This is a genomic window from Leptolyngbya sp. KIOST-1, assembly GCF_000763385.1.
Classification (GTDB): Bacteria; Cyanobacteriota; Cyanobacteriia; order Phormidesmidales; family Phormidesmidaceae; genus Nodosilinea.
On sequence record NZ_JQFA01000004.1, the window covers coordinates 1882416 to 1997758 of the forward strand.

Annotated in this window: 101 protein-coding genes (1 of these 101 only partly in view); 65 read left to right on the forward strand and 36 right to left on the reverse strand. The window is 58.5% G+C overall.

Translation table 11 applies throughout. The features are described 5' to 3' along the window. The first annotated feature begins 204 nt into the window (after positions 1-204). The 3 genes from thrC (at position 205) to cofH (ending at position 3280) form a co-directional block, all read left to right on the forward strand. A complete protein-coding gene (gene thrC / locus NF78_RS25240) occupies positions 205-1509 on the forward strand; it encodes a threonine synthase (RefSeq protein WP_035992754.1) in 1305 nt (434 codons plus the stop codon). Between the two features lie 120 nt (positions 1510-1629). After that, positions 1630-1905, forward strand: a complete 276-nt coding sequence (locus NF78_RS25245) for a MoaD/ThiS family protein (RefSeq protein ID WP_035992757.1) — start codon at positions 1630-1632, stop codon at positions 1903-1905. A gap of 160 nt (positions 1906-2065) precedes the next feature. Next, a complete protein-coding gene (gene cofH, locus NF78_RS25250) occupies positions 2066-3280 on the forward strand; it encodes a 7,8-didemethyl-8-hydroxy-5-deazariboflavin synthase subunit CofH (protein ID WP_052050940.1) in 1215 nt (404 codons plus the stop codon). Here the strand turns inward: cofH and NF78_RS25255 are convergent. The 4 genes from NF78_RS25255 to efp all read right to left on the reverse strand — a co-directional run bounded on the left by NF78_RS25255 (position 3223) and on the right by efp (position 5744). Beyond that, on the reverse strand, positions 3223-3870 hold the full coding sequence (locus NF78_RS25255) for a hypothetical protein (RefSeq protein WP_197064960.1): 648 nt from the start codon (positions 3868-3870) through the stop codon (positions 3223-3225). The two genes, cofH and NF78_RS25255, sit on opposite strands and share 58 nt — an antisense overlap. Further along, complete coding sequence (gene pyrF / locus NF78_RS25260) at positions 3846-4571, reverse strand: orotidine-5'-phosphate decarboxylase (RefSeq protein ID WP_035992759.1); 726 nt, start codon at positions 4569-4571, stop codon at positions 3846-3848. Before pyrF ends, NF78_RS25255 begins: the two co-directional genes overlap by 25 nt. 20 nt (positions 4572-4591) lie before the next feature. Next, positions 4592-5080 (reverse strand): acetyl-CoA carboxylase biotin carboxyl carrier protein, encoded by a 489-nt coding sequence (gene accB, locus NF78_RS25265; protein ID WP_035992762.1) that lies wholly within the window; start codon positions 5078-5080, stop codon positions 4592-4594. A 106-nt stretch (positions 5081-5186) separates the two neighbouring features. After that, complete coding sequence (gene efp / locus NF78_RS25270) at positions 5187-5744, reverse strand: elongation factor P (RefSeq protein ID WP_035992765.1); 558 nt, start codon at positions 5742-5744, stop codon at positions 5187-5189. Between the two features lie 256 nt (positions 5745-6000). Here efp and NF78_RS25275 point away from each other — a divergent pair, with 256 nt between their 5' ends. The 7 genes from NF78_RS25275 (at position 6001) to NF78_RS25305 (ending at position 12945) form a co-directional block, all read left to right on the forward strand. Further along, positions 6001-7137 (forward strand): peptidylprolyl isomerase, encoded by a 1137-nt coding sequence (locus NF78_RS25275; protein ID WP_225885415.1) that lies wholly within the window; start codon positions 6001-6003, stop codon positions 7135-7137. A 47-nt stretch (positions 7138-7184) separates the two neighbouring features. Beyond that, positions 7185-8234: a thiamine-phosphate kinase gene (thiL, locus tag NF78_RS25280; RefSeq protein ID WP_035992770.1), complete on the forward strand. Its 1050-nt coding sequence runs from the start codon at positions 7185-7187 to the stop codon at positions 8232-8234. Positions 8235-8346: 112 nt separating this feature from the next. After that, positions 8347-9603: a sensor histidine kinase gene (locus NF78_RS28630; protein ID WP_052050941.1), complete on the forward strand. Its 1257-nt coding sequence runs from the start codon at positions 8347-8349 to the stop codon at positions 9601-9603. A gap of 167 nt (positions 9604-9770) precedes the next feature. After that, positions 9771-10088, forward strand: coding sequence for an ATP-dependent Clp protease adapter ClpS (gene clpS / locus NF78_RS25290; protein ID WP_035994087.1), 318 nt, complete (start codon positions 9771-9773; stop codon positions 10086-10088). Positions 10089-10126: 38 nt separating this feature from the next. Then, entirely contained in the window at positions 10127-10426 is a 300-nt protein-coding gene (locus NF78_RS25295; RefSeq protein ID WP_035992773.1) for a DUF2103 domain-containing protein, read from the forward strand. A gap of 8 nt (positions 10427-10434) precedes the next feature. Further along, on the forward strand, positions 10435-11577 hold the full coding sequence (locus tag NF78_RS25300) for a tRNA (guanine-N1)-methyltransferase (protein ID WP_225885416.1): 1143 nt from the start codon (positions 10435-10437) through the stop codon (positions 11575-11577). Positions 11578-11676: 99 nt separating this feature from the next. Further along, positions 11677-12945, forward strand: coding sequence for a serpin family protein (locus NF78_RS25305; RefSeq protein WP_035992779.1), 1269 nt, complete (start codon positions 11677-11679; stop codon positions 12943-12945). A gap of 106 nt (positions 12946-13051) precedes the next feature. Here the strand turns inward: NF78_RS25305 and NF78_RS25310 are convergent, their stop codons facing one another. From NF78_RS25310 to NF78_RS31590, 3 genes are all read right to left on the reverse strand, one after another. Beyond that, positions 13052-14374 carry a hypothetical protein gene (locus NF78_RS25310; RefSeq protein WP_035992782.1) on the reverse strand — a complete coding sequence of 441 codons (1323 nt, stop codon included), beginning with the start codon at positions 14372-14374 and terminating at the stop codon, positions 13052-13054. 143 nt (positions 14375-14517) lie between these two features. Continuing rightward, complete coding sequence (locus NF78_RS25315; protein ID WP_225885417.1) at positions 14518-14904, reverse strand: CAAD domain-containing protein; 387 nt, start codon at positions 14902-14904, stop codon at positions 14518-14520. A gap of 284 nt (positions 14905-15188) precedes the next feature. Next, positions 15189-15365: a hypothetical protein gene (locus NF78_RS31590; protein ID WP_156119966.1), complete on the reverse strand. Its 177-nt coding sequence runs from the start codon at positions 15363-15365 to the stop codon at positions 15189-15191. A gap of 247 nt (positions 15366-15612) precedes the next feature. Between NF78_RS31590 and hflX the strand changes: the two genes are divergently transcribed. Together hflX and NF78_RS25330 are read left to right on the forward strand one after the other, a co-directional pair. After that, positions 15613-17115 (forward strand): GTPase HflX, encoded by a 1503-nt coding sequence (gene hflX, locus NF78_RS25325; RefSeq protein WP_263970695.1) that lies wholly within the window; start codon positions 15613-15615, stop codon positions 17113-17115. 81 nt (positions 17116-17196) lie between these two features. Beyond that, positions 17197-18147 carry a bestrophin family protein gene (locus tag NF78_RS25330; RefSeq protein WP_081972988.1) on the forward strand — a complete coding sequence of 317 codons (951 nt, stop codon included), beginning with the start codon at positions 17197-17199 and terminating at the stop codon, positions 18145-18147. Between the two features lie 380 nt (positions 18148-18527). Here the strand turns inward: NF78_RS25330 and NF78_RS25335 are convergent, their stop codons facing one another. From NF78_RS25335 to NF78_RS25365, 7 genes are all read right to left on the reverse strand, one after another. Next, positions 18528-19190: a class I SAM-dependent methyltransferase gene (locus tag NF78_RS25335; RefSeq protein WP_197064961.1), complete on the reverse strand. Its 663-nt coding sequence runs from the start codon at positions 19188-19190 to the stop codon at positions 18528-18530. Between the two features lie 206 nt (positions 19191-19396). Next, on the reverse strand, positions 19397-20746 hold the full coding sequence (locus NF78_RS25340; RefSeq protein WP_072016250.1) for a glycosyltransferase family 2 protein: 1350 nt from the start codon (positions 20744-20746) through the stop codon (positions 19397-19399). A gap of 121 nt (positions 20747-20867) precedes the next feature. Beyond that, positions 20868-22085 (reverse strand): glycosyltransferase family 2 protein, encoded by a 1218-nt coding sequence (locus NF78_RS25345; protein WP_035992792.1) that lies wholly within the window; start codon positions 22083-22085, stop codon positions 20868-20870. Between the two features lie 30 nt (positions 22086-22115). After that, positions 22116-23912 (reverse strand): ABC transporter ATP-binding protein, encoded by a 1797-nt coding sequence (locus tag NF78_RS25350; RefSeq protein WP_035992795.1) that lies wholly within the window; start codon positions 23910-23912, stop codon positions 22116-22118. Further along, entirely contained in the window at positions 23909-25021 is a 1113-nt protein-coding gene (locus tag NF78_RS25355) for a glycosyltransferase family 2 protein (RefSeq protein ID WP_072016251.1), read from the reverse strand. Before NF78_RS25355 ends, NF78_RS25350 begins: the two co-directional genes overlap by 4 nt. Before the next feature lie 17 nt (positions 25022-25038). Then, positions 25039-26238, reverse strand: coding sequence for a glycosyltransferase family 2 protein (locus NF78_RS25360; RefSeq protein ID WP_052050943.1), 1200 nt, complete (start codon positions 26236-26238; stop codon positions 25039-25041). Between the two features lie 382 nt (positions 26239-26620). Continuing rightward, positions 26621-27790 (reverse strand): SLBB domain-containing protein, encoded by a 1170-nt coding sequence (locus NF78_RS25365; RefSeq protein ID WP_081972935.1) that lies wholly within the window; start codon positions 27788-27790, stop codon positions 26621-26623. 595 nt (positions 27791-28385) lie between these two features. Here NF78_RS25365 and NF78_RS25370 point away from each other — a divergent pair. From NF78_RS25370 to NF78_RS25495, 27 genes are all read left to right on the forward strand, one after another. After that, on the forward strand, positions 28386-29519 hold the full coding sequence (locus NF78_RS25370; protein ID WP_052050945.1) for a glycosyltransferase: 1134 nt from the start codon (positions 28386-28388) through the stop codon (positions 29517-29519). A 2-nt stretch (positions 29520-29521) separates the two neighbouring features. Beyond that, on the forward strand, positions 29522-31732 hold the full coding sequence (locus tag NF78_RS25375) for a GumC family protein (RefSeq protein WP_052050946.1): 2211 nt from the start codon (positions 29522-29524) through the stop codon (positions 31730-31732). A 137-nt stretch (positions 31733-31869) separates the two neighbouring features. Continuing rightward, entirely contained in the window at positions 31870-32721 is an 852-nt protein-coding gene (hepC, locus tag NF78_RS32010; RefSeq protein WP_412768543.1) for a heterocyst development glycosyltransferase HepC, read from the forward strand. 46 nt (positions 32722-32767) lie between these two features. Continuing rightward, positions 32768-33841 (forward strand): GDP-mannose 4,6-dehydratase, encoded by a 1074-nt coding sequence (gmd, locus tag NF78_RS25385; RefSeq protein WP_035992798.1) that lies wholly within the window; start codon positions 32768-32770, stop codon positions 33839-33841. A gap of 157 nt (positions 33842-33998) precedes the next feature. Further along, complete coding sequence (locus NF78_RS25390; protein ID WP_035992799.1) at positions 33999-34952, forward strand: GDP-mannose 4,6-dehydratase; 954 nt, start codon at positions 33999-34001, stop codon at positions 34950-34952. Between the two features lie 108 nt (positions 34953-35060). Beyond that, positions 35061-35987 carry an ABC transporter permease gene (locus tag NF78_RS25395; protein ID WP_081972939.1) on the forward strand — a complete coding sequence of 309 codons (927 nt, stop codon included), beginning with the start codon at positions 35061-35063 and terminating at the stop codon, positions 35985-35987. Next, positions 35987-37270, forward strand: a complete 1284-nt coding sequence (locus NF78_RS25400; protein ID WP_035992802.1) for an ABC transporter ATP-binding protein — start codon at positions 35987-35989, stop codon at positions 37268-37270. The genes NF78_RS25395 and NF78_RS25400 overlap by 1 nt, the downstream gene beginning before the upstream one ends. Before the next feature lie 58 nt (positions 37271-37328). Further along, on the forward strand, positions 37329-38186 hold the full coding sequence (locus NF78_RS25405; protein WP_035994116.1) for an FAD-binding protein: 858 nt from the start codon (positions 37329-37331) through the stop codon (positions 38184-38186). A gap of 27 nt (positions 38187-38213) precedes the next feature. Next, the gene (locus NF78_RS25410; RefSeq protein WP_072016253.1) at positions 38214-39332 is read left to right on the forward strand and encodes a polysaccharide pyruvyl transferase family protein; all 1119 of its coding nucleotides are present in this window, start codon (positions 38214-38216) and stop codon (positions 39330-39332) included. Positions 39333-39411: 79 nt separating this feature from the next. Further along, positions 39412-40374, forward strand: a complete 963-nt coding sequence (locus tag NF78_RS25415) for a glycosyltransferase family 2 protein (protein ID WP_052050949.1) — start codon at positions 39412-39414, stop codon at positions 40372-40374. 4 nt (positions 40375-40378) lie between these two features. Next, the gene (locus tag NF78_RS25420; protein WP_035992805.1) at positions 40379-41623 is read left to right on the forward strand and encodes a glycosyltransferase family 4 protein; all 1245 of its coding nucleotides are present in this window, start codon (positions 40379-40381) and stop codon (positions 41621-41623) included. Positions 41624-41631: 8 nt separating this feature from the next. Then, a complete protein-coding gene (locus tag NF78_RS25425) occupies positions 41632-42729 on the forward strand; it encodes a glycosyltransferase family A protein (protein WP_035992808.1) in 1098 nt (365 codons plus the stop codon). Positions 42730-42744: 15 nt separating this feature from the next. Then, positions 42745-43872, forward strand: coding sequence for a glycosyltransferase (locus tag NF78_RS25430; RefSeq protein ID WP_052050950.1), 1128 nt, complete (start codon positions 42745-42747; stop codon positions 43870-43872). A gap of 18 nt (positions 43873-43890) precedes the next feature. Then, positions 43891-45147, forward strand: a complete 1257-nt coding sequence (locus NF78_RS25435) for a glycosyltransferase (RefSeq protein WP_035992812.1) — start codon at positions 43891-43893, stop codon at positions 45145-45147. Positions 45148-45239: 92 nt separating this feature from the next. Continuing rightward, the gene (locus NF78_RS25440) at positions 45240-46193 is read left to right on the forward strand and encodes a hypothetical protein (protein ID WP_035992814.1); all 954 of its coding nucleotides are present in this window, start codon (positions 45240-45242) and stop codon (positions 46191-46193) included. A gap of 52 nt (positions 46194-46245) precedes the next feature. After that, positions 46246-47460 carry a glycosyltransferase family 4 protein gene (locus tag NF78_RS25445; protein WP_035992816.1) on the forward strand — a complete coding sequence of 405 codons (1215 nt, stop codon included), beginning with the start codon at positions 46246-46248 and terminating at the stop codon, positions 47458-47460. 62 nt (positions 47461-47522) lie between these two features. After that, complete coding sequence (locus NF78_RS25450) at positions 47523-48491, forward strand: glycosyltransferase family 2 protein (protein WP_197064964.1); 969 nt, start codon at positions 47523-47525, stop codon at positions 48489-48491. 21 nt (positions 48492-48512) lie between these two features. Further along, positions 48513-49448, forward strand: a complete 936-nt coding sequence (locus NF78_RS25455; RefSeq protein ID WP_035992822.1) for a beta-1,6-N-acetylglucosaminyltransferase — start codon at positions 48513-48515, stop codon at positions 49446-49448. Between the two features lie 149 nt (positions 49449-49597). Further along, positions 49598-50551: a glycosyltransferase family 2 protein gene (locus NF78_RS25460; RefSeq protein WP_035992824.1), complete on the forward strand. Its 954-nt coding sequence runs from the start codon at positions 49598-49600 to the stop codon at positions 50549-50551. Between the two features lie 15 nt (positions 50552-50566). Continuing rightward, positions 50567-51760, forward strand: coding sequence for a glycosyltransferase family 4 protein (locus NF78_RS30085; protein ID WP_072016254.1), 1194 nt, complete (start codon positions 50567-50569; stop codon positions 51758-51760). A gap of 66 nt (positions 51761-51826) precedes the next feature. Then, positions 51827-53221, forward strand: a complete 1395-nt coding sequence (locus tag NF78_RS25465) for a glucose-6-phosphate isomerase (protein ID WP_035992826.1) — start codon at positions 51827-51829, stop codon at positions 53219-53221. Between the two features lie 255 nt (positions 53222-53476). Next, positions 53477-54541: a glycosyltransferase family 4 protein gene (locus NF78_RS25470; protein ID WP_035994128.1), complete on the forward strand. Its 1065-nt coding sequence runs from the start codon at positions 53477-53479 to the stop codon at positions 54539-54541. 59 nt (positions 54542-54600) lie between these two features. Continuing rightward, positions 54601-55740: a glycosyltransferase family 4 protein gene (locus tag NF78_RS25475; protein ID WP_035992829.1), complete on the forward strand. Its 1140-nt coding sequence runs from the start codon at positions 54601-54603 to the stop codon at positions 55738-55740. Between the two features lie 3 nt (positions 55741-55743). Further along, positions 55744-56880, forward strand: a complete 1137-nt coding sequence (locus tag NF78_RS25480; protein ID WP_035992831.1) for a glycosyltransferase — start codon at positions 55744-55746, stop codon at positions 56878-56880. 218 nt (positions 56881-57098) lie between these two features. After that, positions 57099-57710, forward strand: coding sequence for an HpsJ family protein (locus tag NF78_RS25485; RefSeq protein WP_052050953.1), 612 nt, complete (start codon positions 57099-57101; stop codon positions 57708-57710). Positions 57711-57791: 81 nt separating this feature from the next. Beyond that, positions 57792-58709, forward strand: coding sequence for a cyanoexosortase C (gene crtC / locus NF78_RS25490; protein ID WP_035992834.1), 918 nt, complete (start codon positions 57792-57794; stop codon positions 58707-58709). Between the two features lie 301 nt (positions 58710-59010). Further along, entirely contained in the window at positions 59011-59709 is a 699-nt protein-coding gene (locus tag NF78_RS25495) for a cistern family PEP-CTERM protein (protein ID WP_052050954.1), read from the forward strand. A 467-nt stretch (positions 59710-60176) separates the two neighbouring features. Here the strand turns inward: NF78_RS25495 and NF78_RS32015 are convergent, their stop codons facing one another. The 8 genes from NF78_RS32015 to NF78_RS25535 form a co-directional block, all read right to left on the reverse strand. Next, a complete protein-coding gene (locus tag NF78_RS32015; RefSeq protein ID WP_197064965.1) occupies positions 60177-60587 on the reverse strand; it encodes a PTPA-CTERM sorting domain-containing protein in 411 nt (136 codons plus the stop codon). Between the two features lie 696 nt (positions 60588-61283). Further along, positions 61284-61607, reverse strand: coding sequence for a Uma2 family endonuclease (locus NF78_RS25505; protein ID WP_072016255.1), 324 nt, complete (start codon positions 61605-61607; stop codon positions 61284-61286). A gap of 231 nt (positions 61608-61838) precedes the next feature. Then, positions 61839-64436, reverse strand: coding sequence for a chloride channel protein (locus NF78_RS25510; RefSeq protein WP_035992837.1), 2598 nt, complete (start codon positions 64434-64436; stop codon positions 61839-61841). A 149-nt stretch (positions 64437-64585) separates the two neighbouring features. Beyond that, positions 64586-64807 (reverse strand): hypothetical protein, encoded by a 222-nt coding sequence (locus NF78_RS25515; protein WP_035992840.1) that lies wholly within the window; start codon positions 64805-64807, stop codon positions 64586-64588. 104 nt (positions 64808-64911) lie between these two features. Beyond that, positions 64912-65925, reverse strand: coding sequence for a glycosyltransferase family 2 protein (locus NF78_RS25520; protein ID WP_035992842.1), 1014 nt, complete (start codon positions 65923-65925; stop codon positions 64912-64914). Between the two features lie 164 nt (positions 65926-66089). Beyond that, positions 66090-66776, reverse strand: a complete 687-nt coding sequence (locus NF78_RS25525; RefSeq protein ID WP_035992845.1) for a C40 family peptidase — start codon at positions 66774-66776, stop codon at positions 66090-66092. Between the two features lie 9 nt (positions 66777-66785). Next, positions 66786-68267: a hypothetical protein gene (locus NF78_RS25530; RefSeq protein WP_035992847.1), complete on the reverse strand. Its 1482-nt coding sequence runs from the start codon at positions 68265-68267 to the stop codon at positions 66786-66788. A gap of 267 nt (positions 68268-68534) precedes the next feature. Next, a complete protein-coding gene (locus NF78_RS25535; RefSeq protein ID WP_035992849.1) occupies positions 68535-68939 on the reverse strand; it encodes an AbrB family transcriptional regulator in 405 nt (134 codons plus the stop codon). A 611-nt stretch (positions 68940-69550) separates the two neighbouring features. On the opposite strand from NF78_RS25535, the gene NF78_RS25540 reads away from it, so the two are divergent. Both NF78_RS25540 and cbiB read left to right on the forward strand, forming a co-directional pair. Next, positions 69551-69994 carry an RrF2 family transcriptional regulator gene (locus NF78_RS25540; RefSeq protein WP_035992852.1) on the forward strand — a complete coding sequence of 148 codons (444 nt, stop codon included), beginning with the start codon at positions 69551-69553 and terminating at the stop codon, positions 69992-69994. Continuing rightward, positions 69972-70994, forward strand: coding sequence for an adenosylcobinamide-phosphate synthase CbiB (gene cbiB, locus NF78_RS25545; RefSeq protein WP_225885419.1), 1023 nt, complete (start codon positions 69972-69974; stop codon positions 70992-70994). The genes NF78_RS25540 and cbiB overlap by 23 nt, the downstream gene beginning before the upstream one ends. A 201-nt stretch (positions 70995-71195) precedes the next feature. Here the strand turns inward: cbiB and NF78_RS25550 are convergent, their stop codons facing one another. Continuing rightward, positions 71196-72272 (reverse strand): D-alanine--D-alanine ligase family protein, encoded by a 1077-nt coding sequence (locus NF78_RS25550; protein ID WP_035992856.1) that lies wholly within the window; start codon positions 72270-72272, stop codon positions 71196-71198. A 399-nt stretch (positions 72273-72671) separates the two neighbouring features. Between NF78_RS25550 and NF78_RS25555 the strand changes: the two genes are divergently transcribed. Both NF78_RS25555 and plsY read left to right on the forward strand, forming a co-directional pair. Continuing rightward, complete coding sequence (locus tag NF78_RS25555) at positions 72672-72980, forward strand: hypothetical protein (protein ID WP_035992858.1); 309 nt, start codon at positions 72672-72674, stop codon at positions 72978-72980. A 153-nt stretch (positions 72981-73133) separates the two neighbouring features. Further along, entirely contained in the window at positions 73134-73790 is a 657-nt protein-coding gene (gene plsY / locus NF78_RS25560) for a glycerol-3-phosphate 1-O-acyltransferase PlsY (RefSeq protein WP_035992860.1), read from the forward strand. A 299-nt stretch (positions 73791-74089) separates the two neighbouring features. On the opposite strand, the gene NF78_RS25565 is transcribed toward plsY, so the two are convergent. Together NF78_RS25565 and NF78_RS25570 are read right to left on the reverse strand one after the other, a co-directional pair. After that, complete coding sequence (locus NF78_RS25565; protein ID WP_035992863.1) at positions 74090-74698, reverse strand: fasciclin domain-containing protein; 609 nt, start codon at positions 74696-74698, stop codon at positions 74090-74092. Between the two features lie 169 nt (positions 74699-74867). Then, a complete protein-coding gene (locus NF78_RS25570; RefSeq protein WP_035992866.1) occupies positions 74868-76301 on the reverse strand; it encodes an MFS transporter in 1434 nt (477 codons plus the stop codon). A gap of 131 nt (positions 76302-76432) precedes the next feature. Between NF78_RS25570 and NF78_RS25575 the strand changes: the two genes are divergently transcribed. Next, complete coding sequence (locus NF78_RS25575) at positions 76433-77113, forward strand: hypothetical protein (protein WP_035992868.1); 681 nt, start codon at positions 76433-76435, stop codon at positions 77111-77113. Positions 77114-77126: 13 nt separating this feature from the next. On the opposite strand, the gene NF78_RS25580 is transcribed toward NF78_RS25575, so the two are convergent. Then, positions 77127-77789 (reverse strand): DUF2834 domain-containing protein, encoded by a 663-nt coding sequence (locus NF78_RS25580; protein ID WP_035992872.1) that lies wholly within the window; start codon positions 77787-77789, stop codon positions 77127-77129. A gap of 264 nt (positions 77790-78053) precedes the next feature. On the opposite strand from NF78_RS25580, the gene NF78_RS25585 reads away from it, so the two are divergent. Continuing rightward, complete coding sequence (locus NF78_RS25585; RefSeq protein WP_263970697.1) at positions 78054-79046, forward strand: pentapeptide repeat-containing protein; 993 nt, start codon at positions 78054-78056, stop codon at positions 79044-79046. Next, a complete protein-coding gene (cutA, locus tag NF78_RS25590; protein ID WP_035992878.1) occupies positions 79046-79378 on the forward strand; it encodes a divalent-cation tolerance protein CutA in 333 nt (110 codons plus the stop codon). Before NF78_RS25585 ends, cutA begins: the two co-directional genes overlap by 1 nt. Before the next feature lie 100 nt (positions 79379-79478). Here the strand turns inward: cutA and NF78_RS25595 are convergent, their stop codons facing one another. Then, on the reverse strand, positions 79479-79865 hold the full coding sequence (locus NF78_RS25595) for a hypothetical protein (RefSeq protein WP_156119968.1): 387 nt from the start codon (positions 79863-79865) through the stop codon (positions 79479-79481). A 589-nt stretch (positions 79866-80454) separates the two neighbouring features. Here NF78_RS25595 and gndA point away from each other — a divergent pair. The 6 genes from gndA to NF78_RS25625 all read left to right on the forward strand — a co-directional run bounded on the left by gndA (position 80455) and on the right by NF78_RS25625 (position 85202). Next, a complete protein-coding gene (gndA, locus tag NF78_RS25600; RefSeq protein WP_035992882.1) occupies positions 80455-81879 on the forward strand; it encodes an NADP-dependent phosphogluconate dehydrogenase in 1425 nt (474 codons plus the stop codon). A gap of 574 nt (positions 81880-82453) precedes the next feature. After that, positions 82454-82873 carry a hypothetical protein gene (locus tag NF78_RS28640; protein WP_052050956.1) on the forward strand — a complete coding sequence of 140 codons (420 nt, stop codon included), beginning with the start codon at positions 82454-82456 and terminating at the stop codon, positions 82871-82873. A 436-nt stretch (positions 82874-83309) separates the two neighbouring features. Continuing rightward, positions 83310-83669: a hypothetical protein gene (locus tag NF78_RS25610; protein ID WP_035992885.1), complete on the forward strand. Its 360-nt coding sequence runs from the start codon at positions 83310-83312 to the stop codon at positions 83667-83669. An 88-nt stretch (positions 83670-83757) separates the two neighbouring features. Then, positions 83758-84093, forward strand: a complete 336-nt coding sequence (locus NF78_RS25615) for a hypothetical protein (RefSeq protein ID WP_156119969.1) — start codon at positions 83758-83760, stop codon at positions 84091-84093. Between the two features lie 40 nt (positions 84094-84133). Next, complete coding sequence (locus NF78_RS25620; RefSeq protein ID WP_035992891.1) at positions 84134-84511, forward strand: hypothetical protein; 378 nt, start codon at positions 84134-84136, stop codon at positions 84509-84511. 202 nt (positions 84512-84713) lie between these two features. Continuing rightward, positions 84714-85202 carry a hypothetical protein gene (locus tag NF78_RS25625; protein WP_035992894.1) on the forward strand — a complete coding sequence of 163 codons (489 nt, stop codon included), beginning with the start codon at positions 84714-84716 and terminating at the stop codon, positions 85200-85202. Positions 85203-85304: 102 nt separating this feature from the next. Here NF78_RS25625 and NF78_RS25630 read toward each other — a convergent pair whose 3' ends face one another. Next, positions 85305-87635, reverse strand: coding sequence for a ComEC/Rec2 family competence protein (locus NF78_RS25630; RefSeq protein WP_035992897.1), 2331 nt, complete (start codon positions 87633-87635; stop codon positions 85305-85307). Between the two features lie 130 nt (positions 87636-87765). Here NF78_RS25630 and NF78_RS25635 point away from each other — a divergent pair, with 130 nt between their 5' ends. The 4 genes from NF78_RS25635 (at position 87766) to NF78_RS25650 (ending at position 92951) form a co-directional block, all read left to right on the forward strand. After that, on the forward strand, positions 87766-89193 hold the full coding sequence (locus NF78_RS25635) for an SPOR domain-containing protein (protein ID WP_156119970.1): 1428 nt from the start codon (positions 87766-87768) through the stop codon (positions 89191-89193). A gap of 143 nt (positions 89194-89336) precedes the next feature. Further along, a complete protein-coding gene (locus NF78_RS25640) occupies positions 89337-90035 on the forward strand; it encodes a PspA/IM30 family protein (RefSeq protein ID WP_035992902.1) in 699 nt (232 codons plus the stop codon). Between the two features lie 188 nt (positions 90036-90223). Further along, positions 90224-91519 carry a cytosine permease gene (codB, locus tag NF78_RS25645; protein WP_035992904.1) on the forward strand — a complete coding sequence of 432 codons (1296 nt, stop codon included), beginning with the start codon at positions 90224-90226 and terminating at the stop codon, positions 91517-91519. Between the two features lie 154 nt (positions 91520-91673). Further along, complete coding sequence (locus NF78_RS25650) at positions 91674-92951, forward strand: phospholipase D-like domain-containing protein (protein ID WP_035994139.1); 1278 nt, start codon at positions 91674-91676, stop codon at positions 92949-92951. Between the two features lie 62 nt (positions 92952-93013). Here the strand turns inward: NF78_RS25650 and NF78_RS25655 are convergent, their stop codons facing one another. Then, the gene (locus tag NF78_RS25655; RefSeq protein WP_035992906.1) at positions 93014-93925 is read right to left on the reverse strand and encodes a branched-chain amino acid transaminase; all 912 of its coding nucleotides are present in this window, start codon (positions 93923-93925) and stop codon (positions 93014-93016) included. A gap of 455 nt (positions 93926-94380) precedes the next feature. On the opposite strand from NF78_RS25655, the gene NF78_RS25660 reads away from it, so the two are divergent. Continuing rightward, positions 94381-97230, forward strand: coding sequence for a cyclic nucleotide-binding domain-containing protein (locus NF78_RS25660; RefSeq protein ID WP_035992909.1), 2850 nt, complete (start codon positions 94381-94383; stop codon positions 97228-97230). 99 nt (positions 97231-97329) lie between these two features. On the opposite strand, the gene NF78_RS25665 is transcribed toward NF78_RS25660, so the two are convergent. Beyond that, positions 97330-98046 carry a DUF1028 domain-containing protein gene (locus NF78_RS25665; RefSeq protein WP_035992910.1) on the reverse strand — a complete coding sequence of 239 codons (717 nt, stop codon included), beginning with the start codon at positions 98044-98046 and terminating at the stop codon, positions 97330-97332. A gap of 288 nt (positions 98047-98334) precedes the next feature. Between NF78_RS25665 and asnB the strand changes: the two genes are divergently transcribed. The 3 genes from asnB to NF78_RS25680 all read left to right on the forward strand — a co-directional run bounded on the left by asnB (position 98335) and on the right by NF78_RS25680 (position 101331). After that, on the forward strand, positions 98335-100371 hold the full coding sequence (gene asnB, locus NF78_RS25670; RefSeq protein WP_035992914.1) for an asparagine synthase (glutamine-hydrolyzing): 2037 nt from the start codon (positions 98335-98337) through the stop codon (positions 100369-100371). Between the two features lie 126 nt (positions 100372-100497). After that, on the forward strand, positions 100498-100965 hold the full coding sequence (locus NF78_RS25675; RefSeq protein ID WP_035992917.1) for a hypothetical protein: 468 nt from the start codon (positions 100498-100500) through the stop codon (positions 100963-100965). Between the two features lie 180 nt (positions 100966-101145). Next, positions 101146-101331 (forward strand): hypothetical protein, encoded by a 186-nt coding sequence (locus NF78_RS25680; RefSeq protein WP_035992919.1) that lies wholly within the window; start codon positions 101146-101148, stop codon positions 101329-101331. A gap of 176 nt (positions 101332-101507) precedes the next feature. On the opposite strand, the gene NF78_RS25685 is transcribed toward NF78_RS25680, so the two are convergent. Next, the gene (locus tag NF78_RS25685) at positions 101508-102569 is read right to left on the reverse strand and encodes a Fe(3+) ABC transporter substrate-binding protein (protein WP_035992922.1); all 1062 of its coding nucleotides are present in this window, start codon (positions 102567-102569) and stop codon (positions 101508-101510) included. A gap of 311 nt (positions 102570-102880) precedes the next feature. Between NF78_RS25685 and NF78_RS25690 the strand changes: the two genes are divergently transcribed. Both NF78_RS25690 and NF78_RS25695 read left to right on the forward strand, forming a co-directional pair. Beyond that, positions 102881-103669: a hypothetical protein gene (locus NF78_RS25690; RefSeq protein WP_156119971.1), complete on the forward strand. Its 789-nt coding sequence runs from the start codon at positions 102881-102883 to the stop codon at positions 103667-103669. 87 nt (positions 103670-103756) lie between these two features. After that, positions 103757-105103 carry a D-alanyl-D-alanine carboxypeptidase gene (locus NF78_RS25695; RefSeq protein WP_156119972.1) on the forward strand — a complete coding sequence of 449 codons (1347 nt, stop codon included), beginning with the start codon at positions 103757-103759 and terminating at the stop codon, positions 105101-105103. On the opposite strand, the gene NF78_RS25700 is transcribed toward NF78_RS25695, so the two are convergent. Next, a complete protein-coding gene (locus NF78_RS25700; protein WP_052050959.1) occupies positions 105073-106350 on the reverse strand; it encodes a lipid-A-disaccharide synthase-related protein in 1278 nt (425 codons plus the stop codon). The two genes, NF78_RS25695 and NF78_RS25700, sit on opposite strands and share 31 nt — an antisense overlap. Positions 106351-106363: 13 nt before the next feature. Further along, positions 106364-107059: a DUF2726 domain-containing protein gene (locus NF78_RS28645; protein WP_225885420.1), complete on the reverse strand. Its 696-nt coding sequence runs from the start codon at positions 107057-107059 to the stop codon at positions 106364-106366. A 307-nt stretch (positions 107060-107366) separates the two neighbouring features. Here NF78_RS28645 and guaD point away from each other — a divergent pair, with 307 nt between their 5' ends. After that, positions 107367-108722, forward strand: coding sequence for a guanine deaminase (guaD, locus tag NF78_RS25710; protein WP_052050961.1), 1356 nt, complete (start codon positions 107367-107369; stop codon positions 108720-108722). Between the two features lie 40 nt (positions 108723-108762). On the opposite strand, the gene kaiC is transcribed toward guaD, so the two are convergent. The 3 genes from kaiC to NF78_RS25725 form a co-directional block, all read right to left on the reverse strand. Next, positions 108763-110319 carry a circadian clock protein KaiC gene (gene kaiC, locus NF78_RS25715; RefSeq protein WP_035992929.1) on the reverse strand — a complete coding sequence of 519 codons (1557 nt, stop codon included), beginning with the start codon at positions 110317-110319 and terminating at the stop codon, positions 108763-108765. Between the two features lie 188 nt (positions 110320-110507). Further along, the gene (gene kaiB / locus NF78_RS25720; protein WP_017301921.1) at positions 110508-110822 is read right to left on the reverse strand and encodes a circadian clock protein KaiB; all 315 of its coding nucleotides are present in this window, start codon (positions 110820-110822) and stop codon (positions 110508-110510) included. 68 nt (positions 110823-110890) lie between these two features. After that, a complete protein-coding gene (locus NF78_RS25725) occupies positions 110891-111745 on the reverse strand; it encodes a circadian clock protein KaiA (protein ID WP_197064967.1) in 855 nt (284 codons plus the stop codon). Between the two features lie 237 nt (positions 111746-111982). On the opposite strand from NF78_RS25725, the gene NF78_RS25730 reads away from it, so the two are divergent. Next, positions 111983-114004, forward strand: coding sequence for a sensor histidine kinase (locus tag NF78_RS25730; protein ID WP_035992935.1), 2022 nt, complete (start codon positions 111983-111985; stop codon positions 114002-114004). Between the two features lie 266 nt (positions 114005-114270). Then, positions 114271-115343, forward strand: the beginning of a protein-coding gene (locus NF78_RS25735; RefSeq protein ID WP_225885421.1) for an EAL domain-containing protein. Its footprint extends 2608 nt past the window's final position; only the first 1073 of its 3681 coding nucleotides appear in the window; it begins with the start codon at positions 114271-114273; the stop codon falls past the right edge of the window.

A 115343-nucleotide genomic window follows, 5' to 3' on the forward strand; every position in this document is an offset into this window, starting at 1 on the left:
GCTTGGGCACCTACCGCGACGGACTGGAGTTTGGCCAAAACAGACTTGATCAAAGATGTCAAACCATTCTGCATCAGGATCTTACACATACCCGACTAAAAAAATCGGGTATGTTTGACCAGGGTTTGACTTCGGTGCTAGGTTCTGAATAACAAATTCGAAATGTCAAAAACACCTGCTCCAGACCACCTAAGAGAATCCGCTATGACGCAGTCCATCGAACGCTCCACCGCTACCCAGCCCACCTTTTCGAACCTGAAGTGCCGAGAGTGTGGTGAGACCTACGACCTGGGTGCTAAGCACGTCTGTGAAGATGTCTGCTTTGGCCCCCTTGAGGTAGCCTACGACTACGATGCCATTCGCCAGCGGGTCACGCGCAGCACGATTCAAGCCGGGCCGCTGTCGATCTGGCGCTACAAAGATTTCCTGCCCGTCAGCACCGACACCCCCATCGATGTAGGTACGGGCATGACGCCGCTGGTACGCTCGACTCGGCTGGCCCGGCGTCTGGGCCTGAAAGAGCTTTACATCAAGAACGATGCCGTCAACATGCCCACCCTCAGCTTCAAAGATCGGGTGGTCTCGGTTGCGCTGACCCGAGCCCAGGAACTGGGGTTCACCACGGTCTCCTGCGCCAGCACGGGCAACCTGGCCAACTCCACGGCGGCGATCGCGGCCCATGCCGGGCTGGACTGCTGCGTCTTCATCCCCGCTGACCTGGAAGCCGGCAAGGTGCTGGGCACCCTGATTTACAACCCCACCGTGATGGCGGTGCAGGGCAACTACGACCAGGTCAACCGCCTCTGTTCCGAGGTGGCCAACACCCACGGCTGGGGCTTTGTCAACATCAACCTGCGCCCCTACTACTCCGAGGGTTCCAAGACCCTGGGCTATGAAGTGGCTGAGCAGTTGGGCTGGCGACTGCCCGACCACATCGTGGCCCCCTTGGCCTCTGGCTCTCTGTTTACCAAGATCTACAAGGGCTTCCAGGAGTTTGTTAAGGTGGGGCTGGTCGACGACAAGGCGGTGCGCTTCAGCGGGGCCCAGGCCGAGGGCTGCTCTCCCATTGCCCAAGCCTTTAGGGAAGGTCGGGATTTTGTCACGCCCGTGAAGCCCAACACGATCGCCAAATCGATCGCCATTGGCAACCCCGCCGACGGGATCTACGCCCTCGACATTGCCCGCAAGACCAACGGCAATATCGAGTCGGTCACCGACGCCGAGGTGGTCGAGGGCATGAAGCTGCTGGCCGAAACCGAGGGCATCTTTACCGAAACCGCTGGTGGCACCACCATCGCGGTGCTCAAAAAGCTGGTGGAAGCCGGTAAGATTGACCCCGATGAGTCTACGGTGGTCTACATTACCGGCAACGGCTTGAAGACCCAGGAGGCCGTGCAGGGCTACATTGGCGAACCCTTCACGATTGAGCCCAAGCTCGAGAGCTTTGAGCGGGCGCTGGAGCGCTCTCGCACCCTGGACCGCCTGGAATGGCAGCAGGTGCCGGTGTAGGGGGATAGGTAACTACAAAATGCGACGTTCAAAACTTTGCATTTTGAACGTCGCATTTACCACTTCCTACTTCGCCACTCCCCGACGCACTCAACTTACCCTCTGTTTACCTTCACTTCTATGGCTGTCAAAGTACTGATTCCCACTCCCCTGCAAAAGTTCACCAACAACCAAGCTGCCCTCGAATGCAGCGGCGGCACGATTGTGGAACTGCTCAATGACCTGGAGAGCAGCTGTCCCGGCATCAAGGCCCGGCTTTGTGACGATGCGGGCGAACTGCGCCGCTTTGTCAACTTCTACGTCAACAGCGAGGATATTCGGTTTCTAGACGGCAAGGAAACCGCCCTCAGCGATGGGGACGAAGTCAGCATCGTGCCCGCTGTCGCTGGCGGCTAGGGCTCAGCCTGACCAATCGCGATCGCCCCAGGGAGCTGAGCCTTGCTGGGGCGATCGCGTTTTTCTCGCACCAAACCTAGGGGCACCACCGCCCCACAGCCGTCACTATCCACAGCCGTCACAATAGAGATGGCGTTGCGGGCAGAAACCTTCTCTAACTATGGATATCGAACCGATTCTCGCTCAGGCTCTGGCTGGGGACGACATCTCCGCCGCCGATGGAGTAGCCCTCCTGCAGCAGCAGACCCCCGAGACCATAGCCGCCATTCGCACCACGGCTGACACCCTGCGCCAGCGCCAGGTGGGAGACACGGTAACCTACGTGGTCAACCGCAACATCAACTTCACCAATATCTGCGAGCAGCACTGCAGCTTCTGCGCCTTTCGCCGCGACGCCCAAACTGAGGGGGCCTACTGGCTCGATTTTTCCCCCATCCTCGAAAAAGCTGCTGAGGCCGTAGGCGTGGGGGCGACCGAAATTTGCATGCAGGGCGGACTCAACCCCGCCGCCCAGATCAACGGCAGCTCCCTACGCTATTACCTGAAGCTGGCCGCAACGATCAAAGGCAGGTATCCCCGCCTGCACCTGCACGCCTTTTCCCCCCAGGAAGTGCAGTTCATCGCTCGCCAAGACGGGTTGAGCTACCGCGAGGTGCTGCTGGCCCTGCGGGACGGGGGAGTGGACTCCCTGCCAGGCACCGCCGCGGAGGTGCTCGACGATGAAGTGCGCCGGGTGCTGTGTCCTGAAAAAATTGACGCTGCCACCTGGCTTGAGATCGTCGGGCTGGCCCACGAGGTTGGCCTACCCACCACCAGCACCCTGCTGTCGGGCCACATTGAAACTCCTGCCCAGCAGATCGCCCACCTGGACAAACTGCGCCAGCTACAGCGCCTGTCGATGGAATTGGGTCGGTCGGCCTCAATTACCGAGTTTATTGTGCTGCCCTTTGTGGGGCAGGAGGCCCCCAAGCCGCTGCGTCGCCGAGTGGGGCGTGACCAGCCGGTGCTGGCCGACGCGCTGGTGCTGATGGCGGTGGCCCGCATTTACCTGGGCAACTGGATTGTCAACCACCAGCCCAGCTGGGTGAAGCTGGGGCTGGCCGGAGCCACCACCGCCCTGAACTGGGGCTGCAACGACATCGGCGGCACGCTAATGGAAGAGCATATCACCACGATGGCTGGTGCCCAGGGCGGTACCGCTATGACGGTGGCCGAGCTGCGCGGGGCGATCGCCAGCCTGGGCCGTCCGGCCCGACAACGGGACACTCTCTACGGTACAGTGCCAGCCGAAGGGACGGCCTTAGCCATGGGGGAACGTCACTCTGCCTCGCCCACAGCGGCCCGGCAGTCCCGCAGCCAGAGCCTGATGGCCTGACCCGTTACCCCCTGACTGCTCTCCTGGGGCGGGGTGGGCGGGCGAAGACTGCCGGGCCGTGGCGTGGTCCCGGCGGCTGGATAGCCCCCCAGGCTGGTGTACAGCAGGGTCATGTACCAGCCCTCCGGCCGCTGCACCAGAAACAGCCAATGGTAATTTTGCAGCAGCACCTCCTGGTCCCGCCAATACTGGCGCTCCAGGGTGGTAAAAAACACCTGCTGCGGGGAGGCGGCCCCCCCTGCCTCGTCACCGTCCGCCGCCTCGACTGGCACGGCCGCTGCGGTCAGCTCGATGGGGGTAAAGTCGGGTGGGCTGGCAAGAATCACCGTGCTGGGGGGAGGCAGGCGCGGCGGTGGGGCCGCCAGATTGAGGGTGCGGCTGGCGACCCGATTGGCGTAGCTGGGCAGATCGGTCAAGAGTCGGGCGGTCAGCCCCTCCAGGTCGCTGGGGCAGCGGTTAACAGGCCGCAGAGGAGATGGGCCGGGGGGGACCTGGGCCCCCAGACGACCCCCCAAAACCAGGCTACTCGCCACCCCTATTCCCAGGGCCGTGAGCAGACGACGGACTAGGGAGCGATCGCGGTGGAACATTCTTGGCAGATGCGCTCAAAGGCGGCGGCGGGGTTGGGGTCAGCGGTGATGGGACGCCCAATCACCAGGTAGGTAGCCCCGGCCTGCAGCGCCTGCACCGGGGTCAGCGTGCGGCGCTGATCGTCACTACTGGCCCAGCTGGGCCGCACCCCCGGACACACCAGGGTAAAGTCGGCGGGCAAAAAGCGCCGCAGCTGATTGGCCTCCTGGGGGGAGCAGACTGCCCCTCCCAGGCCACTGTCCTGGGCCAGCCGGGCCATCTGTAGGGCATAGTCAGTCAGGCCGAGGGGAACTTTGAGTTCCTCCGCCAGGGCATTGGGGCTGATGCTGGTCAGCAGGGTTACCCCCAGCAGGACGGGAGGATCCAGGCCGGCGGCGCTCGCTCCGGCGATCGCCGCCGATTGAGCCGCCACCAGGGCCTCTCGGCCAGCGGCGGTGTGCACCGTGATCAGATCGACCCCCCAGTGCCCCGCCGCCGCACAGGCCCCAGCCATGGTGTTGGGAATATCGTGAAACTTGAGGTCGAGAAACACCCGCTTCTGCCGCACCTTGAGGGCCTCAATCAGCGTGGGGCCAGCACTGACGAACAGCTCCAGCCCCACCTTCCAAAAGCTCACCTGGGGCAGAGACTCTACCAGGGCCAGGGCGGCCGTGGCGGAGGAGACATCCAGAGGTACGATTATGCGCTGGTCAACGGTCATGGGCTACACCGGGGCAAAGGTTAGACGGGTCGCACCAGCATCAGGGTTTGGCCAAACTCCACGGGCTGAGAATTGTCGACCAGGATCTCCACGACCTCGCCGCTCACCTCCGCCTCCAGCTCGTTCATCAGCTTCATGGCTTCGATGATGCACACCGTCTGCCCGGTGCTGATGCGATCGCCCACGCTGACAAAGGGCGGCTCTTCGGGGGCTGGTGATCGATAAAACGTCCCCACCATGGGGGAGTTGATGGCAATTAGATCGCTGCCCTTGCCTGGCGGGACGGCAGGCGGGGTAGTGGCCGTTGGTATCGGCTCTACGATGGGCGCAGGGGCGCTGACCACCACCTCCTGCACAGCCCCTGGCGTCACCGAGGGCGCTGTTGCCACCATGGCACCGGGTTTACGCAGCGTAAGCTCAAAATCTGAACTCTTGAGGGTTAGCTCTACAATATCGCTCTGGCTCAGGGCGGCGACTAATTCTCTCAGGTCGGTAACGCTTAATTCCACGGCGTAAGTCTCATACGATCTAGTCAGGGTTGATTCAGGAGTTGGGTGACCCGACCCAGCCAGGCCAGTCCTGGCCCAGGGCCGGTAGCGCGGCTTCGGGCAGCCCCTACTCGCGGCCCAGGTAGGCGTCGGTGCGGGTATCCACCTTAATTTTTTCGCCAATTGAGATAAACAGGGGCACCATCACCTGGGCACCGGTTTCGAGAATGGCGGGCTTGGTACCGCCCGTGGCGGTGTCACCCTTCACGCCGGGATCGGTTTGGGTAACCTCCAGCACGATGGAGTTGGGCAGTTCGACCTCCAAAATCTGACCATTCCAGCTGACGACGCTGACCGCCATTTCTTCTTTGAGATACTTCACCTGAGGGCCAATTTCGGCGGTGGTCAGCCGCACTTCCTCGTAGGTTTCCATATCCATAAACACCAGATCTTCGCCGTCCCGGTAGGTGTGCTGCATGTCTTTCTTTTCGATCACCGCCTGGGGAACCGTTTCCCCCGCCCGAAACGTTTTTTCAACGGTGTTGCCAGTTTTGACGTTCTTGAGCTTAGTGCGCACAAAGGCGGAGCCTTTACCCGGCTTGACATGGAGAAACTCGACCACCCGCCAGACGGAGCCGTCTAGCTCAATGGAGGTACCGGTGCGAAAGTCGTTGCTAGAAATCATGGCGCTGGCTACGGTGGACAGTCTTTATTTTGGCATCTCATTTTACCCCCCCGTGGCCATTTCCCACAGGATTTACCCTTAACCACAGCCGGGTCTAGGGCATATCACCAATTCATCTGCTGAGTTCAGATCGGCCACCGCCGGGGGGGCTCCAGAGTATGACAAGATTGAAGGGGCGCAATGCGCTGCAGAATAGAGACCGCCGGGGGCGGAAAATGGAGTTATGGCCAAGGATATAAGGGCAATGAGAGGGGCAATGAGTAGACGGCTGGGTTTGAACGGGTGCCCTCTGGCACAGCTGGGGTGGGGGTTGATGGTGGTGCTGAGCCTGTGGCTGGGCCAAACCGCCCCGGCCAATGCCCTGCCCACGGGCGCTCTGCCCGCCAGCCCCCTGGTCGCCTACCTGCCGCCCGGCAACGCCATCACCGACGGTCGCGCCCTGCTGCGCTACTCCCTGCCCATCGACAATTCGGATATTCGAACGGTGCAGGCCACCCTGGAAGGGCTATCGGACTGGCTGCGCAGCAAGCGCTGGGGACCAATTGCCAAGGATCTGAACAAGGTGGAGCGGATTTTGATGCGCAGCCGGGAGGAGATCCTGGCGGCGGTGCCCGGCGGCAAGCGGGCCGCGGCCATTTCCTACCTCGACGACATGGAGGCCCAGCTGGTGCCCCTGCGCGAGGCGGTGGATCTGCGCGATCGCGAGACCGTGTGGCTGAAGCGAGCGGCCATTCTCGAAGATGTCAGCCGCATTGAAGAGCTGATGGTGAAGGAGTTCCCCTTTGCGGTACCGCCGGAGTACGACACGCTGCCCCAGCTCAAGGGGCGGGCCACGGTGGAAATCAAAACCAATAAAGGCACCATGCAGGCCATCATCGACGGCTACAGCGCTCCCGTGACCGGCGGCAACTTTGTCGACCTGGTGCAGCGGGGGTTCTACGACGGCATGGAATTTACCCGAGCCGAGGATAACTACGTGCTGCAAACGGGCGACCCGGCGGGTCCCGAAGACGGCTTTATCGACCCCAAAACCAAGGCCTACCGCGCTGTACCCCTGGAAATTTTAGTCAAGGGCGACGAGGCCCCGGTCTACGGCACCACGCTGGAGGACATCGGTCGCTTTTTAGACGCGCCGGTGCTGCCCTTCTCCGCCTTCGGCACCCTGGGAATGGCCCGCCCCAATACCGATCCCAACGGCGGCTCCTCACAGTTTTTCTTCTTTTTGTTTGAGCCGGAGATGACCCCAGCGGGGCTGAACCTGCTGGACGGGCGCTACGCGGTGTTTGGCTACGTGGTGGACAACAAAGAGGTGCTCGACCAGCTCACCCAGGGCGATCGCATCGAGTCGATTCGGGTGGTGGCCGGGGCCGATAACCTGGTGCAGCCCACCTGAGTTCACCCCCCCCTAGCCTGCCCCACTCGTTATCCTCTGCCCCTGCCGTGAGCGATCCACACACCATTGCCGACCTGGGGGAACTGGGGCTGCTGCAGCGGCTGTTCCGGTTCTGCCCCGGCGATGTGGTTGGCGACGACGGTGCGGTGGTGGCCGTCCCCCCGGACCAGCGGCTGGTGGTGACCACCGATGTGCTGGTGGATGGAGTGCACTTTAGCGATCGCACCACTAGCCCCGCCGACGTGGGCTGGCGCGCGGTGTCCGCCAACCTGTCTGACCTGGCCGCCATGGGTGCCACCCCCCTGGGCATCACCGTGGGCCTGAGCCTGCCGGGGCACACTCCCCTGGCCTGGGTGGAGGAGTTGTACCAGGGTATGGCCGCCTGCCTGGCCCGCTGGGGCGGCGCGGTGCTGGGGGGCGATCTCTGTCGCGCCGACACCCGCAGTATTGCCATTACCGCCCTGGGCAGCGTGCCCTCCGATCGCGCCCTCTACCGCCATCGGGCCCAGCCGGGGCAGGCGATCGTGGCCACGGGGGACCACGGGCTGTCGCGAGCGGGGCTGGAGCTACTGCTGCACCCAGAGCGCGGCTCAGGCGTCGCGGCCGCCGACCGCGACCGCTGGATTGCCGCCCACCAGAGGCCCCAGCCCCGGTTCGATGCGATCGCCGCCCTCTGGGATGTCGTGGGCACCGGGGCAGAGGCCGCCGCGATCGCCGCTATGGACTCCAGCGATGGCCTGGCCAACGCGGTGCTGCAGATCGGTCAGGCCAGCGGGGTGGGAGCCAGTCTACAGGCCTCAGAGCTGCCGATCGATCCCGCGGTGGCGGCCTGGGTGGGGCGATCGCAGGCGATCGACTGGTGCCTCTACGGCGGCGAGGACTTTGAGCTGGTGCTGTGCCTGCCCTGGCCCGTGGCAGAATCCCTCCGGGGCAGACTGGGGCAGCCCTGCGCCATTGTCGGTGAAACCACATCCACCCCGGCGGTGGAACTGCACTCAGCGGACTCAACCAGGGTTCTCCGGTTTGACCAGGGGTTTCAGCACTTCACGGCGGCGACTTCAGGGGAAGTCGGCCCAGAACCCGGCTCTAAACAATAGTTTCAGAATGGAGCACCCTATGGAGCACCCTCAGACCGGTAGGATTTAATGGGGGTGGTTCTGGTGACGCCGGATCCGAGCCCTACCCGTTGGCCCAAGGTCCTGTTTTGCAATGACTGCTAATCCTCTGGATGACCTGCGGCCCCTCTGTCGAGACGAGGCCGCCTTTGAGCAACTCCAGCAGGTGCTGGCCCAGCGCGAGGCCAGCCGCGAGCAGAGCCAGCTCGATGAGGTTCGTCAGGCTCAGCGCACTCAGATTCTAGAGGCCCAGCGCCAGGCCGCCGAGGCCGCTAGCCAGGCCAAAAGTCGGTTTTTAGCCATGATCAGCCACGAGCTGCGCACACCCCTCAACGCGGTTTTGGGTCTGTCGGCTCTGTTGTCGCGCCAGGTGGTTGGCCCCCTTAACGCCAAACAGGCAGAGTACCTCGACTACATTCACGGCAGCGGCGAGCATTTGCTTGCCATCATCAGCGATATTCTCGACCTGTCCAAGGTCGAAACCGGGCAGGAGCACCTGCGGCTCGCCGAGGTGTCCCTAGCGGAGCTGTGCCAGACCTGCCTGGCCATGGTTCAGCCCCAGGCCGCCGAAAAGGGGCTGACGCTGAGCTATCAGGGCTCGGCGGAGGTCTCTACCTGCCTGGCCGACGAGCGCCGCCTGCGCCAGATGCTGCTCAACCTCCTGTCCAACGCGGTGAAATTCACCTACCGGGGGCAAATTGCCCTGGCCGTGCGGCGCTGCGGGGCCCAGATCGAATTTCAAGTTTCGGACACCGGCATTGGCATTCCGGCCGACCAGCTAGAGCATATTTTTCAGCCCTTTACCCAGCTCGATCGCGGCCTCAATCGGCAGTACGACGGCACTGGTCTGGGGCTGGCCCTGACCCGCCAGCTGGCCCAGCTCCACGGGGGGCACCTGCGGGTTGAGTCCCAGGTGGGGCGGGGCAGCCAGTTTTTCCTGCGGCTGCCCCTACAGGGGCCAGCGGCCAGCGGCGCGGCGCGGCCAACGGTGCGGCTGGGGCAGAATGACCTGCGCCTGGTGCTCATAGATAATGATCTGGACCACCACCGTGCCCTGGTCGCCTACGTGCGCACCTGCGGGTGGCAGGTGACCGGCTGCCGCAGCTGGGCCGAGGTGCAGCAATACCTGCGGGCCCACAGGCCCGACCTGGTGATCGTGGGCGATCGCGAAGCTCGCAACCTAGCCCTGGGGGACTACCTCAAACAGCTCAAGCCTCCCCAGGTGGCCCAACCCATCAAGGTGGCCATCCTGCGCCCCAACGATCTCGCCCTCGACACCCTAGCGGACGCCGATGCCTACATTGACTTGCCCCTCACCATTGCCAAGCTGGAGCGAGTTCTGTCGCTGTAGGCCCAGCGGCGGGCCGTCGAACGGCAAGGACTGGAGGACAGACAGGTTCCTTGGGCAGGTCTACAGAATTCGATACACTGTTTCGATACACTATGTAGACAATTGGCCCTGTGTTGGCCCGAACTATCAGCGAGCACACGCCCGACATTACCCTCAGGATCAGGCCCATGACTTCGGTTTTGCCCCAAGCGGCTTCCTCAGCGCCCACCATTGCCCCTGAAAAGACCCGCCAAACCACCCGCAAGCCGTACCCCAACTACAAAATCATCGTGCTCAACGACGACTTCAACACCTTTGAGCACGTGGCGGCCTGCCTGATGAAGTACATCCCGGGCATGGGCAGCGATCGCGCCTGGGAGCTGACCAACCAGGTGCACCACGACGGTCAGGCCACCGTCTGGGTGGGTCCGCTGGAGCAGGCGGAGCTTTACCACACGCAACTTACCCGCGCTGGCTTGACGATGGCACCCCTTGAGAAAGCATAATCAAGGTAGGTCAGCTTAAATCTTTCTTAAAAACCTGTATGACACAAGCCTCGGACGGTCGCCTTGTCTGGAACCACTCCACCCATCTACCTGGGCTGATTCCTATCCTCGAACGTCTTCTGGACCAGCCCGGTATTGGCACCGTTACCCCCGGGGTAATCGCAAACGTCAGAGCCCACTCCCCCGAACTGCGAGTCAAGGTATCGGTACCCATTCGCGGCGGCTTCAAGCTGATTGCCCGCAAGGGTAAGACGGTGCAGGAAGTTTTTGTGCTCACCGACCTGGACAAGCCCACGCTGGAGAGCGCGATCGCCCAGGCGGTGGCGGCGGCCGGGTGACCGTGGGGTTGCCCCAGCATGTTGTTCAGGAAGGTCAGGCCAGGTTCAGGGTAGGGGCGGCATTTTACCGCCCCCAGAGCGCGATCGCCCGCGACCTCGCCACCCTGGCCGCCGCCCTCTACCGCCAGCGCCACGGTCGGCTGCGGGTGCTCGACGCCATGACCGGCTGCGGCGTGCGCCCCCTGCGCTACAGCCTGGAGGCCGGAGCCGACTGGGTGTGGGCCAACGAGGGCAATCCCGAACTGGCCGGCCTATTGCAGGAAAACCTTGCCAGTCTGCCGGGCGAACGCTACCGCCTGAGCCACCGGGATGCCCACCAGGTTTTCCTGGACTGCTTCCAGCAGCGCGACTTCTACGACCTGGTAGATATCGACAACTTTGGCGGCCCGGCCCCCTACGTCAGCACTGGGCTGTGGGCGACCCGCCTGGGCGGCCTGCTCTACCTGACCAGCACCGATGGCCGCGCCACGGGCGGTCACGACCCGGAGCGCAGTTTGAGAACCTACGGCGCCTGGGCGCGATCGCACCCCGCCGTCTACGAGCAGGGCTTGCGGCTACTCCTCGGCCACGCCGCCCAAACCGCCGCCGCCCGGGGGTTGGGCATCGAGCCCGTGTTTTCGCTGTTTACGGGGCAGGTGCATCGGGTGATGGTACGGCTGACCCGTAAACCAACGCTAAACGAGAAAACCTACGGATTTCTAGCCTACTGCCACCGCTGCGGCCACTTTCAGACCCTGCCCTGGCGGCACCTGGGCCGGGAAACCTGTGTCTGTGGCCCCGACACGGCCCCGGTGGTGAGCGGCCCCCTGTGGCTGGGACCGCTGCACGACGGAGCCACGGTGACCGCAATGCAGGCCCTGGCCGAGGACTGGACCTGGCGATCCCAGGCCAGGCTGTTAGCGACTATGGCCGAGGAGATTGACCTGCCGCCCTACTACTTTCCCCTGGGGGAAATTGGCCGCCGGGGGCGGATGGACATTCCCAACCGCGATCGGCTGATCGCGGCCCTGCAAGCCCAGGGCCATCGGGCCGCAGTTGCCTCCATGGACCGGCAGGGGGTCAAGACCGATGCGGCATTTGAGACTTGTCTGGCCGTAGCCAGGACCATTCAGCAAACCCGAAACCCAAAACCTGAAACCCGAAACCTGTAACCCGAAACCCACTTCCCCCAGTTTCCATTCCTGCAACCAGGCCGCTCCGCTCCCTGCCCCGTGCCAAGGTAGGGACAGCGTTAATCAATCGTCTTTGTTATGGAATACCAATGGATCAGCTGGGCCGCCATAGCGGGCAGTTTGGCAGTCCTGAGCCTGGGCTGTGCCCAGCTTCAAGCTCAGCCCCTTGTCCCGGCTGATTCCCCCAATCAGCTAACCCAGACCTCCGCTGTGGCCCCCGAAATGAACACCGAACTGACCCAGGCCCAGCTGGCCTTTGGCCTGGCCCTGTTTGAGCAGCTGCGCCAGGAGACCCCCGACCAAAACGTGCTGGTGTCGCCCACCAGCGCGGCCCTGGCCCTGGCGATGGCCTACAACGGGGCGGGTGGCGAAACCCAGGCGGCGATCGCCAATGCCCTGAGCCTGCATGGCCTGACCATTGAGCAGGTCAACCGTGGCAACCAGGCACTGACCCAGCACCTGGCCCAGCTCGACCCCGAGGTGGCGCTGGCGATCGCCAATTCCCTCTGGGTGAATGAGCAGCTGCCGGTGCGGGCCGACTACATCGAGCGCATGCAGGCCGCCTACGGTGCCGAAGTGGCTGCCCTTGACTTTGGCCGCCCCACCGCCGCCGATCGCATCAACAACTGGGTAAAGGAGCAGACCCGCGATCGCATTCCCACCATCGTTGACCAGCTACCCCCCGATCAGCTGCTGGTGCTGGTCAATGCCGTCTACTTCAAAGGGGCCTGGAGCGAAGCCTTTGACTCCGCCCGGACAGCGGAGCGCTCCTTCACCCTGGACAGCGGCGAGAGGATCCAGCACCCCCTGATGGCCCAGAGCGGCGACTATCGGTACCTGGAGACCGATCAGTTTCAGGCGGTCAGCCTGCCCTACGGCAACGGATCACTGAGCTTGGAGGTACTTTTGCCCGCCCCCAACACCAACCTGGCCGAGTTTTCCGCCCAGCTAACCGCCGAAAACTGGCAGAGCTGGATGAACCAGATGCGATCGCGCCCCGGCAACCTGCAGCTGCCCAAGTTCCAGTTTGAGTACGAGGCCGACCTGATCCCGGCCCTGCAAGCCCTGGGCATGGGCATCGCCTTTACCGAAGGCCAGGCCGACTTCTCAGGCCTCACCGACCTGGAGGCCTTCATTAACCAGGTGCGCCACAAAACCTTTATCGAGGTCAACGAAGCGGGCACCGAAGCCGCCGCCAGCACCGCGATCGGTATCATGCCCACCTCGATGCCCATGCCGCCAGCAGATCCCTTCGAAATGGTCGTCGATCGCCCCTTTGTGGCTGCCATCCGCGATCGCGACACCGGGGCGTTGCTGTTTGTCGGCGCGATCGTCGATCCGCGTTAGGGAGTGGGGGGTGGATGGGTAGGCGGGTAGGCGGGTAGGTGGGTGGATGGGTTAGCTGCACTCTCCCACTCTCCCACTCTCCCACCCATCCACCCATCCACTCCCCTCACATCCCCCGTCGCCGCTGCTCCAGCAGTCGCTGCCACTCGTCGTCAATCTTGTCCTTCTGGGCCGCTTCCTGCTCGCTCAGATCGGTTTCAGTGGTGTAGGCCAGATTGTTGGTACCCAGCACCGTCTGCCCAGTTAGCGACTGGGCAAAGACGAGTTTTTCGCGCTGGTCGTCGGTGGGGTCGTACAGCGCTTCGGCCCGCTGCTCGCGGTCGGTGTTGCGGGCGTCGATGCGCTGGTTCTGGCGCTGCACCCAGAAGTAGCGGACCAGGGGAATGCCCAGGAACGCTGAGCCGTAGCCCAGCAGCACCCAGTAGAGCGAGTTGACCAGGGCGACAATGCCGCCCATCTGCGCCACCATGGCCTGGTCTTGCAGCATGCTGCCCAGCACCAGCGCCCCGATCAGGTTGGCGCCGCCCAGGCCCGCCGCCGTCATGATCTGCCCGGAAGTGGCCTGGCTAAAGCGCCAGGGAAGCTCGCGCAAAAACTGGGGCGGAGACAGTCGCCGCCGCTCCTGGGCGGTGATCTGGAGCTCAGGGAACTGGTACACAATGCCGCCCTGGGGGCTGACCTGGGGCACACCGTTAAACCGGCTGAGCACGGGCACCATAAAGTCTTCCAGTTCGCGATTCCAGCCCTGGCCCAGGTCGTTCAAAAACGGAGCGATTTGCTCGGCCACCACGACCCCGCCGTTGGCCTGAATCACCTGGGCAATGCTCTGCCAACGGCGATCGTCGAGGTCGGCGTTGGGATTGCCGTCCCCAAACAAAAAGGAGAAGATCGCCTCCAGGATATTCATCTCCTCTGGAGTGCGGGGCTGCTGGCGGCGACGGCGGGACCTGGGCGGTTCAAAGGTGCGAAACATCCTTGGCCCAATCCATATCCGGGGCAGGAAGATCATCCCGCCGCCACCACCGCGACGGCGACTGTCCCCTTGCTGACCTGCGCTGCTGGCCGCGATCGCCAGGATCGCAATCGCCACCACAATCAGCACCAGCGAGAGAATCAGCAGAATGCCAAAGGAAATGCGGATCAGGTAAAACAGCACCTGCCACACCCGCTCCCAGGTCGCTTGCCAGCGCAGCCGCCAGGATTTGCTAAACAAAATCCCTTGAATGTTTTTGGGGAAGACGTAGGCGATCTCCCCCGACTCGGCCACCTGAAGATGGGCCTGCACCTCGGAAGCCAGGGCCAATACCCCCTGCTGCGCCTCCGCCAGGGGCATACCGGCCTCGGCGGCCACGTCCCCCACGGTGACTCGATAGCCCAGACGCTCCACCGCCCGGGTAATAGTCTTTGTCTGCGCTACATCTTGCGCCATAAGTAAACGAACCCCCTGGGCTCTAACGACCGGGCAACTACCAGCTGCATCTACAACCAGTATAGAAAGCGCGATCGCGAATCACAGGGGGCAGTTAACCGTACCGAAGGGCGGAGGGGTGTAGGACTTCTCTAATCGTCCCTTTACCCCTTACCCAGCACCTGGTCGCGGATGGCGGCAATATCCCCCAGCAGCTCCTGCCGATTGGAGGCCTTGAGCAGGTACCGATAGAGGAACCAGCCGCTGTAGATCAGGCCGATGAGTTCAAAGGTGGGAGCCAGCAGCGGAAAGTCGTTGATGGCGCTGAGCAGAGCCAGCACCAGCTTGACCGCAATAATGGCGGCAATGATCAGACCCACCGTCACAATTGGGCGACGGTATTGCTTGAAGAACGTTGATACGTAGTCCGGCAGATCTCCCAGCAGGGCAGACACCTTGTCCCAAGCCTGCTTCACCTGGCGGGTCGCCTCGTCGCCCAGGGCTCCAGCGGCAGTTTCCGACGTTTCTACGTCAAGCACCGGATCGCTCATTGGCGTTACGGGCTCTGTATATGCAGTATCCGATTCAAATTCTGTACTCATGACGGATTATCCCAGGGGCTTAGTTTAAGGTCTATAGGAATACCAGATCCAGCGCGGGAAATATACCTTCCCCGCGGACAAAACTTCACGGCTGGACCTGGCTCGGAGTTAAACTCGAAATAAGAATACACCCAATTTCCATTGAGCGTTAGGAGTGTTATAGACCTAAACCAGGCGAATTTCAATTTTTTTTGCCCTGATTCGAGCCGTTCAGGCGGTACGGTTGCCGCCGCCTATTCCCCAGAGAACCCCTCCAGGGAATCTAAATACTTGTAAAGCTGTTTGCGATCGACCACAAAGCCGGGGTCGGGCTGGTCGGCCTGGCCCCGTTGCCGCGCTGGCGTCGTCCAGCGAATAAACCCTCCCTGGCGATGCTTGCCAGCGCGATCGTTAGAATAATGTGATGTCATTGACGCTCTCACTTCGGCCCCATTACTATGGCATACCAACTGATCCCAGGAGGGTTTTAGCCCTATCGAAACGGTCTACGGCAATCTAAAGGGCCTCAAGCCCAGCCAGCTCAAGCAGCTGCAGCGCCTTTACCACCAGCGGCTGCCGGGAGACTGCGTAGTCACCCCCGAGTTTGCCCAGCGGCTGGCGGCGGTTAGCACCGACCTTGACAGCCCGGTCTCCGCCTACGTCAACCGGCGGGGGCAGGTGATTCGCGTTGGTGTGGGCACCCTGCGCCAAACCCAGATCCCCCCTCAGGAGCTGCCCCGTTACGGGGCCGAGCGCCTCAGCGGCATTCGCTGCATCACCACCCAGTTTGAGCTGGACCCGCCCAGCGAGGCCATTCTCACCACCATGGCGCTACAGCGGCTGGATGTGCTGGCGGTGCTGGCCCTGACGGGTACCGGCTTTACCCGCCGGGGTGGCGGTGCCACGGGCTATATCCAAAATGCCTACCTGGCTCACCTGGTGCCCCACCCCGAGCAGCGCTGGCTGGTGTCTGACCCGGTGGCCCTAGACGAGCTGGCCCAGCAGGATTTTCTGGCCCTGGCCGAGGGCATAGAGGCCGAGTTTAGTCGCGCCTTTACCGCCCTCCAGGTGGAGGACGATCGCGATCGCGTTCTGGTGGTCGGCCTGTTTACCAACGACCAGAGCGACGACCACTTCCACACCCGGCTGGAGGAACTGGAGCGGCTAGTCGATAGCGCCGGCGGCGAAGTGCTGGAGACCCTGTACCAAAAGCGCCCCCGCCCCCACCCTCAGACCGTACTGGGGGCGGGCAAGGTGCAGGAGGTGGCCCTGGCGGCCCAGACCGTGGGGGCCAACCTGATCGTGTTCGATCGCGATCTGTCCCCCATGCAGGTGCGCAACCTGGAGAATCTGGTGGGCATTCGGGTGGTGGATCGCACCGAGCTGATTCTCGATATCTTTGCCCAGCGGGCCAAAACCGGGGCCGGCAAGCTCCAGGTGGAGCTTGCCCAGCTGGAGTACCAGATGCCCCGCCTGCGGGGCCGGGGCCAGGCCATGTCGCGGCTGGGGGGCGGCATTGGCACCCGGGGCCCCGGTGAAACCAAGCTGGAGACCGAGCGCCGCGCCATTCAGCGCCGGATCAGCAAACTCCAGCAGGAGGTCAACCAACTCCAGGCCCATCGCGCCCGCCTGCGCCACCGCCGCCAGGACGACAACCTGCCGTCGATCGCGGTGGTGGGCTACACCAACGCGGGTAAGTCTACCCTGGTGAATACCCTGACCAATTCGGAGGTCTACGCCGCCGACCAGCTGTTTGCCACCCTCGACCCCACCACCCGCCGCCTGGCCATCACCGACCCCGAAACCCATGCAACCACCCAACTGGTGCTGACCGACACCGTGGGCTTTATCGAAGAGCTACCCGCCTCGCTGATGGACGCCTTTCGCGCCACCCTTGAAGAGGTCACCGAAGCCGATGCGCTGCTGCACGTGGTGGATGTGTCCCACCCCGCCTGGCAGGACCAGATCCACTGGGTGATGCAGATTCTCAAACAGATGCCCATCGTCCCGGGGCCGATGCTGCTGGTGTTCAACAAGAGCGATCGCGTCAGCAGCGCCGACCTGGCGATTGCCCAGGACGAGTACCCCAACGCCCTATTTATCTCCGCCACCGAGCGCATGGGGCTAGAGACCCTGCGATCCCGCTTGCTCCAGCTGATCGACTACGCTGTGACGGTTTAAGGGCTCCGTCTACTAAATCTTTGGCCCTGGGGTTATGGTTGGGTCAGAACAGTGGCCTCACCCCGCCAAAAGGAGTCGTCGGTGCCCGATCAAACCATCAAACGCAGCCTTCGGCGCTACGAACAGGACTGGTTCAGGCTGCTGTTTCGCATCCAGGGGTCGGTGATTCCGGCGGTGATGCCCCGGGTATTGCTGTGCGCCGTGTTTTCGGTGGGCATTTTGCTGCTGTATGCCCGGGGCTGGCCGCTGGCCTCGCCCATTTTGGGGTCGCTGGTGCCCAGCCTGGTGCTGGGTCTGCTGCTGGTGTTTCGCACCAACACCTCCTACGAGCGGTTTTGGGAGGGGCGCAAGCTGTGGGGCAGCGTGGTCAACCTCACCCGCAACCTGGCCCGGCAGATGTGGGTGGCGATCGAGACGCCCCAGCCCGCCGACCACGCCGCCAAAGTGGCCGCCGTGCGTCTGCTGCCGGCCTTCGCGGTTGCCATGAAGCTGCACCTGCGGGGCGAGCCGCCCGACGGCGAGCTGGCCAGCCTGCTCACCGCCGACCAGTTTGCTAAACTGCGGCAGATGAACAGTCCGCCCCTGGAGATTGCCTTCTGGGTGGCGGACTACCTGCAAGCCCAGCAGGGGCGCGGCACCCTCAATCCCTACCAGCTCACCTACTGTCTGGAGACGCTGGATGACCTGGTCGATGCCCTGGGCGGCTGCGAGCGCATTCTCAAAACCCCCATGCCGGTGGCCTACAGCATTCACCTGAAGCAGCTGCTGATGCTGTACTGTCTGGCCCTGCCGTTTCAAATGGTGGATACGGTGGGCTGGGGCACGCCATTCCTGGTGGCGCTGATCAGCTTTGCGGTGTTCGGCATCGAGGAAATCGGCATTGAGATCGAAAACCCCTTCGGCCACGACCCCAACGATCTTCCCCTGGACGCGATCTGCCTCACCATGCAGCAAAATATCGAGGACTTGATCTCGCTGGTGCCGGGAGTGGGGCGATCGCCATTCCCTACCCCACCTAAGCTGACCACCTGAAACGATCGGTCCAGATCGCGGCTTTGCTATCCCACCTGAGTAAGCTGGCCTAAGTAGACGTACCTGGACCGATCAGAAACGACTTCAACTCTGCCCCTACAGCCCTGAGCGAGAACTTTTCCTCAACTCTAGATTTGGCCCGCCCTCCCAGATCCTGGCGTAGAAAGAATCCAGGGACACATGAATGGAATCCAAAAAATCCTCTAGAAAGTCGCCCTAAATGAGTAAGGCCACCACCGACGAAGACGAGGCTTGAGTTGTTTCCATCTAAATTCAAAACGATGTTTGCAGAGGTGCTTAAGTTTCACTCTGTACTCCCTTTTATAAGGGGGCAGGGGGAATTATCACAATGGCCTTTATCCAGGTAAAATTCGCTATATCTACTTGGTCGGCTTTTGCCAAAGCGACGCTATTTCAGTGCCAGGACTTTGAGACTGGTGGAACCAGTAGGCTAGCCAAATAACTGGGTTTAGCAGGCAGAGTAGCAAATAGCGGCTGACCTTTGAGAGCTTAGAAAAAGCAATGTCATGACCAATTACGGTGAATGAGTTTATGAAGGTTGCATGCCGTTGATAAGGTATCGAGATCCGTTGCTTTAGATCGTCAAGGGTATAGCCCCGCCGCACATGCCCCCACTCTGCCATGACGCTTTCTTCGGCTGGGCAGAGGGGTTTGAAGATCGCGTAGTAGGGAAAGCGCCAGATCGACCTATCTGGGGTGCTGACTAAGAGATAGCCACCGGGTTTAAGGACTCGGAGTGCTTCAGAAATCGCGGCTGCGTCGTCTGGGATATGTTCCAGTACGTCAAACATCGTGACGGCGTCAAACGAATGGTCGGGAAAGGGAAGTTGGGCGGCATTTCCACAGACAAAGGTCACGTTTGGTTTTTGATTACAAGCCGCCTTGGCGAACTGGGGGTCCAGGTCCAGGTTAGTGACCTGGGCTTTGGGATAGAGCAGCGCTGTTAGCCCCCCCTGGCCACCACCGACCTCCAGAATGGATTGAAAGGGTTGTTCGGGGGCTATGGTGTGAATAGCCCGCATTTTCTCTCGGTAAAAAAATCCTAGGGTGAGAGGTTGGGAAAAGGGATTTTGGGCCAGAAACTTGCCCAGGGGAGGCTTATAGGTCGCCCTAGTCCTGGGGTTCTGGTGGAGCGCTAGGGCTGAGGTCAGTAGGTTCATGGGGTTCAAGCAGGGGTTCTCAATCGGTGGGGCGCTAAGCGCGAAACGCTACATTTGCGATGCCATAATCAGTGGCTGGATGCCGAAACCTGGGACGTCTGGGCCTGGATCTGAGGCACCTTTGGGGTTGAAATCGGGTCGGATCGGTGGCGAAGGTAGTAGACAATGCCGCTCAAACAACCGCCCATTTCTGTAAAAACAGTGAGGTACTTGCCTCGAAAACCGTGTAGGAAGCCAAAGGTAATTTGTTTGGCGTAGTGCTTAGGCAGGCAGATAAACAGTCGATATAGATTTCCCCAGTGGCGATGGCGGCCCATCTGAACTAGTAGCGCGGCCACATGGCCACGCATGTAAGCAGTCATCTGTTGGCTAAGACTGGTGAAGTCGGCTCGGTGGTAATGTGAGACTACCGCCGTGGGCTGGTACCGACAAGTCCATCCAGCCGCTAAAACCCGGTACCAATATTCCGAATCTTCGCTGCATCCAGAGGCCCCGGCTCCCAAGCGTTCGTCAAAACCCCCTAGCTGATTAAAAACCTCTCGTCGAAAGGCCATATTGGCCCCAGCTCCAATTCGCCACACTGGCACACCATAGGGTTTTAATTTCTCGAAGAAGAAGCTGTCGAAGATCAAGGGCCGATAGCCCCAGCCAAACCCGCTAGAACCGCGCTGAAATACTTCCTCCGCCTCGGTTTCCAGGCGGGCCGGTAAAATCAATCCGGTCATAGCCATCACCCGAGGGTTGTGAAAGGCCGTCCGCAATTGCTCAAGCCAATGGGGATGGACTTCTACATCGTCGTCGGTAAAGGCAATGATCTCTCCGGTGGCGATCGCGATCCCCCGGTTACGAGCCACACTCAATCCAGGCCGAGGTTCTCGACAGTAGAGCACCCCAGGAAATTGCTCGACGAGTTGTTGGCTAGCCTCGGAGGTGGGGGCATTGTCGATAACGATGATTTCGTGGGCAGGAGTGATGAGACCCTGCAGCGATCGCAGACAACGAGCCAGCGACTGGGGGCGATCGCGGGTACAGATCACCACTGAAACCGTTGCCTGGGCAGCGGCAGCCACTGCCTGGGTTTGGCTCAGCAGCCGGTGCAGAGGCAAATTCATAGCCAGAAGATCTGTACAAAAAGGCAATGGCGTAACCCGCTTGACCTCTGGCAGGGGAGCTTCAAACCCCTGCTGCCGCAACCCGCTCCCCACCGTGGCGGTAATCATTGGTAACGCCAGAGGGAGCCATTGGGCAGCGGTTAGGGGCAACTGCCCCGCCAACAGCTCTAGATGGCCAAGGGGAATGTGGTGCCACCAAAGCACCAGGTAAAGACCCTGGGCCTGGGTTGGTTGGGGCAGCTCCGGCAGGCCCTGACTGAGATCAATGTGACAGATGATCCATCGATGCGAGGCAGAAGCAGTCATATCTGGGAGCTGAGCTGGTATGGGGAATTGGGTAGTCATGGACAAGCAAGTCTCTCCTGACGGGCAAGCAAATGAGCAGAGGATAGCCGTTTGAATCCTCCCAAGAGGAAAGGGGCTTAGGTCATGGGGACTGCCTTCGAATGGCCTCAACTCGACGCAGCGATCGCTGGTACTCACCAACGCTACCCACCAGTCCGCCCCACAACTCGGCCAAAATCATGGGGGGTGGCAGCACGTGACGACCAATTACGCTTTGCTGTAGCTGCCAGAGCTGATCCTGTAACCACCAGACCATCAGTCGGTAAAAGCGCGATCCCATGGCAGGGTCACTCTGGATCGACTTGGTCACAAACGCCATAAAGCCCAGCCCCCAGGTCCAGTACTGATGGCGCAGCTGGCTGATGTCCCAACGGTGCTGGTGGTACACCGCATACTGAGGTTCGTAGACCAGGGGATGCCCTGCTCTGACGACCCGGTAGAACATATCTAAATCTCCGCCACCGGGCAGGGGCTTGCCGGTATCCAGCGCTTCGTCGAAGCCGCCCAGCTCCAGCAGTACCTGCCGCCGAAACGCCATATTGCAGCCAGCGCCAAACATACCGGCCCCGCAGGGGTAGAGCGGATTATTGGGAAGCACCTGGCTGTAGCGAATTTTTTCAAAGCCACGCCCGAAGCCACCCCGGCGCTCAAACAGGATTTGGGCCGGAGTCTCCAGCTCGTAGGGCAGCACCAGCCCGGTGATGGCTCCGGCATCGGGGTTTTCAGCCCAGGCTTCTTGCCACCCCTGGAACCACTGGCGATCCACCGTCACATCGTCGTCGAGGAAGGCCAGCCACCCGGTGGTGGCGGTGTGGAGAGCGCAGTTGCGAGCAAAGTCGAGCCCGGCCCTGGGCTCTTGGGCGTAGCCAACAGAGGGAAACGTGGCCACTACCGCCTGGGTGCGATCGTCGCTGGGGGCGTTGTCCACCACCAGAATGTCAAACTGGGGCTCACCCGCTGCCCGCTGGAGGGGAACGAGGGTGTTCAACAGTCGCGCCACGTTGTCGGGTCGATCTTTGGTGCAAATGGCCACTGTTAAAGACGGCGGCTCGAGCGGGACAGACGAGGGCTGTAGCTCATCCTGCAGGCTCTCTTGCAGAATTTTGGGGCCAACGGACTCAGCGATCCAGGTTTCCAACTGGGGTGGGGAAATTGTGCCGGGGGTGGCGACCTCCCGGAGCAGTTGGCCAATCAGGCGATCGCGACGGCGCAGCACCAGCGCCACCCCGCTGTGCTCGGCGGTGAGCGTGACCGGGGGCAGGGGTTGGGTGACCTCTAGCTGGACAATGGCGTAGGACATGGCGGCAGCGGTGACGATGGAGATACTGGGTTAGGGCGTAAACACAGGATTTTGAAGACCGTACATCCGGCGGAACAGACCGTTCTGCCCCAGCAGATCACTGAGGCTGCCCTGTTCTGCTACCCGACCCTGGTCGAGCACAACTATTTGGTCGGCCTGCTCGATGGTGGAGAGCCGGTGGGCAATCACAATCACTGTGCGATCGCGGCTGAACAGCGTCAGCGCCTCCTGAATCAGGTGCTCTGAGATGCTGTCGAGGGCGTTGGTGGCTTCATCGAGAATCAGCAGGTCGGGGTTGCGAACGATGGCGCGGGCCAGGGCCAGGCGCTGCCGCTGCCCGCCTGAGAGCCGCATGCCGCGATCGCCCACCGGAGTGTCGTAGCCCTGGGGCATCTGAGCAATAAACCCGTGGGCGTGGGCCTGCTGGGCCGCCGCCACAATTTCCTCACGGGTGGCGTCGAGCCGTCCGTAGGCGATGTTGTCGGCCACCGTGGCATTAAAAATGTGCACGTCCTGGCTGACGATTGCCAGGTGTTCGCGCCAGTCGGTCAGGCTGAGGGAGGGCAGCGGCTGACCATCAACCCAGATTTTGCCCGCCAGTGGGTCGTAGAATCGGCAGATCAGGTGAATCAGAGTTGTCTTGCCCGCCCCCGAAGGACCCACCAGGGCCGTGGTTTTCCCCATGGGAATCGTCAGCGTCACCTGGTTGACCGCCACCGGAGACTGGCCAGGATAGGCAAAGCTCACCCCCTCCAGGCGCAGAGCCTGCCGCAGCCCGCCAAAGGGCAGGGCTCCGGTTTGAATGTAGGGTTTGTCGGCGGTGGAGAGGAAGTTCAAGACGTCGTCAATTGCCGCCGCCGCCGCCTGGAGTTCCGTGCGGTAGATGTCCATTATCTGCATCTGCGGCTGTAGCCGGTAGAGCATAAACAAAAAGGTGAGCAGGGTCGGTAAAAAGGCGCGATCGTAGCGCACCGCCAGGACCAAAATCAGCAGCACCAGCAGGGCGGAGAGAATCTCGTAGAGGGGCTGCACCGTGCCGGCCAGCATATCCAGGTGCCAGAAGGCCCGCCGCACCCGCCCGGAGGTATGGTCAAACTTGGCCTGCTCGTGGTCTTCTCGCCCAAAGGCTCGAATGGTGCGCATGCCCACCAGCCCCTCGTACATATGAACGCCCAGGTCGGCGTTGGCCCTGACGCTCTGCCGCCCCAGACGGTCGATGTAGCGGGTGACCCGCTGCACGATCAGCGAGATCACCGCCATCACTACCCCAATGCCCAACGTGAGGGCGGGGGAGATTAGCAGCAGCAGCACGGCATAGACCCCGATGGTGCAGAGGACGGTGATCAGGGCAATCAGTTTGGCCACGGCCTCGCCGGTGCGCCAGGTCTCTCCGGCCAGGGTGTTCATCAGCTGGCCCGAATCGCAGGTTTCGATATGGCTGTAGCCCACCCGCAGCAGCTGGTTGAAAACCCGCGATCGCAGTCGATGGCTGACCTGGTGCTGCAACCAGCCAGACAGCACCCGATTGCCAAAGCTGAACAGGTTTTTGACCAGAATACAGGCCATGATCAGCGCCGGCAGCACCCATAGGCGATCGGCAGGGGAAATATTCCCCACCAGACGAAACAGCGTTTGTAGCAGCACACCGCCGTCTGCCGGTTGGTTGTCACCCTGCATCAGGCTTTGCAGCACCGGAATAAACAGGCTGATACTCAACCCCTCGAAGATCGAAGCCAACAGGCCCACCACGATTACGGTGGGGATGGCCCAACGGTAGCCCTGCAGCAGCGGCAGCAGTCGGTTGATAGCGGTGAATTCTCTCGTCATGGGGCGTTTTGTCCTGCCGCTAGGGCCAGGGATTGGGGGGTCTGAGACCGCAGCGATCGCAGGCGAGCCCTTTCGTACAGCCGGGCCGGAAACATTTCCTTCAGCAACGCCAGGCCCAGCAGGGTGCCCCGGTTGAGCCACGGGGGCTGACGCCGGGGGGTAACGGTGGCAGCCCCCGCCGTCGCCGCTGGGCGCAGCCGCTTCAGCCTGTTCATCAGACTGAGCACGTAGAAGTCGTGGCTGAGCAGGGTCATCGCCCCGTCGGTCCGGAGGGCCTGCATCAGCCAGCCCTGGGACTCGTCGTAGCGATCGCTGCGGTGGCTCTGGTGGGCTAGGTAGGCGTAGCAGTTGCGCATAGACCAGCGCTTCACGCGCTGGTACAGCTCAGGGTTTTCGCGGTGAATGGAGGCTAGAACCAGGCGTTGGGACTTTTCCATCACCTGCAGGTGGCGCGACATACTGTCCGCCACCTGACGATAGCCAATCAAAAACTCAGGCACCAGACCCACCTGATACCGAGCCGCGAGGCGCAGGTACAGCTCCAGGTCTTCGCAGCCCTGGGCCTGCTGCCCCCGCAGGGACGGATCGTAAAAACCGACGGTCTCCAGGCAGCGGCGGCGGATGACCACGGCGCTGGCGTTGGCGATAAAGTTCCGCAGAGTCAGGGGCAGGTACACATCCCCCTGCCACCAGGCGACGTGAAATCCTCCGGTTAAATGGTCGTCCTCGTCAATGTTGAAGGACCAGGCGTAGGTCATGGCCACCGTCAGGGCGGCCTGAACCAAGTACCCCACCTGCTTTTCTAGATTCTCAGGCTGCCACAGGTCGTCAGCGTCCAGGGGAGCAATAAACTCGCCCCGGCTGTGGCGAATGCCCAGGTTGCGGGCGTCGGCCACCCCAGAATTGGGCTTTTGCAGTAGCCGTACCCGCCCATCGGTGGTCATAAATTCACGCACGATCGCGGCCGTTGCGTCGGTCGAACCGTCGTCTACTACCAGCACCTCCAGGTTCTGGTAGGTCTGCTCACACACAGACCGCAGCGTTTTAGCAAGAAATGCGGCGGCATTAAAGGCCGGTACGACGACGGACACCAGAGGGGAAGGGGCCATAGTTGCGCAGCAGAGCTTTAGGACAGGTGACGGCGATCACCGGGTTTGGCTTCCCAGGCAACGGGGTTTCTAAACACCGACGAAATCACCCGGTGGATGAGCCGCTCGGCGACGGTTTTGAGGGTGCTGCTCTGGGGCGGTCGCGCCGCAACGACACCACGACCCCCCGCGCCGCGATACCCCAGCGGTGGAGCCCAGGGCTCCGCCTGCAGGCCAACACTCCGACCCGACTGGGATAGAGCGGAGAGGCTGGGCACAGGGCTGAAGCTCTGTCCCCAGTAGCTAAGCAGGGCTCTGTAGGAGATCGTTCTGAGCATCGGCGTTAGCCAGTCTTTCTGGAAGGCCCTTTTAATCCAAAACAACGCCAGTTCCGGGTCCTCCGGCGAATAGGACTGATGGGCCAGGTTCATGTAGAAACTGCTGGTCGACAGCCGGTAGAGGATCTGGGGCATGTTGGGATATTTTTCCCGGATCGCCTGCCAGATGATCTCGTTGGATCGGGCCATGGAGGAATAGTCGCGAGACATGCTGTCGGGTAGCTTGCGATACCCCACCAAAAAATCGGGCACGACCCGAAACTCGTACTGTTCGGCCATGCGCAGGTAGAGATCCCAGTCTTCGCGGCCCTGACCCGCCTGTGCCCTCAGCTGAACGTTGTAGTTCCCTACCCGATGGAGACAACTGCGCCGAATTAGCACCGAACTGGCATTGGCAATGAAGTCATGGAGCAGCAGGGTCGGATAGACCAACCCTTCAATGGGGGCCGCTCGAAACGCACCCGTGGGCTGGTTCTCCGCGTCAATGTCAATCGACCAGGCGTAGGTCAACCCCACCCTGGGGCTGCTATTGACCAGACACTCAACCTGCTTTTCCAGGTTGAGCGGATACCAGATGTCGTCGGCATCCAGGGGGGCAATCAACTCTCCCTTCGACTTTGCGATCGCCAGGTTGCGGGCGGCGGCCACACCGGAGTTTGGCTGCTGCCAGAGCTGGATGCGCCCATCCCGAGCCATGTACTGCCGGACAATGGCGGCGGTGTGGTCGTGGGAGCCGTCGTCGACCACCAGCACCTCAAAGTTTTGATAAGTCTGAGTCAGCACCGACTCCAGGGTCCGACCGATGAATCGCTCGGCATTGTAGGCCGGGACGATGACTGAGACCAGCGGAAACCCCGTAGCTTTGCCTCGATCACGAAAAGGGAGATTGGGGTTAACCATAGCCTCATTGCAAAATAACCTTCTACATTTTTCCCTGCGCTCTAGAGGTCTCCCAGATAATGCGCTAACTTCATACCAATTACACGTTTCTAGTCAAGACGTAAGGATGAGGTGTAGGTAGCTGATTTTTTTATATCGAAGGGTAGTGGTAGTACTGTTGGGTGCCCGCAGCTAACCCCAGCAGCATTGGCGCTTGGTCGAACTTGCTCCTGCTTTCCTGCCACCGGAACCTGGCCCAGTCCCCTACCTAGCGGTAGTCCATGGACGGTCCAGCGATCGCATGCAGACAACCTACGTTTACAACCCAACCCAAAGTATCTGCCGTTGGAATGAATTCATCTGGAATGAATTTATTCCCCGTCGCTGGAATTGATGACACGTCCTACTCAAACAACCGTCGGAAACCAAAAATACTGTTTATGATGCTGGTGAACGGGCTGAGAAGTGTATTGGTCGTATCCCCAAAGACCGCTAACCCAGAGCGATCGACAATAATCACGTCGCGATCGCGCAGGATAGGGTTATTGGCATCGTTTACATTTCTAGTGAAATCTACAGCAATCTGCTGTTTCTGCGCGGTCCCGTCGGGGGCGAGTCGAACCAGATCTACCGTGTTAATGTTGGCTCTCCTGGGATTGAAACCACCGGCATTAAGCAGTACTTCATTGAGGGAGGTGTTCAAGGGCACCTGAAGCCGTCCCGGACTATTCACCTCCCCCGCAACAAAGATACTGATCGTATCGGGGGCAAAGTTGGCATCGGCCAGGTCACTGGCCTGCTGAGGCGTGATGGCCACAGCTGTGGGAATAAAGATCTCATCTCCCCCCTGAAGGAGAACATCTCTGCTGAGATCCCCAGATTGGATCAGATCCCAAAGGTTGTACGTACTTACCTGCTTTTGGTTGGGGCCCACAACTCGGCGCAGCATGACTTCGCCGATATCGGCATCGGCCGTAATCCCCCCCGCCTGGGCAATGGCCTCGGTCAGGGTCGGAAAGCGAGCATCAAAAGAATTGTTGCTGCGTACGTCGTCCTGGGGGCGCTGTACTGTGTAGGCCCCAGGGCGGCGCACTTCTCCAGAAATAGCCACCCGCACGGGTCTTAGCGTGACGGGAGAAAGGGTGACAATGGGCTGCCGAATGAACCGGGAAACGGCGGCCCCCACAGCCGTTTCTGTTTCAGAAAACGTGAGCCCCTGGACAAATACAGGGCCTACCCGAGGCAGGTTGATGGTGCCGTCCTGCAAAATAATGAACTCGCCGCCGTACTCCTCGGTGCCAAATATAGTCAGCCTGATCACATCTCCTACGCCCACTCGATAGGCCGAAGCCCCGCTAAATGTTGTCGGCAAAGTATTGCCTACAGAGCGCAGTGGCAGCGAGCTACCCGGACTGGCCATCGACCCGGCCCCCGGGGAAGCCGGGCGAGGTTGAGAGAGAATTGACTCCTGCATCGACTGGGCGTGGACGGATCCTGGTATTGCGATCGCAAGCCCGGCCAGCACACCCCCAACAAGTTTGGCTGGCCCAATCAGTGACTGACGTAGTGCCATGGTTATGAGTTTATATAGTGGTCAATACTTCCCGGGCCGCTGTTAGCCATTAACAGGTGGCCTGGGCCATCATCCGGAAGCTTTCCAACCGGGTCTGTGGGTTAAGCACCGCTGCTGAGCCTATGACATGGCTACGCATTACGTTGTTCCACCCACAGGGCAACCGGTCTCAAACAACGACCTGGGCCGGGTCAGTCTCCCGCGTACCGGACAGAATATCCGCGTATTGCCGGAGCTTTGGGCAAAATCTTTAACTACCTGTAAATCTAATCCTCATATTCACGGATAAACTTCCCTGATTAGAGTCGGCAACCTAGTATTTCTTCTCAGGTACTGTAAATTAAATACCTTGGGCTACTAGTCCATGCTAATAAACAGGTCGTTTTCTCAGGGAACCTCCAGACTCCCTTTCCGTCTTAGGGCAACAACGCCAACGGCTCCTACCTATCTAATTGAGCTATAGATGGCTGTTGCCTCTTTTGACCAACTGAATCGAGAGCTGCCGTAAGGTGGCCCCCGCATTCTCCCTCCAAACAAGCAGGTGCTTCTACCCGATTGCACAAAGCCCCAAACCTGCTTAGGAGAAAGCGCTCTCATGAAAATTGCGCTGGTTCATGACTACCTCACCCAGCGAGGTGGTGCCGAACGGGTGTTTGAACTGCTGTGTCAGCGGTTTCCAGAGGCCGACATTTTTACGTCCCTCTACGACCCCGAGCGCACCATTGACCTGCGCGATCGCATTGTCAAAACTACAGCCCTCCAAGCCATCCCTGGTGCCAGTCGACACTTTCGCATGTTTGCGCCGCTCTATTTTCCGGCCTTTCGGCTGCTGGAGCTAGACGACTACGACCTGGTGTTTAGCAGCACCACCAGCTTTGCCAAAGCCGTGCGCACCCGCGCAGATGCCCTGCACATCTGTTTTTGCCACAATATCACTCGCTTTTTGTGGGATACCCAGACCTACCTGCGCGGCTACAAAGAGTATCAGATGCTGTCGCCGCTGCTAGAGCCCATCTTCCACCAGATGCGGCGGCTCGATCTGCACTACGCCAGCGAGCCCGATGTCTACGTGGCCAACTCCAGCACTGTGGCAGAGCGCATTCAATGTATCTACAACCGCCCGGCCTCCTTCATCAACTACCCGATCGACGGTGGCCAATTTAAATTTTCCGAAAAGAAAAGTAATTTTTACCTCGTTTCTTGCCGGTTACTCAGCTACAAGCGCGTAGACATAATCGTTGAAGCATTCAACTGGCTGGGCTGGCCCCTGATCATCATGGGCGATGGCCCTGAGCGAGAGCGACTGGAGGCGTTGGCCCTGGACAATATCACCTTTATTGGCCATGTCAGCGACGAGGAGCGCACCCGCCTGTTTGCCCAGGCCCGCATGGTAATCGTGGCAGCTCTGGAGGATTATGGCCTGGTCCCCATCGAGGCCAACTTCAGCGGCACTCCGGTGGTGTCCTACGGAGCGGGGGGGGTGCTCGATACCCAGATACCGGGGGTGACAGGGGTCTTTTTCAACCGCCAAACCCCCGACTCGGTACAGAATGCCCTGCTCGAAGCTCAAACCTATGAGTGGGACTACCGGCGCATTCACCAGCACGCGATCGACAACTTCACCCAGGCCGCTTTCTTTCGCAAACTGGATGAGTTTCTGAACCTTACCGTTGGAGCACCCATGGCCGCTGAGCTCGGCCTCCGTTGTGAACCCTTAGCGCAGACATAACCATGGTATCGACATCTACCCTCCCGACGACAACTGAGCAGGAGTTTGGCTACGGCCAGCTGTTTCAAATTCTGCTGCGCCGCTGGCCCTGGATTATTACAACCCTGGGCCTAGCCACAGCTGGCGCAGTTTTTGTCTCCCTGCGGCAAGATCCCATCTACCGTAGCAACATGCAACTTTTGGTCGAGCCTAACTATCAGCAAGAGCTGAACAGCTCTGACCTATCGAGCTTTGCCGATCAGGACCCCAGAGATGCTGACTATGCTACTCAGCTAGCACTGATGCGTAGCGGCCAGTTTTTGCAGGAGGCGGTCAATGTTTTACGAACTGATTATCCTGAGATTACCGTTGATGAACTCCGGGCAGGGTTTTCGCTGAATCGATTGGCAGAAGGTAGAACTGGCACCCGTATTTTTCAGGCTAGCTACACGGCCAGCGATCCTGCAAAACCGCAAAGAGTGTTGGCCGCTTTGCAAGATATTTATCTGGAATACAACCAGAACCAGCAGGCTCAACGGCTCAGCCGTGGCCTTGACAACGTCAATGCTCGCCTCTCCAACACCCGGCAAAACCTTCAAGACTCACAAGCGGCTCTGGAGCAGTTTCGCATTAGCCAGAACCTGATTGATCCCAGCTCTCAGGCACTCACTGTCGTAGAGTCACTAAATCAGGTACAAAATCAACAACAGCAGCTCCTGGTTGAGCTGAGTGGTCTGGAACAGCAGTACATCACCCTGGAACAGCAGATCAGGCTCTCTCCGCAAACGGGGCTGTTGGCGGCTCGGCTGAGTCAATCGCCGCGCATTCAAACCTTGCTCGATGCGCTGCAAACAACCGACTTGGCCCTGGCCGATCGCCGAATTTTGTTTACGGATCAAGATCCCAATGTGCAAGTGCTCCAACAGCAGCGCGAAAATCAACTGGCCCAGCTGCGAACTGAGATTAGTGCCATCAGCCGCCAAAACGTCACCCAGCTTGACCCCACCCTGCTGTCCTACCTCCAGCTAGGAGGAATTGACTTTGGACTGGTCAGCCGCATCGTAGATGCCGACGTCACGCTCCAAAGCCTGGAGGCTCGTATGGAAACCCTGAACAGCTTAGAAAGCGTTTTGCGAGAGGAGATCAACCGCTACCCAAGCCTGATGGCCGAATATGACCGACTGCAACCTGCCGTAGACACCGAGCGCAGTACGCTGCAAGAACTGCTGATTCAGCGGGAACAGCTCAGCGCCGAACTGGCCCGGGGTGGGTTTTCCTGGGAGGTCGTGGAACCCCCACAGCTGGGTCGAAGAATTGGCCCTGATCCGGTGCGTCCTCTGGCCCTGGGCATTGTGGCAGGCCTGTTTGCAGGCGGTGCCCTGGCCTTTTTGGCCGAGAGTATTGACAAGCGAGTACGCACCTCAGACGAACTCCAAAAACAGGTGCCGCTCCCTCTGCTGGGCATACTGCCCCGCCGTTCCTCAGCCCTGCCAGCCCTGCGGCGGGCTGAAGCTGAAGGCGGCCTGCATCCTGAACTGGCCGATTCAGAGCTGATGAAAACCGTTATTTGGCCTCAGTTTCGAGACTCCCTCGATCTGATTGCCAACAACCTGCAGCTGCTTCAGAAAAGCCACCTCTCTCAAGCGATCGCCATTACCTCTGCCTTACCAGGGGAGGGCAAAACCACTTTAGCGCTAGGGCTAGCCTTTAGTCTGGCCCGCATGGGTCAGCGGGTTTTGATCATTGATGCTGACCTAAGGCGATCGGGCATTCAAACGGGTCTTGGCCTGGCCCAAGACCAGGGCTTATCGAGCTTGTTGCTCGGAGAAGCCGCCCAAAACCGCCCGCATCGACTAGATTTTGGCCATGTGTTTTTCGATGTGTTAGCAGCTGGCCCTGTTCCTGAAGATCCGATCTCTCTACTCAGTTCACCCCGGTTTAAACAGCTACTCAAACGAGCGAAAGAGCGGTATGACCTGGTTCTGGTAGACACCCCCCCCCTGCTGGGTATGGCCGATGCCCTCAAAGTAGGCGGTGTGTGCGACAGTACTGTGCTGGTCACACGGCTCGATCGCATTACCCAGTCCCAACTGACCGAAGCGATGGTTCTCCTGACCCATCTCAACGTGATGGGATTAATTGCCAACGGTGCTCGACAGTCGCCCAACCGATATATCTATGACCCACTGCCTCCGGCTAATGGTCAGCGCCTGCCAGCTGAATCCAGGTCTTAAGTTGAGGTTTTTCAGGGCAATCTACCCCGAGGTCTAGTCTGCTTAGGTTTATCAGGCTATAGGCTTTAATGCCCCCGTTGTATCAAAAGCTGAGTGATCAGCAAAATCCTATGATTGACTCCACCATTCGCCCCCCAATGTCGAATTTAACGCTCCAGCCTCAAACCTTGCCCAGTGCTGTCAGCAATCACACCCTTTGTCGCTTGCTATGGCGCCAGGGGAAGCTTTGGGTGTTGCCCCCAGCCACCTCTACTCGCCAAATAGCCTTGCCCGCCCTGGCCCATCCCAAATGGTTCCAGCTGTGTCTGGAGCGCTCCAAAACAATGGCCGTTGTCATTGATCCAAACCTGGGCAGTGAGGTAATTAATTTTTGGGCAGAGGCCTGTGAAAAAGCTGGCAAACCCCTATACCTGCGGCTGCCAACGACACGCACCCTACCGAACAAAAAAAACGTGTGGGCCTGGCGGACCAAATGCCTCGTGGAACGTTTGGTTGGGCTGGTCCTGTTAGTGCTATTGAGCCCTTTGATGCTGGTGTTTGCGAGCGGCCTGATGCTGCAAGACGGCGGTCCAGCCTGCAATCGCCACTGGTGTATTGGCCAGCGGGGGCGCGTATTTCGAATGGCGCAATTTCGCCGGGAGTCTCTTCTTACCGGTCAAAAAACGCGTCTTGGTCAGTGGCTGGAGCTCTCTCGCCTCGATCGGTTGCCGCGCCTGGTCAATGTGGTGCGCGGCGAGATGGCGCTGATCGGTACCAAACCCTGGATTGTAGAGGAGGCCATCAAAGTCCCTCCCGAGTTTCAGTTTTGCCTGAACGCTCTGCCTGGTACCGTTGGCCCCAGACCCCTGGGACTCAACATACCAACTTTAGACATTCGAGCTATTTGTCAGCAGGAGGTGGCCTACCTAAAAAACTGGACCCTCTGGCGCGACAGCCAGACCGGTCTACTGGCCGTAGTGCAAATGTTGACAGGCCAAGAGGGCAACTAGCCGTCTCTTTTACACGTAATTTCTTAACTCTTACTAAGGAAATTCTATGTCTAAGCGTGCTCTGGTTACCGGAATCACTGGCCAGGATGGCTCCTATCTAAGTGAACTACTGCTAGAAAAAGGCTACGAAGTCCACGGCATCATCCGCCGCACCTCAACGTTTAATACCGATCGCATTGACCATATTTACGAAGACCCCCACCAGGAAGAGGCCAAACTCTTTCTTCACTACGGCGACCTCACCGATGGCACCACCCTGCGGCGCATCCTGGAAGCGGTGCAGCCCCAGGAAATTTACAACCTGGGGGCCCAGTCCCACGTGCGGGTGAGCTTTGACTCGCCGGAGTACACTGTGGATGCGGTGGGCATGGGCACCCTGCGCCTGCTGGAGGCTATCCGCGACTACCAGAGCCGCACCGGCAATCAGGTGCGCTTTTATCAGGCTGGTTCCTCCGAAATGTTTGGCCTGGTGCAGGCAGTACCCCAGAGCGAAACCACCCCGTTTTACCCTCGCAGCCCCTACGCCTGCGCTAAGGTTTACGGCCACTGGCAGACCATTAATTACCGTGAGTCCTACGGCCTGTTTGCCTGCAACGGTATTTTGTTCAACCACGAGTCGCCCCGGCGCGGCGAAACCTTCGTCACCCGCAAAATCACCCGCGCCCTGGCCCGTATTCTGGCTGGCACCCAGAAAAAGCTCTACATGGGCAACCTCGACGCCAAGCGCGACTGGGGCTACGCCAAAGACTACGTGCGGGCTATGTGGCTCATGCTGCAACAAGACCAGCCCGATGACTATGTGATTGCCACGGGGGAAACTCACTCCATCAAGGAATTTCTCGACATTGCCTTTGGCTACGTCAATCTCGACTGGCACGACTATGTCGCCTTTGACGAGCGCTACCTGCGCCCCGCCGAGGTTGACCTGCTAATTGGCGACCCTACCAAGGCAAAAACAAAGCTGGGCTGGGAACCCTCAGTTACCTTTGAGGAGCTGGTGAAGCTGATGGTCGACGCCGATATTCGAGCGGTGGGGCAGTCACACCCCAATGGCCAGCAGCCAGTGCTAGCGCTAGAAAACGCGATCGTTCGTCAGATGGTTGGAGCATCGTTGATATAGAGTACACTCGCGGCCCAAGAGTTTGAGCAAACCCTTAGAGGCTTGCCCTTGGGCCGCAATGCACCGCTTACGGTACACGAATCAACACTTCAACGCCTCTTGTAGGGGCAAAGGGCCGTTTGCCCCTACTCAGATTCATGCTCATAAGGCACTAGCTATGAAAAAAGCTTTGATTTGCGGCGTATCTGGACAGGACGGAGCCTACCTGGCCAACCTGCTGCTCAACAAGGGGTATACCGTTTGTGGCACCTCTCGGGATGCCCAGATGTCGGCGTTTGGCAATCTAAAGCGCCTGGGCATCTACGACCGAGTAAAGCTGGAATCAATGGCGCTAACCGACTTTCGCAGTGTGCTGCAGGTGCTCACCAAAGTAGACCCCGACGAGGTCTACAACCTGGCGGGGCAAAGCTCAGTAGGGCTATCCTTTGAGCTGCCGGTCGAAACCCTGGAGAGCATTGCCACCGGTACCCTAAACCTGCTGGAGGCGATTCGGTTTTTAGCCAAACCGATTAAGCTTTACAACGCTGGCTCCAGCGAGTGCTTTGGCGATACCCAGGGCGCACCCGCCGACGAAACCACTCCCTTTCGGCCTCGCAGTCCCTACGGGGTGGCCAAGGCCACGGCCTTTTGGGAAGTGGCCAACTACCGCGAAGCCTACGGCATTTTTGCGGCATCGGGCATTTTGTTTAACCATGAGTCACCCCTGCGGCCCCAGCGGTTTGTCACCCAAAAGATTATCGCGACGGCCAGGCGCATTGCCGCAGGTAGCCGCGAGATGCTGCACCTGGGTAACACCACCATTTGCCGGGACTGGGGCTGGGCCCCCGAATACGTTGAAGCCATGTACCTCATGCTTCAGCAGGAGCAGCCCGATGACTACGTGATTGCGACCGGCCAGGCTTTTGCCCTGCAAGATTTTGTCGCTCAGGCATTTGCCACCCTGAACCTGGACTGGCAAGCCCACGTCGTTATTGATCAGAGCCTGTATAGACCGGCAGACATTGCCCACAGCCAGGGTAACCCCAACAGGGCTAAGCAGCGGTTGGGGTGGGTGGCGCGGTCTACCATGCCCAATGTGGTGCAGCAAATGGTGTCTGCCCAGGGGCAGTAGGGCTGGCGTTTGCTGTTTCAAATTTCGATGAAGCTTGCTATCAGCTCCGAAAATATACGGATCAGTCCCCCAACATTGAGAAGTATTAACCAACTATTGAAAAGACCTATGGTTAGCCCTGTATCCCCCAGTCCGCCCACCCCAGAGCCGCAAAATCGACTGCGGGTGCCCAAACGCCCGGCCCGGCCTGCGATCGTGCAGGTGTATCGGCCCGCTAGCGAAATGCGGCGACCCCTACAGCTGTTTCGTCGCATGGGGGCCGACTTGTTGGCCTCCCGCGAACTGGCCTGGCAGCTGATGAAGCGCGACATTAGCGCCCAGTATCGGGAGTCGTTTTTGGGGGTGGCCTGGGCAATTATTCCGCCGATTATTGCCTCGGCAGGGTTTGCCTTTGCCGCCAGTGCGGAGGTAATCAATGTGGGGGAAACGGATATTCCGTACCCGGCCTACGTGCTGCTGAGCACGGCCCTGTGGCAGACATTTAGCGAGGCGGTGATGCTGCCGATGCAAAAGGTCACCTTGGCCCGCATGATGCTGTCTAAAATTCAGTTTCCGCGCGAGGCGCTGATTTTGGCGGCGACGGGGCAGGTGTTGTTCAATTTTGCCTTCAAGCTTTTGCTGGTGGCGGGCATGTTTGCCTGGTTTAGGCTGCCGGTGCCGCTGAGCCTGGTTCTGGCCCCGGTGGCGCTGCTGCACCTGGTGCTGTTGGGAACCGTTATGGGGATGTTTTTGGCCCCCATGAGTGCGCTGTATCAAGACTTTCAAAAGGGGATGCAGCTGCTGCTGGGCACCTGGCTGTTTTTGACTCCGGTGGTGTATCCGCCGCCGCAGAGTGATGGGCTGTTTGGCTTTTTGGTGCAGGTTAACCCGGTGACGCCGCTGCTGGTGACGACGCGCGAGCTGATGACGGTGGGCACGATCTCTGACCCCCAGGGGTTTTGGCTGATGAGTGCGATCGTGTTTATGACTTTGCCGGTGGCGTGGCTGGTATATCGGTTGGCGATGCCCTATGCAATTGAGAGGTTTAGCTCGTAATGACTTTAGTAGCTGCAAATACACAAGCGATGACTGCACCTAAAGACTCTGATGTGGTGCTCTCGGTGCAGGGGGTGTCGAAGAAGTTTTGTCGAGATTTTAAGTCAGCGCTGTTTTATGGCATGCAAGACATCTCTAGTGAGGTGTTGGGCCTGCGGGGCGACAAAAATGACAGGCTGCGCAAAAAGGAGTTTTGGGCGCTGCAAGATGTGAGTTTTGAGCTGCGCCGGGGCGAGGCGCTGGGCCTGGTGGGCAAAAATGGCAGCGGCAAGTCGACGCTGCTGCGCGTTATTGCGGGGTTGATTAAGCCCGATGTGGGGTCGGTGACGGTAAGAGGCCGGGTGGCCCCGCTGATTGCCTTGGGGGCTGGGTTTAACCCGGTGTTGACGGGGCGAGAAAATATTTACGCCAATATGTCGATTTTGGGCCTCAGCAAAGCAGAAATTGATGACCGCTTTGATGATGTAGTGGCGTTTGCAGAAATACCAGATGCGATTGATTCACCAGTAAGAAGCTATAGCTCTGGGATGCAGGCTCGATTAGGCTTCGCTTGTGCAGTCTTCACTGAACCAGACATATTGTTGATTGATGAAGTCTTGGCTGTAGGCGATAGCCGGTTCCGAGCAAAATGCTTTCGACAGTTAAATGATTTAAGGAAGAAAGATGTAACTTTTATCTTAGTCAGCCATAACTCTAACTCAATTCTCACAGTCTGTGAATCTTCAGCCTATCTAAGAAGAGGCAACCTAATAGACTTTGGGGATTCCACTTCAGTCATGAAAAAATACGAGGAAGATTTATTCATTAAAGACAAAGAATCCGCAGAAAAAACCCTCTCTACAAGGAGTAACTATTCAGAAGAAAACCCCAACTTGAATATTTCAGATGTGTTTTTTGAAGATGAGCTAGGGGATCGAATCAACTCACCAAAAACAGGTCATTCAACATATTTTTGCATTGAATTTGACGCAAAGAGAACCCTAGATAATGTAACTGTAGCAGCAATCATAAAAGGGATGGCAGAAGGCGGTGAAGCAGTGCTGTATTTAAACAGCACTCAAGATGGAAAAACATTTCATTTCAAACCAGGCCATGGAAAAGTGAAGATTTTCATGCCTAGCCTTGGACTTCGAGTAGGAACTTATCTAGTGGATATTTTCATAAAGGAAGGAAATCTCTGTAGACTTGATACCCTTGAAGGATTCTCTTTTTCAGTTAAAAGTGAATCAATTATGGATCGATGCTTATATTATCAGCCTAGAGAATGGCAGCATTCAAGTTAAAAGCTAACAAGGAATTAGTTTTATCTGTCCTAATAATCTTTAGGAGATGAATTACGAAATGAGAAATATAGAATTTCTAACAAGCAAGAACCTATCTTTCTATAGAACAAATCACAAATTTGAGCACTATTCTGAGTTTAAATCTGTAGAAGAATTTAAGGAAATATTATCTTATGCAGATGAAAACAATCTCAAAGTTTATATTTTAGGAAATGGATCAAATACATTTTTTTGTGGGAGCAAAATTAAGACCCTAGTACTTAAAAATAATTTAGAGAAGGAGATAAAAGTAGTATCAAAGACTGATACCCATTCAATAATTCGAGCATCATCATCAGTTTTAGCGATAGATATACTGAAAATTTGCTTCAGTGAAACACTAGATGCTTTTTACTATCTTTCGTCTGTACCCGCAACGATTGGCGGTGCGCTTGCAATGAACGCAGGACGTGGCAAGCATTTTAATCGAACAATATATGATTTTGTGGAGCATCTTGAAGTCTTTGACCATAAAGAAAATCGGATTAAAATCCTTAAGAAATCTGAGGTGGTAAAAGGCTATAGAGAAACTATTTTTACGGGCATTCAAAGCCAGCTAATATTAGGCGTAGAATTTAAGTTTCCAAAACATCAATTTGAAGGAAATCCTATACTGGAAAGGTGTAAGTGGTCTAAAGAAAATCAGGACAATGCAATTCCCAACTGTGGATCAGTTTTTAGTTCAGCAGATCCGAAAATTTTAGAGTCTATTAAAGGGTTGAGGATTGGTGAAGCTAGGTTTTCGAAAAAAACAAGTAACTGGATTAGCAATAAGTCTAGCAATTACATCTATATTTATTTGCTTATAGTTCTTGCAAAGATACTTCATCTGGTCAAAAAGAAAAAAGCAAAACTTGAAATTATTTTGGTTGACTAAAAGTTCTTTGTCAGGAAATGTCGAAAGATGAAAATAGGAATTTTAACTTTTCACCATACGACTAACTATGGTGCAACAATGCAAACCTATGCTCTCTATAGCTTTCTCAAGAAGCAAGGGCATGATGCTGAGATAATAGATTATCAACCTAAAAGTGCTGCTGATTACTATCGAAGCAAAATTATTTATCCGCTTAACACAAAATCAAAGAAAAAGGCTCTAAAAAATTTCACAGGAAATTTGATTCCAGGCTTTAAAAAATACATAAGCATGAAGGCTTTTTTAAATAAAAACCTAAAAATAAGCTCTCCAAGAAAAATTCATACTGGAAGCGCTCTCAGGGCAGCTCTAGAGGCAAGTAAATATAATGCTGTTATTTGTGGGAGCGATCAAATATGGTGCATCGACTCTATCCGAGGGTTTGACAAAGCTTATTTCCTTGATTTCTTTAAAAAAGGCATTGGCATTAAAAAAATAAGCTACGCCGCAAGTTTTGGCCCCACTGCCGACCTGCGCGAGCATGCCGAAACTATTTATTCCCTGATCAAACAGTTTGACGCTGTTTCAGTTAGAGATAGCAACAGCTTTCAATTAGTTCATTCAGAGTTTAAAGAAGTCGAGAAAGTTCTTGACCCAACATTTTTGATTGGGTTTGACGAATTCCTTGATTCTAGACCAATCAGTAAAAGTCCCTATTTACTCTTATACATTGACCATAGCCTAAAAAAAGAAGAGAGCCAATTTATCAAAGATCTTGCCAAGAAAAAGGGACTTACCATAATTGCTATTGGCGAGCCTCACCATGATCCGTATAAAACAGCTCAAAAGTATTTAATGCATGTTAGTCCTAGGGAGTGGCTTAACTACTTTAATCAGGCATCTTATGTAGTCACCAATCTTTATCATGGAACAATCTTCTCAATTAAATTTCAGAAAGAATTCACCAGCTTAGCGAGAGAGACAAAGCGAAACAAAACACCGGATTTACTCGGCCGTATCGGCTTGAACCATAGACTTTTAGAAAATGTCGAACTAAACACTCTAGGCAAACAAGCTGAGCCGATTGATTATGGAAATGTCAATCGTATTCTTGCTGAAGAAATAAGCGACTCTTCTCTTTTCTTAATAAATGCTTTAAAAAGCTAGGGCTGAATATAGAAATAGCGGATTTAACAACACTTTAGATAGTTATCTCAAGGCATGGAAGCTTTTGCAAGGTAAAATTATGATGAATCAAGAGCCTCTAATTAGTGTTGTCATTCCTACATTTAATCGCGCCTATTTTCTGAATAAAGCTATTCAGAGCGTTTTGGCTCAGTCATATAAAAACTATGAAATTATTGTCGTTGACGATAACTCTTCTGATCAAACAGAGGAAGTAGTTGGACAAGTTAAATATCCAAATTTTTTCTATAAAAAACACAGCAAAAATATGGGAGGTGGTGCGGCTAGAAACTCAGGTATCGATATGGCCAAAGGTGACTTCATCGCTTTTCTAGACTCAGATGACATCTGGCTACCTAAAAAGCTTGAGATTCAGATAGGAAAAATTTTAAAGAGCAAAAAGCCACTTGAGACCTTGTCATATACCCAAAGGTCTATGCAAAACACTTTTTCTGGCCATATTATGCCTGTCTTTTCTAAAGATCCTGAGGTATCTGTAGCAGATTACTTATTTGCGAAAAGGCCAGATGTTTCTTTAAAAGCTTTTCTAGTCTCAGAACGAGGCGATATGCAGTCGAGCACATTAATGCTGTCGTCCCAGCTTGCTAAGAAAGTAAGATTTTGTGATGATCTTAAGAAGCATCAGGACTGGGACTTTTGTTTAAGACTAGATCTAGCCGGAGCAGATTTTTTATTCGTTGACGAGCCTCTAACTCTTTGGGGCAATTCCCTAGAGGCAAATAAGGTGTCTAAAATAAGTGACTATAAAATATCTCTTCAGTGGATTAATACGTACAAGGGAAAAATTTCCCCGCAGGCTTTCTTAGGTTTCATGCTGATAGAGGTTTTGCCAAAAATGTTTATGCAGCGTGAAAACAAGATTTTTGCTCAGACAGTAATTTTCAGGTCTTTGATTAGACGGATAATCAATTACCAAGAGTTTCAGCTATTAACTGACAAAAATATTCACTATAAAAAGCGCATAAGGAATCTATTTTTAGCTAACGATAGCACTCCTAACTAGCATTATGAAAGCATTAATTATTAATCAGTCAGATATTGCGGGAGGAGCTGCCATCGCAGGATTTCGCCTTCACCAGGGTTTGCTCAATAGCGGAGTTCACTCTCGCATGTTAGTGGGCATTAAAAAGACACAGGAGGAAACAGTCGATATCGTTCCGCGAAAATATAGATTAGCTAATCAGGTCCGTCGTGTGTCTAGCATTTGGGGGTTGAATCATGTTCATAACGTTGGCAGTTTTTTCATACCGCAGCATCGGTACTTTAGAGAGGCTGACATCCTCAACTTCCACAACCTTCATTCTGGCTCTCTTAACTATTTAGCAATACCACAGCTAACAGCTAAAAAGCCTGCGGTACTTACTCTTCACGACATGTGGGGTTTTACGGGACATTGCTCCTATAGCTATGACTGTCAAAAATGGCAGTTAGGCTGCGGGAACTGTCCTTACCTTGATACTTATCCTGCTATTGATAAAGACAGTAGCAGATTAGAGTGGAAGCTAAAAAGCTGGATTTATAATCACTCTAATTTGACAATTGTGGCACCAAGTACTTGGTTAGCTCAACAGGCAAAGAAAAGCATCCTGGGCCATTTACCTTTACATCTCATTCCCTACGGTTTAGATACAGATAAATTTACACCTTTAGGTACTCGAGAATGCCGAGAAAAACTGGGAATACCCGCAGAGAAAAAAGTCTTGATGTTCGCAGCGGCCAATTTTTCTGAAACTCGCAAGGGAGGAGATCTTCTGCTTCGAGCTTTGCAGGCTTTGCCTGAAACTCTAAAGCCAAATCTGGTACTGCTAACCATCGGAAATTCAGAGGGCACCGAGCTTGAAAATCTCAGCATTCAGCATATTAATCTTGGTTATTTAACATCTGAAACCGATAAGACTATAGCTTATTCTGCCGCTGACCTATTTGTATTTCCCACTAGGGCTGACAACCTGCCCTTGGTTTTGCAAGAGAGTATGGCTTGCGGCACACCCTTAATTTCTTTTGATGTTGGAGGTGTACCTGATATGGTTCGCCCAGGAGTCACTGGCTATTTGGCTCATCCGGAAGATGTTACTGATCTATGCAATGGCATTATTCAGATTCTCGAAGACGATGAAATGCTAGCTCAAATGAAACTGAACTGCCGCTCGATTGCTGTCAACGAGTATTCGCTTCAGACTCAGGCTGATAAGTACAAGAAGTTATTTGCCGAAATTCTTGAGGAAAAAGTTGCTTTGAGCTGTGTAGGGTAGCTATTTTTATGACTAAAGCCCAATTTACCTTCTGTATACCCAACCTTAATAAGATAGATTTTTTGCCCGCCTGCATTAACAGCATGCTAGTCCAAGATTGTCAGGCTTGGCGCTGTGTCTTTGTTGATGGCTACTCTACCGACGGCAGCTGGGAATACATGCAGCAGTTTGCCAACGACCCCCGCTTTACCCTGCTGCGCGGCAAACGCCAGGGCATGTATGCCGACTGGAACTATTGCCTAGAGCAGGTCAACACCGAATATTTCTATTTTCTCACCAGTGATGACCTTTGCTATCCGCAGCTGGTAAGCAAAACTACCCGCGCGTTAGATCATTGCCCCGACATTGATGCCTGTCATTTTAAGTTTGACTACATCAATGAATATGACCAAATCACCCGCACCTACACCGATATTATTGCGTCTGAGATGCCTATCTACCTCGACGCTAGCAACTATGCTCACCGGCGGGCGGCGCTGTTTGAGTTTTTAATGCACTGTGTCTATCGCACTATCTATCGCACCATGACCTCCCTGGTGCTGCGGCGCAGCCTGATCTCACAAGTTGGGCCATTCTCCACCCAGGTCGGCTCAGCCGGTGACTACGACTGGACCATGCGTCTCACCATGCACACAGATACTCTATTTATTCCGGAAACCCTTACCGCATGGCGTAAATATGAAGGGCAGGCCACGCAGTCGCCTCATTCAGTAGGCAACAATAGACGTATTTTTGAGATTGCAAAGGCCAACCTTTGCCAGATTCAGCAGGGTTCCGAAGCTAGTTCATTCGGTCCTGCCCTCGATCCAACACTGACGCTGTCATTTTTATCCCGCGATTACGAGTTTGCCCTTTACAACCAAATACATCAAGCGACTAATATAGCAAATGCTCTGGATGCCCTTTTGCAGGCGACCCAAGCATTTCCCCTACATTATTTACAAGCCTTACTAAAACGTCTCGGCCTGTCATCACGGCAGTCCTGCCTAACGAAAAATGTATTAGCTAAGCAGCTTATTCAGAATAATCAGCTTCAATGGCCACCATTGCCACTGAAACTCTCCTCAACTGAGGATACAACCCCTAGCACTCAGGCCACCAGGTAAGTGAAAAGCAATCCCATGTTGCACCAAAAGACACTCAAAACTGGGGACCAAAGCTTGAACATCAAGGAGCTCTCCTTCACCGTTGGCAAACCGCCTCAATTTGCCGAAAACCCTTATCAAGAAAATTTGATTAGAGGTTTGGAAGGTAAAGGGATCCATTGCCTGAGGGAAAACTTAAACTATTTACTTCTAGCACAACTTAGAAACAACAACAAAATCGACATCATTCACCTTGACTGGTTGCACCCTTACTACAAAAGTCGTAACCGTTTTACTTCCACAATCCGGTGTTTATCCTTTATCAATAAAATATCTCTGCTAAAGCTACAGGGGAGCAAACTAGTATGGACAGCTCACAACCTGACTAGTCACAGTGGGTCTAATCCTGTCCTGGATCGGTTAGTCAGTAGCTTTGTGGTCAAAACCGCTGATGCAATTATTGCCCACTGCGAAGCTGCTAAAGAACAAATTATTTTGGACTTTAAGCTAAAGAACCCTGAGAAAGTTTATGTGATCCCCCACGGCAATTATATAGATTGCTACCCCAACACCACTAGTGCCCAGGCAGCCCGCTCTCAGTTGGGCATTGCTCCAGATGCCGTAACGCTTTTGTTTATGGGCATTATTCGCCCCAACAAAGGCATCTACGACTTGATCAACGCCGTTGAAGCCTTAGGCGACTCCAGACTACACCTGCTGGTAGTCGGCAAACCCTACCCCGGAGAAGCAGAGCACATTCGCCAGCGGCTCAGCCAATTGCCAAGCACTACTTTTATTCCAGAGTACGTACCCAACGACAAGATTCAGCTCTATATGAATGCTGCCGATGTTGTGGCCTTCCCCTACAAAAATATTCTGACCTCTGGAGCTGTAATCCTAGCCATGTCCTACGGTCGGGCCTGCATTGCCCCTCGCCTCGGTTGTATGGCAGAAACATTAGAAAATTCTAGGGGAGCTTTCCTGTACGACTCTAAAAACCCTGAAGGTTTAAAGGAAGCCATCCAAAAAGCTTTGGATGCCAGTGCTAGCCTCGCCGCCATGGGTGCCTACAACCGCAAACAGGCCGATCGATGGAACTGGAATGCGATCGCTCAGATGACTTTGGAGGTTTACCAACATACCTTCAACCATCCCTGTGATTAATTATATTAATTAAGTACTATGAAAATTTTTAGAATTTCCATTCCATTTTGGCAGCACTGGCTACAAATTCTTGATCAGCATCCAAACCTGATCAGCAAAACGTGGAGTGAACAACAGCAAATTATCAGTGAAAATTGGTTTGGCTACCCTCCCAACTGGAAAGCAGCCTTTGAACCGCTAGGTTATGAGGTAACTGAAGCTTTTGTCAACATTGATCAGCTTCAAAGGAAGTGGGTAAATGATCACCAATATGCCTTCAAGCAAGATCATTGGTTGATAGATATTGTAGAAGCCCAAATTGTGCATGAGAAGCCAGATATTCTGTTTCTCGCTGACACCTCTAGATTTTCTGCCGAATGGATTAATGAAATAAAAGAGAAGTGTCCATCCATTAAGCTAGTGGCCGCCTGGTGTGGAGTTCCATGGAAAGATAGTTCCATCTTTAAAGCCTGTGATCTTGTTCTTTCCTGCATTCCTGAACTGGTTGAAAAATTCAATCAAGCTGGATGCTGCGGACGGCATGTAAATCATGCATTCGACAACCGGCTTCTGAACAAACTAAATTCTTCCGTCACGCCCACCATTGACTTTTCATTTGTGGGCAATATAAATCGCAACAATACTTTTCACCTAGAAAGAGATTATATCCTTGAAAGGATTGTAGAGTTTGTCAATATTGAAATTTATTCACCTATTACCAACCACAAAGAAACCCTCACCGATCTAGCGAAACTCGCCGCCAAATCCAGCCTGTATGATGTCCACACTTGGCTAAAAAAGGCTCCTGGCATAGCCACCGTAGCTGAGAGTTTACCAATTTTCAAGAAAGTATCTCAGTTGCCCTCAAAGCCTCGCCGTCGGGTTAATCCTAAACTGAAACCCTATCTTAAGCAGCCCGTGTATGGCTTGTCCATGTTTGAGGTTCTACAGTCCTCTAAACTTACCTTTAACAAGCATATTGATGCGTCACCCAGATCAGCATCAAATCTGCGGTTGTTCGAAGCTACGGGCGTTGGAACCTGCCTGGTTACTGACCATAAAGACAATATAAAGCTATTATTTGAACCTGATCATGAAGTCGTAACCTATAAGTCGGCTGATGAATGCGTTGAAAAAGTCAATTGGCTGTTGCAACATCCCAAGCACAGGCAAGCCATCGCCGAATCGGGACAAAGACGAACTCTGAACGAACATACTTTAGGTCACCGAGCTAAAAGCATTGATGAAATATTCAAAAAAGCCCTAGCTCAAAACACCAGAACATTACGTTGTTAAGCCCTGGAAACGGAAGCCATACTAGGCAGTAAAAGTGCAGATAAAAATTTTGCTTCTTCCATTACCTATATGTCTATTGTCAGAGGTTAACAATGAAACTGATTGAGCATAAAATATATATCGTTCCCCTTCAGTTTGACTCTTCAAAACTCATTACTCGGGCTACAGGTCTCAAGTACGCCTCTGATATGACCTGGGACTGTGACACCATCGATCATTTAGATCGGCACACAGATAAATTAAATATTATAGATTGTCGCATTACCGAGGCTGAGTGCGAGTTCTTAGAAAACTATATTAGCCAACATAAGACCACACCCTTTATGTTGACCATCGCCGATCCTTACGAGTCGAAATGTAAGGATCACTGGTATTACAAAATGCTGTTTCGGGTTAAGAATATGCCAAATGTCACATTCTTAACCAAATATTTGCCCGCTGAAATCGTCAAAACCCTCCAAGATTCAATCCCAGAAGACAAGATGGTCTTCATTCCCTATCCTTTTGTCGATAGCTATAGCTCCAGCTCAAATTTTAAGCATCGACGTAAAAAGGTTATTTTTTCAGGCTCTATTGGAAGTATCTATCCCTATCGCTGTCGATTTCGCAGGCGGGTTAAGCTCAACCCCCTGCTATGGTCTAAAGTAACCTTTCTAGAACACCCCGGCTATGCTGACATAGGAGAAAATCTAAAGCATCAAGTGATTGGCGAAGCGTATATTGACCTTCTATCCAACTATCGGTTTATGTTTGTTAGCCCCTCACGATGTGGGCTGGAGTTTATGAAATATCGAGAATGTGCCTATGCCCGCTGTGTACCAATAGGTAAAGCCCCCGACAGCTTTAGTGAAGCCATGAGCAGTGCTTTCCTCCACCTAGACTTCGATCGCATTTACCAATCACTCCAAAAGTGCTTCTCAATTCCTGTCGATGAGCTTGAAGCCAGGTCAAAAAGCTATTACGAAGCGTTTGCAGCCGAACGAAACCCAGAGATTTTAAACAAAAAGCTCGATGCTTTTCTTGAGTCACGTGGTTTTATCGAGTGAGTGTGCCAGTTTTGTGCTGTGGGTTAGCATCTAGCACTCCCAAATCCTTCCCATGAAAATCGCTCTAATCAGCTTTGAGTACCCACCCGACACAGCCTACGGGGGCATCGCCACCTACGTCCAGCAGGCTGCAACCATCCTGGCCCAGCGAGGCCATCAGGTTGAAGTGTTTGCCGGCAGCCGCACTCGCACAGGCTCCCTGCCGGACGGCGACATAAGTATTCACCGCATTCAAGTCAACCAAAAAGTTGACTTTATCCGGGCCGTGGTGCCCGTGTTCCTGGAGCGCCACCGCGCCGTCAACTTTGACGTCATGGAGGGTCCAGAGTACGGAGCCGATGCCGCTGCGATCGCCCAGGCTGTGCCCAAACTGCCCCTGGTGGTCAAACTCCACACTCCCAGCGAACTGATTGCCGCCTACGAAGGTCGACCCAACTTGTTAGGCCAGCTTCGTACTCGTCTTGGTGCCCTCAGACGCGGCATTCACCCCTTCCGGGATTTAGAACGCACCCACACCCTCGACGCCGATGAAGTTGCGGCCCCCTCCTGGGCCCTGGGCAAAGACCTGATGCAGCGGTGGGGCCTTGACCCTGAAAAGGTTCATCAATTTCCGCTGCCTTTTACCCCGAACCCACGATTGCTCGACATTCCCATCGAAACGTCAACCCAACGAGTTACCTTCATCGGGCGCTTAGATATCAAGAAAGGAGTAACTGATCTGGCCGAAGCCATTCCAGCGGTTTTAGAACAGGTGCCTGGAACCCGATTTCGCTTCATCGGGCGCAATGGCCTATCGCCAGTGCCCCATCAGGACATGCAGCAGTTTTTAACCCAAAAACTAGCTCCCTATTTAGAGGCCGTAGAGTTTACTGGGCAGGTACCAGCCGCCGAAATTCCAGACTACCTGGCCGATACCGATATTTGCATCTTTCCTAGCCGGTGGGAGAGCTTTGGCCTGGTCTGCCTGGAGGCCATGGCTGCCGGGCGCGGGGTAATCGGCAGTCGCGCCGGGGGAATGGCCGAAATTCTTACCAGCGATCGAGTAGGACGACTGGTGCCACCAGAACGACCGGACGCGATCGCCGCCGCCATTCTCGAACTACTGGAAAATTCAGAGCTGCGGCAGCAGCTGGGTTGCCAGGCTCGACAAAACGTACTGGACGAGTACAGTGGCGATCGCATTGCCCAGCTTCAGGAAGCTAGCTATGAACGTGCGATCGCAGTCCGGCAGAAAAGTCCCCCTCGTCCGCGTCGCCTGCTGCTTTGATGCTACGCCCGCCTGTTTACCCACTACCGTTGATCCATTCGGCCATGCTAGATCCCAACCCTATGTCAACTCCCCTGGTCAGCGTTGTGATTCCAACCTATAACCGCAGCGACTACCTGCGAGATGCGATCGCCAGCGCCCTGGGCCAAACCTACACCAATATCGAAATTGTCGTCACCGACGATTGCAGCCCCAGCAGCCCTAAAGACTTGGTTGAGTCCTTCAATGACCCTCGGATTCGGTTTTTGCAAAATTCAAAAAATCTCGGCATCACCCTGAACATCACCAATGGCTTTAAGGCGGCAAACGGCAAGTACGTGGCCAGCCTCAACGATGACGATCGCTGGACTCCTGATTTCTTAGCCAAACTGGTGCCGCCCCTAGAGGCTAATCCAAACCTATCGGTGGCGTTTTGTGACCACGCCATCATTGACGCCGATGGCCAGGTAGACCTGGTAGCTACTCAACAAAACAGCCAGCGTTGGCAGCGTGCCCAACTTCCCGAAGGCACTTACCAGCCGTTTTGGAAACTGGCCCTGGTCGATCGAGCAGTCTCCTGTGCAGCAGCGGCAGTCATCCGCAAAGATGTCGTTGATTGGCAGGAGTTGAGCACCGCTGGTGTCCAGGGCATGGGCCGCCACTGGGACTACTTTTTGGGTTATCTGGTCTGCCGCCAGGGCCATGGAGCCTACTACTGCCCCGAATACCTAACTCAGTATCGCGTTCATGACCAAAATATTACCGCCCTCACCAACCGGAAAAACAACTCCACCAAAATCAACTCTGGATTCTCGCGGGTGTACTGCTACGAGCGCTACCTGGCCGATCATCAGCTTCAGGAACTGTGGCCCTATTTCAGACAGCAGTTGGCGATCGGCAAGACCACCCTGGGTATTGGTCTGCTGCGCGACGGCAAAGCTCGCCAGGCTCGCCCCTATTTCTGGCAAGCGCTACGGCAAAATTTGAATCCACGCACCGCTGCTGCCTTGGTGCTGAGCTTTATGCCGTCTCCTCTATTGAATCGAGTTTGAAGCTGCCCGGCAAATAGCACGATGCCTAAGATTCTTTATCTAATTGCCTCCCATACCAATCCCACTCAAGTAGCGCGGTTGGCCAAGAGCTTGCTGCACAGTTCCTCCGATGCCAGGGTACTTGTACACCACGATGGCTCCAGGCCCGCCCTTACCACTGGCACGTTTGCCGACGACCCCAGGGTAATGATTTACCCCATACCGCTCAGCGTAAAGTGGGGGGACTGGTCTGTGGTCGAGCTAGAGCTGCGGTGCCTGGCGTGGTTGCAGGAAAAGGCCGTTGAGTTTGACTGGCTGGTGCTGCTCTCGGGACAGGACTACCCACTTCAGCCTTTGGCAAAACTGGAGCAATGTTTAAGCCAGACCACCTATGACGGGTTTATAGAACACTTTCCTGCCGAATCTCCGCCTGAGACGCAATGGAACTGGGATCATCGCCTCAGCCTTGAGCGCTACTGGTTTCGCTACTACACTGCGCCCCCCCGGTGCAAATGGCTATTTCGTAAGCTTTACCGCCCCATTAACTGGAATCCCTGGCTACGACTAAAGGGTGGCCGTTTTGGGGCCAAGATCGCCCTGCGGCGGCGCACTACTCCATTTTCAAGTTCCTTCCGCTGCTACGCGGGTTCGCAGTGGCACACCCTCAATCGTCGCTGTGTCGAATACATTCACCGCACCGTTCAGACCCGACCCGACCTGGTAGAACACTACCGCCATACGATGGTGCCCGATGAATCGTTTTTTCAAACCATTCTGGTCAACAACCCTGACCTCAACCTGTGCAACGACAACCTCCGCTACATTGCCTGGCGCCCACCCTATCCAGCCATTCTGCAACGCGACGATTTTGATGCCCTAATTCACTCTGGCAAGTTTTTTGCCCGCAAGTTCGACACCACCGTCGATGCCGCCATTCTGGACCGGCTCGACGATTACTGCTTGGTCAACCGTCCATGATGGTCAGACCGCCAGGCCGCACAGGCTTTGGGCCAAGACCTGCATGTGAAGAGTTAGTGAATTTGGTCGGTTGGGAGCGTTTCCTCTCGGATTTAGCTGATGCCCCTTGAAATTCTATGCAGAGACCCGTTCTCCAGCCCCCAAGTCCCATGAAAACTACCGTTCTTGTACCCACCTACCGCCGCCCGCAAGATTTGCAGCGGTGTTTGGAGGCACTTCAAAACCAGCAGCGACTTCCTGATGAAGTTCTGATTGTGCTGCGGGCAACCGACCAACCAACCTGGAACTTACTGGAGCAAAATACCTTTTCACCCCTTACCATTCGCACCCAAATAGTAGAACAACCGGGTCAGGTTGCCGCTCTCAATGCGGGGCTCGATGCCGCCAGCGGAGACATCATTGCCATCACCGACGACGACGCGGCCCCTCATCCCGACTGGCTCAAGCGGATTGAGGCCCACTTTTTAGCCGATGCCCAAGTCGGCGGCGTAGGCGGACGCGACTGGGTCTATATGGGTGGTACCCTTCATGGCCCTACCGCTGACCAGGTGGTACCCAGACCAATCGGACAGATTCAATGGTTTGGTCGTGTAGTTGGCAACCACCACCTGGGAACCGATAAGCCCCAGGAGGTCGCTATCCTCAAGGGAGCCAACATGAGCTATCGCTGTACGGCCATCGGCTCCGCTCGATTTGATCCCAGACTGCAGGGAACAGGGGCTCAAGTACATAACGACCTGGGCTTTAGTTTGGCCATTAAACGGCAGGGCTGGAAGCTCATCTATGATCCTGCCATTGCCGTCGATCACTTTCCGGCTCAGCGGTTTGACAAAGATCGGCGAGATGCCTTTTCATACGGGGCCACCCTTGATGCCGCCCACAACGAAACTCTGATCTTGATGAACTATTTCGCCCCATTCCGTCGAGCCATCTACCTGGGATGGTCCATTTTGATTGGGACCCGAGTCAAACCCGGTATTGTGCAACTCTGTCGCCTGTTACCCCGGGAAGGACTGCAAAGCTGGCAAAAGGGAAAAGCCGTTTTACAGGGACGCTGGCAGGGATGTCGCACCTGGCTTGGTAGAACAAAAAAACTTACATAGAAATTACAAGCCACCATGAAAATTTGCATCGTTACTCCAAAGGTTTCGCGCAACGATGGACAGGGGCGAGTGAACTATGAACTGGCACTCTACCTGGCTACTGCCGGACATCAAGTTTCTCTCCTGGCCATGAAAATTGACTCAGCGCTGGGTAAAGCTTCCAATCTTTCTTGCCAGGAACTTTCGCCACCGGCATGGATACCTACGGCCCTTCTGCGCAATCAGTGGTTTGCTCTGCGGTCCCGGCAGTGGATTCGTCGTCGAGCTCAAGACTTTGACATTATTCACCTCAACGGGTCATTGAGCTATTATCCCGCCGACATAAATGCCAGCCATTTTGTTCATGCTAACTGGCTAAAGTCAGTTTACCATCCGTCGAAAAGCTTTGGTGGCATCTACGCGGGCTATCAGTGGTTATACACCAAATTAAATGCCGTTTGGGAGCAGAAAGCCTACCACTCAGCGGCTATAGTAGTCGCCGTTTCGGACTTTGTCCGAGACAGTTTAATTCAGGATGTCAACCTGCCTCCCAGCCAAGTTAAAACCATTCTAAATGGTGTTGACATTCAAGAGTTTGCACCACTCAAGTCAGGGGACGACAATTTTCTATCTAAAGAATTAAGTGTTCCTGAGGATAGTTTTTTCATTTTTTTCTCGGGTGGAATTCGAACAAACCGCAAAAATCTTGATCTAGTTATTAAAGCACTAACCCATTTAGACTCATCTTTTCATCTGGTAGTTGCTGGGTCTAACTCGGGTAGTCCTTATCCGGCTATGGCCAGGGAACTAAATGTCAGCAAACAGGTTCACTTCTTGGGCCATCGGACTGATATATCAACCTTACTGCGGTGTGCCAATGCCTTTGCGTTCCCCTCCCACTATGATCCCTATCCCCTATCAGTCTTAGAAGCCCTAGCCAGCGGAGTTCCGGTCATTACAGCACCTTCCGTAGGTAGTTCTGCACTCATTCAATCGGGAGTCAATGGATTTTTATTAAAACACAGTAACGATTTGGAAGGTATGGTCGCATCCCTGAGCTACCTGGCTAAAGAACCTGAATCTGCGGCTCAAATTGCCAGGGCTGGACGCCAAACAGCTGAAGATCTTAGCTGGGAAAAGATGGGAAAAAGGTATGAGAATCTTTATCATGAAGTGTATCTTAAAAAACAAAATTATTTACTTTCCGGCGCAGTCACCAATTCACCTTAGCCATTTTTGCTAACCTATATGCCTAATATTTCTGCGCTCAAGCATTCCTAAATTAAGCCCACACGTATGCTTTCAGATACTTTAAAGCCTCGCCGAACAAGGGGACTTAATTTACAGCCGCCTCAAGCCTGGACGGCTATTCTAGCGCTGGTACTTTTTACCGCCCTCTGTTTGGCAGCTGGAGCAGGAAGTATTTTGCGCTATACCTTTCCCGCAGGAGCGTTATTAGTAGGATTATTTCTTTTCCAGCGGTATCCTCTGTTGTACATGGGGTTTACCTGGTGGCTTTGGTTCCTTACTGCCTGGGTGGCTCGGATGGTCGACCTCCAGGCCGGATGGGATGAGCAGCGAGTGATGTTAATTGCGCCAGTTTTGGTCACCTCGCTCTGCGGTATTACCGTATTCAAACATTTGCCTACTTCCTGTAGCCGGGGTGGTATGCCTTTTGTATTGGGCATGTTGGGGGTATGTTATGGCTTTTTCTTGGGGTTGGTTCAGTACCCCATGTTTCCAGTGGTGCGTGCACTAATCGACTGGCTGCCACCGGTTTTGTTTGGCTTTCATATCTACATACACTGGCGCGATTACCCCAGTTATCGCCAGAATCTGCTGCAAATTTTTCTGTGGGGAACGTTGATCTTGGGGGCCTACGGTATTTATCAATATATGGTCGCTCCCGAATGGGATCGCTATTGGATTACCAGTTCCGGTATTAGAAGTATGGGGTCGCCTACCCCCAGAGGCATCCGGGTCTTTGGCACGCTGCACTCCACCGGCCCCTATGCCACCGTGATGATGGTGGGGCTGATGCTGCTGTTTGCTAACCCCACCCCCCTGAAGCCGGTTGTATCGGGGGCAGGGTATTTGGGGTTTATGTTATCGTCGGTGCGGTCAGCCTGGGGTGGATGGCTTGTGGCCATTCTTATCCATCTGTCATCGCTCAAGTCAAGCCTGCAAATGCGGCTGATTATGGCCGCTGCCATCATGATGGTCTGTGTGATTCCCCTTTCTCAGGTGCAGCCCTTTGCGGGTGTGATTGGCCCTCGCTTGCAATCGTTGACCAACTTGACCAACGATCGCAGCTTTAACGCCAGGACTGAAATCTACGACGAAAATTTCAATTCAGCGCTGTTGCAGGGTTTAGGCAATGGGCTTGGGGCAATTACTCGCGAGAACGTCGTTGATAGTGGTGTGATTGAGCTGCTGTGGACCCTCGGCTGGATGGGCGCTCTGCCCTACCTAATTGGTCTGCTAATGCTGCTGATGGCCGCGATCATGAATACTGAAAGTCGCTTTGATCCCTTTGTGAGTGTCTCCAGGGCCATCGGTATTTCTATTCTGATGCAAATTGTTATCACCAGCACCATGCTAGGAGTCTCGGGCATTATGCTGTGGGGTTTTTTAGGGTTTACGGCTGCCGCCCATCAATACTACAAGCACAGACCACCGCCGCTGCTTTAAGCAACGAATACCCAGCGGCAAGTTGTCTTAACTCAACTCCTGCAATGCTCTAACTAGGGAACGATAATTTTAATGCTCAAATTGCAGCCATGCTCGATTCAATAGGTACAGGTTACCAGGCCAGCCTATTCCGGGTTTCGACTGTTGAAGATTTATTTTCGCCACTCCTTATTCAGGCATTTAGACGCTCAGAGCCCTTTAAGGGACAGAGAGAAAAGGGGAATTTCCAAAGGTACTTTACCGAATCAAATGGCCATGAAAATTCTCCATATTTTGAACCATATCCAAGAAACGGGCAACGGCATCGTCAATGTGGCCGTTGATCTGGCTTGTTTGCAGGCCCAGGCTGGCCATAGCGTAGGGGTAGCCTCGGCAGGAGGGAAATATCAGAACCTTTTGGAACGCTATGGCGTGCAGCACTTCTCCCTCGATCAAACCCGTCGACCAGCAAACTTGCTTCTAGCGGCCCGACGGTATCGCCGTGTGGTGCAAGACTTCCAGCCTGAGATTGTCCATGCCCACATGATGACCGGGGTAACGTTGGCCAGGGCACTGCGCTATGGCCACTCGTACACTCTGATTTCCACAGTCCACAACGAATTTCAGCGCAGCGCCATCTGGATGGGCCTGGCCGACGGGGTAATTGCCGTAAGCCAGGCTGTGGCTGAGGCTATGGCACAGCGAGGAATTCCGCAGGCAAAGCTGAGGGTAGTGCGCAATGGCACGTTGGGGAGTCCCCGCCGCCGTGGCGAGAGCGCATCTGCGGTGCATAGCCTTAACCATCCGGCGATTGCCACCGTGGCGGGGATGTACCACCGTAAGGGCATCGCCGATCTGATTGCCGCCTTTGAACGAGTTGCGCCTCAGGTGCCCACCGCTCACCTGTATCTAATTGGCGATGGCCCTGATCGCGCTGAGTTCGAGACCCAGGTCCAACGGACTCAGGTGCGCGATCGCATTCACTTTGAAGGGTTTCAACCTGAGCCCCAGCGATATCTGCGGGCGGCTGATGTGTTTGTACTGGCCTCCCACAAAGACCCTTTTCCCCTCGTATTGCCGGAGGCAAGGGAGGCTGGCTGTGCGATCGTGGCCAGCCGGGTTGATGGTATTCCTGAGGCTTTGGAGCAAGGCCAGGCCGGTATACTAGTGCCGCCCAAAGACCCTATGGCCTTGGCAGAAGCCCTCATGAAGCTGCTAAGCAATCTTGAAACCCTTCAATTCTGGCGCAGACAGGCCCAGGAAAACATTAGTTGGCTCAGTGCCCAGCGAGTCTGCACCGAAACCCAAAACATCTACAGAGAGTTTCACCGATCCCCGTAGGGTAGCCAGTTCCCCAGCTCCTATTCCGATTATTCTCACCACGTTTATTTGTGCGTCCTATGAAAACTCTTCAAATTGGTATGGGCTGGTTTCCCGAACAGGCGGGCGGGCTCAACCGGGTCTACTACGATTGTGTTCGCTACCTGCCCAAGGCCGATATACACATTCGCGGCCTGGTAGCGGGCAGTTCTCAGGTTGCTCGGACCACGGGTGGGCAGATTCAAGCCTTTGCCGCCATGGAGGCTCCTCTGCTGGGTCGGTGGCAGCAGATCCGCCAGCGCTTCAAGCAACTCACCGCCGCTGAAGATTTTTCCCTGGTGGTGTCTCATTTTGGCCTCTATACGTTTCCCCTGCTCGACCAACTGGGGGCTTACCCAGTAGCCATGCATTTTCAGGGGCCGTGGGCACTGGAGGGTAAAGTCGAGGGTAACAGCACCTGGGGCATGCGAGCCAAGTGGCTGTTGGAGTGGAGCACCTACCGCCAGGTGCAGCAGTTCATTGTGCTTTCCGATGCCTTTCGCCAGACTCTCCATCGCGAGTATGGCATCCCCTACGACCGTATTCACATTGTCCCCCCAGGGGTAGATACCACCCGCTTTGATACCGGCGTTACCCCAGAGGAAGCCCAGCAGCGGTTGGGCTGGCCCAGCGATCGCCCCATCCTGCTAGCTGTGCGCCGTCTGGCTCGGCGCATGGGCCTGGAGAACTTAATTGCGGCGATCGCCCAGGTGCGTCAGCAGCATCCCGACGTCCTGCTGCTCATTGCCGGCAAAGGTACCCTCAAAGCCGAGCTGGAGCAGCAAATCCAGGACCTGGACCTGGCCGGCCACGTAAAGCTGTTGGGGTTCGTCTCCGATACTGACCTGGCCCTGGCCTACCGCGCCGCCACCCTGTCGGTGGTTCCCACCGTTTCTCTAGAAGGCTTTGGCCTGATTGTAATTGAGTCTTTAGCCAACGGTACCCCGGTCATGGGCACCCCAGTAGACAGCATTCCCGAAATTCTCACCCCCTTTTGCCCCGACCTGCTCTTTGAGGGCACCCGCCCCGAGCACCTGGCCCAGGGCATTAGCGAAGCCCTATCGGGTCAGCGGCAGCTGCCCAGTGCAGCAGCTTGTCAACGATATGTCGAAGACAACTACACCTGGCCGGTAATTGCCGAGCGCATCAAAACCGTCTACCAACTGGCGATGGAGAGCTAGCCTATGAAGATTCTCTTTCTCGACCAGAGCGGCAAATTGGGGGGGGCTGAACTGTCTCTGCTCGATGTCGCCAGCGCCTTTTCCCCAAACTGCCTGGTGGGCATCTTTCAAGATGGGCCCTTTGCTGAGGCTCTAGCCGCGCGGCAAATCCCTTACCAGGTACTCACCCAGGCTCCCATTCAAGTCAACAAAGACAGCGGCTGGGCCGATAGCCTTAGCAGCATTGGCCAGGTAGTGCCTCTGGTGGCAACCATCGCTCGTCTAGGCCGGAAGTATGACCTAATCTATACCAACACCTCAAAGGCGCTGATTTTGGGTGCCTTAGCCAGTCGGCTCTGCGGCAAGCCCCTTGTCCACCACCTGCGCGACATTGTCTCGCCCGAGCACTTTAGCGCCGCCAACCGCACCCTGCTGATTACCGCGGCCAATGGGTGTGCAACCCATGTGATTGCCAACTCCAGGGCAACCGCTGCCGCCTTTGTCGCCGCCGGAGGCAACGCAAAAAAGGTCAGCGTGGTCTATAACGGGTTTCTGCCCCAGGCCTATCAAACGGCGACGGAATCGACCCTACGGGAAGATCTGGGGCTGGGCAATCGGTTTGTGGTCGGCCACTTTAGCCGCCTTGCCCCCTGGAAGGGGCAGCACATTCTCATCGAAGCCCTGGCCCACTGTCCGGAATCCGTCGTGGCGCTGCTGGTAGGCGATGCGCTGTTTGGCGAACAGGACTACGTGGAAACGCTGCACCGCCAGGTCGAACAGCTGGGCCTGAACCACCGGGTCAAGTTTCTGGGCTTTCGCTCCGACATTGCCCAGCTGATGCAGGCCTGCGACCTGGTGGTTCATACCTCAACCGCGCCGGAGCCCTTTGGCCGGGTCATTGTCGAGGCTATGCTGTGCCAGCGCCCGGTCATTGCCGCGGCCAGCGGCGGTACCGTCGAGTTAATCACCCACGGTGAAACCGGTTGGTTGTGTCCGCCTGGCCAGCCCCAAAAACTGAGCGACTTGATCTGCCACAGCCACCGTCAGCCCGCGCAAACCCAGGGCATTGCCCAGGCGGGTTACCACCACGCCCTGGCCCACTTCACCCTGGAGACAACCCAACAGGCGCTGCACCAGCAGCTGGCTCAGGTGGTTGCCTGAACCTGGCCAGGGCATCGGGGTGGGGCTTCCCAGGTTGCCCAGTAAAGTTTTGACGCCCTGTAGAAGCTGTAGGTATAGAAACGGTAAAGCCTTCGCTCCTGTCCGGTTTTACCCTCAAGCCTCCGTAAATACTCCTAGGCGAGTTCTGGGCTCCAGACAAGAACGCTAACCATAACTGCAAAACATCAACCTATAGTCCACCGCAAACCTTTATCCCTATGGCTTCTTCTTCGTTACGCAGATCTCCATCGCCGTCTTTTGAGGCTACCCCTGGACAGTCCCTTTGCCTGATTGTGGGTTTGGCCTGTCTTGGCGGGTTCTTAGTCGATTTTTTGATTTTGTTGCTTCCTCCTCAGCCCTTCGATATTCAGTGGCGAGTGGGACTACTGCAGCAGGTGGGCGATCGCAGCATTGTGCTGCTACTGGGTCTATCGCTGACGCTCTACGGAATTTTAGACAATCGCCGCCTGCGCAAGCAACTTGCCCTCCTCTGCCTGGGGCTAGGGGTAATGTTTGCCCTCTCGGGGCTGCTTACGGTGCGCGATAGCCTCAAGTTACAGGATCTGACAGTAACCCGCATCGCCAGCCAGGAGGCCCAGGTGCGCGACCAAATTGCCACCGCCCAGGCCAACCCTCAGCAGGTGTCGCCCGACCTAACCCCCGAACTCCTCCAGCAGGCGTCCCAAATTCTGACCGACCAGGTAGATGTGGCCAAGCGCACCGCTACCACCAACGTGCTCAAGGTTGGAGCCAACAGCGTTGGCAACTTAATTGTCACCGGGCTGGCCCTGATTGCCGTTGGTCGCTTCGGTAGCCGTACTCGCGGCTAGAGCAACAACATTTAGCCTGCGTTAATCGGTGGGGTAAAGCAAAAGACCGATGTCAGCCGTTATTTACAGCATTCCGGTGCCATGCCCAAGTTGGTTAGCCAAAAACAGTTAAAACAGGCCCTGCGGTGGTGCGTTACCACCCACCACGGCAGGGTCGTTACGGTGGGGCTAATGGTTGGTTTGTTTTATTGGCATACTTACATCAGCTTTTTTGTCGAAGACCTTTGGAAAGGGAAATCCCAGGTCGTTTTGAATGTGGGTTTTTTGTACCTGGGTCTACGACCGTTTTGGGCTCACCGCCATGACCTGGCCAAGGTCACCGTTTTAGCAGACGATCGCATCATTGGTCACGTCATCATTTTGGCGGCTGCCCTGTGGCTACCCTTCAGCGGCAGCTCCATATCACTCCAGGCATTTCTGTGGATGCTGATTTTGATCGGCATTGCCTGGAGCTCGTTTACCCCAGCGATATTTGGCTCCTTTCCCCTGGCCTCACTGCTAACTTTGGCTGGCTTTTACCCCGACTGGATTTGGCTCTCTAGCCAGGTCATTCAGGCTGTAACCGGGCCTTACCAGCTCGAAAACGGTATGGCCTGGGTTAGCAGCCAGCTGCTAAGGGCCATGGGCCAAACAGTCGAGGCCCAGGCTAGATTTATCAACCTACCCGCCGGAGCAGTCGAGGTAGCCCCTGGCTGTAGTGGGTATGATATGGCCTTTGTGCTGGCAGGCATTAGTGTGGTGTGGGGGCTGTTAGTTAAGCAGACCTGGCCGCGCATTTTGCTGGTGGCAACTTTGGGCATTGCGACCGCCCTCATTCTCAATATTCCTCGCATCATGCTCATGACCTTCGCCGCCGTCTACTGGGGCGAAGATTCTTTCAATTTTTGGCACGGAGCTTGGGGCGGGCAGATTTTTTCAGCCATCATGTTCACGGCCTACTACTATGGTGCGATCGCGGTGTTCAACCAATCCTGCCCCCAACAATCTACCAGGGGCTAGACCTATACTTGCTCATCTAGTACATCCAATCAATCCGCCCATCCTCTTAATCAATTTAGGCACCAACAACATTATTGCATTTAGGAAAACAATGAATTTTCTAAGAAAACTCGAAAATTTTATGACATAAGCCCCTCGGTACTGATATACTTCCTAAGTGTAAATACGAACATCTACCCGAAGCTGCCAATCCATGGCTTCACGCATCTCCTGCTCTAACACCTAGGGCCAGACTTTAAAGATTAAAGAATCAGGGACCCTCACACTGCGAATGCTGTTCTAGATTCTTCTTAGAAAACACATGAAAGCACAATTGTCCAAAGGGGCTGCTGTCGTTAGCGCTGCTGCTGCCGTAAGCCTGCTACAGGCTCTGCCAGCGTCAGCTTATACCATCAATGACGCAGCCAAATCGATCACTTTTACCTTGGGTGATCCCCTACCTGAAGTATTTACTGTTGAGTTTGATGGTTTTGTTGAGCGAACCTTAATTACTGGGCTCACCTCTAAAGCCAATGTAGAGCTTAAGAGCTTTGATGGTACTCAAGCAGTTTTTGACTTTCAATTGTTTAACACAACTAGCGCTCCCCTAGGCTCTAGGGTATCGGTTTTGGGCTTTAATGCAGGCCCTAACGTCACCGCCACCGTAACTGGTGATTTCAATACTGTCGGCTCTGGAAACGTTCCCACTCTGGGGGAACGGGAAATTTGTTTGAAAGCCGGCGGCGGTCCTAGTTGCGCAGGAGGTGGGGGTGCTGGTCCCTCGGCTGGCCAAAATATCACCTTCCAAACCATCCTAACCTTTGCTTCTGCTCAAGATTCCTTCACCCTTGACAACTTCTTTGTGCGGTATCAAGACATCACTGGAGTTCCGGCGGGTACCAGCGGTGTGGGTGTGGGCACTCCCATCCCGACGCCAGCACTGCTGCCTGGGTTGGTGGGTCTTGGCATCGCCGCGCTACGCAAACGGGGCGAAGCGGCTGAGGATCAGGAAGCCGCTTAAATTCTCTAGCTTAATGGGCTAGGGATCTCTGGTCAGGCCACCGGGCGCACCACGTTTGCAGTGGTGCGCCCTCATTTTTTATCGTGTTTCTCAAGCCGAGCGATCGCCTTAATACCAAAACCGAATCACATAAACCCCGACTCCCAACGGGCAAAACCGTAGGGGCAAATGGCATTTGTACAGGGAAATCGGGGGTAGCCAAGCAGGATTTGGTATAAGCCCTGGCTGGTCTTTGCCCTTGCCACTTGGAAAGCGACGGAAGTAGGCTCCCCGGTACTGAACCTTGAATCCACTGCCCATATCCATCCTTGGTGAACGTGGGGCCGAATTCCCTGTGAGCCCGGTTCTGGGTGTGGCAGCCTAGTCAACCCATACACAAGGGTAGGCACAACAAAAAGCTCCCGATCCCAAGGGATCGGGAGCAAACACATTAGGCGATAACGCTCACCGCCTTAGCGGTTGGGCGCCTAGGCCTCTTGCTCATCGCTGTCCTGGTCACCTCGCTTGCGCAGAGCAGCTACACCTAGGCCCACCAGCCCAGGCAGCAGCGCTGGGGTAGGAATAGCGGTGATACCGCCCGAAAAGCTCGAACCTTCAGAAGAGATCAAACCAGGCGCCAAAATAGTTTTACCTTGAGCGGTGAGAAACCCATCCCCAGCCAAGCCAGAGGGAGTAAAGAAGCCAGAAATAAAAGCTTCAAAGTTACCTAAGGGAGTTTGGGAAAGTTCAAAGGTTTCAAGGGTAAAACCAATACCATCTGCCAGACCACTGAACCAGGGTAGCGGGCTACCGGTAAAAGCCCAGGTTGTAACCGTAGTTCTGGTCAGTAACAGGTCACTAATAGAGAACGTAGTACCCGGTACGCCAAAGGCAAACACATTGCTAAGGTTAAATGCTGTGCCAGCACTGGGGCCAAAGCCACCAGGAAACGCTCTGAAGTCCAGGGTAGCGGTGCCGCCAACAGCCACATCGCTCAGCCTAGCTGTACCGGCAAACTGCAAAGTCTTACCTTCAATCGTAGCGGCTCGTGCTGGAGCCTCCAGGACAGCGACTGCCGAAAAGGCCGCAGCCGCGCTTAAGCCTAAGCCAAAAGCTCTTAAACTCATAACTCAATCTACCTTGTATATATGAAAGGGTACCAACCCTAAGTAGGACAAGGAGCAGAATTTTGCTCCTACAGAACCGTTGGTAGAGCACCTTGGGCAGATACTGCGCTTATGTTCTTTAATAGTCCCCCAGGTCTGCTGGCCTTCAATAGAAAGCACCCAGTGCGGCTCAGCCATGGTGAGCTAAAAAATGAACGCGCAACAAACTCGGTAGATGGTTTTCTGCAAATCGCCACATAATAGCACAGTCTCATTGTGCTAAAAGTGTTTTGCAGCCTGTACATGAGTATAGAAGCGGTTTCCCAGAAAGTGTGCCCTCATCTCTGCGTAGTTTACCTAAGCTTTAATATTGTCAAACCGTTTCCCAGATTTACTAAGTGACCTCGCTGATAGGTAACTGTGAATTTTCACATCGCCTCCATCACCCGCTTAAGCGGCTCCTCCGTCAGCCCCAGCAACGTCACGATTTCATCGATCGCCATTCCCCTGACCACCCTCGTTCGCGCCGCCTGCACCAGCTGCGCCTGCGCCTTCAAAAAAGCGGCCCAGATCGCTTGCCTCTGTACCGGGCGATAGCAACTCTACCACCACCTCCGGCGATCGCCCCTCCTGCCAGACCACATAGCTACGCCGCAGGTTTTCGCCATCGTAAAGCCGAGGCACCCCCACCGCCAAAAACCAGTCCGGGCGCCGGTGCCACAGCGGATGCTGCGCGTCATAGTAAACATTCAAAGCACTGGCTGCAAACCAGTTTTCTCGGCTGTAGTGAGCCAGAGTCAACGTACGGCTCAACAGTTGCCCGCAGCTAGTGATCTACAGCCAGCCATCGGCCCCGTTGTGCAACGGCTGAACCGTTCTTTGAGGTGCTTAGCCCCTGCAAACCATTGTTTGGATTGCCTAAGCTAACGCTAGGTCAGCCCCTACCAAAGCTCAATCTTTACTGAAAAAAGTTCTCAGGCTGCTAAAGCTGATGAATTAAATTCATCCCAGGCGAAAGGATCAGAAGCTAATTAAAAACGGCCCTTAATCTTCCACCTGGCGCAGCAGAATCACGGTGACCTCGCTCTGCTGGGCGATCTCCAGGGGCACATTGCCCTTGATCACCTGGCTGAGCAGGTTCTCCCGCGAGGCCCCCAGCAAAATGGCGTCGGTGCGGCAGAGGCGGGCCATATCGACGATCGCCTGGGACACTGAGGGATGGGTCAGCACCTGGGTGTAGACCGGGCGGTGCAGGGTTTCCTTCAGCCCGTCGGCCATTTCCGAGAGGTGCTGGAGGGTGAGGCACTCGCCCTTTTCGGGGTGGCAGATGGTGCAGAGCTGAATTTCCGGGGCGTGGCCCAGGGTGAGCAGCCCCGGCAGCAGGGCCTGGGCGCTCTGGGCGTTGGGGCCGCCGGCGGTGGGGATCAGCCAGCGATCGAAGGTGAGGTTGCGGCCCGGGCGCACCACCACCACCTGGCAGGGGGCCTGGCGAATGAGGGTATCGACCACGCCGCTGATGACGCGGCCGGGGGTGAGGGTGGGGTGGTGCCAGCCCATCAGCACCAGGTCGATGTGGCGGGTTTTGATCACCTCCAGCAGGGTGCGGCCAATTTCGTGGGCCGCCCGCACCTGAAAATGCACCGACAGACCGCTATTTTCGGCGTAGGAGAGGGCCAGCTGGCGCAGCGGCTCCACCCCCTGCAGATCGACCCTGGCCTCGGCGGGGGCAACGCTGCGGGGCACCGGCACCACGTGGACGCACTCCAGCTCGTAGTGCAGGCCGTGGGCGATCGCCGCCGCAATTTTGATCAAATCCGGCGCGGTGCGGGGGTCGGCCAGGGGCACCAGCAACCGGCCCTGGCCAGTGGCGGGGGCGCGCTGCTGAAAGACCACGTAGGAGGGCTCCGCCTGGGGGCCCAGCTCAGACAGTTCGCCGCTGACCTGGTCAGACTCGGCCCGAATAATGTCGGCGCGGGTGATGATGCCCACCAGCTTGTTGCCCTCGGTGACGGGCAGGCGGCTGAGCTTGAGCCGGTTGAGCAGGTGCAGCACCCGGGGCAGGGTGGCGTTGGGGGCCACCGTCACCGGGTGGGGGGTCATGATGTCGGCCAGGGTGAGGTACTGGTCCAGCCCCTGGGTCGCGGTTTCGCTGAGGTCGCTTTGGGTGACAATGCCCACCAGCCGCCCGTCTTCCAGCACCGGAAAGCCCCGGTGGTGCGATCGCGAAAACGCCTGCACCACCTCCGGCAAACTCATCTGGCTGGAGAGGGTTTCCACCCGCCGCTGCATCAGGTCGGCGGCCCTGAGGTGGGCCCAGGGGTTGTTGGCCTGGGCCACCGGCTCCAGGTGAATGCCCTGTAGGGCCAGCAGCCGGTTATAGATGGAGCCATCGTTGGCGCGATCGGCAATCAGGTAGGCAATGCCCGAACCGATCATCAGGGGCAGCACCAGGTTGAAGTTGGCCGTCATCTCAAACACGATCACGATCGCCGTGATCGGCACCCCCGTCACCGCGCTAAAAAACGCCCCCATGCCGGTCAGGGCATAGGTGGTGGTGGTGGCCAGGTCGTCCGGCAGGGGCCAGGCCCCAAAGCCGGTGTAAACCCCCTGGGCCAAAAAGCTGACCAGGCAGCCCAGGGCCGCCCCCAGCACCAGCGACGGCGCAAAGATGCCCCCCGCCGCCCCGGAGCCGTAGGCCAGCAGCGTCAGCAAAAACTTGACCACAAAGGCGATCGCGATCAGCTGCCAGCTGGCCGACCCAGTGACCAAAAACTCCTGCAGGCCGGTGTTGTCGACCGCCGCCACCGGCACAAACACCCCGACCACCCCGGTGATCAGCCCCGCCAGGCCGATGCGCCCCGGCAGCCCCAGCCCCTTAAACTGCCGAAAAAAGGCCAGACTGCCAAAAATGCCGCCGCGAAACAGGGACCCCAGCAGTCCCGCCGCCAGCCCCAAAATCATCAAAAAGGGCAGGTCGTGCACCGACAGGCTGATGGGCTTGGCCTCCATCGCCAGGTTCAGCCCCTGGCCGCCCAGCAACCGCGACACCACCGCCCCAATAAACGAGGCCAGAATGGCGCTGCCCAGAGTGAGGTCGGAAAAGTCCTGCAGCAGCTCCTCGACCACGAACAGCACCCCGGCGATAGGGGCATTGAACCCCGCCGCCAGCCCCGCCGCCGCCCCCGCCGAGATCAGCTGCCGCCGGTAGTCGGGGGAGGTGGGCACCCAGCGGCTGAGCTGTGCGGCCAGGGCCGCGCCGATCTGCACCGTCGGCCCCTGCCGCCCCAGGGAAAGCCCCGACCCCAGCGCCAGCAGAGTACTGCCCAGTTTGACCAGCGCCACCCGCAGGTTGAGCGGCACCTTGGCAAAGCCCAGGGCGGCCTTCACCTGGGGAATGCCGCTGCCGGAGGCCTCCGGCGCCAGCCGCTCCACCAGAAATCCCGACAGCCAGCCGCCGATCAGACCAATGCCCGGCAGCATCAGCTCCAGCGGCAGCCCGCTGGAGGTGCGCCACAGGGCCAGCCACTCCACCCCCTGCTTCAGCAGCACCGCCGCCAGCCCCGACACCAGCCCGATCACGCACGCCTCGACGATGGCAACCCGCTTGCGGCTCAGCAACGGCTCCAGGCGCTTTTGCAACATCAGATCAGGAACGGTAGGGGGTTAGAACAGGGGCGCGATCGCATCCACCCAAAGTGTAGCCCTAACCGGCATTATTCACGGGACGACTGCTCAACAGTCTGCCAAGCCAAAAATGACGGGTTATAGCACCAAACCCAAACCCGTGAGTCCTAAGGGTGCAGCTCGCAGTCGGGAAAGCGTCCCAGGCCGTTGGCCTCCACGATGGCATTGCGACAGCGCAACGGCGACTTGCCGGTGATGGCAGATAGGCGCTGCAAGCTGATGGCAGGGGACGAAGAGTGGGGGGCCGTCATGTAGAGCTTGTAGGCGGCCTCCAGTACCTGATCGTCCAGTAGCAGGGGTTTAACGGTGGAACTGATGACGTCTAGCATGGCGGAAGGGAAACGCTATATCTAAGCATATTCACGGAAATAGCCCACCAAACCGTCTACCCCGAGGGAGGTTTTGACCAACCAAAAGCCGTACCCTTTGGGGCTCAGTGTTCAAGGTCAGCCTGCCCGACTATTTCGCGCACCCGGTAAATCGGTCGCTGCTGCGACTCGTGGTAGGTTCGCATCATCAGCTCCCCCAGCAGGCCAAAGCTAAACAGCTGAATGCCCGCCAAAAACAGCACCACCGCCAGCACCAGCAGGGGGCGATCGCCGATGTCCTGGTCGGCCAAAAACTTGACCAGGGTGAGATAAATCCCCAGGGCAATCCCCGCCACCATCGAGACTAGCCCCAGGCTGCCAAAAATATGCATGGGCCGGGTGAGAAACTTTTTCATGAAGTAGACGGTGAGCATGTCCATCGCCACCCGCAGGGTGCGGCCCAGGCCGTATTTGCTGGTGCCAAAGCGGCGGGCGTGGTGCATGACCGGCATTTCGGTGATGCGGGCCCCTTCGATAAAGGCCAGGGCGGGCAAAAATCGGTGCAGCTCGCCGTAGAGGTTGAGGTCGTGGATCACCTCGGCCCGGTAGGCCTTCAGGGAGCAGCCGTAGTCGTGTAGCTCAACACCCGTAACCCCGGCAATCAGCCAGTTGGCAATTTTAGAGGGAATCAGCCGGGTGAGGGTGTTGTCCTGGCGGTCTTTGCGCCAGCCGCTGACCAGGTCGTAACCCTCATCGAGGCGGGCGAGCAGGCGGGGAATGTCGGCGGGGTCATTTTGCAGGTCGCCGTCGAGAGTGACCACAATAGCGCCTCGGGCGTAGTCAAACCCGGCGGCCATGGCGGCGGTTTGGCCGTAGTTGCGGCGCAGCAGCACCGCCCGCAGGGAAGGATAGCGCTGGGTCAGCTCCCGCAGCCGATCGCCGGAGCCATCGGTGGAGCCATCGTCAACGGCAATGATTTCGTAGGCTCGCCCCAGCCCGTCGAGCACCAGGGCGATCGCCGCCATCAGAGTGGGCAGGCTCTCGTACTCGTTGTAGATCGGCACCACCACCGAGATGTCGACCGGGGCAGCGGTCTCCGCACCAGGAACAGCAGCCGTGGGGCGCGCAACAGAGGTCATAGCAGCGGCAGATAATGGATTCAGATTACCAAAACGCCCGCAATCGCCCCTTGAGTGTAGCCGAAAGTTGATCCCGGTAGGCGATCCCTAACCCGCCCCAATGACCCAGCCCCGGCACCCAACTCCCGACACCCGATACTCACCTACCCTCTACCCACCCGCCCCTAAACCACCGCCGCCGGGCAGTAGCTCGCCACCACCCGCCCCGCCCGGCGCAGCTGACGGTGGTAGGCGGCGCTGACCGGGTGGGCCAGATCCGTCAACGAGTCGATGCCGATGCCGTTGCGGCCCTGGTCAACCCCGGAGCTGTGGATGTACTGCCCGCCGCCCAGGTAGAGGGCCACGTGCTTGGTGCGCTCCGGAGTGCCAAAAAAGATTAAATCCCCCGGCTCCAGGTCGTCCCAGGCGATTGGCTGAGTGAAGGCCTCCTGCTGGTACGAGTCGCGGGGCAGCCGAATCCCGGTGGAGGCAAAGGCCGCCTGCATCAGGCCAGAGCAGTCGTAGTTGGGGCCCAGGGTGCCGCCCCACAGGTAGGTGTTGGGGGTGGCCATGGCCCGGTGGGCAAAGGCGATTACCTGCGGCAGCAGTGGCGCGATCGCCTGTCGGTCGAGGGCAACGGGGTGGTAGGGCTGCTCGGCAGGCCTCAGGGTGCTGCCCGCCGCCGCGCCAATCCAGCCGGGGTAGTCATCTTCGCAGAGCGTCACCGCCCAGGCCGCGCTCGAAGGCTGAACGGGGTCGAGCCGCAGGTGCCGCCCCGCCGCCGCCTGGGTCACCAACCCCTCTAGCTCCGGGGTCTTGTAGAGATTCAGCGCCTCGCCACAGACGTATTCTCGGCCAGGGGCCAATGCCATTTCATCACCTCACTCCCTCGGACCTTCCGGCTTGTCGCCGGTATTGCGCACGTTGATGACCTTTTTGAGCACGTTAAACCAGAAGGTAGAGCCCATGGAAATAGCGAATCCGCTCACCACCCAGCCCAGCAGGCGGCGGGGGATAAACGGAATGGGCCAGGCCTGCTCGGCGGCCAGCTGCTGCTGCACCACGACGTCGTTATAGCCCAGGGGAAAGGGAATCTCGTTGAGGGCCTGGTTGACCGCCGTCTGCACCTGCTCGATGTTCTGGCTCAGGTCGCCGGTGGCCTCTGCGGTCAGCTGGTCGGCGGTTTGGGTGATGGCGTTGCGCAAAAGGGGGTCCACGGCCAGGCGAGTGGCCATATGAAACGAGTCGGCGTTAATCGAAACGGCGGTGGCGATGCCAATGAGCAGGGCGACGGCCTTGGCGTTGCGCTTGTAGACGCCCGTGGCTCGCTCCATACCGCGATCGAACCACTTCTCCAGTTCGTAGCCAAACAGCTTGACGTCGTCGCGGGTAGAGTCGGCGGTCACCTCCACCTTGCGGGCGATCGCGGCCAGACTGCTGCGCAGGGCCGGGGTAACCGGGGCCTGCGCCAGGCGATCGATCAGGGCGCGGGCCTCGGGGTTGCCGGTTTGGGCCAGGCGGTTGAGTTCCCCGTAGGCGGGGCTGCCGCTGTCGAAGATGTCGAGCAGCTGGGCCACGTTGGGGCGCAGCTTGCTGAGCAGCGCCGCCTTTTCGGTGGGGCTGCTGGCCAGCCCGCGCCGAATGTAGTCCAGACGGCGCAGAAAGGTCTCGGTGAGCGGGTGGTTGTCGGGCAGGATGTCAGACGCCATCAGGCCAAACTCGTCCAGGCGGTTAATGACGCGATCGAGGCTTTCGGGCAGCGACACAATGCCCGCCTTGAAGTCCTCGACGATCTGGTGCAGCCCCTGCTCCAGCTGCTGCAGCTCGGCATTGAGCAAGAACTCGTTGCCCGTACTGGCCTTCAGGTCGCTGAGAATATTGCTGACCGGGGCCAACACGCGATCGCGCGCAAAGCCAGAGATGCGCTCGTGGGCCAGCACCTGCCACAGGTTGCCCAGCTGCATGCGCTCCAGCAGGCTGTTGGCAAAGGCCTCGGGGGGAATGTAGGAGGGACCGCTGGTTTTGCCCACCCCAAACACGTTGCGCTGCCCGGTCAGGGCGCGATAGATGCGGCCAATCAGATGAGAAACGCGGCGAAAGAATCGCGCGATCGTCCCCTTGGCCTCCTGGTCCAGGCCGCGAATCCACGGGCTCTCGTAGAGGGCATCGGCCAGCTCCTGGGCCGCCTTCTCTTTTTCACGCTCGTTGCCGGCCAGCAGCACTTCGATCGACTGTTTTAAGTGCTCGGCTCGCCACTGCAGGAGGGTACCGATAATTTCCTGCGCCTCACTGGCCAGCAAACTCAAAACAAAAAACACAAAGACCAGCCCCAGGGCAATGTCTAAAACTATAGGAAAGTTCATAGACTAACCGAACAATTCTTTATTTCTAAAACCCAGCCTGCTCACAGGTTAGGGACTCGACAGGCCCAGCACAATCCAGGTCAAAAGAGAGCCGCCCCGATCCGGCAAAACCGTTCAGGACAGCCTAAAGAAACTCTGGCTAGCGGTTGGAGGGCATCAAAAAGGGCACACCAACCCGCTTCAGACTTGGTCCGCCCATTGTACTTAAGCGACCCAAAAACGGATCACGCCGCCGGGATGCCCAGTTTTTTGAACCCGCAGGTCGCGCTATTCGTCGTCGTCCTCCAGCAGAGCGCCATTGTCTCCTAGCTGCTTCAGCCGAATGTGCTTGCGACCGAGGGTAATTTCAAACTCGTCGCCGGGTCTCAACCCCATCTGCTTGGTGTAGGTCGAGCCAATCAGCAGGTTGCCGTTGGACTGCACCGTAATTCGAAAGCTGGCGCTCCGTCCTCCGCGTCCGTTGCCGTTTTGGCTGCTATCGAGCTGGATTCCCTCAGCTTCAATCAGCGCATTAAGGAATTTCATCATGTTGACCCGGGGAGCACCCGACTTGGTCAGGGTGTAGTACCCACAGGCTTTTGCCTTATCTTCTTTGCTCAGATCGTCCAGCTCTTTGACCTTTTGCAATAACTCTTTGCCGACTAGTGGTTCTACCTGAGTTGCGTTAGCCATTAACTTTATTCTCGTTCACAACGGTTTGCTCCGACCATATTTGAGCAGGGGCAGTAACCCTGTATCCACCTGCTACACTTTAATGACAACACGCAAAATCATACTACAGAGAAATGGTTTTTGCATGCTCTTTTTTGACCTCTTAACGTTTGCTCCTCTAAGCTCAAAAAGAGCATCCTTTTGCCCTAGTTAAAACCCCAAAAAACATCGGCCATTCAGCTATTTTTAGCCCTAGATACAGGGGTTTGGGAGGTTGGCCAAGGAATTTGGCTGGGGCTAGCGGCGGCCTTAACCTACGATCAGCTCCAGACAGAGCGGCGGATTTAGCCAGCAGCGCGATCGCTTTTTCGCCCGGTTCTAGGGGCTCCTACTACCCGCCTCCGGTGCTTCAGAATCAGTGGTCATCGCCGGTCCACCCAATTTGCAGGGTTTGGCCGCAGGGGCAAAACTAGGGGCAAAACCAGGCCCAAAACGTCCGGTTGCCCGTCAACCGACTGAGCTTAAAACCTCAAACCGTAACCCCTGGTGAACAGAATTGCCCGGCGACAATTCCCCCAATTCAGCGCTAAGGTCAGCAAAGGCTAACGTTTACCCGGCGGCAAAATCCATCCATGAAACTGACAACTCGCGGTCACTACAGTGTTAAGGCACTGCTCGACCTGACGCTGCACCCCTCTCGACAGCCTGTGTCCGTCAACACCATTGCTGCTCGCCAGGGGTTGCCGCCGCCCTACTTAGAAAAATTGCTGATCGATCTGCGCCGGGCCGGCATTGTCGAGTCGGTGCGGGGTCCCCAGGGGGGTTACCGGCTGGCCAAACCCGCCGACCAAATTTTTCTGGGCCAAATTTTGGCGGCGGTCGGCGAACAGGTGGACCCGCTGCCCCGCCATACCCCCCAGGCGGAGCAGGCCGAAGACTGGGTCACCTTTGCCGTCTGGAATCGCCTCTCCCAAAAGCTGAAAGAAGCCCTCTATAGTATTTCCCTGGAAGATCTGTACTTTGATGCCCGCAGTTGGCAGGCGGCCCAGGGGGATGATGTCAGTTTTATGGTTTAGCACGCTGGAGGTTCAGCGCGCGCTGGTGCTGGGGTTGGCGGCGGGGCTAGACCGCCTGGTGGGTGACCCCTGGGGCTGGCCCCACCCGGTGCAGGCGATCGGCTGGCTGATTGGCCGCATCACGGCCGGGATCCTGCGGCTCAAGCTGTCGCCCCTGGCGGAGCGGGGCCTGGGGGTGCTGCTGGGGGCAGGGATTATCCTCAGCACTGGCCTGGCGGGGTGGGGCCTAGTAGCGCTGGCTCAGCGTCTACATCCCGCCATTGGTCTGGTGGTCGAGACCATTCTGCTGGCCAGCTGTTTTGCCGGACGCAGCCTGCGCCAGGCCGCCGAGGAGGTGCTGGTGCCCCTGGAGGCAGACGACATCCCCACGGCCCGCAACCATCTGGCCCGCTACGTCGGTCGCGACACCGACCAGCTCGATCGCGCCGAAATCCAGCGGGCGGTGCTGGAGACCGTCAGCGAAAACGCCACCGACGGGGTGCTGGCGCCGCTGTTCTACGGTCTGGTGGGGGCGTTGCTCCCCCTGGGCAGCGTGCCCCTGGCCCTGGCCTACAAAGCCGCCAGCACCCTCGACTCCATGGTGGGGTACCGCGAGGCTCCCTACACCTACCTGGGCTGGTTTAGCGCCCGGTTGGAAGATGGGCTTACCTGGCTGCCCTGCCGCCTGACGGTGATTACCATTGCGCTACTGTCGGGGCGGCCCCGCTGGGTGCTGCGCCTCTGCCGCCGCGATGCCCCCGCCGACCCCAGCCCCAACGCAGGCTGGAGCGAGTGCGCCTACGCCGCCGCCCTGGGGGTGCAGCTGGGCGGCCCGAATACCTACCGGGGCCTGGTCAAGGTCAAGCCCCTGCTGGGAGATGCCGTGCAGCCGATTACAGGCGATCGCATTGCCCAGGCCCTCGCCCTCACCCGCCGCGCCGCCCTCCTGTGGCTGGTCCTGGGCCTCGCCCTCCTGATAGCCCAGACCTGGCTGCGACTCTACTGGGCCAGCGCTCTTTGACTCATGCATTAAAGCGGTGTATTGCGGCCCAAAAGCAGCGTTTGTGAGCTATTGCCCAGGGTTACAGTCAGGCGAAAAGCTCGTTGCCGAAGCGGTGCATTGCGGCAAAAAGGCACAGTTTGTGAGCGGTGGCCCAGGGTTATAGGCCGCGAATGCACCCTACACCCCCTTACCCCTTCACCCGCACACCCATCCACCCACTCACTCACTCACCCGCCCCGTCCGCTCAAACCCCAGCTCAATCAGCGTATCCACCAGTTCCCCAAAGCTCACGCCGCTGGCTTCCCACATCATGGGGTACATGCTGGTGGCGGTAAAGCCCGGCAGGGTGTTGATCTCGTTGATCAAAATGTCGCCCGTCGCCTCCACGAAGAAAAAGTCCACCCGGGCAATCCCGGCGGCATCTACCGCCTGAAAGGCCGTCACCGCCATCTCCCGGATGCGGCGGGACACCGCCTCGGGCACCTGGGCCGGAATGGTGTGCTGGGACTGGCCGCTGGTGTACTTGGTGTCGTAGTCGTAGAAGTCGCTCTGGAAGGTGATTTCGCCCAGTACCGAGGCCCTGGGGTTGTCGTTGCCCAGCACGGCGCACTCTACCTCGCGGGCCACCACCCCGGTTTCAACAATGATGCGGCGATCGTAGCTGGCGGCATTGTCGAGGGCGGCCTCCAGGTCCTTGCGCGTGGTGGCCCTGGCAATGCCCACGGAGGAGCCCAGGTTGGCCGGTTTGACAAAGCAGGGATAGCCCAGCTCGGCTTCAATGCGATCGCACAGTTTGGGAAACACGCAGGGGTTCGACCACACCTCCGACCGGTCCACCGCCAGGTACTTCACCTGGGGCAGCCCGGCCTGGGCAAAGGCCGTTTTCATGGCGATTTTGTCCATGCCCACCGCCGACCCCAGCACCCCCGAGCCCACGAAGGGCTGCTGCATCAGGGTGAAGAGGCCCTGCACGGTGCCGTCCTCACCGTTGGGGCCGTGCAGCACCGGAAACCAAATGTCGATGGCATCGACCTGCTCAAACTGGGGCAGTCGCAGCCTGGGCGTAGCCGCTGGAACCGCAGAGTCCTGGGGGGGCAGGCCAGCCTCCAGCACCGCAGCGGCGGCGGGGCCAGCCTGCCAGCCCCCGTCTTTGCTAATGTAGACCGGCAGCACGGTGTACTTGTCGGCGTTGGGGCCGCTGGCCAGGGCGCGGGCGATCGCCTGCGCCGATCGAATTGAAACCTCGTGCTCCCCCGAACAGCCGCCAAACACCAGCCCTACCGTTACTGTTGCCATAAGCCTACCTTCGCGCTAATTGCGGCTAGGGTATCACAGGAGCCTTCTGGTGCTGCAAGCCGAAAAATGGCCAAAAAAAGCCCTGAGATCCCTCCAGGTATCCCAGGGCTTAACAATCAGGGTGCATCTACCTTTCCTTAATACGCTGACCAGCTCGACCGTCCGGACAGTTGCCCAATTTTTTTCCAGGTTCAGGCCTCAGCCGGTGGCGATCGCTCCGGTACGGCCAGAACGCTAAGCTCTAGCCCTCTGTCCAGCTAAGGGGAATAGGCCAGGCTTTCGCATTTGGGGATCGGTATTCAGACTCTAATCGCCATGGCAATTTAATCGGGCAGGACTGCGGTCAATCGTTCATCACAGTGCATAATGCCATTGATAACCGGTGTGGCAGAGTGAGCGGTGAAGTACTTTTTTCTTTCGGACGGTTGGGTGACGGGCCGGGTGTGGGAGTTTGGTGGCCTGTGGAATGAGCTGGGCTGGCAGCGCAAGCCCCACATGGTTCGGCTCAACCTGTCGATTCAGGAGCAGGGCGAAACGCTCTGGCTGTACCAGGTCGAAGAAAGCGTGCTGATGGTCGAGGTCAAGCCCGAGATCACCACCACCGAGCCGATTGGGCAGGTCGTGCTCAAGCGGTTGATCACCGCCGAGCAGGTGATAGAGCGCCTCTGTGCCGCCAGCGATGGGGTAGCCAAGCCAGACCTCCCCTAGCTGGCCCAGGTTCAGGGCCTTTCAACCTGAACCCTTTCAACCTGAATAGTGACTTGAATAAGGATTGCTAAACGCTGGCCCAAACTGGTACCACAATCCTTCTAGACTGATAGTGGCAAAGCGCACAACTTTTACGCATAAGGACACAGGGCGTTGGCGGGATTAGCAATTGGGCTGCTAGCGGCAGCTTACCTACTGGGATCAATTCCCACGGGCTATCTGGTGGCCCGCTGGGTGAAAGGCATTGACATTCGACAGTACGGCTCCGGGGGCACCGGGGCCACCAACGTGCTGAGAACGGTGGGCAAAGGGGCCGCGATCGCGGTCCTGATCATCGATCTGCTCAAGGGGCTGCTGGCCGTGCTGCTGGTCAACGCCCTCTGGCCCCAGCTGGTCGCTTTGGGGGCAGGGGGAACCTCAGCCGCCCAGGGGCAGGCCTGGATCGCCATGCTGGCTGGTCTGCTGGCCCTGGTGGGCCACAGCAAATCGGTGTGGATTAACTTTACCGGCGGTAAGTCGGCGGCCTCGGGGCTGGGCGTGTTGCTGGGCCTGGCCTGGCCGGTGGCCCTCGGAACCGCGATCGCCTTTGGCCTCACCCTGGCCCTCAGCCGGATTGTGTCGCTGGGGTCGATCGCGGCGGCGATGGCGGCGGCGGTGCTGATGGTGGTCACCGGCCAGCCCCTGCCCTACGTGATCTTGGGAGCCCTGGGGGCAACCTACGTGATTCTGCGCCACCGGGGCAATATCGAGCGCCTGCTGGCTGGCACCGAACCCCGCCTGGGGCAACACCCCTCTAACCCCGGCTCCTAGAGCACCTAGCCGAAAACCACTAAGCAAGCGAGCCAAGCTAAATAATCAGTCTGTAAACTTGACATCCTTTCATCGCCCCCAAAGCCCCCCAATTATGGGGGACTTTGAGAGTTCGACTCCCCCCAGAATTGGGGGGCTGAGGGGCGTATCATACCTGCATTCAGCAACGCCATAAACCATACTATTTCCACTGCGACAAAAAACCCCGGAGCCTCAGCTCTGGGGAATTGGCAGGAGTCGGGAGATGAAAAAGGTCCAGGGGAGGCACCAGGTGCGTCCAGGCCCCCCCAAAGCCCCATCTAGATAGCCAGATCGGGGGGCAGCATCACCTGGTCAATGCCGTGGATGATGCCGTTGCTGGCCTGAATGTCAGGCTGAACCACCATGGCGTCGTTGACCATGACTTCACCAGTGGCGTCATCCACTTGTAATGACAGGGTAGAGCCCGCTGCCGTGGGCACTTCCTCGGTGGTGATATCGGCCGCAGCCACCTCATCCTGGACCACGTGATAGGTCAGCACCTGGCGCAGCAGATCCTGGTTTTCGGGCAGCAGCAGCTCGTCTAGGGCACCATCGGGCAGGGCCTCAAAGGCTTCGTTGGTGGGCGCAAACAGGGTGATGGGACCACCGGTAGACAGGGCTTCGGTCAGGCCAGCCGCCTCAACCGCCTGGGCCAGAATGCTAAATTCGTCCGAGGTAGCCGCCACATCGGCCACGGTGTTCTCACCCATGGCGGTGGGAGCCTCGGTACCGGTTGTCCCAGTCGCGGCGGGGTCCTCAGTGGGCGCAGTTTCCACTGCGGTGGGGGTTGTGGTGTCGGGGCCGCAGGCCGCTAGCAGCGCCGCTGCGCCAACGCTTGCGAAGCCAACCAGCCAGCGCTTGGGCTGGGAAAAACGGTTCGTGGTCATAGCAAAAGTCCTTACACTCGAAACGTATTAAACCTTGCAGGCGAAGTCAGCGCCTTAAAAACGCTTAAGACAACGTAACAATGTGTTGCAGGGCTTTCCTCTTCCCTAGGGTAGAACTGCCGGTTCCCCAGGGTTTCGAGATATTGTTCTCAGGACCGAGGTGGGTCCGTCAAGGTTCCCCAAAGGATGGGTCGGTAGAAGCAGGGGCTTCAGGAGCCAGGTGCTGCTGGCGCTGAACCGTGAGCGCCAGCAAAATCTGCTGGTGGCGATCGCGGGTAATCGGGTAGCGGTAGCAGAACCACAGCCCCACCCCCAGCAGCAGGGCGGGCAGCGGGCCAATCAGCAGCCGAATGGCATTCAGCGCGGCCGCTGGCTGCACCTCGGCACTGGCCACATACCCCGTCCAGCTCAAAATTTGGCCGGAGATAAACAGCGCCAGGGCCAGCCCCAGCTTTTGCAAAAACACCAGGGCGCTGAAGTAAAGCCCTTCCCGCCGCAGGCCGGTGTTGAGTTCATCGAGGTCAATCACATCGGGCAGCATAGCAAAGGGCACCATGTACAGAGTCGCCACCCCCACCCCCGCCAAAATTCCCAGGGTATACATCCACCCCACCTGCCCCGGCTGCACCGTGGCCAAACCCCCCAGGGCGATCGCCGCCAGCGGGGCCCCCAGCAAAAACACCGTGCGCTTGCCGGTGCGCTTGGCCACCCAGTCCCAGCCCCAGAGCATGGCGATCGCAGTCCCCTGCACCGCCAGCGCCATCTGGGCAAAGTGGGTGGCGGGCAGCCCCATCCAGGCGGCGACAAAGTAGGGCAGCATGGCGGCGGTCACTTGCACGCTCATCCAGCCGCAGAGGTAGAGTCCCAAAATTTGCCGAAAGGCGCTGTTGCCAAACACGCTGCGCAGCTGGGGCAGCAGGGCGGGCGGCTGGTCGGTGGCGGCCAGCCGGGGACGACCCCGCTGCACCTGCCAGTAGCGGCGGTAGGTACCCGCCACACAGAGGCCCACCATCACCACCGCCAGGCTGGCCGACAGCACCCCCAGCACAAAGTACTGGCGGGCCGGGTCAGCCACCCGGCCAAACACCACCTGGGCCATCAGCAGAGCTACAATGCTGCCGCCGATGCTAAACGCCGACTTCATGCCGATCAGGTCGGTGCGCTCGTCGTAGTCGTCGGCCAGTTCGGCGGCCAGGGCCGTGTAGGGCAGCTGCACCGCCGTAAAGGCCGCAAAAGCGACGATCGACAGCGCAATATAGTAGCCAAACACTCCCCACTGGCCGGGAAAGGGCGGCACTGTCCACAGCAGCACCGACGAGATCACCAGCGGCAGTACGCCCCCCAGCATCCAGGGGTAGCGGCGGCCCAGGGGCGACCGGGTGCGATCGCTCAGCCAGCCAATCAGCGGATCGTTAATCGCATCCCACACCCGGCCAAATAGCAGCACCGCCCCCGCCAGGGCCGGGCTCAACCCCGCCACGGTGGTAAAAAAATACAGCACAAAAAACGCCGACAGACTGGCCGGGACCGCCGCCGCCAGTTCGCCCACACCGTAGAACACTTTGACCGAAACAGGCAGAGGCGGCAGCTTAGACAACGGCATCGGGCTCCAGGATGATAGGGCCCATCATCCCACAGGTTCACCCCCGATGGGCGGCCTGGGCGGGACAGCGCGGGCAGGCGCGGGCACCGCGATAAGATGGGTTCGGCCCCGCTCAGAGTACCCCACCCACCATGACCATCAAGCTGGCGATCGCCACCTCAGTACTGCTGCTGGCCGCTGGGCTATCCGCCTGCGACGGCCTGGGTTCGGGCCCGGCTGGCTCACCGTCCGCCAGCCCTTCAGCCCCGCTCGAGGCCGCTGGCACCGACGGCCCGCCGCCACCGCCAGCGGGAGCCTTCCTGGCCCAGATGTCTCCCACCCAGACTGGCCAGCTCAGCAGCCTGGGGGTGGAGGTGGTGGTGCCAGGAGAGGTGCCTCCCTCGTTTTCCATTGTCGAAATTCGGGTAGAGCAGGGCGACCCCGGCCCCGGCTACCTGGTGGTCTACCAGAACGAAGCCAGCCAGTGCTTTGCCGTCGAGTTTGCCGCCAGCGGCATTGGCGATATGCCCGCCACCGCCAGCCGGCGTCCCATTCAGCCACCGTTGTTTGGCGACCAGGGGTACGGCCTCAACTATGGCCCCTTCACCGACCCCAACCTCAGCGCCCAGTTTCCCGAATCCAACCTGTTCACCGACTGGTTGATCGGCGACTCCGGTGCCTACCGGCTGGTGGGAGCCACCTATATTGGCGATCTGTTTGAGAATTTGCAGAACTGCCAGGACGTTACCCCCGAGGAGGCCGTGGCCCTGGCCGAATCGCTGACGGTACTCACGGACGACCCCATGGGTGAACCGGCTGGGGCAATGCCCTAGGGCTGTCAGAGGGTTAGCTGACCGCCACTCCCTCCGCCTCCGAGCCCTCTGCCAGCGGCGGCCTCAGGGTGAGATAGAGACAGGCACCCACCAGCGGCAGGGCCAGCATTGCCGCCGCCATCCAGCCCTGAGTCATCCCCCGCCGAGCCATGTCATCGCGCAGCAGCACAGGGAACAACAGCCACAGGGCGCAAAAATCCAGCGACATGACGTGGATAAAGCGGCTGGTCTGCCACTGCTGCCAAAAATCGGTCCAGTCTCCGTTAAGTAATGCAAAGGCAGCCAGGGCGATCGCCCCAGCCCCCAGCACCGCCCCCAGCCAGCGCGACTCCAGCAGCCGCAGCAGCGAGCTTTTGGCGTCGATAGAACCTGAATTGGGCTGACGTAGCGCCAGGTAGGGCAGCAGCGCAAAGGCTCCCACCGCAAACGATGCGCCGACAAAGGGCCAGGCGCGCAGCTTTTGTCCAGCACCATCGACCAGGGCCAGGGCGGCGTAGACCATCGGCCAGATTCCCATGGCGTTAAATAGCGCTATAACGATCGGGTTGATGCCCTGCCAGTCACCCGTGGAGAGGCGAAGAATCAAATCGGCGGTGTCCGGGCGATTGGGCGGCGCCAGTATAAAGGCGTACAGAACAAACCCCAGCCAAAGGCCCCAAAAAATCGATCGATACATATCCAGTCAAGTGCTAAGTTTCTCACCAAATTATCAAACAAAAGCAACGAAGGCACCCAGGCTGAGAAAAAGCCAATAAGCTTTAATCCAAGCCCTTTAGCCCTCAAAAGCGGCAATTGTTAAAAAATAATTAAACACATTTTGAACTGTAACCTTATGTTTCCAACCCTTTCTTAAAGAAGCGTTAACCTCACTCATAAATCTAAGTTTTGGAGTCGCTTTTGATACCGTTTTACGTCTGATGCCCTGACTAGGGAACCTACCGTGTCTTTAATTGCCCCCCGTGAGTCAGCCAGTTCTCTGGCTCACCACCGCAGCACTATGCATATTCAGTACTTTCTGGAGCTATACGAGGCCGGTTACCGCGACTTCACGGGCATTAGCCTGACCGGTGCCGACTTCAGCCATCACATCCTGGTCGATGTAGACCTCAGTCGTGCCAGCCTCAGGGGGGCCGACTTCAGCCGGTCATTTTTGACCCAGGCGAATCTCGACCACGCCGACCTCAACTGGGCCAACCTGAGCTTCGCCAAAATGAGCGAAACTCGCCTGGTGCAGGCCGACCTGACCAAGGCCAACCTGCGCGGAGCTTTTTTGGTGCGGGCTGACCTGCGCCGGGCCAAGCTCAGCGGGGCTGACCTGTGCCATGCTAACCTGCGCCAGGCCGACCTGCGGGGGGCCAACCTCTGCGGCGCTAACCTGAGCGGGGCCAACCTGCGGGGGGCTAACCTGAGCGGGGCCAACCTGTCCTGGGCCCACCTGAGCGGAGCGCGCCTCAGTGGGGCTGACCTGGAGCGCACCTGCATGGATGCAACCAACCTGGAGGGAGCCTGGCTCAACGGGTTGGACCTGCGCGGCATGAATTTGGCCGGGGTCAACCTCAAGGAGGCCAAGCTGAACGGCGCTAACCTCGACCACGCCAACCTGAGTTCCGCCAACCTGACCCACACCACCATGCGCGGCATTAGCCTGGTGGGGGCCAACCTCAGCGGCTCTGACCTGACTGGGGCCGTGCTGTGGAACGGGATTTTGGACGGGGTGGACCTGTCGCGGGCCGACCTCACCCGCGCCCACCTGGGCGAAGCATCCCTCAAGGCGGCGGTGGTGGTCGGCACTGAGTTTACCGAGTCGGTGCTGCCCGCTGAGGCCCGCGCCTACCTCTACGACACCGTCCAGGGGGAAACCCGCTGGACCCACCGACCCGCCCGCGACACGCTAAATCAGTCGCAGTTTGTCGATCGCATTCCCCAGCAGTAATGGCAGCACCCGAGCCATCGCTCCCATCGCCGGGGATTGTCCTGATCACCGCGGGCTCCGAAGCTGAGGCCGATCGCCTAGCCCATCACCTGGTAGAGACCCGGCTGGCCGCCTGCGTCAGCGTGTTTCCGGTGCGATCGCTCTACCGCTGGCAGGGTGAGGTGCAGCGGGACACCGAGTGGCAGCTCATGGTCAAAACCGACCTCAGCCAGTTTGAAGCACTCAGCCAGGCGATCGCCGCGCACCACAGCTACGAGGTGCCCGAGATCGTTGCCCTGCCGATTGTGGCGGGCCTACCGGCCTACCTGAGCTGGCTCCAGGCCCAGGTTTAGGGCGCGTGAATTGAAAGAAAAAAATAATCAAAAAAAAGGCTGACCAATGGCCAGCCTGCTTCAGCTACTCAAGGAGATTTTTAACCACAGGTCAGTCGATCTATCGGCGGTAGGCCAGAGCCACCTCACTCTCAATCTCAGCAGGCTCCGACACCAAAACGGTTTCGGTCTCGATCGCCGGGCCGGCTTCAGCCTCTGCCTCCAGGGCGGCGTTGGCGGCAGCCAATCGCCGCTGGCGCACCAGCACGGTGCCACCGGTTAGCAGGGCCGCGATCGCCCCCAAACCACCCAGCGCCGCTCCCAGCGTCTGATTGTCTGGAGAAGAGGCCCACCAGCCCCCCGGCCCATCGCCGGAGGTGGTCACCGGAGGCGCGCTCAGCTTAGAGAACGGACAGGCCAGTGCCCCATTGCCAGGCACAGCAGACACAGCCAGCAGACCAGCTGTTGCCACCGAGGCCACCAGGGCAGAACGAGGAAGGAGATGCATAACCAAATGGGAGAACGCAACAACGTACGGCTATTGTTGCGGCACTCGTTTCTTCCCGCAGCTTCAGAGGCTACAAAATGTGACGAAAACTGACCGACCCAATCGAGTCTCTATCTCAAGACAGATCAGAGAGTGGAGCGCTCGCAGCACCTCAGCCCTTGGTCCCTGGGCTAGTTCCGCTTCCGGAGCCAGCAGCCTCTCAGTCTTTAGGATGAGGTATATATTTGCTGACTTCTAGATCCCCCCACTCCCGATCTGTCTGGGTTCCACGCTGTACCCCCCTTGATCAGGGGGACAGGGGGGGATCACCGTAGCGTGCTTTGCCCGAATGGACTTTGCTGTAAAGCCGCCTTACGTCAGAGAACTCTGGCTTTTGAGCAGTACACCTAAAGAAAACCTTTGGGTGCATGGCCATTTGGAAAAAGTTGTTTAGTCTGTTGACAGATTTGATGCCCGTGACAGAATTTGATGCCCGTGACAGATTTGGTGCCTGCGACATTTCATTAATGTTCTATTAAGCCACCCCACCCGAATACTTCCGCGAAACCCCGTTTCCGACCGTCGAACGAACCGTTACCGAGAGATTGATATGGCACAGAGTTTTGGTGTAATTGGCCTCGCCGTCATGGGCGAGAACCTGGCCCTCAACGTTGAGAGCAAGGGCTTTCCGGTGGCCGTGTACAACCGCACCGCTGCGGTGACCGAGCGCTTTATGGAAAAGCGCGCCCAGGGCAAAAACGTCAAGGCGACCTACAGCCTCGAAGAATTTGTCCAGTCCCTGGAGCGTCCCCGTCGCATTCTGGTGATGGTGAAGGCGGGGGCTCCGGTGGATGCGGTGATCGATCAGCTGCGCCCACTGCTGGACGACGGCGACATGATTATGGACGGCGGCAACTCCCTCTACGAAGACACGGAGCGCCGCACCAAGGATCTGGAATCCACCGGCCTGCGGTTTATTGGCATGGGCGTGAGCGGTGGCGAGGAGGGAGCCCTGCTTGGCCCCAGCCTGATGCCGGGCGGCACCCGCGCCGCCTACGACTCCATCGAGCCAATCGTAAAGAAAATTGCCGCCCAGGTGGATGACGGCCCCTGCGTCACCTACATTGGCCCTCGCGGGGCGGGCCACTACGTCAAAATGGTGCACAACGGCATTGAGTACGGCGATATGCAGCTGATTGCCGAGGCCTACGACCTGATGAAAAACGTTCTGGGTCTCGACCACAACCGGCTGTTTGAGGTATTCAGCGAGTGGAACCTCACCGATGAGCTCAACTCGTTCTTGATTGAAATCACCGCCGATATTTTCACCAATATCGACAGCGACACCAACAAGCCTCTGGTGGAGCTAATCATGGATGCGGCCGGCCAAAAAGGCACCGGGCGCTGGACAGTGATGAGCGCCCTGGAGCTGGGGGTGGGCATTCCCACCATCACGGCAGCGGTGAATGCGCGGATTATGTCGTCGATCAAAGAGGAGCGGGTGGCGGCCTCCAAGCAGCTCGATGGCCCCACGGCCAGCTTTGATGGCGATGTCAAAGCCATGGTGAACAAAATCCGCGATGCCCTCTACTGCTCCAAAATTTGCTCCTACGCCCAGGGGATGGCGCTGATTGGCGCGGCCTCCAAGCACTACGAGTACGACGTCAACCTGGGCGAAACGGCTCGGATCTGGAAGGGGGGCTGTATTATTCGGGCCGGGTTCCTGAATAAGATCAAGCACGCCTACGACGAAAACCCCAGCCTGCCGAACCTGCTGCTGGCCCCGGAGTTTAAGCAGACGATTCTCGATCGCCAGTCGGCCTGGCGCGAGGTGGTAGCAATGGCGGCGACCTTTGGTATTCCGGTGCCAGCCTTTAGCGCTTCGCTGGACTACTTTGACAGCTACCGCCGCGATCGCCTGCCCCAGAACCTGACCCAGGCCCAGCGCGACTACTTTGGTGCCCACACCTACGTGCGGGTGGACAAGGAGGGTACCTTCCACACCGAATGGACCAAGGCCCCGGCCCGGGTTTAGCGGTCGGCGGCTGGAGCTGACCTGCTGTTTCACCTCACCACAACCGCTGCCGCCGCTCCCATCCGGAGCGGCGGTTTTTTGCGTGAGCGGCGGTCGAGTCTGGATTGCTCGTGCGCTGTGCCGTGACTAATGCGAGATGCTGCCTAATGTGCTGTCAAACCTAATTTTGTAGGTTGGGTGGCGCGCTAGCAGAACCCAACCAGGCTGACTGCCGTTGGGTACGCTCCGCTTTACCTAACCTGCGGGAACCCTAATTTTTAGCTTTGACGCTGTACTATCTATCCCCTGCCGCAGGGTGCAGGGCATACGCACTGCGATAGGTACTGTACCGATCGCCTGGGGGCAAAAGGATGCTCCAGTGAGCCTGACCTGGCTGCAAGAGCGACGATCGGGCATCGACGATGCCTGAATCCACGCACATCGGCGGACCTTTTTCACCACATCGCCCCTAAAATATCAGCAATTTTACAGTGGAAATAATTAGCTTTACCCAAGCTTCATGTAACATTTGGAACATCCAACACGGCGGAAAGGGTCTATTAAAGTGACTCGTTTGCTATGGATTTACACCACAATGAAACAGCGACATGGAGCATTTAGTTTATTAGGAGCTGCGGCTATCAGCACCCTGGCATTACCTGTTTTTGCCAACACAGCCACTCAGCAAACTGGCACACAGTCGGCAACTATTGATGGCAGCAACAACCAGGTAATTCAGGTTATTAATCAAGTCAATATTAGCCATCCGGGCCTGGGCCGAGGGCTGGGTAACAACGATCGCCGTGGCACCGTACAGGGGACCGTGCAGGACAGTTACCAGACCGTCACCATCGACGGCAACGGCAACAGTGTCTACCAGGAAACCAACCAGATCAACCAGCAGCGGCAGGTGCCGGGGCGGGGCCAGGGCGTTCGCCCCAGCAATGATGACGACAAGCGGGGCAATGGCCGAGGCCAGGGGCGAGGTCAGGGCCGCGATCGCGACGACGACTAAACCGCGCCTACCCAACGGTTGGGGGATAGCTAGCTTTGGCTGGCAATTCCCCAACCGCTAAGTACGCTTACAGATCGCTGGCGCGATCGTCAATTTGATTGAATGAATTCAGCCAGGATTCCGATTCATTCGGGTGCATTTTGCCTGAACCTCAAGCAGGCTTAAGGTCAACCTAATAACTCATTATCCCGGAATTAATTATGTTTGATTCCCAGAGGTTTTTGCGCCTTTGGGAATTTTTTAGCGATCAAAAATCTCTGCAACTTTGTTTTTTATTTCCGGAACCTTTGGGTAATTTCACGGGTCATAGAGGGTGTGATTCGATGAAATTGAATGCGGCCTGATTAGCGCAAAAAATTGCTTATTTGGTCAATTCCTAATCGTTGAATTCACGCGTTTACTCATTTGCACACTTAGTATTGTTGAGGACGTTTCAATGCTGAAGCACATCTCTACTCTGGGTCTACTGGGTTTTGCCGCGCTGGGCTTTGTGGCCATGCCCGCCAGCGCTGATACCGCTGTGGTGCAGCAGGGCACCCAGGACATTTACATCCAAGGGGATGGCAACGCGACCGTTCAGCGCAGCCAGCAGGTCAACCGGATTGAAACCCGGGGCTCCAACAGCCGCCAAAGCACGGGCATTGTGCAAGACATTTACCAGACCGGCACCGTGGTGGGCGACGACAACGCCGCTTACCAGGAGAGCAACCAGGTCAACATCATTCGCGACAGCCGTCCCGAAAACCGCGGTCGGGGCCACGGCCGCGGCGGGGCCCGCATCGACATTCGCAAGTAACCCCCTCGGGGGCCGTCGCTGGGCCTAGCGCTGGGCTGGGCTGCGGCCCCACCAACCACCCTCTTGCCACTGCAAGGAGACAACCATGATGATTCCAACTTTAAAGGTCGCTCTGGCGGGGGCGATCGCCCTGGTCGGCCTGGCCCCTGCCGCTCTGGCCAGCTCGGTGTCGATCACCACCGACCGGGTGCAGCTTCAGGTGGGCAACGGCGGGCAGGTCTACATTCGGACCCTGGCCGAGCAGCCCCTGAACCTGGTCCGTCCGGCGATCGCGCCCCAGACCAGTGCCCCCCTGCCGCTGCCCAGAGCCAACTTCGTACCGGGCTGTACCGCGCGATCGCACAGTTCCTCCGCCACCCGGTCTACCCCCGGCGGCAATGTGGTCTACAGCGAAAACCGCAGCACCACTCAGGTGTGCCAGTAGCCCTGGGGCCATATTCGAACCCAATATAGGTGCCGTAACTATGATCAAACCTCAGTACCTGCTGGGGCTCCTGTGCACCGGAGCCCTAGTGTCGTTTGCCCCTGGAGCATCCGCCCAGTGCGTAGTTGCCGACGTGGCGATTCAGGCCGCCATTCACGGCGGCTCAAAACCCGCAGAACAGGTCAACGACGTCGCCATCGATGCCGCTGGTCCCTGCGTGGGCAATACCAGCGTCAGCACCAGCCGCCAAATTCAGGTGGGGGGCACCGGGGAGGTGCGCCAGACCCGCCAGAGTCGCCACCAGCTGCGTGGCTCCGAGCGGACGGGCACCATTGGGCCTACTACTGGGCCAACCGTAGTCGTCCCGGTCGAAGTCCAGGTCGATGTCTACAACCCGGCTGAGCGGCTGCGGCGATAGCCCCTGAAAAGGGAACCTATCGACCTCAAGTGGTGTCGTGTAAGCCTGACTTGGGCAGGGGGCGTTTGGTACGTCCCCTGCCCAGGCCAACGACAGCGGCGGCCATGCCTGAATTGAGCAACTGTGCTAACCTAGCTCAATTCTTCTAGCCAGCGCTAGAAGCCTGGTGTAGCCACCCCCTTTTCCTGGAGATGTCATCGTCATGCAGCATCCGTCGGCCCTTGGGGTTGCGCTCTTAATTTTGGTAGCGGTTACCGCCGTGGTGGGGCCTTCCTCCGCCAACGGCAATGCCGCGTTCGAGGGAACCTATCAGACCCTCGGCGCCATCTTATCTAGAGCCAGCGCCAGGGATGTTATGGACTCGTACCAGCGTCAAACCAACACCATCAGTCTCGATCGCGCCCACCTGGACGACCCCCATCTGCTGTCGGTCAGTGTGCCCGGCGGGGCCAGTCTGCAGGGCTACATCGAAATCGACGGCCACACCCGCGTTCCGTTGAACAACAACTCAGAATTTATTGACATCAGCCCCCACCTGAACGAGGCGATCACCCGCATCACCATCGTGGGCAGCTACTCCCCCGCCTCCGCCTCGGTCTCGATCGCCTTCAACGGCCCCAACACGGTGGTGCAGCAGCAGACCGGCGGCACCGGGCGGATCAACTACCAGCTCAATTTACTGGTGCAGTAGGGGAGAGGGGAAGGGGCTGAGTGCAATTGGGCATGCCTGGTCTAGGTGTCGGGTGTTGGGTGTCGGGTGTCGGGTGTGGGAACTAATTCATGCCGTAAAGGGTTAGTCGAGCCCGGCGGTGGGGTGCCGGGGCGTGGCCAGGTAGGCCCGGTAGCCCCGGTGCCGGGTCCAGCTGATCGCGCCATCGCGCTCGGTGCAGAAGACCTGAATGCCCCGCTGCAACAGCCGAGTTTCGGTGTCGGGGTCGATCGCTCGGGCAGAGGCGATCGCCACCGCCGGTGCCACCGCCGCAATCACCGCCTCGTCCAGGGCCGCCCCGTTCCACCACAGCACCTGGCTACGGATCTCCGGCTGGGCCTGCACCCAGGCCCGCTGCCGATCGCGATCGCCAATGTCCGGGAACAGCAGCCAGCTCTGGTGGCCCAGCAGCGTCAGCCGCAGCCCCCGCTCCCCCGCCTGGAGGTACTGCACCTGCTGGCGATCGACCGCCTGGGTTTGGCCAGCACTGAGCAGTTGGAACTGTCCTCCAGTGGGGGCAGCGGCAAGGGCCGAACTGGCCCCGTAGAACTTGCGAATGGGGGCCTTAGCGGCAATGGTGCGCCAGTTTTCTCCGTCGCTGTCGTCGCCGTGGATAGCGCTGGACAGCCGATTGATGCCCGCCTGCCGCAGAAAGGGCACCACAGTGTAGAACGCCGTTTTGTCGGTGCCGCTGTTGACAACCATTGCGCTGCCCCTGGTCTGCACCACCATCACCGCATCCTGCCCCGCCGCCAGCACCGTAACCTGCGAGAGCGTTGCCCCCCGGTACAGCAGCGGCCCCAAAGCCACCAGGCCAATCAGCAGCGCCACCAGGCCGCGCCGCCGCGCCGCTGGCCAAATTCCCAGCCCCCAGCCCCACAAACCGTAGAGCCCGTAGAGCCCAAACATCTGGCCCAGGGAAATGTGGCCGGTGGCCAGGGCGCTGCCGGGCAGGCCCACCTCCCAGCGCACCAGGGCAATCAGCAGGTGGGTGGGCAGCCCCAGGGGCCAGGCGATCAGGCTGCCCAGCTCCGGCCACACCACCGCCCCCAGGCCGCTGACCATGCCCCCCAGGCTGATCACCATCACCAGCGGTGTGGCCACCATATTCAGCAGAATGCTGTAGGTGGTGAGGGTGTTGAAGTAGTAGAGCGACAGCGGAATCGTCCACAGATAGGCGGCCAGGGGTACCGCCGCGATCGCCGCCAGGGTGGTCGGCAGCCACTCCAGCCGCTGGGCGATGGGCTTGGCCGCCACCATCAGCCCCAGGGTGGCCATCACGCTGAGGCGAAAACCAATGTCGTCGATCCAGCCGGGGTTGACCAGCAGCAGCAGGGTGACCGCCACCAGCAGGCAGCCCAGGGGTTTGACGCTGCGCTCCAGGGCCAGGCCCACCAGCGCCCCAAACCCCATCACCGCCGCCCGCAGCACGCTGGGCTGCCCGCCGGTAATCAGCACGTAAACCGCCAGGGTCACCGTACCTGCGATTAGCTTGGCCCGCCCCGGGTTGGCCAGTCGATCGGCCACGGCCCGCTGCCCCGCGATCGCCAGCACCACCCCCAGCACCAGCGACACATGGAAGCCGCTGGCCGCCAGCGTGTGGGCCATGCCCGCCTGAATAAACGCATCCTGAAGGTCATAGGGCACCGTCACCGCCCGGCGGCCCAGGGCCATAGCGCTGACCAGCGGCCCGGCAGGGGTGCCCAGCCCCTGCTCATGGGCGCGGGCAATCCGCTGCCGCACCCGCCACAGGGCAAAGGGCGGCGGCGTCTGGCCCGGTTCGGGCTTTACGGCTGCGCCGACGAACCCGGCAAAGCAGCGCTGGCTGGCCAGGTACTGGCGAAAGTCAAAGGCGTTGGGGTTTTTGGCCAGGGCCGGGGCGTAGAGTTTGCCCCGCACCTGCACCCGCTGCCCCGGGTACAGGGCCTCAATCTGGTCGGCGGGCACTGTGACGTAGAGCCTGCCCTGGCGCAGGCTGGGGGCGCTGAGGGGATTGTTTTGGGCGTCTAGACGCCGCACCTGGTCAACCCTCAGCCACAGCTGGCCCCGACCGCTGCGGGCGAGGCGAGGCAGCTCCTGCACCTGGCCCCAAACGATTTGCTGCGCTCCGGCGGCATCGGCCTGGTTCAGCAGGTGGCTGATGTCGAGGGGGCCGGGGGCCGGGTAGCGGAGGCCGTAGTTGAGGGCGGCCAACAGCGCGATCGCCCCCGCGAGCAACCACTGAGCCGCCGTTGGGCCCCGATACCAGCGCGGCGACACCCCCAGGGCCGCCGCCCCGGCCACCCCGATCGCACTGATTCCTGCGATCGCCATCCCTGCCCCAGGGCTCATCCCCAGGTGACGCACCCACAGGCTCACCCACAGCAGCCCCACCCCGTAGGCGATCGCGCCCAGCACCCCTGCCAGATTGTTCATGATTTTTTCGCTTCTACATGCACCCGATAGCCTTAGAAAGCCCGATTGCGGCCCTGCCCCAACTTTCTAGTTGCCAACTTTGCAGAAATCAGTAGTATTAGTCAGTGCTACATCCAGGGAGATGATAACTATGTCGCCACTGCCCTCCGGTCTATCCACCAGGCCTGAGAGTTTTGCCCCCTCAGGTGAGTCAAACTTGCGCCTGCGGCGGGCGATCGAGAGCCTCGCCCTCAACCTGGATGACGAACTACATCGGTATCGCCAGCATCGCTCCGGGCAGGGGGCCAGCGTGCCTACTCCGGCCCGACTGCAGCTACGCCCCAACCGCAAACCGATCGATCTAATCACCGTTAAGTCTGCCGCCGCCGCACCGGCCACCCCACCGCCGCCGCCGCCCAACGCCCGGCTGCAAGCGCTGCTGGGGCAGCCAGCGGCAGCCAACGGCCAGACCCCGCCGCCCAAAACCACCGTCAACCAGGTGCGGCTCAGCCATGGCGGCACCCTGACCACCTATCGCCCGGCTCCCGAGGAGTATCTGGAGAGCACCGCGGCGCTGCTGGGCAGTCGGCCCCGCCGCACCCAGCCCGACCAGGAGGAGGAAGACTATCCTCCCACGCTGCTGCAACAGCTGATGTCGCCCCTGGGCATGGGGGCCCTGCTGCTGCTGCTGGTGGGAAGTGCTGGTTTTGGCTATCTGGTCACCTCCCCCGAGGCCGTCAGCCACCTGAGCAACAGCCCCATCGCCCGCCGCCTCAGGGGTATCTCCACCCCCGACCTGGCCGATGCCCCCGACGCCGAGGGCCTGTCCAGCCGGGGCGAGACCGGCTTTAGACCCCTTGGGCCAGACCTGTCCGGCAAAGAATTCTCCTCGCTGGGCCTCAGCGACATCAGCACCCTGCCCTCGACTAACACCCCGACCGCGCGGCCCCAGTCGATGCCGCCGATGGAAGCCACCGCTGCCCCAGACCTTGCGTCAGAGGAGGCCCTAGAGGGCGATCGCAGCCCTGTCACCCCTCGCCCTGGGGTTTTGACCCCCGCCGGAGGCAGGACCAACTCTGCGGTTTTGCGGGCTGAAATTGTCAATCCGCCCCGCCCCGCCGCCACCTCGCAGCCCGCCACCTCGCAGCCCGCTACTGTGCAGCCTGCCACGGCGCGGCCTGCCACTGTGCAGGCCGCGCCGACCGCTCCGGCAGCCCCCGCCACTCCCCCGGCAGCCCCGCAGGTGGCCCCCCCGGCGGCCAATGTTCAGCCGCCCCAACCCCTGGCCCGCGATCGCGCCCCAGCCTCACTCAGTCCAGCGGCACCCCCCGCCGTTGCGCCCCCGGCTCCCATTACCCAGGCGCCACCCCCGGCCAGTCCCAGCTACTACGTGGTCACCGACTACAGCGGAGCCGCCTCGCTGGAGTCGGCGCGGGGAGTCGTCGGAGACGCCTACGTGCGAAATTTCTCCAGCGGCACCCGCATTCAACTCGGGGCCTTCTCCCAGGAGTCCTCGGCCCGCAACCTAGTGCAGCAGCTAGAAAGCCAGGGAATTCCGGCCCAGGTGATCTCACCCTAGCCAGGGGAAGTGGTGGGGCAAAGACGTGAGGGAGTAGGAGTTAAGAAAGTTTCCCCCCTACCTCTCACCCTCTCACCCTTCCCCCCACCACCCCCTACCCGCCTGTTATGCTGTAGCAGATTACTCTCGTTGGAGAACGATCGATGGGGCTGTTTGAGCGGGTAAGGCGGGTATTGCGGGCTAACCTCAGCAGCGCCGTCAGTCAGGCCGAAGATCCCGAAAAGGTGCTGGAGCAAGCGATGGCCGATATGCAGGCCAACCTGATTCAGCTGCGTCAGGCCGTGGCCCAGGCGATCGCCACCCAGAAGCGTACCGAACGCCAGAGCGCCCAGGCCAAATCCACAGCCCAGGAATGGTACAACCGGGCCGAGCTGGCGATTCAGAAGGGCGAAGAAGACCTGGCCCGCCAGGCCCTCACCCGTCGTCAAACCTACCTGCAATCGGCCCAGGCGATGGACGCCCAGCTCGACCAGCAGCGCGACGTGGTCACTAGCCTGAAGGAGAATATGCGACGGCTGGAAGCCAAAATTGCCGACGCCCGCACCAAAAAAGACCTGTACATTGCCCGCGCCCGCTCCGCCGAGGCCTCCCAGCGCATTCAGGAAATGCTGGGCCAGACAGGCACGGGCGGCTCGATCGCAGCCTTTGAGCGCATGGAGCAGCGGGTGGTGGAAATGGAGTCCAAGGCCGAAGCGCTGGAGGAACTCAGCGGCGACCCCCTAGAGCGTCAGTTTGCCGCCTTAGAAGGCGGTTCATCCACCGTAGACAGTGAGCTGGAGGCGATGAAGAACCGGCTGGCGGGTCAGGGGCCTGCCCCCGACAGTCTGCCGCCCTCGACCTGATACCGCTATGCAGAATTCAACCTGCAAAGCTTAAAGTAACTCGCACCCCAATACCCAGGACAGCCCAGATCTGAACCAGGCTCTAGAGATTTGGCTTTTGCCATGGTTCTGTGGGGAGATGTTTTTTAAAGCACTTTTTGCCCTTTGCCCTATCCTTACAGTGAAAGGCATTGAGCAATTGGTGTGCCATGGCATCCACAACCGAATCTCCCATTGGTAGCCCCAGCCGGGGTGCAGAAGACTATCCCCTGAGTCCAGTGCCCGTGGCGGCGCGGCGATCGCTGGTCTCCCTCGCCCCCATTTTGGCTGGCTTTACCCTCTACTCCGGTACCCTGTTTGCCGGCGGGTTGGTGGGTCCCTCGTTTCAGTTTTGGCCCAACCTGGTGGCGCTGATCGTGGTTGGCAACCTGATTTTGGGTCTCTACGCCGCCCTGCTGGGCTACATCGCGGGCGAAACCGGATTAACCACGGTGCTGATGGCGCGATTTAGCTTTGGCAATGTGGGCTCGCGCTGGGTGGACTTTATTCTGGGCTTTACGCAGATTGGCTGGTATGCCTGGGGTTCAGCCCTGATGGCCCAGCTGCTCAACACCCTGGCCGGGGTGCCGGAGTCGCTGAACTGGCTGATCATTCTGTTCTTTACCTACGCCTTTTGCTCGACCGCTTATTTTGGCTACAAAGCCATGGACTGGCTGAGTCGGCTGGCGGTGCCCGCCATGGTGCTGCTGATGGTGCTCAGTCTATCGGTGGCCAGTCGGGATGTGGGGGGCTTTGCCGGTCTCCAGGCCGCCGCGATCGCCGATCCGCTGCCCCTGGGGGCGGCAATTACCATCATTGTCGGCACCTTTGTCTCGGGCGGCACCCAGGCCACCAACTGGAGCCGGTTCGCCCGCAGTGGCCAGGCGGGCTTTATCGCCACGCTGATTGCTTTCTTTTTGGGCAACGGGTTTTTGATCTTTTCAGGGGCGTTTTGCGCCAAGGTCTATGGCGAGCCCGACATTGTGCAGGTGATGGCCCAGCAGGGGCTGCTGGTGGGCGGTCTGGTGCTGTTCCTGCTCAACATGTGGACCACCCAGGACAACACGATTTATGCCTTCTCCATCGCCGGGGCCAATATGTTTCGCAGCAGTCGCCGTACCCTGTTTGTGCTGGGCGGAGCGACGATCGCACTGTTTATGGCCTGGGGCGGCATCTACGAAGGGCTGGTGCAGTACCTGATTTTGCTGGGCACCTTTATTCCACCCATTGGCGGCATTATCATGGCCGACTACTGGATTTATCGGCGGGGGCAGTTTCCGGCCCTGGCTGAGCCGCAGCCTGCGTTTAACTGGGCCGGGGTGGTGGCCTACGTGGTGGCCTCGGCAATTGCCTACATCACTGGCCAGGCCGGTTGGGGCATCGTGCCCATCAACGGAATTGTGGCGGCGCTGGTGCTCTACGTGGTGCTGAGCCGGGTGCTGCCCACATCGCGATCGGCGGTCTAGGCAATGGCGGCGGGGTCTACAGCTAGCAGGGCTGTTCCCCTGGGTAGAGATACAAGCAGCCAATGACTGTGCTAAGAGCTTAGTTATGTTGTTGCGGTAACCCTTAATGCCCACCCCATGCGAAGCCCCTGTATCTGATGGAGAGCCTCCCCCTGTGGCCTGGCTGTGGTGGTTAGCGGCTGGCCTTGGGCTGCTGGTGCTAGTGCTGGTCAGCTATGGATACCTCAGCGGCAGCTTCGGCAAGCCATCGACCTGCACCCTTGAAAACGTACCCACCTTAGACGACCCCTGCTTTGCCCTCTGTTTGGAAGGGTTGGCCAACTCCGCCGACACCACCGGACGACTGATCGGCTTTTGGCCCAGCGTTGAGGATGTCTACGCCGCCCGCAACGCCGCCATGGCCAGGGCCGACCACCTGATTCAGTACGAAACCTACTTTATGACGCCGGGCCGTCGAGCCAACGAATTTGCGGAGGTGATTACCGATCGCGCCCTGGCCGGAGTGACAGTGCAGCTCTTGCTCGACCACCAGGGCACCAAGGCCATGCCGCAGAAATACTGGCAGCGGCTGAGAAATATCGGCGTTGACATTCAGTTTTTTCGGCCCCTCGACTGGCGCGCCCCGCTGGAGTACAACTCGCGATCGCACCGCAAGCTGCTGATTATCGACGGGCAGCGAGTCTATATGGGTGGCGCTGGGGTGTCCGACTTCTGGGACGGGGTTGCCTTTGAGCACGACAGGGCTCCCTGGCTCGACTTTGAGGTGGCCTACGAAGGGGAAGTGGTGAGCCTGCTCCAGGGCAAATTTTTGCAAAACTGGTCCTGCGCGGGCGGGTGTATCGACCTCAGAGAGGGTTTGCATTCCGTGCAGCAGCACGGGTCTGTGCCGCTTTACATCACTGACAACACCTCCACCCTCAACGAATCGTCCATGCGCCTGCTGATGCAGCTCCACATTCTGGCGGCCCGAAAGCGCCTGTGGATTGGCAGCCCCTACCTGGTACCCGACGACGACACCGCCCGCTGCCTGATCCGCGCCAGCCAGCGAGGGGTGGATGTGCGGATTCTCACCATGGGAGCCGCCACCGACAAAAAAATGGTGCACCTGGCCAGCCGCGAGTTGTACGGCCCCCTGCTTAAGGCCGGGATTAAAATCTACGAGCACCAGCCCAGCATGATGCACGCCAAGTTTGTGCTGGTGGACCACGACTGGGCCAGCACCGGCAGCGCCAACCTGGACCCCCGCAGCTACTTCCACAACGACGAACTGAATATTTCGGGCTGCTACCCCGAACTGGCCCAAAAAGTCGAGCAGTTCTTCCTCCAGGCCCTGGAGCACAGCTGGTGCCTTACCTACGCCGAGTGGCAGAACCGTCCTGGCCTCCAGAAAGTCAAGGGAAAGACGGCGCTGCTGTTTAGACATCTGCTGTAGGTAGCGTCGGGTGCCTAGTCAACCCGATAGTGACGGGATCGGTCGCCTGTTGATCCCGCGCCCTACAGATCGATCGCAAACACCCAGTCTTTGTAGGTTTCGCTGCGGCCCTCGGTGATGGCGGTGAGCTGGTCGCGCAGGCGATCGGTAAGGGGACGATGGGTGGGTAGGGTGTAGGACTCCACCTTGCGAACCGGGGTGATCTTGGCCGCCGTGCCGCTGAGAAATACCTCGTCGGCAATCAGCAGCTCCGACTTATCCACCGGGCGCTCGATCGTCTCAATGCCCAGGTCGCGGGCCAGGGTGATAATGCTGTCGCGGGTAATGCCTTCGAGGATGTCCTGCTCGTAGCCAGGGGTAATCAGCCTGCCGTTGCGAACGATAAACACATTCATGCCCGAGGCCTCGCTGACCTTGCCCTGGGAGTTCATCAGAATTGATTCGTCAAAGCCCGACTCCACGGCTTCGGTTTTGGCCAGCGAGGAGGTGATGTAGGCCCCGCTGATTTTGCCGCGCAGGGGCAGGCTGCGGTCCTCCTGGCGGTACCAGGAGCTAAACCGACAGGTGACCCCCTCGGGCGACAGGTAGTCACCCAGCTCTAGGCCGTAGACAAAAAAGCTCTTTTCGACGCTGTGCAGCCGCGGGGAAATGCCCAGGTCGGAGGTGTAGACAAAGGGGCGAATGTAGAAGGAGGTGTCGGGCCGATTTTTGCGCACAAAGTCGGTGATCACCGCCTGGATTTTGTCGGCGGGCAGGTCGTAGTTGAGCAGCCGGGCGCTGGTGCTGAGCCGCTGGCAGTGGCGATCGAGGCGAAACAGCAGCACGCGCTTGCCCCCCGCCGGATCGGGAATGCCCCGCAACCCACCAAAGGCCCCGGTGCCGTAGTGCAGCGCGTGGGTGGCAACGGAGAGCTTGGCGTCTTCAAAGTTGCAGAACTGGCCTTCAAAGTAGGCGACGGGTAAAAAGTTGTGCATGGCTACGGCTGGGCAAAATTCGGCATCTCTCAAGGATAGACCCAATCCATAGCCTTATTAGGTTAACGATCTTCAAGTTAGCTGTCGATGACGTCCGCGGATGCCCCAGGTGGGCAACTGCCAGCGAACCAGGGGGCAGAGGGCGATCGCACGGCCCTGGGCACCGACAGGCGCTATCCCTTCAGCCGTCTTCCGGTCGAGACCACCATCCCCTGGCCGGGGCGTCGGGGGGAGTGGGGGCACGATTGTCCCTGGGGGTGGCGCAGCTCAGGTGAATTGAGCAGGACCGCCCACAAGAGCAATAGAGCTCTTGAACGACCAGGGGAGGATGCCAACGGTTCTGGAAAAATTAATGGCTAGCTTAGAGGAAACCAATGGCAGAACCTGACGGTCTTCGGCGCACAATTGATCAAGATGCAGAGCAGAGCAGAGCAGAGCAGAGGAAGGGCTTGAGTATGTTTGCACAACTGCCGGAGCGGCGAATGCACTGGGTTCGCTGGGTATTGACGGTTGGTTGGCTGCTGATGATTGCCTCTCTGTTCTACGACCCCTGGACCCAGGCCCTCACTGTATCCGACCATCCCTGGAGCCCCCTGCGGCTCCAGCAGAGCTGTGTGCAGGTGCAGGGAGAATGCCTCATCGAGCAACCCTACCCGTTAGGCACAACCCTGTTCTGGGGAGCAATTGTGCCCGCCGCCATCTTTATCTTGCTGGTGTTTGGCCATGAGCTATGGCGGCGGATTTGTCCGCTTTCGTTTTTATCTCAAATTCCTCGCGCGTTGGGATGGCAGCGGCAATTTAAACGAGAGCATAAAAAAACGGGCAAGGTGCGCTACGAATTGGCAAAAGTTGATTCGAATTCATGGCTGGGCCGGAACTACCCCTACCTGCAATTTGGCTGGCTTTTTGTCGGACTGTGTGGCCGAATTTTGTTTTTCAACGCCGATCGCCTGGTGTTAGCCGGGTGGCTATTGTTTACAATTGCAGCGGCGATCGCCGTTGGTTACTTCTACGGCGGCAAGTCCTGGTGTCAGTACTTTTGCCCCATGGCTCCGGTTCAAAGCATTTACAGTGAACCGGGGGGCTTGCTCAGCAGCAAAGCCCACATGAGTGAGCAGCCAATCACACAATCCATGTGCCGCACGGTGCAGCCGGAGGGTAAAGAGCAGAGTGCCTGCGTCGCCTGCCAAAATCCCTGCATTGACATTGACGCCGAGCGCACCTATTGGAACAGCCTGAACAGACCAGAAACCTCGTTTTTGTACTATGGCTACGTGGGGTTGGTGATTGGCTATTTTGTCTATTACTACCTCTATGCAGGCAACTGGGACTATTACTTCTCCGGGGCCTGGGTGCGGCAAACCGATCAGCTCGCTTCGCTGTTTAATCCTGGGCTCTACCTGTTTGGGAGGGCCATTAATATTCCCAAATTGTTTGCGGTGCCGCTGGTGCTGGGAACCTGCACGGCGATCGGGTATTGGGCAGGACGATGGATCGAAAAGCGCGCTAAAGCCCACAGCCGTCGCCATCAGACCAACCTGTCGATCGAAACCATTCGCCATCGCATCTTTACCCTAGGTACCTTTGGTATTTTCAATTTTTTCTTTATTTTTGCAGGGCGTCCCCTGGTACAGCTTTTCCCCTGGACGGTGCAATACCTCTACGACCTGGGATTGGTAACGCTGAGCACCCTCTGGCTCTACAAAACCTGGCGGCGCAGCCCCGATCTCTATTCCCGTGAAAATTTAGCGAATCGCTTTCGCAAACAGTTGGAGAAACTGCAGCTTAATGTTGCCGAGGTGCTGGAAGGACGGGCGCTGAGCGATCTCAATACCCATGAAGTGTATGTGTTAGCTAAAGTGCTGCCCAGTTTTACCCGCGAGAAGCGCCACCAGGCCTACAAGGGAGTGGTGCGAGAAGCCCTGGAAGAAGGCTACGTAAACTACGCCAGCAGTTTGGACATATTGCAGCAAATGCGTCAGGAGCTAGGCATTACCGATGACGAACACCGCATCGTGCTGGAGGAATTGGGCATTGAAGATCCAGAGTTGCTAAACCCCGATCGCCAGCGCAGTTTAGAAAATCAGATTCGCCTGAGCGGCTACCGCAAATCCCTGGAGCGGCTAATGCTGCTGCAAAGCAAGCAGATCGATTCGCAAAGTAATGCCTACGGGAATCGCCCTGGACTTGAGCAGCTATCATTCCAAGATTCAGCCGCTGTTCGCTCGCTGCGCCGCCAATATTCCATCACTCCCCAGGAGGAAGAGTGGATTTTGAGTGGATTTTCGGTCAATGCCAGTCGGGTCAAAAAGGCAGAGTTTCTGCTTACCCAACTCCCTGGCTTGATCGAGTGTTACCGCGCGCTCAATCAACCGATGCTGCATGGACACAAAGCCGTATTAACCCTGCTCCGGGAAAACATTAGCCACAAAAAAGAACTGATCGTGCGATCGCTGCTGGAAACCCTGGAACTTCTCCAGCCCGACCCGGCAGCGTTGACCCTGGCCCAGACTTTACAGCAGGCCTCCCCGACTGTTTTAGGAGAGCTGATGGAACAGGAGAACTGGGGCGATCGCCTGCCGCCAGAGATTCTGCACTGTCTGACCCAACCGGGAGAAACCCCTGTTTCCTGTTCATTGGAATTCTCCACTGAAGCTATTCTGGGACATCTAGAAGCCCTGCTCCAGGATCAAAATCCGATGATTCAGGCGGCAGCGCTCTACATTATGGTTCAATTGGACGCAGATTGCAGTCGGGCGATCGCTCAAAATCGTCGCCATGAGTTCCATTCCCATCTGGTTCAAGACACAATCGAGCGGATCTTGGCGTTGCCCTCGCCACCAACAAAAACCACATCTCTGACTGAATTTCCCACCTTAGAGAAGTTGGTCTATTTATTTAATAGCGACTTCTTCCACCGGATGCAGAGTGATACGCTCGTTGCCCTGGCAGATCGAGTAGAGGTGAGAACCTACGGCCAGGGAGACCTGATTACAGAAGCCGGGGATACCTGTCGAGAGTTGCTGCTGTTGATTGAAGGCGATGCAAACATTCACTACCAAACTGAGTTTGGGATTCAAATTGAGCAGCTTCATCCCGGTCAAACCCTGGATGAGCTGGAGGTTTTAGCCCACAGCAACTCAGAAAATACGATCGTTGCGGATAGCGAACGGACTCGAATCCTGGCTATTTCTGTCGATACCTTTGATGATCTGCTCGACCACGACTCTGATTTTGCACGACGGGTGCTGGAATTGGAAAGTCGGCAGCTTCAGCGCTTCGTGCGATCGGCCCAGCCACTTTGAAGATCACAGCCCTATCCCTTGAGCCGGAACAAGGCACGTTTGATTCCCAGGGGTGGCGCGATCGCTGCCCTGCCCGCAAACTCGAGCAGCCGATCGGCCCTAAACCGCTTTGGGCAACCAGACCGCCTCGTCGCGCTGGGGGGTGGCGAGCTGGCTGGGCATGCTCTGGCGGAAGGACTGGTAGTAGTCCTGGTGAGCCTCGGTGTAGAGGGTGCGCAGCATCACGATCGGGTCGGGGTGGTGGTCTACCCGCAGGTCCAGGTGGGGGTAGGGGGTATTGTGCATGACGTAGAGGGCGGCAGACTGGCGACCGCGCTTGTCACCCCCGGCGGCGTCCCCCGCCTCCAGGGCCAGCAGCAGGCGATCGCTCAGCCCCGCCCCTGCACTGCCGTGAAACGCTGCGGCCATCGCCTCCAGCACGCCAGGCCCCACCAGCATATTCCCCGCCACCGACAGGTTGTCAAAGGTGCGGTGCCCCGCCCAGCCCACGCAGTCGCGCCCCGTCCAGGCAGCGGTGTGGCCGTGGTGGTCCACCAGGTGCACCTGGCGCTGGTCGCGATCGCAGTCGTTTTCCAGTAGCCACTCCAGCACCACCTCGGCGGAGGCATCGCTGAAGGGGCTTTCGGTGGCCTGCCGACGTTCCAGCAGCTCCAGCCCCCAGATGCCCAGCAGTGGGTTGGTCTGGGCCTGGGTGGCGATTGCCCCTACCCCCGCCCGAGCGTGGGGCACCAGCGCCCCCACCGCCAGGTGCTTGGTGGCCACAGCTACCCCGGTCATGCCTGCCTGGGAGTCCCACGCAACAATAGAAAACGTCATAGTAAGGCTGAATTTATATAAGGTGTATGCAGTGCACAGATTAAGGCAATTGTTAAAGAATTCTAAACTGGCGACTGTGGCGAATCATACGATTTTGGATTTTGGATTGGGGATTTTGGATTGGGCCAATACCTTTTGCCTGAGGCCGGGGGCTTAGGAACATCCAGCATTCCCAACTCCAAAATCTAAGATCTAAAGTTCCCCAAACCTTTGAATTTTGCTAAAAAAGCCTATTTCCTGGCCCTGGCTGCCCTTAGGATGACCCATTAACCCCGGAGGAAAACAACTATGTGCGGTATTGGCGGCGTCATGTACGCAGACCTGGCCCAGCCTGTCGATCCACAGATTTTGATGGGGATGGCTGCCATTCAGTACCACCGGGGGCCCGACGGCTTTGGCTACAAGGTGGTGGAGGGGCGCGGCGTGGGCTTTACCCACGCGCGACTGTCGATTATTGATCTAAACCCGGAGCGGGGTCGGCAGCCCTTTCGATCCGAGGACGGCCAGTATTTGGTCGCCCACAACGGCGAATTCTACGACTACAAGCGGCTGCGGGCCGACCTCACCTCCCGGGGCTACAGCTTTCGCACCAAGAGCGACACCGAGCTGATGCTGCACCTCAGCGATCGCTTTGGCCTCGACGGGGCGCTGCCCCACCTGCGGGGCGAATTTGCCTTTGCGGTCTACGAACACCAGCAGGACCGACTCACCCTGGTGCGCGATCGCTTTGGGGTTAAGCCGCTGTTCTACAGCCTCACCCCCGAGGGACTGGTGTTTGGCTCCGAGATCAAGGTGGTGATGGCCCACCCCTCGGTGCAGCGTCGCTTTTCTGCCGATGGGCTGTACCACCAGCTAATGCAGACCATGGTGCCGGGCACCACCGGTTTTGAGGGCATTTACCCGGTGGAGCCGGGGCAAAAGGTGGTGGTGCAGCGCCAGGGCGGGCGGCTCACCCTGCACAAAGAACAGTACTGGGATTTGAACTTTCCGCTGCTGGGCACCCGGCCCCAGCGCAGCGATGAAGACTATATGGAGGAACTGCGCCAGCGGTTTGTGGAGGCGATTCAGCTGCGGCTGGAGGCGGATGTGCCGGTGGCCTGCTACCTCTCCGGCGGCATCGACTCCTGCACCATTTTGGGGGTGGCCGCCGCCTGCCAGCAGTCCCCGGTCAAAGCGTTCACCATCGGCTTCGACGACAGCGACTACGACGAAACCGCGATCGCCCGGGAAATGGCCGCCGCCGTGGGGGCCGACCAGGACATTCTCACCGTCGATGGCACCCAGCTCTACGACCACTTTGCCCGCACCCTTTGGCACACCGAGCGCAGTATCTACAACACCTTTACGGTGGCCAAGCTGCTGATGAGCGAGCATGTGCACCGGGCGGGCTACAAGGTGGTGGTTACCGGCGAAGGGTCCGACGAGCTGTTTGCGGGCTACCCCCAGCTCAGGCTGGATATGATTCGCCACGGCATGGCCCACGCCAGCCCCCAGGAGCGGGCGGATCTCGAAGCCTGGCTGGCGGAGAGCAACAAACTGTTTAAGGGCAACCTGCTGGCGGAAAACCCGCTGGCGGATGCGGCCCTGGATGGGGTGGTGGGCTTTACCCCCAGCTGTTTGCAGTCGTGGCTGAGTTTGGCGGACCGGGTGCCGGGGCTGCTGCACCCCGACCACCACGAGGCGCTGCGGGACTACCGGCCAGGGGCGGCGATCGCCGCTGCCCTGGAGGGGGATCAACTGCGCGATCGCCACCCCCTCGACCGGGCCCAGTACGTCTGGATCAAAACCCAGTTTGAATCCCAGGTGCTGGGTTGGGCAGGCGATCGCGTCGATATGGCCAACTCCCTGGAAGCCCGGCCCGCCTTCCTAGACCATCCCCTGGTGGAATTCGCCGTCACCCTGCCCCCCAGCCTCCGCTTTCGCGGCCACCAGGACAAATACATCCTGCGGGAAACCATGCGCGAGCTGCTGCCCGAAACCCTGTACAAACGGCAGAAGTTCGCCTTCATGGCCCCTCCATCCCACACCGACCCGGCGAAACAGCGGGCCATGCAGGACCTGGCTGCCACCTACCTCAGCCGCGACGCTATCGACTCTGCCGCCCTGCTCGACCACAGCGCCGTTCAAACCCTGCTGCACCGCCACCAGGACGACGCCACCCCCATCGCCGAGCGGGTGCAGCTCGATGCGATGATCAACCACCTGCTCAGCGTCCAGATTCTACACCAGCACTTCGTCGCCCAGGACATCCCCCAGGTGGCCCAGGCAACAGCTGAGCAGCTGGGCTGGACCGAACGGCTCCAGACCGCCAGGGCATCGAAATAGTCCTCTTTAATCCCGTTTTCAATCCCTCAGTACAAAGAAATATTTCGGTAGCAAGGGTCACCTCCATCGGCCTGGGCACCTTTGGAGGGAACCCATCAATGTCGCGCGATCGCGCCCTTTGTCGCTATGAACAACGCTTTACTCGCCTCCGTTCGCGAAGCCGACGGCCGCTACCTATCTGACCTGGAGCTGCGTCCCTTCGACCAGATGCTGGAGGCTTTTCAAACCCGCCTGAACCTCTACAGCCATGTGCGAGATCACGGCAAAGAGCTGGTGCTCAACGCCCTGCGGCGAATGATGCAAACCCCCCACCGCCAGGTGGTGCAGGAGCACGCCCAGCAGTGCCAGCGCGACATGCTGTACACCCTGGAGTACGTCTCCAAGGGCATTTTGCTCCACGACGAAGACGGCTTCATGGAGGAGTATCTGGTCTGGATGCAGAACATCATTCGCTCTTTCAATCGGCAGGGGGCCTGTGTCACCGGCTATCGAATGTTAAAAGAAGAAGTTCGCACCACCATGCCCGGCGACCAGAGCAATCTGATGATGCTCTACCTCGATAAGCTGATCGAGGCCCTGGATACCGGTATCTAGGCGCGATCGCAGCGAAGTCAATGGGGCGATGGGTCAGCCGTGAAGGGTAAGGGTTGCCCTGCCCCGTCGCCCCGGTAACGATTCCTTTGCAAACCGGGCTGATTGCCCCAGTTCCCCGGTTTGAATTTAAACTGACAGTAGGTCTAGTCTCTTTTTGATTTTTGCCAGAGCGCCTTACCTATGGGAAAGTCTCGCCTCAGCCCTCGTCAGCGGTCCTACGAAGCCGACCTGATTAACCGCCTGTCGGATAACCACCAGCTCAACCAGGCCCAGCAGCGCATCAGTGGGCTCAGCGATAAAGACCGTAACCTGGTGTCCGAGCGCCTCAGCAGCCGCACCCGGGGCCGCCTGCGGCAGAGCTACTAGCATCACCACGCGGAATTCAAAGGGCAACGTTCGAAGTGAAGCGCCGCTACTGCGTCAGGGGTCCAGCTTTTCAACGACTGATGCCACGCCCCAGGGGCTGACACAGAAAATCCCACCCCGGCGGAAAACCGCCGGGGTGGGATTCGATTTGACCAGAGTGAGCTAAGCCAGAGCCCCTAGAGCCAGCCGGCGCGATCGGTGATGCGCAGGGCTTCGGGGTTGTTGCGGCCAAACACGGAGGCATTCAGGGAGTCTTCCTTGAATTCGCCAAAGCCCGCCACCACGGAGTCAACCGCCACGCCTTCAACCACAGGGTACTCGTTGTTGCTTTCAGCGAAGATTTGCTGGGCCTCGGGAGTGGCCAGAAACTCCAGAAACTGCACCGCTGCTGCTGCGTTTGGCGCAGTTCTGACGACCCCAGCGCCGCTGATGTTGACGTGGGTGCCGCGATCGTCCTGGTTAGGGAAGAAGAGCCCCATGGTTTCGGCCACGGCCTGGTCTTCGGGGCTGCTGGACTTGATCAGACGGGCAAAGTAGTAGGTGTTAGCGATCGCAACATCGCCCAACCCTGCCGCTGCGGCGCGAATCTGGTCGGTGTCGCCCCCTTCGGGGTTGCGGGCCAAGTTGGCCACCAGGCCCCGAGCCCAGGTTTCGGTCTCTTCGGCCCCGTGGGCGGCAATCAGCGAACCCACCAGCGACTGGCTGTAGACATTGGTAGAGCTACGGGTGAGAATCCGCCCACGCCACTTAGGATCCACCAGATCCTCGTAGGTCGAGAGTTCAGAGGGGTCTACGGTTTCTTTGTTGTAGAACAGCACCCGGGCCCGCTTGGTCAGACCGTACCACAGCCCATCGGGGTGGCGCAGGTTGTCGGGAATGGCCTCACTCAGGGCGGCGGAAGTCACCGGCTGGAACAGCCCCTCTTGCTCAGCTAGCCACAGGCGTCCGGCATCGACGGTCATCAGCAGGTCAGCGGGGCTGTTTTGCCCTTCGCTCTTGATCCGTTCGATCAGCTGGCTAGCGTCGGCCTCGACCACGTTGACCCGAATCCCCGTAGCCTCGCGGAAGGCTTCATACAGCTGGTCGTCGGTGTCGTAGTGGCGGGAGGAATACAGATTGACCGTTCGCCCCCGGCCAAAACCAAACTGAGCGTTGGCAGGGCGCTGGCGAAGCTGACCCAGGGCCACAGCGGTGGCGGCAGCACCCGCTCCCAAAAATGTACGTCGTCCTAGTTTCATAGGGTGTTACCTCAGAAAAAAACCTCAATCAAGTGGCTTCACATCCAAGCGGAAAAGCTCAGGTCATTGAGAACTTCAGATCGCATTGTACAGCTTGTTGAGAGCTTTTCCCGATAAAGCCAGCACTAAAGTCCGCCCTATGGTGATTAGTTTCAATACCCTGCTGGCAATGGTGGCCTAGCTGGCAGTCTTTTGCTTTGCCGTTGCCCCTGCCACCTAAGCCTTGAGACTATGGGGAAATAGGCCTAGAATGTCCTAAGCAGAATCAGTCCTTCTAGCTTAACCGCATCTGCGATCGCAGTCTTTCGACAATGACTCCCAGACTCGTCTCCTCTACCTTCGCCCGACCTCGACCCGCTGCCCGCCAGCCGGGGCGTGTCCCAGGGAAATCGTGGCTGGGGCCGCTGTGTGTGGTTGCATCTCTGGCGGTCCACGGGGTGGTGTTGGCGCTGGTCATGCCTGGCCCCGGCGATCCTGCCCCCGCCGATGTGGCCGTAGAAGAGCCCGCCGAATGGGACGAGGTTGCGGTCATGGTGCTGCCTCCCCCAGCGCCGGAAGAAGCCTCGCCAGAGGCGGCGCCCGCCGCACCGCCAGCAAATGCCCCGGCGGTACCGTCGGCCCCCCAGGCAATTACGGCACCGCCTACCCCCGCGCCACCCCAGGCCGAGGCTGCCCCACAGTTAGCTCCGCAGGCGGCCCCGCCATCGCCGGCTCCCCCCGAGCCAGCTGCCTTCACCCCGCCGCCCTCGCCCCCTGCCCCTGAACCCGACCCCGCTGGCCCCTTCGCCAACTTTCCCCACCTCTATGGAGCCCAGGCCACCTGCGAAGGGATGACCGACTGCTGGCGCAGCCCCGTCAGCAGCAGCTGGCGCGGAGCCGCCAGCGACCTTAGAGAACAGCTGGAGGCCCAGGGCTACACCCTCCGCAACGTGACCGGCGAAGTGCTCTCCATCGACTCCGGCGTCAGAATCTACGCCGTCAGCAAACCCGGCGAAGCCAGCTACTACCTGAATTTGATTTCGGTGCGCGACGGCGTGCTCTACACTCTGACCTCCGAACCGATGACCACTGACCAGGTCCTGGCCCTCCAGCGCTCCTGACCCCCCACTTCCAGCCAACTGGTGTATCGTAGTCGGGGAAACCCGGCCGATCGATCCGGCCGTATCCGCGTGGAGGACTTGCAGCCAGTGGCTTCCCTACCGCTCTTGACCCTACCCCTGGGGCTGCTTTCGATCCTGTTGGGGCCAGCAGAACCCAGGCCTCTGCACCCCTCGGGCTTCAACCCCACTGCCCTGCAAATTGAGTGGCAGTCGCCGTGGATTGCGGGCCTCACCCGCGACCCAGTGGTGGAAGCGATCGTAGCCGACTATGTGGCGGGGTTGCGGCGGCGGGGTTGGTCCGTGCCCGACCAGGGCGTTTGGATTCAGGTGGGCCAGACCGTAGTGGCCGAGCACCAGGGCAGTGTGCTGATGCCCGCCGCCTCCTTGACCAAGCTGGCGACGACCCTGGCCGCTGTGCAGACCTGGCCCCTTGACCACAGCTTCGACACCCTGGTCGGCCTGCGGGGCACCCTGCACAGCGATGGAGTGCTCAGCGGCGACCTGATCATTCAGGGGAGCGGCGACCCGCTGTTTGTGTGGGAAGAGGGCATTGTGCTGGTCAACCGATTGCAGGAGCTGGGCATCCGGCGGGTGACCGGAGAGGTGCTGGTGGCGGGGCCGTTCACGATGAATTTTAACGAGCGGCAGGCCCGATCTTTGGCCGATTTAAAGCAGGTGATGTCGGCTTCCACCTGGCCTCGGGAAGCCCGAACGGCCTACGACAACCTGACTCCCGGCACTCCCCAGCCCAGTCTGCAAATTGACGGCGGCGTGCGCTGGGTACCCGCGACGGATCTGGAGAATGTACCTATAGACTGGGTGGTGCGGCACCGGTCGCTGCCCCTGGTGGCCATCCTCAAAGCGATGAATATCTACAGCAACAACATCATGTCGGAGATGGTGGCCGACCTGGTGGGCGGGCCAAGGCAGGTGGTGACGAAGGCCACCGCGGCGGCGGATCTCCCGGCGGGGGAACTCAGCCTGGCCAATGGCTCGGGTCTGGGCGTCGAGAACCAGATGTCGGCCCGAGTGGCGGTGGCTATGACGGTGGCGCTACAACAACAGCTGGCGGCCCAGGGTTTCTCGGTGGCAGATGTGATGCCGGTGGCTGGGGAAGATGTGGGCACGCTGATCGATCGCCGCCTGCCCCTCACCGCAGCGGTCAAGACCGGCAGCCTGGCCGAGGTCAGCTCCCTGGCCGGGATGGTGCCCACCGCCAGCCGGGGGCCGGTGTGGTTTGCCATTATCAACAAAGGCTGGGATATTCCCGACCTGCGGATACAGCAGGACCTACTGCTGCAGGCCATTCAGGCCCACTGGGGCGTCGCCGATGCTCCCCCGGAGATGCGGACCAAGGTGCGCATGCAGACCGGGCCATTTCGCTACGGCGACCCCAGCCGCAATCAGGTGGCCCAGGAGGTAGCGTCAGAGTAGGGCGGTTCAATGTAGTGCTGATGGAGGGCCTTGGCGATCGCCCCCGCCGCCCCCGGCAATCCCATGCGGCGGCGACCGTTTTCGGCGATGCGCTGCAGCCGGGGACCATCGGCCAGGCAGTCTTTAAGGGCTGCTCCAGCCTCCTTTGGATCCTGGAGCAGCAGAATGGATGGGCCCAGCAGCCGCGACTGGGCTTCGGCAAAGGCGTAGGTGAACTGCGGCCCCGGTCCAGGGAAGGTGACCACGGGTTTGCCCAGGCCCACGGCCTGCTCGGTGGCGGTACCAGCGGTAGCCAGGGCGGCATCGGCCAGGTGCAGGCACTCCGCAAAGGCGTCGGTGGTCAGCACCAGCACCCCATTGCCCCGCTGCAGGGTGGGGTAGTTACCGGGAATCGGCTGCCAGCCCGCCTCGAGCAGCAGGTCTTTGAAGGCCGCCAGGTTGAGGGCAGGCGAAAGGGCCGCCAGCAGGCGAATTTGGCGATCGCCAAAGGTCTCCATCACCGATGCGATCGCCTCCACCATGCGCTGCCAATTGTCAAAGGCCTCGGGCGCACGGGAGCCGGGCAGCAGGGCGAGGGTGAGCACCGAGTCGGCCGGGGCAAAGCTGGCGGTCACCTGGGCCAGTTTGTCGGCGCGGGTATTTAGCTCATCCATCATTGGGTTGCCGGGATAGTAGGCAGGCACCCCCAGTTTTCGCAGCGTGTCGGTCGTGATCTGGTCGCGCAGGAATACCCCACGGCAGTTGGGCCGGGCCATCAGCCACCGTTCCCAGGGCACATACACCGAGCCCGACCAGCCCTCCAAAACGGGACGGCCCGGCAGGCGATGGCGCTCATCTCGAATGTAGTATTCTGACTTGGCCGTGCCGATAAAGCTGTACTCGGCCCCGCTCTGCCAGGCGATCGCCAGGGGCACAATATCCCCCACCGCCAAAATTTTGCCACCACCCTTGGCCCACTGTCGCGCCGTCCGCAGCTGGGCCAGGGTGAGCCCCACCAGCCCCCCCTGCAGGTCGCGCCACAGCTGGTAGCGATCCATATAAATGAATCCGCCCGAGGGCATCGCCTGGGTCGGGCCCTGAATGGGGATACCGGCTTTTTCGTAGGCGCGGCCTTCGCCCACAATGGGCAGTGCGGCCAGGCTGGGCGAACCGGGTAGCTGCCGCAGCTGTTTGAGCACGCGAACTGCAATGCCGTCTTCGCCGTGGCCGTTACTAATGCAGAGTAGCTTCATCGGGGAGGATTCCATACCATCCCCAACCCTAGCAGAAAATGCATGGGGCGCAGGGGGTGGAGGGTGGATGGGTGGATGGGTGGGGCATTAGGGGTGGGGACTTGGGTTTGAGCTTTGGCTTGGGGGAGGGGGTGACCTGATTGGGCTTGGCCTCTGATTTAGCTTTTGGTTTGGGCTTTGGTTGGGTTTCTGGATCGGGTAGGCTCAGGGTTTGGGCGATGCGGTGCTGAATGGCGTCTTGCTCGTAGACTGGCTGCACGGGAAAGCGAATCAGGGGCAGTCCGGCGCTCTGGACAGCCTGGTTGAGAAAGTCGTCGCGCTTGATGCGATCGGATCGCTGATGGCTGCTGTCGTCTAGCTCTACGGCGGCTACCACCCTGAGGCTGTTGCGATCGCACAGGACAAAGTCGAAGTGCTTGGCCGAAATCTTGTTAAATGCCCGCGCCCAGTCGCTCCGATTTTTGGTTTGGGGCTTGAGCACGTCGGCCACCCGCACTTTGCCCAGCACCTGGTAGCGATCGGTCGTTGCGGCCTGGAGCGCTCGGTAGAAGTTGAGTTCGGCGCGGGTAAACAAAGCCCTCTGGCGGCTGTAGACGTAGGTTGGCCCAGCCCCCGCCTCCTGGTCCACTACTGGCCGAGTCGGGGTAGATCGCTTTGGCCCAGCGCCCTGGCCGCCGGCAAACACTGCTATCCCCGCCACAACGACCACGCCTAGAATCAACAAAACAATAAGTGATGACACCTGGAGCACACCTCTGATAACTGGCAAAATTAGCATGCCCAGGGTCAGGGTTTTAACCTCCGGTTCGGCCCAAAGCGCAACCTTAATTTGGCCATACCGATGAAAACTAACCGCTCTGTCCTGTGTTCTAGGGCTTTTTCAATTCTTCTAGCTTAAATCCTTAAAAATGGATAAATAGTCTTGGCTTTGGAATCCACCTGCCGAATTCGGTGAAAGATGGACAGAAAAAAGCCTGACATTGCTGTAGGGTAGGACCCAGTGTAAACCCGTGAAAAGGCTGAGAAAATCGATGGGTCAACCTGTGGCATCCCCTGGTTTGAGTGGCGGCAGCGTAGCGGTTAGGGGGGCACTGCTGGACTATGTGGGCGACCCCTTCTACGGGCCCGAGGCCGAGGCAGTGCGCTACGTGGCCGATGGACTGCTGCTGGTGCGCGAGGGAACCATTGAGGCGGCGGGTGCCTACGCTGACCTGGCCGATCGCATAGGCGATCGCCCCCTGATTGACCACCGCGGCACCCTGATCACCCCCGGCTTTATCGACACCCACATTCACTATCCCCAGACGGGCATGATCGCCGCCTACGGGGAGCAGCTGCTGGAGTGGCTGAACCGCTATACCTTTCCCACCGAGCGCAAATTTGCCGACCCCGACTATGCCCGCTCCGTAGCCGACCTGTTCCTCGATGAACTGCTTCAGAACGGCACCACCACCGCCCTGGTGTTTGCGGCGGTGTTTCCCACTTCGGTGGATGCCTTCTTTGAGGCCGCCGAAGCTCGGCACCTGCGCATGATCAGCGGCAAGGTGATGATGGACCGCAACGCCCCCGACTACCTCTGCGATATGGCCAAGTCCTCCTACGAGGAGTCGAAGGCGTTGATTGAGAAGTGGCACGGGCGAGGGCGCCTGCTCTACGCCGTCACCCCCCGGTTCGCGGCCACCTCCACCGAAACTCAGCTAAAGCTGGCGGCCAAACTGCTGGATGAGTTTCCCGATGTCTACCTGCACACCCACCTGTCTGAGAATGTCAACGAGGTGGCCTGGATTAAGGAGCTGTTCCCCCAGTACCAAGGCTACCTGGATGTGTACGACCAGACGGGGCTGGTGCGGGCGCGATCGCTGTTTGCCCACGGCGTGCAGCTCACCGACGCCGAATTTCAGCGGCTCTCAGAGGCCAAGGCGGCGATCTCCTTTTGCCCCACCTCCAACCTGTTCCTCGGCAGCGGCCTGTTTCGCCTTGAGCAGGCCAAAAATCCCGAGTACCCGGTGAAGGTGGGCCTGGGCACCGACGTGGGGGCAGGCACCAGTTTTTCAATCCTACAAACCACCAATGAGGCTTATAAAGTGGCCCAGCTACGGGGCCAGAAGCTCTCGGCCTTTAAGGCGCTATTTCTCGCCACCCTGGGCGGAGCCAGGGCGCTGTGCCTGGAGGATAAACTGGGCAGCTTTGACCCAGGTAAAGAGGCCGACTTTGTGGTGCTCAACCCCCAGGCGACGCCGCTGCTGGCCCTGCGAAATGATGCAGGGATTCCCCAAACCCTGGAGGTCCTGGAGGATCTGCTGTTTTCGCTGGTGATCATGGGGGGCGATCGCGCCGTCGCCGCCACCTACATCCTGGGAGAGCAAGCCTACTCCTCTAAGGTCTAGCTCTCTCCTAGTGGGGTGGTGGGCAGTGCCTACCCCACAGCTAAAGCTCCGAGTCGCCCTGCACCCCCTGAATGATTCGCGACAGCTCGCTCTTTTCATCTACAGAGATGCGGGTGGGTGAGCCGCTGATAATCCGCTCCAGGTTGCGGAAGGAGTCTTTGATGTCCGGGCCCTGGCTGTTGATGGTGTACTCGCGGATGCCCTTGTCGTGCCAGGATCCGCGCATCTTAAACACGTTGATCGCCCGCGACAGTTCGCCCCGCACCTCCACGTACTGCAGCATCAAAATCGTGTCGGTAATGGTGGAAATGTGCGACTCGGTAATCGAGTGCAGCCCCATAAACTGCTCGGTGGTGTTGGTGAAAAAGCCGGTGATCTCTTCCTGTTTAGCAAAGCCCGTCACGCCGATCACAAACTGGCGGAAGGAGTTGTTGCTGACGCCGCGATCCAGTGCCGACAGCGAGTCGATCGCCACCCGGGAGGGCTTAAACTGGGAGATCTCGGTTTTGATGATTTGCAGGTGGTCCTCCAGGCCCGCCGACTCGGGATAGGCGCAGATGATTTTCAGCAGCCCCTGCTCCTCCATGGCCTCGAAGTCGACCCCCCAGGAGTAGGCATTGCGGGAGAGCTGAGCGCGGGACTCTTCGTAGGCAAACAGGATCGCCCGCTCCCCGTGTTTGCAGCCGTCCACCAAAAATTTGCTGACCAGCAGGGTTTTGCCCGTGCCCGTGGCTCCGGTGGCGAGAATAATTGAGTCTTTGAAGAAGCCGCCGCCGCACATTTCGTCCAGGGTAGGCACCCCCGACGACACCCGCGCATTGGACGATCGCTGGGTGAGCTGCATGGCTCCCAGCGGAAAGATATTGACGCCGTTGTTGGTGATGGTGAACGGGTACTCCCCCTTCATGTGGGTGGTGCCCCGCAGCTTCAGAATCTCGATGGTGCGGCGGCGGCGTTCCCCCTCCAGGGCGTTGCGCACGATCACCACGTTGTCGGAGACAAACTCTTCCACGCCAAAGCGAGCCACTGGGCCGTACTCGTCCAGGCGTTCGGTGGTCATCACGGTGGTTACACCCATCAGCTTGAGGCGGGCCACCAGGCGAAAGATCTCGCGGCGCACCACCGAGGCAGCGTCGTACTGCTGAAACACCGCCGTCACCGAGTCGATGGAAACCCGCCGCGCCTTGTACTTGCGAATGGCGTACTGAATGCGCTCAATCAGCGCCGACAGGTCAAAGTTGCCCACCACATCCTGACCTTCCGGGTCGGGGGACGCATCGAGGATAAACAGCTTGCCGTCGTCTACCAACTGCTGCAAGTCCCAGCCAAAGCTGTAGGCGTTTTGAATGATGTCTTCGGGCGACTCCTCAAAGGTGACAAACACCCCCGGCTCGTCAAATTCGGTGATGCCGTTGTAGATAAACTGTACTGCAAACAGCGTTTTGCCGGTCCCTGAGGTGCCGCTGACCAGGGTCGATCGCCCCGCCGGCAGGCCGCCGTGGCTAATGTCGTCAAAGCCTTCTATGGTGGTGCGAATCTTTTGCACCCCAACGGAGCGAGCAGAAGACTGGGATTCGGTCTGGTCAAAGTCTGTCATGGGAGATGGTTACAGGTATCGGGCAGAGCGACAGCCCTTAATAACGTACAGAAATAACTTACAGGACATTCTGAGTATCAAGCATACCCCGAAGCGGCTACCCAAAAGGATTTTGGCCCGATGAGACGGTCCATGCAGCCAATCACAACCGAGCCCAGACCGAGCCGGTGCGCCAACCCCTGGGCGGGCTAGCCGTAAATGTCGTCTTCGCGCAGCTCGTCATAGAGCAGGTCAAGCCCAATCAGCACCCGCTCGCGGTCCGACAGGTCGCCAATGATTTTACGCACTGGCGGCGGCAGAATTTTGGCCAGGGTGGGGGTGGCCAGGATCTTGTCTTCTTCGGCCAGCTGCGGGTTTTTGAGCACGTCAATGACCTTGAGGGCGTAGACCCCCTGGAACTCTTCTTCCAGGATGTTGTTGAGGGTTTTGAGGGCGCGAATGGAGTTGGGAGTGTTGCCCGCGACGTAGAGCTTGAGAATATAGGTCTTTTTAACGGAGCTCATGGAACGCTCTGGGTTGACAGGGACAGGGAAAATTGTATCGGGAAGCTTTTCGGGCGGGTAGTCTGCCCTCAGGGTTCGCGGGGGATCGAGCGGCGATACATTTCGCAGAGGTGGGCAATCACGTCAATCAAGGTGAGGCGATAGTCGAGTAGGATCTCTTCGCTACGCCCTTCCAGCTTAAGCTGCTTGGAGAAGTTATCCATTAACTCCATGTGAATTTCAACAATTTGGGCGACCGAGATATCGGCCATAAAGGCCTGATTGACAAAGTCATCGATCAGCTGGTTGAGGTTTAGTTTTGTGGTGCTGGCGAAATAGGCCAGAATAATCTTGCGGTAGTCGACCTTGAGCTGGTCTAGCAGGGTCTGGCGATCGTCGGGATTCATGTGTCGCCAAAAGTGACTCGGGTTGCGCTTGTAGTAAACCCCCAGATAGCCCAGCCGGGCCTTGAGTTTTTCGGTGAGCTGGTGCTGCTTGGCGCTGAGGCTGGTTTCGGGGGCGCTAGACTGATCCGCAGGGGCGGGCGGTGAATCGCCGGGGCCAGGCAGCCGTAAAAATTCTTGAATGGCGGCCTGAATAGCGCGATCGACCTGGGCCAGGGCCTTTAGGGAGTGATGCACCACAGTACCCGGGTAGTGGGGCTGAGGTGTCGGCCGGGCGATCGCCTCTGGATCGTCAACCAGGACCACGACCGGCAGCACCAGCTTGAGCTGCTGGAGGGTGGGCTCAAGCGTATCTCGCCAAACCCCATCGTCGACAACCAGACAGTCGGGCGGGCCTGATCGGCTCTGCAACCAGTCTAGGGCATCGCCAACAAGCACGGCAGGATGGACTACGTAGCGACTCGGATCCAGATTTAAATCGGAGGTCTGCTGAGCGTGGTCACCACGGGTCAGGCGATAGATCTGAAGGGGAGAAACCAAGGGGCGATAGATAATGAACAGGACAACAAGCAGAGCCGCCGGGGAGCCGATAGCGGTGCCTTGGGCGGTCAGCAGCAGGATTCATCTGAGTCCGCAGCCGTTGGGGCGACCCCGCAGCCCGGCTATGAGAACGTGAGCAAAAACCGGGATAGTGGAGATATTGTCAATTGTAAAGGGTGGTTGCCAGAATGCAGCCTGCCCCAAAATCTGGAAACAAACTCCTCAGGGGATAAGCCCATGGCGCTGCCGCCCCTCGATCACTTCTTGAGCCCTGTGCCAGCCTACGGTCTGGTCACTTCCCTCAGCGAGGTTGCCCAGGCGCTGGGGCCGTCTGAAGACTCCGGACCGGGTTCCCTGGCCGCCGCCCACAGCCACATTGTGGTTGTGGACGACGCCCACCGCCCCATTGGTGCCCTGGCGCTGGGGCGACTGTGGGCAGCCCACCAGCGGGCGGGCCAGGCGGCGGACAACTGGGCCGACCCCCGACTGGAGGACTGCCAGACCTGGATGGAGCCGCTGATGGAGGTTTCAGTGAGCCAGCGGTTAGACGCGTCAGCCCTGGCTCACTTAGGGGACCTGGCCCAGGTCACCCCGCCCTGTCTGCTGGTGGCGGTGGACGCCGCAGGCCGGTATCTGGGCCTGCTCGATCCGGTGAAACTTTTGGGCTGGCGGGCGATCGCGGCGGAGTCAAGTGCTCTGGGGCCGGGGGAACCTGTGCCCCTTGGCCGGGGGGCGCTGGGGCGGCGGGCCTGGGTGCTGGAACTGGGCCATGCCCTCAAAACGCCAATGACCACCCTGCTGGGGCTATCCACCCTGCTGCTGGACAGTCGGGTGGGATCCCTGAGTGAGCGCCAGTTTCGCTACATCAACCTGATGCAGCAGGCGATTCGCAAGCTCACCAACCTGATCAACCTGCTGCTCGACTGGATGCGCCTGGAGTCGGGCCAGATCAGCCCCAGTCGGGAGCGGGTCTACCTTCAGCCCCTGACCGAGGAGCTGGTGCCCAGCTTTTTAATGGCCCAGCCTGCCCTCAAAGCCACCGCCGACTGGGCAGAAACCTTTATGGCTAGCCTGGAGACCGCTGAGGGGTGGGTCCAGGCCGATCCCCTGCGTCTGCGCCAGAGCCTGCACTACGTTCTCAGCTACCTGATTGCCAACGGGGCTTCCCCAGCGGGACTGGTGGTGGAGCCCTGGGGGCCCTGGCTGGGCCTGACGCTCTGGAGTACGGCGGCGATCGCCCAGCTCGACCCACCGCTGGGGGCAGCAGAGGCTGAGGCCGCCGCTGGGGATGGCTCCCCCCTCGACCCTGAGTTCAGTCCTGGGTCGATCGCAAGTCTGGAGCTGGCCCTGGCCCGCCGCTTCAGCCAGCTCCAGGGGGGCGAGCTGACCGGGCACAGCACCCCCGCCGGCAGCCGGATTACCCTGCTGCTGCCCAGGGCGACAGCCACCCCTGGGCAGACCGTGGTGGTGCTGCTGGCCAGCGCCAGCCCAGCCACCATCGAGCAAATTGACGCTAGCCTGCGGAGCAGTCCCTATCGCCTGGCGGTAGCACCCAGCTGCAAATCCCTGGCGGATCTACAGACCCGCCTGGCTCCCCCCTGCACCCTGATTGAGTGGGGGTCGCTGATCGACGCTCCGACCGCCGCCGCCGATCGCCTTGCCCTGGTGCAGCGACTGGCCATTCCGGCTGTGGTGACGCTCAGGGCAGGGGCCGTCGCGCCTTTCCCCAGCGCAGACGATGGCACCGCCCCCGCCAGGCCAGAGCCCCAGACGCTTGCGATCGAAACCCTGGCCCAGGAGCTGCGGCCTACCCTCGATCGACTCTGCCTGACGCCCTCACTCTCCCCCGCTTCCCTCCGGGGCCAGACCCTGCTGCTGCTGCGATCGCCCAGCGCCCCCAGCGCCCTGCCCCAGGGGCTACAGAGCTGGCTCCAGCGCTACCACTGTCGTTTGTTACAGGTCGATGACCTGGTGCAGGCGAATCTGTTGAGCCGGGTGTGGCATCTCCAGGCCGTGATTTTAGACAGCGCGGTCCCCCTGGCAATCGCCGACATCAAGGCCCTGGCCAGCCAGCCCAACCTGGCCCGTCTGCCCATCATTGCCCCGGTTCCCCCGCTTGACTGGACCGCCGTCCAGGACCTGAAGTTAGCCCTCGTGGCCTGCCCAGAACTGATCACCCACCCCCCCGACTTGGCCGGGGCCAGGCTGGTGCAGGCGATTGTCCAGGCCCGTCCTCAGCCCCCGGACCCAGGCGGATAGGCAGGGCCATTTCGCCTGGGCGATCGCAGGCCAGTGCAGAATATCGACTGCGGCATCCCCACGCCTGGCCTTTGGGTGGGTTTCAAGGGAACCGCGACGGTAAAACTACGTATCATTCTTGGCCATAATTTCGGGCATAGTAAGACCAATACCGTGGGGCAGCCACCCTGCTATGCCGATGACCTATGCACGATCCTGAATCCTATCGTCCATGCCCCATAGTTGCTGATCGTCCGGCTCACCCTGTTTCTGCCCCATCCTCACTGTTGTACTGGCTTACCCTGACGCTGCTCAGTCACAACAGCTGGCCAGATCAGTCTGGAACCCCTGCGTCGTCCAGTCACCCCGCCACCGCCCAGCGCCTAATTGATGTGATGCCGGGGATTGTGTTTCAGGCCGATAGCGACGTTGGCTGGTCGATGCGTTACCTCAGTGCTGGCTGCTGCTCGCTGACCGGCTATGCACCAGCGGAGTTGCTCGACCCCAGGACGACAGTATCGTACAACACCATTACCTATGCCGAAGATCTGCCCCTGGTGATCGACAGCATTGGCCAGGCCATCCAGCGGGGGCAGTCCTATGAGGTGGAGTACCGCATCTGCACCCGCAGCGGCGAAGTGAAATGGGTGTGGGAAAAGGGCTCCCCAACGGTAGATGCCCAGGGCGCGATCGTCGGCATTGAAGGCTTTATTACCGACATTACACCGCTGAAGCAGACGGAGGCCACCCTGCGCCAGGTGGAGCAGGCCCTGGAGGCTCGGGAAGACTTGCTGGAACTGGTGCTCGACAGCGTTCCTCAGCCCCTGTTTTGGAAGGATAGCCAGGGTCGCTACTTGGGCTGCAACCAGGCCTTTGCCAGGGCCATGGGGCTTGCGTCCCCCGCCGATATTGTGGGCGGCACCGACGCCAGTTTTCCCTGCCTTAGCGCCGAAGATGCGGCCTACCGGGCCGCCCGCGATCGCCTGGTGATGGCCCAAGGCGTCGCTGATCTCCACGCCATTGAGCCCCAGACCTACCCCAACGGCCAGCAGGGCTGGGTGGACTGTAGCCGCATGCCCATGCGCGGCCCCACGGGTAGCGTGGTTGGGGTGCTGTGCACCTTTGAGGATGTCACCCAGCAGATTACCGACCAGCAAACCCTCAGACGCCGAGAGCAGGTTTTGGCGACTCTAGCCGAGATTCAGCGCCAGCTGTTGGCCTGGCAGTGGGGCTGGCAGGAGCAGGCCATCACCCAAATTTTTGCCGCCCTAGGGAAGATCTCTGGGGCCAGTCGGGTCTACTATTACGAGCTGCAGACGGGCCGTGAATCCCAGGGCGATCGCCGTCTCCCCGATACCCA

Bases quoted from the DNA above. Each gene is read 5' to 3' on its own strand.
- NF78_RS25310 (WP_035992782.1), bottom strand. From the start codon at position 14,374: ATGGCGCAAGATGTAGCGCAGACAAAGACTATTACCCGGGCGGTGGAG.
- asnB (WP_035992914.1), top strand. From the start codon at position 98,335: ATGTGCGGTATTGGCGGCGTCATGTACGCAGACCTGGCCCAGCCTGTC.
- NF78_RS25450 (WP_197064964.1), top strand. From the start codon at position 47,523: ATGTCAACTCCCCTGGTCAGCGTTGTGATTCCAACCTATAACCGCAGC.
- NF78_RS25540 (WP_035992852.1), top strand. From the start codon at position 69,551: ATGAAACTGACAACTCGCGGTCACTACAGTGTTAAGGCACTGCTCGAC.
- NF78_RS25530 (WP_035992847.1), bottom strand. From the start codon at position 68,267: ATGAACTTTCCTATAGTTTTAGACATTGCCCTGGGGCTGGTCTTTGTG.
- NF78_RS28630 (WP_052050941.1), top strand. From the start codon at position 8,347: ATGACTGCTAATCCTCTGGATGACCTGCGGCCCCTCTGTCGAGACGAG.
- NF78_RS28640 (WP_052050956.1), top strand. From the start codon at position 82,454: ATGAAACAGCGACATGGAGCATTTAGTTTATTAGGAGCTGCGGCTATC.
- NF78_RS25415 (WP_052050949.1), top strand. From the start codon at position 39,412: ATGATGAATCAAGAGCCTCTAATTAGTGTTGTCATTCCTACATTTAAT.
- NF78_RS25660 (WP_035992909.1), top strand. From the start codon at position 94,381: ATGTTTGCACAACTGCCGGAGCGGCGAATGCACTGGGTTCGCTGGGTA.
- NF78_RS25620 (WP_035992891.1), top strand. From the start codon at position 84,134: ATGATCAAACCTCAGTACCTGCTGGGGCTCCTGTGCACCGGAGCCCTA.
- NF78_RS25440 (WP_035992814.1), top strand. From the start codon at position 45,240: ATGAAACTGATTGAGCATAAAATATATATCGTTCCCCTTCAGTTTGAC.
- pyrF (WP_035992759.1), bottom strand. From the start codon at position 4,571: ATGACCGTTGACCAGCGCATAATCGTACCTCTGGATGTCTCCTCCGCC.
- NF78_RS25455 (WP_035992822.1), top strand. From the start codon at position 48,513: ATGCCTAAGATTCTTTATCTAATTGCCTCCCATACCAATCCCACTCAA.
- NF78_RS25730 (WP_035992935.1), top strand. From the start codon at position 111,983: ATGGCGCTGCCGCCCCTCGATCACTTCTTGAGCCCTGTGCCAGCCTAC.
- NF78_RS25610 (WP_035992885.1), top strand. From the start codon at position 83,310: ATGCTGAAGCACATCTCTACTCTGGGTCTACTGGGTTTTGCCGCGCTG.
- NF78_RS25525 (WP_035992845.1), bottom strand. From the start codon at position 66,776: ATGGCATTGGCCCCTGGCCGAGAATACGTCTGTGGCGAGGCGCTGAAT.
- NF78_RS25495 (WP_052050954.1), top strand. From the start codon at position 59,011: ATGAAAGCACAATTGTCCAAAGGGGCTGCTGTCGTTAGCGCTGCTGCT.
- efp (WP_035992765.1), bottom strand. From the start codon at position 5,744: ATGATTTCTAGCAACGACTTTCGCACCGGTACCTCCATTGAGCTAGAC.
- NF78_RS25425 (WP_035992808.1), top strand. From the start codon at position 41,632: ATGACTAAAGCCCAATTTACCTTCTGTATACCCAACCTTAATAAGATA.
- NF78_RS25370 (WP_052050945.1), top strand. From the start codon at position 28,386: ATGAAAATTGCGCTGGTTCATGACTACCTCACCCAGCGAGGTGGTGCC.
- NF78_RS25510 (WP_035992837.1), bottom strand. From the start codon at position 64,436: ATGTTGCAAAAGCGCCTGGAGCCGTTGCTGAGCCGCAAGCGGGTTGCC.
- NF78_RS25475 (WP_035992829.1), top strand. From the start codon at position 54,601: ATGAAAACTCTTCAAATTGGTATGGGCTGGTTTCCCGAACAGGCGGGC.
- NF78_RS25550 (WP_035992856.1), bottom strand. From the start codon at position 72,272: ATGGCAACAGTAACGGTAGGGCTGGTGTTTGGCGGCTGTTCGGGGGAG.
- kaiB (WP_017301921.1), bottom strand. From the start codon at position 110,822: ATGAGCTCCGTTAAAAAGACCTATATTCTCAAGCTCTACGTCGCGGGC.
- cofH (WP_052050940.1), top strand. From the start codon at position 2,066: ATGGATATCGAACCGATTCTCGCTCAGGCTCTGGCTGGGGACGACATC.
- kaiC (WP_035992929.1), bottom strand. From the start codon at position 110,319: ATGACAGACTTTGACCAGACCGAATCCCAGTCTTCTGCTCGCTCCGTT.
- NF78_RS25485 (WP_052050953.1), top strand. From the start codon at position 57,099: ATGGCTTCTTCTTCGTTACGCAGATCTCCATCGCCGTCTTTTGAGGCT.
- gmd (WP_035992798.1), top strand. From the start codon at position 32,768: ATGTCTAAGCGTGCTCTGGTTACCGGAATCACTGGCCAGGATGGCTCC.
- NF78_RS30085 (WP_072016254.1), top strand. From the start codon at position 50,567: ATGAAAATTTGCATCGTTACTCCAAAGGTTTCGCGCAACGATGGACAG.
- NF78_RS25635 (WP_156119970.1), top strand. From the start codon at position 87,766: ATGTCGCCACTGCCCTCCGGTCTATCCACCAGGCCTGAGAGTTTTGCC.
- NF78_RS25565 (WP_035992863.1), bottom strand. From the start codon at position 74,698: ATGACCACGAACCGTTTTTCCCAGCCCAAGCGCTGGCTGGTTGGCTTC.
- NF78_RS25535 (WP_035992849.1), bottom strand. From the start codon at position 68,939: ATGGCTAACGCAACTCAGGTAGAACCACTAGTCGGCAAAGAGTTATTG.
- crtC (WP_035992834.1), top strand. From the start codon at position 57,792: ATGCCCAAGTTGGTTAGCCAAAAACAGTTAAAACAGGCCCTGCGGTGG.
- NF78_RS25570 (WP_035992866.1), bottom strand. From the start codon at position 76,301: ATGCCGTTGTCTAAGCTGCCGCCTCTGCCTGTTTCGGTCAAAGTGTTC.
- NF78_RS31590 (WP_156119966.1), bottom strand. From the start codon at position 15,365: ATGACATCACATTATTCTAACGATCGCGCTGGCAAGCATCGCCAGGGA.
- NF78_RS25245 (WP_035992757.1), top strand. From the start codon at position 1,630: ATGGCTGTCAAAGTACTGATTCCCACTCCCCTGCAAAAGTTCACCAAC.
- cbiB (WP_225885419.1), top strand. From the start codon at position 69,972: ATGATGTCAGTTTTATGGTTTAGCACGCTGGAGGTTCAGCGCGCGCTG.
- cutA (WP_035992878.1), top strand. From the start codon at position 79,046: ATGGCAGCACCCGAGCCATCGCTCCCATCGCCGGGGATTGTCCTGATC.
- NF78_RS25630 (WP_035992897.1), bottom strand. From the start codon at position 87,635: ATGAACAATCTGGCAGGGGTGCTGGGCGCGATCGCCTACGGGGTGGGG.
- NF78_RS25680 (WP_035992919.1), top strand. From the start codon at position 101,146: ATGGGAAAGTCTCGCCTCAGCCCTCGTCAGCGGTCCTACGAAGCCGAC.
- NF78_RS25375 (WP_052050946.1), top strand. From the start codon at position 29,522: ATGGTATCGACATCTACCCTCCCGACGACAACTGAGCAGGAGTTTGGC.
- NF78_RS25595 (WP_156119968.1), bottom strand. From the start codon at position 79,865: ATGCATCTCCTTCCTCGTTCTGCCCTGGTGGCCTCGGTGGCAACAGCT.
- NF78_RS25445 (WP_035992816.1), top strand. From the start codon at position 46,246: ATGAAAATCGCTCTAATCAGCTTTGAGTACCCACCCGACACAGCCTAC.
- thrC (WP_035992754.1), top strand. From the start codon at position 205: ATGACGCAGTCCATCGAACGCTCCACCGCTACCCAGCCCACCTTTTCG.
- NF78_RS25615 (WP_156119969.1), top strand. From the start codon at position 83,758: ATGATTCCAACTTTAAAGGTCGCTCTGGCGGGGGCGATCGCCCTGGTC.
- NF78_RS25360 (WP_052050943.1), bottom strand. From the start codon at position 26,238: ATGGTTAACCCCAATCTCCCTTTTCGTGATCGAGGCAAAGCTACGGGG.
- NF78_RS25430 (WP_052050950.1), top strand. From the start codon at position 42,745: ATGTTGCACCAAAAGACACTCAAAACTGGGGACCAAAGCTTGAACATC.
- NF78_RS25580 (WP_035992872.1), bottom strand. From the start codon at position 77,789: ATGTATCGATCGATTTTTTGGGGCCTTTGGCTGGGGTTTGTTCTGTAC.
- NF78_RS25665 (WP_035992910.1), bottom strand. From the start codon at position 98,046: ATGACGTTTTCTATTGTTGCGTGGGACTCCCAGGCAGGCATGACCGGG.
- NF78_RS25685 (WP_035992922.1), bottom strand. From the start codon at position 102,569: ATGAAACTAGGACGACGTACATTTTTGGGAGCGGGTGCTGCCGCCACC.
- NF78_RS25295 (WP_035992773.1), top strand. From the start codon at position 10,127: ATGACACAAGCCTCGGACGGTCGCCTTGTCTGGAACCACTCCACCCAT.
- gndA (WP_035992882.1), top strand. From the start codon at position 80,455: ATGGCACAGAGTTTTGGTGTAATTGGCCTCGCCGTCATGGGCGAGAAC.
- NF78_RS25460 (WP_035992824.1), top strand. From the start codon at position 49,598: ATGAAAACTACCGTTCTTGTACCCACCTACCGCCGCCCGCAAGATTTG.
- NF78_RS25515 (WP_035992840.1), bottom strand. From the start codon at position 64,807: ATGCTAGACGTCATCAGTTCCACCGTTAAACCCCTGCTACTGGACGAT.
- NF78_RS25305 (WP_035992779.1), top strand. From the start codon at position 11,677: ATGGAATACCAATGGATCAGCTGGGCCGCCATAGCGGGCAGTTTGGCA.
- NF78_RS25480 (WP_035992831.1), top strand. From the start codon at position 55,744: ATGAAGATTCTCTTTCTCGACCAGAGCGGCAAATTGGGGGGGGCTGAA.
- NF78_RS25420 (WP_035992805.1), top strand. From the start codon at position 40,379: ATGAAAGCATTAATTATTAATCAGTCAGATATTGCGGGAGGAGCTGCC.
- NF78_RS25335 (WP_197064961.1), bottom strand. From the start codon at position 19,190: ATGCGGGCTATTCACACCATAGCCCCCGAACAACCCTTTCAATCCATT.
- NF78_RS25350 (WP_035992795.1), bottom strand. From the start codon at position 23,912: ATGACGAGAGAATTCACCGCTATCAACCGACTGCTGCCGCTGCTGCAG.
- NF78_RS25390 (WP_035992799.1), top strand. From the start codon at position 33,999: ATGAAAAAAGCTTTGATTTGCGGCGTATCTGGACAGGACGGAGCCTAC.
- NF78_RS25700 (WP_052050959.1), bottom strand. From the start codon at position 106,350: ATGGAATCCTCCCCGATGAAGCTACTCTGCATTAGTAACGGCCACGGC.
- NF78_RS25690 (WP_156119971.1), top strand. From the start codon at position 102,881: ATGACTCCCAGACTCGTCTCCTCTACCTTCGCCCGACCTCGACCCGCT.
- NF78_RS25405 (WP_035994116.1), top strand. From the start codon at position 37,329: ATGAGAAATATAGAATTTCTAACAAGCAAGAACCTATCTTTCTATAGA.
- NF78_RS25345 (WP_035992792.1), bottom strand. From the start codon at position 22,085: ATGTCCTACGCCATTGTCCAGCTAGAGGTCACCCAACCCCTGCCCCCG.
- NF78_RS25465 (WP_035992826.1), top strand. From the start codon at position 51,827: ATGCTTTCAGATACTTTAAAGCCTCGCCGAACAAGGGGACTTAATTTA.
- clpS (WP_035994087.1), top strand. From the start codon at position 9,771: ATGACTTCGGTTTTGCCCCAAGCGGCTTCCTCAGCGCCCACCATTGCC.
- NF78_RS25655 (WP_035992906.1), bottom strand. From the start codon at position 93,925: ATGCACAACTTTTTACCCGTCGCCTACTTTGAAGGCCAGTTCTGCAAC.
- NF78_RS25410 (WP_072016253.1), top strand. From the start codon at position 38,214: ATGAAAATAGGAATTTTAACTTTTCACCATACGACTAACTATGGTGCA.
- NF78_RS25675 (WP_035992917.1), top strand. From the start codon at position 100,498: ATGAACAACGCTTTACTCGCCTCCGTTCGCGAAGCCGACGGCCGCTAC.
- hepC (WP_412768543.1), top strand. From the start codon at position 31,870: ATGTCGAATTTAACGCTCCAGCCTCAAACCTTGCCCAGTGCTGTCAGC.
- NF78_RS25625 (WP_035992894.1), top strand. From the start codon at position 84,714: ATGCAGCATCCGTCGGCCCTTGGGGTTGCGCTCTTAATTTTGGTAGCG.
- codB (WP_035992904.1), top strand. From the start codon at position 90,224: ATGGCATCCACAACCGAATCTCCCATTGGTAGCCCCAGCCGGGGTGCA.
- NF78_RS25640 (WP_035992902.1), top strand. From the start codon at position 89,337: ATGGGGCTGTTTGAGCGGGTAAGGCGGGTATTGCGGGCTAACCTCAGC.
- NF78_RS25365 (WP_081972935.1), bottom strand. From the start codon at position 27,790: ATGGCACTACGTCAGTCACTGATTGGGCCAGCCAAACTTGTTGGGGGT.
- guaD (WP_052050961.1), top strand. From the start codon at position 107,367: ATGGGTCAACCTGTGGCATCCCCTGGTTTGAGTGGCGGCAGCGTAGCG.
- NF78_RS25435 (WP_035992812.1), top strand. From the start codon at position 43,891: ATGAAAATTTTTAGAATTTCCATTCCATTTTGGCAGCACTGGCTACAA.
- NF78_RS25400 (WP_035992802.1), top strand. From the start codon at position 35,987: ATGACTTTAGTAGCTGCAAATACACAAGCGATGACTGCACCTAAAGAC.
- NF78_RS25395 (WP_081972939.1), top strand. From the start codon at position 35,061: ATGGTTAGCCCTGTATCCCCCAGTCCGCCCACCCCAGAGCCGCAAAAT.
- NF78_RS25315 (WP_225885417.1), bottom strand. From the start codon at position 14,904: ATGAGCGATCCGGTGCTTGACGTAGAAACGTCGGAAACTGCCGCTGGA.
- NF78_RS25255 (WP_197064960.1), bottom strand. From the start codon at position 3,870: ATGTTCCACCGCGATCGCTCCCTAGTCCGTCGTCTGCTCACGGCCCTG.
- NF78_RS25355 (WP_072016251.1), bottom strand. From the start codon at position 25,021: ATGGCCCCTTCCCCTCTGGTGTCCGTCGTCGTACCGGCCTTTAATGCC.
- NF78_RS25340 (WP_072016250.1), bottom strand. From the start codon at position 20,746: ATGACTGCTTCTGCCTCGCATCGATGGATCATCTGTCACATTGATCTC.
- NF78_RS25470 (WP_035994128.1), top strand. From the start codon at position 53,477: ATGAAAATTCTCCATATTTTGAACCATATCCAAGAAACGGGCAACGGC.
- NF78_RS25520 (WP_035992842.1), bottom strand. From the start codon at position 65,925: ATGACCTCTGTTGCGCGCCCCACGGCTGCTGTTCCTGGTGCGGAGACC.
- NF78_RS25275 (WP_225885415.1), top strand. From the start codon at position 6,001: ATGAGTAGACGGCTGGGTTTGAACGGGTGCCCTCTGGCACAGCTGGGG.
- NF78_RS25575 (WP_035992868.1), top strand. From the start codon at position 76,433: ATGACCATCAAGCTGGCGATCGCCACCTCAGTACTGCTGCTGGCCGCT.